Source organism: Prevotella sp. P4-98, assembly GCF_002251405.1.
Lineage (GTDB): Bacteria > Bacteroidota > Bacteroidia > Bacteroidales > Bacteroidaceae > Prevotella.
The window spans coordinates 1-103,878 of the sequence record NZ_NPJC01000021.1 but is presented as its reverse complement, the minus strand read 5'-3'; the positions used below and the strand labels follow the sequence as shown (position 1 = coordinate 103,878).

Sequence of the window (103,878 nt, the reverse complement as noted above, 5' to 3'; positions counted from 1 at the left end):
AGCACCTTGATTCCTAAAAATCGACGGTTCGTAAATTCACCCAAGACTGTACTCATAAAAAGTAAGTCTCGCTTCTTGTACTACTACTTCTCTGTTTTATGTAAATCTTTCAAAGAACTCTTTCTTCAGTGCTTGTCAGGTGTTGTATTCCTGAAAGCGGATGCAAAGGTACGGCTTTTTTCTGAACTACCAAACTTTTTCGAGAAAAAAAATGCAGATTGCATGAAACTTTTTTGCAGAGATTGATTTCTGTCAAGCCGCAAAACGGAAACTCCTTATTTATTATATATAAAGGACGTGTGGACGCGCACAAATCTTTTTCTTCATTTCCGATGGCTGAAAAAGCACCTGAAACGCACCAATGCCGCTATTTCAAAGTTTCACTTTTAGAGGGAAGCTTTGCGGAAATGTGCAAAGAACGGTGCGGTTGGAGAAGAGAAAATGAAAGTCATGATGATAAAATGATCAAGTCAGGGTTGCTTGAACGAAATGCTCATTTGACTTTGTAAGATGAGAATCTTGAGGCATTACGCACGCATGCACACACGCACGTGAGGTAGCAAAAATCGAACATTCGAACACCTTCGTTGGATAACAAGCTTTGAGACATGACGTTATCGTGGTGTTCGAAATGTATTGAGAAAGCGTTATAGAACATCAATTGAACAACAATCGGACACAAGCCGAACGGCAATCGAATACAAGCCGAACGACAATCGAATACCAATCGAACACGATCCGGATACTAATCATACGTCTGAAAGATGATATATAGAGTTGCCCAAGAGATCTGGAGACTACGAAAGAATATCCAGGGAGCTGTGAAAGAATATCCAAGAAAGTACATAAGAATATCCAAGAAACTGGGGAAAACCACTGAGAAGTCAGCGTTTGAATATCTGAAAATGACATTCAAACCATCTGGAAATCTTTTACCTTCATTATATTGAAGTGATGGAGGTCGTATGATAGAAAAAAGGAATCTCTGAGGTTTTCTTCGGAAAGAAGCCCCAGAGATTTCCGTTTATTATATGTCATGCGCCAACTTATAGCTGCTGCAGTTTACTCCGCTTTGGCTTTGAGATAGTTGCGCAATGGATTTGCATACATGGTAAGCATGCGTTCCCGTAGGAATTTCTCGTCAGGATTAGCGATTTTCACCTTCTCCAATTGTCCTTTGAGATAGTCTTCGAATCGTTTTTTGTCCGCCTCGGTATAATGTTGTGCATATTTTTTTGTTCCTTCCAACTCATCGAGTGCGATGTAATTGCAGGGGAACAGACAATAATTAGCATGTAGTTCACGGTCAATACGCTTACTGAGTGCTGCAAAAAACTCCGTTTTTGGCAGATCACCGAGTTCGTCGATCCATGTATTGATGGGTGCTGCACAATGATAATGCACACGTCCCTTATATCCAAAGATACCTGTTTTCATGTTATCGAGATCATCCTGGCGACTTTTCTTGAATGCCGGATTATCACGTTTCTGCTGAAATTCCTGTGCTTTAAGATAATCGCATGGGTCGAACTCATAGCTGATGGTGAGTGGAACGATATTGATTTCACGGAGGCTATCGATAGGTTTCCCCTCGCCTCCCATTGCCAACATCTTCAGTACAGAATCCTGCGTACGGTCGTCAGAATCCTTTGCTCTTCCTTCACGCTGTGCTATCCAGATATTTTCATGCTTTTGTGTTACCGCATAATGTATATATCTGCTCATGATTTGGCTAGAGCGCAACATCTCTTTTGGCGTGAGTCCCCGTCTGACCGTAAACGCCTTGTTCATGCGCACCAACCTTTTTATCCATGGGTAAATCAGGAGGTTATCGCCGATACCTATTTCCACGGTAGTAGGATATCCCGTTTTTACAAGCATGACGTCGAGTAGCGCCGAGTCGAGTACGATATCTCTATGGTTGCTGACAAATGTATATCGGAGACTGAAATCGCGTGGCAAACAGTTATCATCGAATGTGCATCCGTCCGTATACTTCCGTATGATATGTCGCACGATAGGTTTCATAAACCTTTTCTGGAAGTCGAGTGGCGACTTAACCCCAATGAAAGCCATTTTCAGCACAGCGTTTCTCAATGATTTAGGCAGCCACGGCACGATGCCACGTAGCATGGTCGAGAATTGTCTGTCAGCAAGCAATTCATTGAAAGCCTGTTGCACTTCTCCCGTATCATAGGGTCTTATCTCGTCGAATTCAGCAGGAATAGCCATAATATTCTTATCAGAATTGGTTTTCAACAATATCGGTGAGCACGTCGCTCATTTTGAGTCCCGCAGCCTTAACCTGTTGCGGTATGAAGCTGGTAGGTGTCATTCCAGGAGTTGTATTCACTTCGAGCATAGAAATTTTTCCCTCCTTAGAGATGATATAGTCAATGCGTATGATGCCATTGCAGTGCAGGATATCATAGATATGACTGGTAATTTCTTTAACGCGACGTGTCACATCTTCTGGCAGACGGGCAGGTGTAATCTCCTGTACCTGTCCATTATACTTAGCATCATAGTCGAAAAATTCGTTTGTTGTCACGACTTCTGTAGCAGGAAACACAACCGATTTCTCTTTAGTCTTATATACACCGATAGAAATCTCGGTACCTTCCAGATACTGTTCGACCATCACTTCCGAGCTTTCCATCATAGCTTTTCTGATAGCAGGAGCCAGTTGGTCACGGTTTTTCACTTTGGAAACACCGAATGACGATCCATCAGCAGCCGGTTTTACGAAGCATGGCATTCCGATACGCGCCTCAATTTCCTCGTCAGACACCAGTTCTTCATATCCTTGTCTGATGAGCAGGGAATCAGCCACGCTCACTCCGTATCCTTTGAGATACTGGTTGAGCACAAACTTATCGAAAGTCATAGCCTCAACGAGCACGCCACTTGTACTGTATGGCACCCCCACGAGGTCGAAATATCCCTGCATGATACCGTTTTCTCCCGGTGTTCCATGAATGGTGATATAGGCATAATCGAATGTTTTAGCCTTTCCGTTTTCCACAAAAGAAAAGTCGTTACGGTCGATGCGCGCAGTAGTTCCGTCGGGCAGTTCCACATTCCAGTCCTGTCCTTTTACATCGACGATATATACATTATACCGCTCTTTGTCGAAAAACGAAAAGAGTCCTTGTGCTGAGCGCAGCGATACGTCGTGTTCTGAAGAGTCGCCACCGCATACGATGGCGATGTCACGTTTCAAATTGTTGATCATTCGTGTATGTTGTTATATTGTTTGTTGTTCCGGTTTCATATATTTGCGCCATTTTTCAATCAGCGCCTCCATATCAGCTGCCAATGGCGAATTGAAGTCCATTTGCTGTTTGGTGACAGGATGCACAAATCCGAGTGTGCGTGCGTGTAGCGCTTGCCTTCCACATATTTTGAAGCAGTTTTGTATAAACGCCTTATAGGATGCAGAGCGTTCACCTCTTAGTATTTCCATTCCGCCATATCGTTCATCTCCGAAGAGCGGGTGTCCTATATGTTTCATGTGTGCACGTATCTGGTGTGTTCTCCCAGTTTCGAGTCTGCATTCGACGAGTGTCACATACCCGAATCGCTCCAGTACCCGATAGTGTGTGACCGCCGTTTTACCGATATCTCCGCCTGGTGTGAATACCGCCATGCGCAGTCTATCCTTCGGATCGCGTCCTATATTTCCCTCTATGCGTCCACTGTCTTCGGTAAGGTTTCCCCATACGAGTGCATTATAACTTCTGTGTGTATCGTGATTGAAGAACTGGGCACCGAGTTCTGTCTTTGCCTCTGGTGTTTTAGCCACGACGAGGAGTCCGCTTGTATCTTTATCTATACGGTGTACGAGTCCCACAGCGGGGTCGTTGGGGTCGTATGTCGGCAGATCCCGCAAGTGCCATGCTATGGCATTGACGAGTGTTCCTGTAAAATTTCCACATCCCGGATGCACCACGAGTCCTGCTGGTTTGTTGACCACCATCAGTTGGTCGTCCTCATATACCACATCGATTGGTATGTTTTCCGGCACGATTGACGTATCATGGTGTGGCCTGTCGAGCATCAGCGTGATGATATCACCCGGTCTGACCTTATAGTTACTTTTGACAGGATTGCCGTTCACATGTACATATCCCGCATCGGCAGCCTTCTGTATTCTGTTTCTGGACGAGTGCTGCACATGTTCCGACATATATTTGTCGATCCTCACGGGCACTTGTCCTTTATCGACTTCCATGCGCAAATGCTCATACAGTCCGTCGCCAGAAGGTCCGCCGTTGCTCCCTTGTTGGTCCGCATCGAGTCCGAAATCGTCATCCATTTCGATTTCGTCGTATCCTATTTCGTTTATTTCGTTGCTTTTATCTTTCATTACAGTCGTTATATCGGCGTTGGCGGTCAATGGTTATGGTGCTGTCACTTCTTGAAAATCATCGACATCTCCCCCACTTTGTGTTTCGTTGCCATATCCGGCATCGGGTCCCACATAGTTTATATCTACATCTTGGTCATCGTAGGTACCTTTTCCCACCATGAGTGTGAGTGGATATTCTATAGAGATGCGGTCTCCATTAGCCACTCTTCTTCCTCTGCAGAGTATGCCATAGACCCAATCTTTCTCTCCTGCTACTTTTTTTGCAGGCAGCACATTGAATCCGAGCGATTTGAGCTTCGCCTCAGCTTCTCTGTAGCTTGAGTTGTCAACAATGTCTGGTATTTCTATTGTAGGCGACGATGGCGAGTTGACCGTGACATAGATGACGCGGCCTTCTTTCACCTTTGTGCCATAGTCTGGGCTTTGTGCGAGAATGCAGTTGGCAGGCAGAGTCTTGACATAGCCAGAGTCGCTGACAGCAATTTTCAGTCCGTCTTGCTGCAGCAGTTGGTCTGCCTTGTTATAATCCATGTCTTTCAGGTCAGGCACGGGTATTCCCACTCCGTGCTTAGTATATATACTGAGTCCCACGTTGATGCCCACGACGATGAGTATGACCACTGCCGCCATAGCCAGCAGATGGAAGCACAGATAGGGACTGAACAGTTTTCCAAAGAATTCCTTGACGTTCATATATTATTAATAGGTGTAACCAATGGGCAAAAGTACGAAGAATAATCCATACTACCAAATGAATAAACAAAAAAAAGAGAGACAACCTCATGGGTCGTCTCTCTATGTTCTTGTTTCGTCTCCTACTGAAACCGCCATTTACTTACCGTGATTCTCGTGAGATACGGTCAACTTCTTACGGCCCTTAGCGCGGCGTGAAGCCAGCACGCGACGACCATTCTTGCTTGCCATACGCTCGCGGAAACCATGCTTGTTCACGCGACGACGATTGTGAGGCTGAAATGTTCTTTTCATTGTCTTATTATATTTTTATTTTTGTTATTATTCCACAATTCGGGTTGCAAAATTACGCATTATTTTCGAAATACGCAAGTTTTATACGATTTTTAGCACATAAAAAGCCGTTTTTTTATATTTTCTTCGTAACTTTGCACCGCTTTTTACAAACTAAGCCATAAGAAGTTACAATTTTACAGATAAAACAATATGATTAAATCACAAGACATCAAGAAGGGCACCTGCATCCGCATGGATGGCAAGCTCTATTTCTGCATCGACTTCCTCCACGTGAAGCCAGGTAAAGGAAACACCATCATGCGTACTACTCTCAAGGATGTGGTAAGCGGTCGTGTATTGGAAAAGCGCTTCAACATCGGTGAAGCCCTTGAAGACGTTCGTGTGGAGCGTCGTCCCTACCAGTATCTTTATCAGGAAGGTGCTGACTACATTTTCATGAACCAAGAGACTTTCGACCAGATTCCCATTGCCAAGGATCTGATTACCGGTGTTGATTTCATGAAGGAGAGCGATATCGTAGAAGTTGTCAGCGACGCCGACACCAACACTATCCTCTTTGCCGAAATGCCTGTGAAGACCAATCTTCGCGTCACTCACTCTGAGCCAGGCATCAAGGGCGATACCGCTACCAATGCTACCAAGCCTGCTACACTGGAGACTGGTGTAGAGATTCGCGTTCCCCTGTTTATTGACGAGGGTGACCTCGTACAGGTTGACACCCGCGACGGTAGTTACTTGAACCGCGTAAAGGAGTAAATGAAATATTCCATCATCGTCCCCGTCTATAATCGCCCCGATGAGATAGGCGAGTTGCTTGAGAGTCTTTGCTCTCAAACAGAGACCGATTTTGAGGTAATTGTAGTAGAGGACGGATCACAAATCCCATGCAAGGATGTTTGCGAGAAATTCGCAAGCATCCTTGATTTGCATTATTACAATAAGGAAAACAGCGGTCCCGGCATGAGCCGCAACTATGGTGCTGAGCGATCTGCAGGCGATTATATCATCGTGCTCGACTCCGATGTGGTATTGTCCGACGGCTATCTTGCTGCCATCAACCGCGAGTTGAATCAGCATCCCGTCGATGCTTTCGGCGGTCCCGACGCTTCACATCCCTCGTTTACTGCCATCCAGAAGGCCATTTCCTACTCGATGACGAGTTTTTTTACCACCGGCGGCATCCGCGGTGGCAAAGCCAAACTCGACAAGTTCTATCCCCGTTCGTTCAACATGGGTATTCGTCGTGAGGTCTATGCACATCTGAATGGATTTGCCAAGATGCGTTTTGGCGAGGATATCGACTTCAGTTATCGCATAGTAGAAGCAGGCTATTCCACCCGACTCTTCCCCGAAGCATGGGTTTGGCATAAGCGCCGCACCGACTTCCGCAAGTTTTTCCGCCAGGTGTATAACAGCGGCATAGCACGCATCAACCTTGAGAAGCTCCATCCCGGCACGCTCAAATTAGTGCATCTGCTGCCTATGGTCTTCACCGTAGGCGTCATTGCCCTTATCCTTGCCAGCGCCGTAGGCCGTGCGCTGATGCACTATTGTCCCGAAGGCCAATGGCTGTGGCTGTTTGTCTGTCCGTGGATTCCCATCCTACTCTATTCACTCATCATTCTGATCGACTCCACCGTGTGCAACAAGAGTCTGAAGGTTGGCATCCTCAGTGTGCCCGCCGCCTTTGTCCAGCTTATGGGATATGGCTTCGGATTCATAGAGTCTTGGTGGAAGCGCTGTGTCAGAAAGCAAGACGAGTTTACGGCTTTCGAGAAGAATTTCTATAAATAAACTTACTCTGTCGAGTAGCATCCGTATGGACAAACTCAGCATCACCCAATGGGCAGAAGACGACCGACCGCGTGAAAAACTCATGCGACTGGGTCCCGAAGCATTGAGCAATGCCGAGCTCATGGCCATTCTCATCGGTTCGGGCACCCCTGAAGAGAGTGCCGTCGATCTGATGAAACGGGTGCTCAACGACTGTAACAATAACCTCAACACGCTGGGCAAGCGCAGCATTTACCAACTCATGGAGTACAAAGGTGTGGGGCCTGCCAAGGCTGTCACCATTATGGCGGCATGCGAACTGGGCAAGCGCCGCCAGATGGAAAAGGCAGAAGTGCGTCCTAAGCTCGATTCGGCAGAGGCGATCTATCAATACATGCACCCCAAGATGCAAGACCTTGATGTGGAAGAGGCATGGGCATTGCTCATGAATCAGAATTTCAATCTCCTCAAGGCAGTGCGTCTCTCCCATGGCGGCATCAGCGAAACGGCGGTCGATGTGCGCATCATACTGAAAGAGGCCTTGCTTGCCAATGCCACTATAGTTGCCATCTGCCACAACCATCCCAGCAACAACCATCGCCCAAGTAGCAACGATGACCGCCTGACGGAACTGGTGAGAAAGGCTTGCCAGACCATGCGTATCTTCATGCTTGACCATATCATCATCACCGACGGACGTTATTATAGTTATCGAGAAGAGGGTCGTTTGTCTTGAATATCAGCCATATAGAATCATCGCGCAGCATACCTTTCTCAGCAATTTCAATGTATTTGCTCAGCAAATTCAATGAATTTGGTCAGCAAACTCAATGAATTTGCATCATCAACGAATATTTCGTTTACCTTCTATACATATCTTCAGACTACGTTGCGCAAGTTTCATAGCCTTGCAAAACAAATTACTTTCCTCAGCAAATCAATTTACTTTGCTCAGCAAATCAATTTACTTTGCTCGGCAAATCAATTTGTTTTCCTCGGCAAATCAATTTGATTTGCTAACAGATACGGCTTTCACATAACGGCAACGCGCTATTACTTAAAGATTTAGACTACGCTCTCAATACCTGTCATCGACTATGGTTAGTCGCATGATGCATATTCCCTTCCATGCAAAGCCTCATCAGCTTCAGCCTCAACGCTTAACCGCAATTACTAACAAAGTATAAAATGCGGAGGCAATCACGATGTTTATCCCGACAAATAGTTATATTTGCATCATGAAAACTACCATTTTCCATCACTTCAGCAAGATAGCCGCACTGGTCGTTGCCCTATGTGCAGCATGCGGGGCAAGCGCCCAAAACTATCCTATAGGTATTGTCAGTCACCAAGATTCCATGCGCTATGTGCAGTTTGGACTGGTGGCAAACATTGCCGACAGTTATGCCAACGGTGTGCAGTTCTCCCCCATTACCAATATGTCGGCGGCTCCTTTCCGAGGCATACAGCTCAGCGCCATCAGCAATATCGCGATGGGAGTGGAGAAAGGCATACAGCTGGGAGGTGCCCTCAACGTGTCGTCGGGATATATGCGCGGCATTCAGTTGGCTGCTGCCAACTATGCCGACTCGCTCAACGGTTCGCAGATAGGACTCATCAATGTGGCACTGGCACATCCAAGGGGATGGCAGGTGGGCATTGTCAACGTCACTCGCGACACCTTGGCACACAAGATAGGACTGGTCAACATCAATGCCAAGACCACCATCGACTATATGTTTTCTGCCGGATCGAGCACCAAGTTCAATGCTGCCGTGCGCTACCGCAACCGCAGCACCTATAACATTCTTGGTGCGGGAACCCACTATATGGGTCTCGACCGCGATTTCTCCGGTGCCATCTATTATCGCATCGGACAGTATTTCCACCTCACACCACGACTGACACTGAGTGGCGATGTGGGCTTCTACCATATAGAGACCTTCCAACACAAGGCCGACAAGCCTGAACGACTCTATTCCATACAGGCACGCATCAATGCCGACTACCAGTTGGGCAAGTATCTTGGTGCCTTTGTCTCCGTGGGTTATGGCGACACCCGATACTACAGCCACAACCGACACTACCGCAACCGCCCGCTCATCGAGGCAGGTCTGACCATACGCCACCAGCGTTCACAGCCGCAAGACATCTTCGACATCAGACGCAACGACGATGATATCATGGATCGCACAGATTCCATCATGGCACTGCCCCTCAAACCAAAACCTTGGCGAGCAGCTGTCGAAGCCACGGGCATCAACGTATTTGTCCACTGTTTCGACCGTTTTGTGCTGGGCGAGGAATTTGCCAAAACCACGCTCAACTCCATTGGTCACAACATCCGCAACGGCTTTGTGTGGGACAACGACCAGTTTTCCACCAACCTTTTTGCCCATCCCTACCACGGCAACCTCTACTACAATGCCGCACGAAGCAATGGGCTCAACTTCTGGCAATCGGCTCCCTACTCCTTCTTTGGATCGCTCATGTGGGAAGTGGCAGGCGAGAAAGAACCGCCAGCCATCAACGATTTGATAGCTACAACCATGGGAGGCATCTGCATAGGAGAGGTGACACACCGCGTCAGCGACATCATTCTCGACGACCGCGCCTATGGTTTCCCGCGATTCCTGCGTGAGGCAGCAGCCACCATCATCAATCCCATCAAGGGTTTGAACCGCATCATCACGGGCGAAGCATGGCGCGTGAGGTCCACCCACTACTTGCACCACGATCGTGAGGCATTCCCCCTCGACTGTTCCATCAGTGTGGGCGACCGCTATCTGGCAGACAATGGTGCCATCTTCCGTGGCGAACACAATCCCTACGTCAATCTCTTTATGGAATACGGTGATGCCATGGATGGTGAAAACCACAACAAGCCCTACGATTTCTTTAGTGCTGAAGTGACCTTCGGACTCAGCAAAAACCAGCCCATCATCAACTCCTTGCACATTCTAGGACGTCTCTGGTCGGCACCGTTCAATTGGGGAAAATCCATGGATGTTGAGTTTGGCATCTATCAACACTTCAATTATTACGACTCGAAACCAGTGAAAAACGGGTCGGACCTCACCCCTTATCGCATCAGCGAAGCGGCATCGGTGGGACCGGGAGTCATCGTAGAATTTCCAAAGGTGGGAGCGCTGACGCGTCTCGAACAGCGCATTTTCCTCAGCGGCATACTGCTGGGCGGCACAAAGAGCGACTATTTCAATGTGATTGACCGCGACTACAACATGGGAAGCGGCTACAGCATCAAGGCCAAGACCCACATGGAGATAGGCAGGTTCGGCAGGTTCATCCTCAATGTGCATTATTTCCGCATCTTCACATGGAAGGGTTACGAGAATAAAGACCTCAGCACCATCGACCCGCTGTATCTCAATGCACAGGGAGACAAAGGCAATGCACGCCTTCTGGTGGTCAGTCCGATGATAGAAATCGACTTGCCAAAGCGCTGGAGTCTATTGATGGCAAGTTCGTTTTTCGAGCGACAAACCCACTACAAATACTATGCCGACGTCAAGGCGAAGACCTTTGAAGTGAGAGCCGGACTTACCTATCATTTCTAATCCAACCGCCGTTTCTTGCAATCGGGTTGCAAGAAACGGCGGTTTTTCCATGTTTTCATATCATCGTGACACTGGTTTGTGTACCTTTGCCATCAGAAACAAACACGTATTATAATATATGGCACACGAACATCAACATCACAGTCACTGCAGCTGCAACTGTCATTCTGAGGCAGAAGCACACCATCATCATCACAATGAAGGTCAAGACCATCACCACCATCACGACCATAACAGCCTTCACCGACAACTAGCTGTCATCGCCACAACCATCATACTGCTCATCGGTGCGGTCTGCATAGAACATTATCTCACGTTGCCCACATGGCAACTGTTGCTCATTTATCTCGTGCCCTACCTCCTGGTGGGTCATAAAACGCTGGGCGAAGCCGCCGAAGGACTGCTCCATGGCGATGCGTTCAACGAGGATTTCCTCATGGCGATAGCCACTATCGGTGCGTTGTGTATCGGATTTCTGCCCGGTGCCGACACCGAATTTCCCGAAGCAGTATTCGTCATGCTGTTCTTCCAGATAGGCGAAATGTTTGAAGGCTATGCCGAAGGGCAGAGCCGCAAAAGCATTTCAAACCTCATGGACATACGCCCCGATGTGGCACACGTGGTGCGCAACGGTCAAACCGTCGATGCAAAACCGGAAGATGTGGCAGTAGGAGAAACCATCATCATCGCACCGGGCGAGAAAGTGCCCCTCGATGGAACGGTCTGCAAAGGCTCATCGGCACTCAACACCGTGGCACTAACGGGTGAAAGTGAACCGCGCGACATCCATGAAGGCGACGACATCACGTCGGGATGTATCAATCTCAGCGGTGTCATCAACGTCACTACGACCAAGACTTACGGCGACAGTACCGTGTCGAAAATCATCGATTTGGTGGAACATGCCAGCGACAACAAGTCGAAAAGCGAGGCTTTCATCACCCGCTTTGCACGCTATTACACCCCTGTAGTGGTCGTTGCTGCATTGATACTGGCGGTGGTTCCGCCACTCATTTCCGGCGATTTCATCGAAAACTTCCCCACATGGCTCTACCGCGCACTGATGTTCTTGGTGGTATCGTGCCCTTGCGCTCTCGTCATCAGCATTCCCCTCACCTTCTTTGGAGGCATCGGTGGAGCATCGCGCCACGGCATACTGGTGAAAGGGGCATGCTATATGGATGCACTCGCCAACCTCCATACGGTGGTTTTCGATAAGACGGGCACCCTCACCCACGGTCAGTTTGCCGTAGAAGCGGTGCATCCCGACCATTTCAACGAGCGTCAACTGCTTCACCTCGCTGCCCACGTAGAGCATTTTTCCACCCATCCCATCGGAGCTGCCCTGCGTAATGCGTTCCCCGAAGAGGCTACCGACGGATGCCGCATCAGCCATGTGGAAGAAGTGGCAGGACAGGGCATTCGCGCACAGGTTGAGGACCACATCGTCTGTGTGGGCAATCAGCGCATGATGGAAGCCATAGGTGCACAGTGGCATCCATGCCATCACATCGGCACTATCATCCATGTGGCTATCGACGGACAGTATGCAGGCCACATCGTCATCAACGACCATATCAAGGACGACAGCATTGAAAGCATCAACAAACTCAAGCAGTTGGGCATCAAACGCACGGTCATGCTCACCGGCGACCGACAGGAAGTGGGACAACATGTAGCGGAGACACTTCATATAGATGAATTTCACGCCGAACTCATGCCAGCCGATAAGGTGGCACATGTGGAACGGCTGATACAGGAAAAACCCGTCGATAAAGCCCTTGCCTTTGTGGGCGACGGTATCAACGATGCGCCCGTACTGGCACGAGCCGACGTGGGTATTGCCATGGGCGCACTGGGTAGCGATGCTGCCATAGAGGCTGCCGACGTGGTATTGATGGACGACCGACCCTCTAAGATTGCACTTGCCGTGAGCATTGCACGCCACACCATCGCCATAGCACGCCAGAATGTGGTGCTCGCCATTGGCATCAAGGTGGCTGTACTGCTATTGGCAACCTTCGGTATGGCTACACTTTGGATGGCTGTGTTTGCCGATGTGGGCGTCACCGTACTGGCGGTACTCAACGCCATGAGGGCACTGAGCGGAAAAAACAAATAAAAAAGAACGACTCTGTTTGGCACTCTGCCCACTATTTAGTAACTTTGCAGTCACTGAAAACATATTCATATATTATAACTAACCATACTACACTATGATGAGAAAATACTTCTTGGCTGTGGTTTGCTGTTGCTCGGCATGGGCTGCAGCACAGACAGCTAAACCCGCCATTCCACGCGATGAACAGTTGGAAGCGAAAGTAGAAAAGACACTTGCCAAAATGACCCTCGATGAGAAAATAGGCCAGATGCTCGAACTCAACCTCGATATCATGGGGACATACGACGCATCGGGAAAATGGAAACTCAACGAGACGATGCTTGACACCTGTATCTCTAAATACAAAGTGGGATCGCTGCTCAATGCACCGGGAACACGCGCTGCTACCGTAGAACAATGGCAGGAGTGGATTCGGCTGATACAGAAAAAATCGATGAAACATATCGGCATCCCCGATGTGTTCGGTCTGGACCACAACCACGGAGTGACCTATACTCAAGGCGGAACGCTCTTTCCGCAACCTATCAATATCGCTGCTTCATTCAATACTGAGTTGGCACGCACCGGAGCACAGGTTACTGCATACGAAAGCCGCGCTGCCAACTGTCCTTGGGTATATAACCCTGTGACCGACCTCGGCAGAGATCCACGCTGGTCGCGCATCTGGGAGAGCTTCGGCGAAGACCCCATTGTCAATGCACGCATGGCTGAAGCTGAAATCATGGGCTATCAGGGCAATGACCACAACCACCTCTCACGCTATAACGTAGCTACCAGTTTGAAACACTATATGGGTTACGGCGCTCCCTTCACCGGCAAAGACCGCACACCGGCGTATATCGCTCCAAACGTGTTGAGAGAAAAGTATTTCGAGCCTTTCAAGGCTGCCGTACAGGCTGGCGCACTCACCATCATGGTCAATTCGTCAAGCATCAACGGTGTACCCGTGCACGCCAGCTACGAATACCTTACTCAATGGCTTAAGAAAGATTTGAACTGGGACGGAATGATTGTCACCGACTGGGCTGACATCAACAATCTCTTTACCCGCGAAAGAGTGGCAAAAGACAAGAAAGATGCGATCCGCATTGCTATCAATGCCGGTATCGATATGTCGATGGACCCATACAGCGTGGAGTTTTGCATACTGCTGAAACAACTCGTCAACGAGGGCAAGGTGAGCCAAGAGCGTATCGACGATGCCGTGCGTCGCATCCTCAGACTGAAATACCGCATCGGACTGTTTGACGAACCAAACACCGGGGGCAAGGGCTATGAGAAGTTTGGATCGCAAGAACATGCTGATTTGGCTCTCCGCAGCGCCGAGGAAACTGAGATTCTGCTAAAGAATGAAGGCGTTCTGCCATTGGCAAAAGGAAAAAAGATACTGCTCACAGGACCTAATGCCAACCAGATGCGCTGCCTCAACGGCGGTTGGAGCTACACTTGGCAGGGTAGCAAAGCGGAAGACTTGGCAGAGAAATACAACACAATCTATGAAGCACTCTGCAACAAATACGGTCAGGAAAACGTGATTCTCGACCAAGGTGTGACCTACAACGAAAAGGGACAGTACTGGGAAGAAAATGAACCACAGATCGAAAAAGCTGTTGCTGCGGCTGCTCAGGCGGATGTCATCATTGCCTGTGTGGGTGAAAACAGCTACTGCGAGACACCGGGAAACCTCACTGACCTTTGGATGTCAGAGAACCAACGCAATCTGGTGAAGGCTCTGGCAAAGACTGGCAAGCCCATAGTTCTCGTGCTCAACGAAGGTCGTCCACGGCTCATCGCCGACATTGAACCGCTGGCTAAAGCCATTGTCCACATCATGTTGCCAGGCAACTACGGTGGCGATGCACTGGCAAACCTGTTGGCTGGCGACGCTAACTTTTCTGCGAAACTGCCCTACACCTATCCGAAAGAAATCAATTCACTGGCTAACTACGACTATAAAGTCAGCGAAGAAGTGGGCACCATGGCTGGCGCATACAACTACGATGCGAAGGTTTCGCTGCAATGGCCCTTCGGTTACGGTCTGAGCTATACTACTTTTGAGTATGCCAATCTAAAGGTGGATAAGGCAAACTTCACTGCCGACGATACGCTGACCGTTACGGTGGATGTGAAAAACACGGGTAGCCGTGCTGGCAAGGAGTCGGTATTGCTCTATTCGAGCGACCTCATAGCATCGATAGTGCCCGACAACAAGCGTCTGCGTTGCTTCACCAAGATTAGTCTCGAACCAGGTGAAACAAAAACTGTGACTTTCACTCTGCCGGCAAAAGACCTTGCCTTTGTGGGTGCCGACGGTCGCTGGACACTCGAAGAGGGTGATTTCCTGCTGCGCGTTGCACGCCTTACCGCTCCCACCACCTGCACCAAAACTAAGGTTTGGAATACGCCAAATAAATAAAAAGGCCTGATTTCAACGGATTTTCCCGTTCTCATACACAACGATTCAGCCGCATTTGAAAAATCAAATGCGGCTGAATCATTTTGATATCACAATGTCGTTTCAGTATAAGAGACAAACATATTTAACATGCCACGAATAGCCATTCTTCCCAAAAGTAGTCCGAGAATGCCCAATACAAACAATAATATCAAGGGAACAACTCCCCAGTTATCACAATAAGACAATATCACTGGAAACAGTAAAGACAACACCAAGAGACTATAAGACAAGAAGAACAGGCATCGAGGACGTTTCCATTCAACCTCCAGCTGTTGTTCTGTCCTCATCTTATCCATAAGCATAGGCACTACCGCCAACGACAAGAATCCAATGACATAAGTCAGAATGGCCAATATGAAAACTAAAGAATAGCCATACAACCATCCTACAACAAACAAAATAACAGCACAGGACGTTTCCACTTGAAGAAAATAGATATACGTATCAAGTGTTTTACGATATACGGCACTATAGCCTTCCTTTTTTCTACTTATACTCCCAGAACGCCAAAAACTGCCTGATAGAATCATAAGTACGGGACTGCACAATGACAAATAAAAGCTCATGTATGCAGACAAAGCAGCATACATCCTTTCTATGTCCATCGTCAACGACTGCCATACAATGAGTATGACAAAAGCCAAAACATACCAACCTACAAATAATACGGTTTTATATTTGTTGAAACACATAGACTAACAACATGTATTACTACTATACAGCCATCGCAACAAGCATCTTTCTGTTATTGAATATAGAAGCAATCCAACAGCTATCAAACCACAAATAATCCACAAGACACCATCTACCCTACTGACATCTACTCCAAAAAAGCAAATTAGTAAATATACTGATACCGGGAAAACGGATTCTATAACTTTAAGTAGAGTCTTTTTTCGCGCAGACAAAACCTTTCGTTCACATATTCGATAAATCATGATTGGCAAGTTTGTAATATTCAGCACACACATATTCATCAGCGCAACAAGAAGCATAAGACGCAAATGATAGCCGAATGCTTTCATTATAGGCATAGAAACAAGCGAGAACAAGATAGTCTGCAACACAAGAGCACCATACTTTCTTCGCACTTGTAGGCGAACTTCATCTATGGATACGACATGTTGGTTGCAAACTGTATCCGTCTTATATCCAGCAAACACAACTCCTGAAAGCCATAACATAGTGAAGAAATAAAAATAAGACGACAGCTCATCAAACATGTCACCATGACCTGACATGCCTTTTCGATATGCACTTTCACATATCGTAAACATAGATAATGACAAGAATACCAACATGGTCACCATCTTTCGTTTATCACGATAGGTGCTTAGCAATTCTGAAAAACACATAAAAATTATTTTCGTCATACTTTTAAAATTGTATCATTAATTCGATGGCAAAATTACGGATTATTTATCTTCTATAGGCTATATTCCCATTACAATTAGTACATTCAAAACCTAACCACAGACACATATCTAACTACGCAACAGCAACTTATCAGTAGTTTTACAATCATTACACTCGTTCATCGAATACTATTGAGCAGTACATCTACGCCTTGTGCGCCCTTTCTCCGGAAGAGTTTGCTATTGATTCTACTACGTATATTTGTTATCTGTTGCACCGACACATCCATGAGTGCAGCCATCTCCGTGGGTACAAATCGCAGGCGTATCAACATGCACACTCTGCGCTCCGACTCAGTCAACTGTGGGGAAGATATACGCTGCGTGAATACAGGGAAGTGGATTTCAAGCAACTGCATCAACGCATTCCACTCTGCATCTGACACGCGTGAAGCCTTACTCGCTAAAGAATGGAAATGGGATACAAGTTGGCTATCGAGCACAAGACGTTCTATATTACACTCATGGTTGTCGCTTGGATTCACACTACATAGACGCAATTGCTGTTGCAGACTTTCTATTTGCTCTCTTTTCTTTTTCCTTATAGATTCTATGTCCTTTTGAAGCAACTCCATATCATTGATGGCATCATAGTATCGCTTGAGCAGATTGGTATAATGTTCATTAAGGATTTCAACCTCAGACGACCTCAACTGACGTAGTCCATTCATACATATTATTGCCACAAGACACACAAGGAAAGCAAATGCTGCCATTGCAAGAAATGCCATACGATAATTATACGATTGGGCTGCCGTTGTTTCATAGGACTTCTGCATCACCTGCCCATCGATGATAATTCCAACTACCGCAATGATAAATCCTATTGCCATGAGAATAGCTATATAGGATACCAAATTTCGCTTCTTCATAGGTTAGCAATATGTGACATAGTTAATATAGCTTATGTTCCTTCCTGTTCATCACTGCAAAGATACGATTTTTCTATGACACACCACTTGTTTACCCGTTCCTTTTTCATCCATACACCCTATTTTTGGTGGTTTGGGAAAAAAGATATATCTTTGCAAGAAGAAAACAAATAAGACTATGACACAAGAAGAAAAGACACAAATAGAAGAACGCATCGTGGATGTGCTCAAAACTGTATATGACCCGGAAATACCCGTAGATATCTACAATCTGGGCATGATCTATAAGATTGATGTGAAAGATGACGGAGCTGTGGAACTCGACATGACATTCACTGCACCAAACTGTCCGGCTGCTGACTTTATACTGGAAGATGTACGCACCAAACTGGAAAGTGTGGATGGCGTGAAAACAGCCAACGTCAACCTCGTGTTTGAACCCGCTTGGGACCAGTCGATGATGAGCGAAGAGGCTCGCGTCGAACTCGGTTTCGACTGATGCTCTATAAACACAGACATGGAGACTGCAACCAATAGCGACAAGCTCCATATTGAATATCGACAGATACTATAATATATAATAAGGTGTAAAGCCCATGAAGAATGTATATTTCCTATCCGATGCCCACCTCGGATCGTTGGCAGTTCCGCATCAACGCACGCAGGAACGACGTCTTGTACGCTTTCTCGATTCTATCAAAGAGAAGGCGGCAGCCATCTATCTGCTGGGCGATATGTTTGATTTCTGGTATGAATACCGCTACGTAGTGCCACGCGGCTATACCCGGTTCTTAGGCAAACTCTCGGAACTGAGCGATATGGGAGTGGAAATCCACTATTTCACCGGTAATCACGATATATGGGCTTACAACTATCTGCAACAGGAATGTGGGGTGATACTGCATAAGAAAGAGGAGACAACAGAAATCTATGGTCACGAATTTTTCCTTGCTCATGGCGACGGACTGGGCGACAATGATGCCTCATTCAAATTGCTTCGTGCCATTTTCCATAATACGGTGTGTCAAAAGATGTTTTCTTCCATCCACCCACGATGGGGTATGGCATTCGGATTGACATGGGCAAAACACAGTTATATCAAGCACAAAAAGACCGACCAACCTTCCTTTATGGGTGAAGAGCGTGAACACTTGGTACGCTTTGCACGCGATTATATGGTGGATCATCCCAACATAGACTATTTCATCTTCGGGCATCGACACATAGAACTCGATATAAAACTGGAACGCCACACACGCCTGATGATATTAGGCGACTGGATTAGCCAGTTCACCTATGCCGTATATGATGGCGAACACATGTTCTTAGAGGAGTATGTGGAGGGGGAAAGCCAACCCTAACAGCATATCACGATGTCCGACAAGCAGTTTTCTAATCGTTAGAAAACTGCTGTACGACTCATTTCATCCTATCCTGTAGCCAGCCGATCTAACGGGGCTGTCGGATGAAGAAAATGGCTATCAACTGTTCATCAAGGCTTCAATCTCCTCTTCAGTAGAAAGGTTGAAGTCGCCCGATATCGTACTTTTCAGTGTACTGGCAGCCAGCGAGAAGTCAAGACAACGCTGGTCATCGTCGCGGCGCACCAGGTGTGCATGGAGATAGGCTGCCAGATAAGCATCACCAACACCCATGGGATCGATCACTGGATTAATGTCATAGACGCGAGTGGTATAGAGTTTTTCGCCATCGAAAAGTACACCACTGAGCAAATGGTGGTTAGATGAGACCTCATTGCGCAATCCCATGATAAACTTCCTACAGCGCGGAAAACGGTCTGCTATCTTGCGAAACATCGCAGTATAGGCCTCCACATCAATGTGATAATCGGACGAAGTTGCTTCAAAGGGTATGCGTGGCAGTCCTGACACCAATTCCCATTCGCCAGCATCGCCAAAGACAATGTCGCTATAGTGCATCAGTTGGGACAACACATCGGCTGCCTTAGCGCCATAGTTCCACAGGTTTTTGCGGTTGTTGATGTCGCAGGCAATGACAAGTCCCATCTCGTCGGCAGTGCGCACTGCCTCAAAAGTTGCATCGGTAGCACTCTGCGAAAGGGCACAGGTGATACCGGAACAATGAAACACATCAGCGCCACGAAACACATCGCGCCATGGTATCATACCGGGATGTAGATTATAGAATGCGGAATCCTTACGATCATAGACCACACGTGATGGGCGAAGCGATGCTGCCTGCTCGAAGAAATAGGTCCCGATACGTGGTCCACCCCAGTTGATGAAGCGCGTATTGAGTCCCATCTCGCGCAAACGCTGTTCGCAAGCCTTGCCCATTGCCGTTTCCGGCAGGCGGCTCACATAGCGCACCTCATTACCCAACATGGCAAGCGAAACTGCCGCATTGGCCTCACTGCCGCCAAAATGAGCTTCCATCTGTGCGCCTTGTGTCAGGCGGTAATCGTCTCTTTTGGAGAAGCGAAGTAATACTTCGCCGAATGTCACTACTTTCATCTTGATTCCTTTCTATATATTATAATTGGTGTAACACCTCTGTTTCTATTGAATCCACATGGATTATGAGGTCAAAACGACTTCAACAACCAGTTTTCCACCCCATCGACCACTATACCATTTCAGTTGGAATGGAGTATAACATCTATGGTCTCTGGAGTAATAATAATGGTGAAAGACCTCCTGTCAGGCATCCCTTGCGGGCCACCAAGCGGTCTTCCACCATCAAAAAAAATGTATTGCTGCGATGATAACGCTTAGAGCAGATTCATCGTATCGGTAGCAATCATGAGTTCCTCATCGGTAGGAATGACCACAACCTTCACCTTCGAATCGTCGGCAGAGATAACAGCCTCTTCGCCACGTACGGCATTTTTGGCCTCATCAAACTTCACACCGAGGAATTCAAGACCCTTGCATACCTCTGAACGCATGCTGACCTGATTTTCCCCGACGCCAGCTGTGAATACAATGACATCCACTCCGCCCATAGCGGCAGCATAGGCACCAATGTATTTCTTAATGCGGTAGAAGTACATGGCCTGTGCCAACTGGGCACGAGGCTCACCGGCTTTGGCTGCATTCTCTACATCTCTCATGTCTGATGAACCTCCTGTGATACCAGCTACACCGCTCTTTTTGTTGAGCAGGTTGCTCATGCCATCAGCATCGAGGCCCAGTTTCTTCTCAAGGAAAGTCACTGCACCACCATCGATATCGCCAGAACGGGTTCCCATCACGAGTCCTTCGAGTGGTGTAAGACCCATGGAAGTGTCGATACACTTGCCATCAACAACGGCTGCGACGCTACCTCCATTACCAATGTGGCAAGTAATCATCTTGGTACCTTCTGCCTTGATGCCTAAAAATTCGCAGGCACGAGCAGATACATAGCGGTGGCTGGTGCCGTGGAAACCATAACGACGCACGCCATACTTCTCATAGAGTTCGTAAGGGATGGCATACATATAGGCCTTGGCAGGCATCGTTTGATGGAATGCAGTGTCGAACACACCTACCTGAGGCAGTCCGGGCATAAGCTCTTTAACGGCATTGACACCCTTGAGGTTGGCAGGATTGTGGAGCGGAGCAAGGTCAGAGCATTCTTCAAAAACCTTCAACACCTCATCGGTGAGCAGTACAGACTTGTTGAATTTCTCACCGCCATGCACCATACGGTGGCCTACAGCATCGATTTCCTTCAAGTCTTTAATAACGCCAACCTCAGGATCAGTAAGCAAAGAGAAGATGAATTTCACACCTTCAGTATGCTCGGGGATGTCGTGCATGATTTGCTTTTTCTCACCATTGGCCAGTTTCACCTTGACAAAGGCACCGTCCAAGCCTACGCGCTCTGCACCTCCAGAGGTCATCACGCTCTTGTCGTCCATGTTGTACAGTGCGTACTTGATAGAGGACGAACCGCAATTTAATACCAGAATCTTCATCTTTTATAGTTGTTTGCTAGTTATTTGTTTGCCTTAGCATCCATGGCCTGGCAAGCTGTGATTGCCACCATGTAGTAGATATCATCTACCGAACAGCCACGAGAGAGGTCGTTGACCGGACGTGCAATACCCTGGAGGATAGGACCAATGGCAATGGCATCGCCAAGTCGCTGCACAAGTTTGTAGCCGATATTACCAACTTCGAGGTTAGGGAATACCAGAACATTTGCCTTACCTGCGATGTCTGAACCTGGTGCTTTCTTTGCAGCTACGCTGGGCACAAGTGCAGCATCAGCCTGAAGTTCGCCATCAAGCTTGAGTTCGGGATCCAGTTCGTGGGCCAGTTTGGTAGCCTCAACAACCTTATCCACTACTTCATGCTTAGCAGAGCCCTTGGTAGAGAAACTCAGCATGGCAACGCGAGGATCGGTAAAGCCTGCTACAGAACGAGCAGTCTGGGCAGTACATACGGCAATCTGGGCGAGTTCGTTGGCATTGGGCATGGGAGTTACAGCTACGTCACCAACTACGAGAACACCGTCTTCACCATACTCTTTCTGCTTGCTGATGAGGAGCAGGCCACCGCTAACACATGAAACGCCAGGGGCACACTTGATGATTTGGAGTGCGGGGCGCAGGGTGTCGCCAGTAGTAGAGAGGGCTCCTGATATCTGACCATCGGCTCCTTCGGTCTTGATGATCATGCATCCGAGGTAAAGCGGATTCTTCACGAGTTCGCGAGCCTGTTCGATGGTCATTCCTTTCTTTTTGCGAAGTTCTGCCAGCAAAGTAGCATACTCTTCGCTCTTGGGATTGTTTTCCGGGTCGATGATAGTGGCCTTATCTACACTGTTCAGTCCCCATTGTGCAGCGAGCTGCTTGATTTCGTTGGGATTACCAATGAGAACGATGTCGGCCATGTCTTCTGCCAATACACGATCGGCAGCTCTAAGGGTGCGCTCCTCTGTTGCTTCAGGGAGCACGATGCGCTGTTTGTTACTTTTTGCACGCGCAACGATTTGACTTAATAAATCCATAGTTTGTTTATTAAAAGTTTGATTTTGCTATATCTAGTTTGCAAAAGTACTAAAAATATTCTGAATAAGTCCGTAGAATTCAGAATATTTTAGATTAATTGCATCATTTCCTCAGTTAATATGCTTTCAAGTTTCTCTGCAGTGAGCCGAAGTTGCAATTGTCCATCAATAGCAACAGTGATGCCACCGGTCTCTTCGCTGACCACAATGGCTATGCAATCGCTGTCTTGCGACATGCCCAAAGCTGCACGATGGCGCAGTCCGAGCGATTTGGGAATATTCTGTTCGTGACTGACAGGAAGTATGCAACCTGCCGCTTTCAAACGTTTTCCTTCCACGATAAGAGCTCCGTCGTGGAGTGGAGAGTTTTTGAAAAAGATATTCTCAATAAGCTGTTGACTGATATTTGCATCAATCATTTCACCCGTATTTGCCACATCATCAAGTGGCATAGACCGTTGCATCACGATCAAAGCACCAACCTTTTTCTTGCTCATGTTGAGTGCTGCCATCACAATAGGTATGATAATGGGTTTCAGATCTTCTTCCTTCTTACGTCCATCCTCGCCTGTAAAGAAGCGACGGATGCCTTTCACGCGTTGATGGGCACCCAGATTGTAGAAGAAACGACGGATATCGTCTTGGAAAAGCACGATAAGTCCGATGACACCGACACTCACCAACTTGTCCATGATACTACCCAGAAGTTTCATTTCAAGCACCTGTGAGACGACAAGCCATAGTACAATAAACACCAAGATACCCATAAACACAGGCAATGATCGCGACTCCTTCATCAACCGATAGAAGTAGTAGAGTATCAAAGCCACGAGAATAATGTCAATGGCGTCTTTTATTCCAAACTCAAAAAACATAGGCAGGTAATTTATTGTTTAGGGTTCATCTGTCCAACAATACGCACACACTCCACTGCTTCTTTCACATCATGCACGCGAAGTATGGATGCGCCTTTCATCAATGAAATGGTGTTGAGCACCGTAGTGCCGTTGAGGGCCTGTAGCGGATCGCTTTCCAACAATTGCCACACCATGCGTTTGCGTGAGATTCCCACAAGCACAGGCAGTGAAAGGGCATCGAGCTGATCCAATTGGTGCATCACGTCATAGTTTTGTTGCAGGTCTTTACCGAATCCAAAACCAGGATCAAGGATGATATCCTTCTGTCCACAGTCGCGCAACTGCTGTATCTCACGGGCAAAGCGTAGCATCATATCGCGGATAGTGGGAGCTATAGACATGAGGATATAGGGCACTTTAAGACGCGCCACCATGCGGAACATCTCAGGATCAGCACCTTCCGACACATCATTGATGATATCGGCACCAAACTCCTCAACGGTCATTCGTGCCACATCGGGACGGAATGTATCTATGCTTACAATGGTATCGGGTGCTTCACGACGTACTATTTCAAGGGCAAAGCGCAGTCTGCGTGATTCTTCTTCTTCATCCACAGGAGCACTACCGGGCCTTGTTGAGCATCCGCCCACATCGATCCCGGGCCTTGTTGAGCATCCGCCCACATCGATCATAGTACCTCCCTCAGCCAATATTTGTTGTGTACGTTCTGCTATTTCGCGTTCGGTTTGCTTTCTGCTTCCCGAATAGAAGGAGTCAGGAGTGACATTAAGAATTCCCATGACCTGTGGTGAGGACAAGGTTATCAGCTTCCCATTACAATTCAGAGTATATTCCATCTTATTTTACACATATATTATATATATTTCGCAAAGGTACGATTAAGTGAGCAGAATACAAAAAGAAATATCAATTTTCTTTTTTATTCTCGAACGACAGTACCTAAGACCGACAGGTCAGAGGTACGATTAAGTGAGCAGAATACAAAAAGAAATATCAATTTTCTTTTTTATTCTCGAACGACAGTAACTAAGACCTACAGGTCAGAGGTACGATTAAGTGAGCAGAATACAAAAAGAAATATCAATTTTCTTTTTTATTCTCGAACGACAGTAACTTCGGTGTGTAGCGCTAGAGTTACGGTTAAATAAGGAAAATACAAAGAAAAAACGGCAATTCTTTTGCAGTTCACTCACATAATCGTACCTTTGCATCACCAAAACAACAACAAATATATGGATATCAAGGAACTCTACAAACTCTATCTCGCCCATCCGTGCATCACTACCGACTCGCGCGAATGCCCGAAAGACAGCATCTTCTTGGCTCTTAAAGGGGCTTCGTTTGATGGTAACCGATTCGCACAGGCCGCTTTGGAGAAGGGGTGTGCCTATGCCATTGTCAGCGAACTCACCAATCCTGAAACTCAAAAAGACGACTGCCGCTACATCTTAGTGAATGACACATTGCAAACTTTCAAAGACTTGGCACGCGAACACAGATGCCATTTCGATCTGCCCATCATAGGCATTACGGGTACAAACGGAAAGACTACTACCAAGGAACTCACAAAGGCAGTACTCGCTGAATGTTATAACGTAATGGCAACAGAGGGTAATTTCAACAACGACATAGGCGTTCCGAAAACTCTCTTCAGACTAAACGAAGACTACGATATCGCAGTAGTGGAGATGGGGGCAAGCCATCCGGGAGACATCAAAACACTGGTAGAAACGGCTGAACCTACATGTGGACTGATTACCAACGTGGGGCGTGCCCACCTACAGGGTTTTGGATCTTTCGAAGGTGTATGCCATACCAAAGGCGAGCTCTACGATTATCTCCGACAACACGAATGCCCTGTGTTTGTCAATCGAGACAATGAACACTTGATGGCTATGACCGATGGATTGGCAGACATCTATTACTATGGTCAGAGTAGCAACCCCGATATTCTGATACATGGCGAAGTGGTGTCGTGCTCTCCATTTCTTAAGTTCCGCTGGCGAGAGCAAGACAGCGATGCAGACTATACTAGCGAATGGATGGAGGTGCAGACCAACCTCATCGGTGCTTACAATCTCGATAATATTCTAGCTGCAATAACCGTGGGCTATGTCAACAACGTACCATTCGAACTCATCAATAAGGCAATTGCCAACTACACCCCTACCAACAATCGTTCGCAGATGACCGTCACCGACCATAATCATCTCGTGGTCGATGCATATAACGCCAATCCATCGAGCATGCAGGCTGCTATCGACAACTTCAAACTCATGGATGTGCCTGCAAAAATGGCAATCCTCGGCGATATGCGTGAATTGGGTGATGCCTCTGCAGAAGAACACCAAAAGGTGGTGGAACAACTCAAACAAGCTGGTTTCCAACAGGTATGGCTCGTTGGCGAAGAGTTCGCAAAGACAGAATGCAGCTTCAAGAAATTCCACGATATAGAAGAAGTAAAAGCAGCCATTGCTGCCCAACAGCCGCAAGACATGTATATCCTTATCAAAGGATCTAATGGCATCAAACTATTCCAACTGCCCGAATTGCTATAGCAAATAAGTGGCATTTTGGGTGTAAAGGCAAAAAAACAATGTTTTTCTCTACGTTATTCATAAATAATTAGTACCTTTGCACCGCAAAATCGGGATGTAGCGCAGTTGGTAGCGCACTACGTTCGGGACGTAGGGGTCGGGCGTTCGAGTCGCCTCATCCCGACCAAAAGGCGGCAAGTGAAACGTTTCACTTGCCGCCTTTGTGTTTTTCATCACGTGGATATGCTCACCTGCATGACCTCTTTCATCAAACCACTCCCATTTGATGGAGGAAGATGATGAGGATGCAGATGGGACAAATATAGCGGACGGCAAAGAGATAAATCATAAACCAACGCTGATTGGTCATGCCACGATTAGTAAACTCAGCATAGACCGTACGCTTGGGAATATACCATCCGACGAATAGACAAGTGAGCATCGCTCCGATTGGCATCATAATGTTGGCAGTGATTTTATCACAAAAATCCATCAGCGCTACACCAGTGATTTGCAACCACGAACGCCCTCCTACTGACAATGAGCACAACACACAGATAGCTCCTGCAGCAACTGTCACCACCCAAGCAGAGTAACGGCGTCGTAAAGTAAACTCTTCAGTAAAGAAAGCAGTACCAATCTCGTGCATCGAAATGGTTGATGTCAGCGCTGCAAAGACCAATAGTGCATAGAACATCACACTAATCACATAACCCACCACGGGCATCGACGCAAAGGCTTGCGAGAATACATTAGGCAAGGTGATAAATATGAGTGAAGGTCCACTATCGGGATTGACACCTACAGAAAACGCTGCAGGAAATATCATCAAACCAGCCAAAACAGCTATCATCGTATCGATGGTCACAATCTGGAATGCAGATTTCAAGAGGTTTGTATCTTTGGAGAAATAACTGGCATAGGTACATAGACATGCTGTACCCAACGACAAGGAGAAGAACGATTGGCCCAATGCTTCGAGCAATACGTCGCTCGACAACTTACTAAAGTCGGGATAGAATAGGAAACGGATGCCTTCTAAGGCTCCAGGCAACATGCACGATGCCACTACGATGATAATCAACAACACGAAAAGCACAGGCATAAGCAGTTTTGAAGCGCGCTCTATACCACCACGCACACCACGAACCACCACAAACTGGGTGATTAAGATGAACAAAACGCCTAAAATAGCCGGTTTCATCGCATCACCGGAAAAATCGGTGAAATACTCTCGAACGGCATCAACATTGCCACTCGTCATGCCAGTCAGTGCTATATACAGGTATTGCAGACACCAGCCTGCCACTACCGAATAGAAACCGAGGATGATAGTAGAAGTGAGAATACCAAGATAGCCGACAAACTTCCAGGGCCGACCTTTCGACAGTTTATCGTAGGCACGCGCTGCATTGGCTTGCGCATGGCGACCGATGATAAACTCACTCAACATGCCGGGCAATCCAAGCATTAGAATACATACCAAATATATCACTATGAAAGCAGCGCCACCATTCTCGCCTGCCATATAGGGGAAGCGCCATACGTTACCAAGGCCTACTGCAGATCCTGCCGTTGCAAGTATCACGCCAATCTTACTACCAAAGTTTCCACGTTCTGTCATAATGGTTTGTGTTTATATATAAATATGTAGATGGCAGACGAACATAGTCCTTATGCCCCAACAATACTCCGATGAAATGGACAAAATTCTATTTCAACAGTCCAAACTGATGAAGGAATATGAATAGAATCGCCATCGGACAGATGTATTTCACCAAGAAGAGGTAGATATGAAACAAACGGGCGTACCACTCGCTACGAAGCGTTCCCCAGTTGGTAAACTCCTCACGTACTACCTTATGAGGTACAAACCATCCGATAAAGATACAAGTCAAGAATCCCACAACAGGTAGGAATATTTGTCCTGTAATGAAGTCAAACCAATCAAAAAGTGCCTTTCCACCGAAGACAAGAATATCGGTCGCTCCCAGCGATAACGAGCAGAACGCACCGATGATAGCTGTTGATATGGTCACTATAAGGGCAGCTTTCTTGCGCGACAGGGTAAACTCTTCTTGGAAGAAAGCTGTACTTACTTCATGAAGCGACATGAGCGATGTCAGTCCTGCCAGACTCAGCAACACAAAGAATAACAACGACACAAAATAACCCACTATGGGAATGGCACCAAATGCTTGCGAGAAGACGTTGGGCAATGTGATGAATATGAGTGAAGGACCACTATCTGGATTGACACCAACAGAGAAGGCCGCAGGAAATATCATCAGTCCTGCAAGAATAGCAACAACGCTGTCGATGATAGCAATCTGCGTTGCTGACGTAGTGAGATTGGTGTATCTGGAGAAATAACTGGCATAGGTACACAAACAGCCCATCGCAATACTCAGCGAATAGAAGCTCTGTCCCAATGCACTAAGGAAAACATCGCCAGTCATCTTCGACATATCAGGTTTAAACAGAAATTCTATGCCTTTACCCGCATTAGGCAACATACACGAAGCCACAACAATGATGAGCAGAAGGATAAACAGTGTGGGCATCATCATCTTCGATGCCTTCTCAATACCATCGCGCACACCATGTTCAATAATCAAATAAGCGATACCAAGCATGACGAAGGTCCATAAAACAGGGCGAACAGGATCAGAGGAAAGCTCGGCAAAATAGGTTTTGAAATAGTCTGGTGTGCCTTGCAACTGACCGATGAACGATGCCCAGATGTATTGCAGGCACCATCCGGTGACAACGGCATAATATCCTGTAATGAGGAATCCAGTAAGCACACCCATATAGCCTACAAGTTTCCAAGGACTACCACCCGACAGTTTGGAGTACGCACGCGCAGTATTAGACTGCCCATGACGGCCCACAATAAACTCGCTAATCATACAGGGTATTCCCAACAACAGAACACAGGCGAGATAGATGATGATGAATACAGCACCACCATTTTCACCAGCCATGTATGGGAAACGCCATACATTACCCAGTCCTACTGCTGAACCTGCCGTGGCAAGAATCACTCCGAGTTTGCTTCCAAATCCAGTTCTTTCTGTCATATAAATCAGTTTTTGCTTGCAAAATTATAAAAAATTTCCTACATTTGCGCTCAAATTGTTATAATTGTATGAATAAAACAGCACAAATCATAAGAAAATACCCATTATCGCTAATATGCATAGCCGTTATCTGGTATTTATCATTCTTCACTCCTCCAAAAACAGAGTTGGAAGATGTACCCTTGATTGACAAGTGGGTACACATGATTATGTATGGTGGAACATGGACATTGGTATGGTTGGAATATCTCAGAAGTCATACACACCTCAACTACCGCAAACTATTTTGGTGGGCATGGTTGTTACCCATCATGATGAGTGGTATGATAGAATTATTGCAGGAATACTGTACCAATGGGCGTCGGAGTGGCGATTGGCTTGATTTATTAGCCAATTCCATTGGAATCACACTTGCCACAGCAGTAGGCATGTTGGCCAAACGGTTGTTTTTTCGCTAACACCAACAACACTAACTGAAAGTGGATATATCGTAGCTAAACGACTATTTTTCCACCAGCAACAAGAACATGTCTTCGACCTATGACTTATCACCCCACTTACAATAGGGATGTTGGCGAAGTTGGCTATTGTAATAACGGCGATCTCCAGTGACTTCAACTCCGATGAAATCGGGCAATTCTGCACTTTCATCAACCGATGACAATTCTACTTCAGCCATAACAAGACCTGTATTGTCGCCATAAAATTCATCAACTTCAAACACATGTCCGCCATGACGCACAAGCCAACGAGTCTTATCGACAAGTCCCGGTTCACAGAGTAGCATCAACTGATGTCCCTCTTCAAGGGTTATCTCCTTCTCAAATTCATAGCGCGATAATCCACCATCGAGGCTCGGTCCCTTGATGGTGAGATAGGCACGTTCGTCACGTATGCGGACGCGAACAGTTCTTCCGCGCTCACTGCAGATATAACCCTGTTGGATATGACTATGAGCAAAAGCAAGTTTCTTGTAGGAATCATCCCTGACAAGAAACTTGCGTTCGATTTCTGTAGCCATCGTTTAAAGGACGGTTAATGCCCAAGCCATATAAAGCAAGCCGAGTGCAATAAAGCCACCGATAATCCACCATATCAGTTTAGAACCCTTTTTCTCTTGTTTCTTGGCCCATGCTTCACGCTTGGCCTGATGTTGTTTACTCATAATATTCAGTTTTTAGTGTTATATATTTCTATGTTCGAATATACGTTTATTCCTCATCGGTGGTAGGGAATTCCATGAGATAAGCCTTGATGAAACCGTCTATTTTTCCATTCATCACGCCATCCACATCAGATGTCTGATAGTTGGTACGATGGTCTTTCACTCGTCTGTCGTCAAAGACATAACTGCGAATCTGACTTCCCCACTCTATTTTCTTCTTACCCGCCTCTATCTTAGCTTGCGCTTCAAGACGTTTCTTCATGGCGCGGTCGTAAAGTTGTGAACGAAGCAAAGCCATGGCGCGCTCCTTATTCTTGGGTTGGTCGCGCGTTTCGGTATTTTCAATGAGGATTTCCTCTTCCTCCCCTGTATCAGGATCAGTGTACCAATAGCGAAGGCGCACACCCGACTCCACCTTATTGACATTCTGTCCACCTGCACCGCTCGAACGGAAGGTATCCCACGAGAGTTTTGCAGGATCCACATACACCTCAATGGTATCGTCAACCAATGGTGTGACGAAAACAGAAGCAAAAGAAGTCATTCGCTTACCCTGTGCATTAAACGGGGATACTCTCACCAGTCGGTGCACACCGTTTTCACTTTTGAGGTATCCATAGGCATATTCTCCACCTTCAATCTGCATCGTGACACTCTTGATGCCAGCTTCATCACCTTCTTGAAGGTTGGAAATGCTCACTTTATACCCATGAGCTTCAGCCCATCGTTGATACATTCGCATGAGCATCGACGCCCAATCCTGACTTTCCGTACCTCCAGCTCCTGAGTTGATTTTGAGTACACACTCCATAGGATCCTCCTTTTGACGGAGCATGTTCTTCAGTTCCAAGTCCTCAATGAGCGATATGGCGCGCTGATAGTCTGCATCTACTTCCTCTTCTGTAACCATCTCTTCCTTGTAGAAATCGAATGCCAGTTGGAGTTCGTCTGCTGCAGCTCGCACGTCATTATAGCCATCAATCCATTTCTTGATGGCTTTCACTTTCTTCATCTGTGCCTCAGCCCGCTTCTGATCCTCCCAGAAATCAGGTGCCTGTGTGCGCAGGTCTTCTTCTTCAAATTCTATTTTTTTCTCGTCGATCTTCAGATAATGACGCAGTTTGTCAGTCCTATCGAGGACATCTTTCAGTTGGTCTTGTGTAATCATCGTGTCTGTTGGCGATAATAATTATATGAGAGACATTAGTCTTCGTACATCTTGTCGATTTCTGCCTTATAGTTTTCGTTGAGCACCCGACGTCGTATTTTCAGCGTATTAGTCAACTCGCCCTTTTCCATTGAGAATTGGTGGGGCAAGAGTGTGAATCGCTTCACCTGCTCATAGTGTGCCAGCTGCTGCTGAAGGGTATCAATTCTTTCCTTCATCATGGCATAGATTTGCGGATTAGCGCAAAGCTGTTCTCGATTTTCAAAGGCGATATTATGCGCACGTGCATACTCTTCAAGCATGCCATATACGGGGATGATGAGTGCCGAAACGAATTTGCGTTGGTCGGCAATGACAGCAATCTGGTCGATATACTTATCTACCAAGATTTTCGACTCTATCATCTGTGGTGCGATATACTTACCGTTAGAAGTCTTGAAGAGGTCTTTGATGCGCTCTTTGAGGAAGAGTTCACCATTTTTCAGGTATCCTGCATCACCAGTACGGAAGTAACCATCTTCTGTGAATGCCTGGCGGGTGAGGTCTTCACGGTTGTAGTATCCCTTGGTGATAGTGGGACCTTTGAGCAGAATCTCGCCTTCATCGCTGATGCGGATATCGATGCCGTTGATGGGGCGCCCTACACTTCCCACGGTATATGGTTTGTTGAGATGATCGCAACTGACGGTGGCAAGCGATTCGGTGAGTCCGTATCCCACTATCATATTAAGTCCGATGGAATGGACAAATTCTTCCACATGCTCACTAACAGCAGCTCCTGCTGTGGGGAAGAAATGTGCATTTTCCAGTCCCAACTCTTTACGTACGAGCGAGAATACGGTGCGGTTGAGCAGTTCGTATTCGAGATGGAGTGCTATCGGTGGTTTCTTGCCAAGGCTGAGATACTCAATATTATGTTTTCTTCCTACTGCCAGTGCATGATGGAACAGTTTGCGCTGCACACTACTGGCATGGTCTATCTTCTCCATCACACCCTGATATACCTTTTCCCAGAATCGGGGCACACTCGACATACAGGTGGGATGCGTCTCGCGCATCGACTGCTGCACTTCTTGAGGATGGGTGTTTACTATCAGTGTAGCACCTTCAGAGAGGCAGAGAATAGCCCATCCACGCTCAAAGATATGGGTATAGGGCAGGAAATTCATCACACGGTCGTGTTCATTGACATCAACACACTCGTCGTTGGCAATTATTGCCGCATGGAATTGTCCGTGGGTCAGTATCACGCCCTTAGAGTCTCCAGTGGTTCCACTGGTATAGAGGATATTGGCAATGTCGTCGTTGTTAGCCTCGCGCTGACGCTGTTCCACCTCGGTCTGACGTGGCAGTTTGTCACCAAGTTTGAGGAAATCATCGAAATAGATGGCATTGGTATCATGTTCTGAGATATGCACCATGGCATCATAGACAATGATCCGTTCCAATGTGGGGCAGAGTGATACCACTCGGCGTGCCCGGTCGTACTGTTCTTGTTCGCCCACAAAGAGGAAACGCACCTTGGCGTCGTTGATCATGAACTGTATTTGCTGCTCGCTACTGGTAGCATAGAAGGGTATGGTGACAGCCCTTACTCCCCATGCACCAAAGTCGCAGAAGAGATACTGAATGGAGTTTTGCGAGAATATACCTATGTTTTCCTGTTCTTTCACTCCGATGTTGAGTAGCGCATTGCTGACTTGTTTAACGGTTGCAGAAAACTTATTCCACGACAACGACTTCCATTCCTTGCCGCCAAAGTCTTGATAGATGAGTGCTTCGCGCTCGCCATATTTCTTAGCGAGGTCATGCACCAATACCGACATGTGGCTTCTTACTTGCATAAGCGTTTTTCCTTATTTATTATATATAATATGTGCAAAGGTACGAATAAGCGAGTGAAATACAAAGAAAAAACACTTTTTTTCTTTTATTTCCGAGCGTGAGTACCTAAGACGCATGGCGTCAAAGGTACGATTAAGTGAGCAGAATACAAAAAGAAATGCCAAATTTCTTTTTGTATTCTCGAACGTGAGTACCTAAGAGCGCAGCATCAAAGGTACGAATAAGCGAGTGAAATACAAAGAAAAAAACACTTTTTTCTTTTATTTCCGAGCGTGAGTACCTAAGACGCATGGCGTCAAAGGTAGTGCAAATCGAGTGGAATACAAAATAAATCACAATTTATTTTGCATTTCCGAGCAAGAGAAGTAAAAGACGGAAGGAGATAAAAAGCATGGCCGGATGATTGTATGTAGCGGTTTGATCTAAAACTTTTTCTCTCACACCACATGACAACCATCCGACATGCCGACTATCAACGTTCTCAAGTTTGAGACTTTTCGAACGTTTATACTATATTTTCTAACTGTATTATAGTGCAATACCGACCGACCAATAGACAAAACCGTGGTTCGGACTAAGTTCCGAACGTGAATTTACATAGCGGAAACCCACACCAAGGTTCAGGCCAATAGCCTTACTGTTCGCTGCATGAATATGGTGTATGGACAGGTCGTAATAGTTATTATTCCAATCAGGATGTCCCACAGGCCATGCCATTCTAAAGCGCACAGGAGTAAAACTTGTTCGTTTCTTATTCTGTTGGATGTCATAACCCACGCCAACACCCAAGGTATTGGTATTCATATAGGTTTTCACGCCATCCTTTCCCAAATGATGGCTCATTCTCTCATACGTGCCAAACAGCTCTACGCGCTTACATTTTAGTCCAAAGTTGAAGTCATAGCCATGCATGGACATACCTTTGTTGCGTATAGAGAACACATGGTCAACATCAAGTGTCAGAAGCAAAGAATCTGTATTTCCCGGTTTACATTGTGCATGTAAAGCATCGCCCAGAAACACAATAAAAAAAAGAATAAATGATAGCTTTTTCTTCATAACTCTTCAAATTTAATTTTTTATTAATATTGTTTGTGTTAGGAAATGTCCTTTTGGCTCGCAAAATTAAACAAGAAACTGGAAATACACAATAACCGACAATTAAAAAATCACACATTTTCTCATAGAAACAAAACATTTCGTCACTTCTCTCGCTGTTATATTAATAAAAAGGTGTAATTTTGCAAACAGGTTAATAACATACGAACGATGACAAACAATATACAGCAAATGACCGAAGAGGCAGTGGGACTGCTACAACAAATCATCAAAACACCATCGGTGAGCCGTGACGAGAAAGCCGTTGCCGACCTGATGGAACAGCAAATGAAGCTATGGGGACTGACTCCGAAACGTGTGGGCAACAACCTGATGCTTATCGGGAAACACGCTGAAGGCAAACCTACCCTACTGCTTAATGCACATATCGACACGGTGAAACCCGTCAGCACATGGACACGCGATCCGTTTACGCCAACCATCGAAGACGGACGCCTCTACGGACTGGGCGCTAACGACTGCGGCGGCGGACTTGTCAGTCTGCTTATGGTATATCGCGCACTCTGCAACGAAGACCTTGCCTACAATCTGGTTTATGTAGCCAGTGCAGAAGAGGAAGTGAGCGGCGCCAATGGATTTACGCTGATTCGCGAACAACTGCCACCTATTGATGTGGCTATCGTGGGCGAACCAACTGGCTTACAACCGGCTATTGCCGAGAAAGGACTGATGGTGATCGATGCCGTGGCACACGGAAAGAGCGGACACGCAGCACGCAACGAAGGCGAAAATGCGATTTACAAAGCTCTGGACGATATACAATGGCTGCGCAACCATGAGTTTGAAAAGGTCAGTCCACTACTTGGTCCGACCAAAGCCACGGTAACAATTATCGGCGCTGGCACTCAACACAACGTGATTCCAGACGAATGTAAATTCACCATCGATGTGCGCACCAACGAGTATTACCGAAACGAAGAACTCTGCCAATACCTACAGTCGCAGATGAAGAGCGAACTGAAAGCCCGTTCTTACCGGCTGTCATCCTCGTCGATTCCCACCGACCATCCCATAGTGAGCCGTTGTATCGCCATGGGCATGACACCTTTTGGATCACCAACCCTGAGCGATCAGGCTCTTATGCCCTTTGCTTCGCTGAAACTCGGACCGGGCGAATCGAGTCGCAGTCATAGTGCAGATGAATATATAGGTATCGACGAGATTGGCAATGCCATTGCCACCTACATGGAACTGTTGCAATCCATTCATTTGAAATAGGCGTCAATGTGATTTACGGCAATCAAACCGAGACAACAAAAAAACTCCCATTCCATCGGGTTTTACTTCGGCTTCAACCCTATTCGATTAGTATTTCAGACAGGCAAACCTCTTATAAATCATGCGCGCACACCTAACAATATACGCGCGCGTACGCACACGCGACGTTGCAAAATTTCGACCACTCGACCACCACAACGGCATAACACGCTATGCGTATGCAGCTTACGTGGGTGGTCGATTACGCTAACTCGGCGGTTTTCGACCACCATTCGACCACCAGACCCTCTGCCGTTGCCCTCATAAAAACAGTCCATCCGCATAGCCGACAATACATGATTTGTATATTCTGACGCCAGACAACATCCTTGTCTAACGTAGGACAGGACTATTGCATAATATTTGACACCACTTGTTTCCGATATTTGAAACAACTTGTTTCCAACGTTGAAAAGGCTCTTGTCTAACGTTTGACAACACTCTTATCTAACATTTGATAACACCTTTATCAAACGTTGGATAACACCCTTATCAAACGTTGGATAACACCCTTATCAAACGTTGGATAACACCTTTGTCAAACGTTGGATAATAACTTTGTCAGCCGTTTGAAAATGCCTGAAAATAATTTTTGTTTACTTCGTGTGAATATCCACGATAAGTATCGGGAAAAGCACGTGTGGTCGAAGTGTGGTCGAAAACACAGGGTTCTGACCAATCGACCACAGTCTAAAATACTATTTCATAGCAGTTTACGCCACATCTGTGGTCGTGTGGTCGAATTTTTTAGAAAACTAAAATTTATAGTAGCTTACCTCCGTTGCACTTTGGCAAACAACATCCCCCAATCAGCCAAACGACCTATTGGGGGATGTTATGTTCATCTATTGTGAGACCTCTACTATCTTCCGAGCCATGCTTCAGGATTGAGCTTAGCCGTTTCCTTACGCAATTGGAATTGCAGAATATTGTCTTGACCAATACGTCCAAGGGGTTGACGAGCAGTCACTTTCTGTCCACGGTGTACGTTGACCGATGACAAATTGCAATAAACAGAGATGTAACTGCCGTGACGCACCATGACGATGACCGTGCCTCCGAAGCTGAAGACACCACTCACTTCACCATCGAAGATGCTTCGTGCCTGTGCGCCAGCCTGACCTTGTATATTAATACCCTTATTGTCGAGGCGAACGTTGTTCAGTCCCTCTACATTATACTGACCGAAATGGCTGACGATGCGGTAGCCACCCGTGATAGGCATGGGCAGTCTGCCTCGGTTGCTCTCAAAGTTACCACTGATGCGCCGGTCGTCGCTGCTCATGGTATAGAGCACCTCATCCGATTTTTTCTTAGCTTCTGCCACCTCCTGTTTATGTCGTTTGGCATCTGCGGCAGCCTTACGCTCGGCAGCAATTCGAGCCTGTGATGCTTCGTGGGCTGCACGATCGGCAGCATCACGCGCTTTCTTATCGCGAGCCGCCTTGACTTCTGCACGTGCCTTGTCCTCAAGAGCTTTAGCCTCGGCAATGCGTCGCGCGTTTTCGCGTGCAGCCTCTTCGGCCTCCCGCTTCTTGCGAGCCAGTTCTGCATCACGCTTGCGTGCAGCTTCGGCAGCAGCCTTGCGCTTGGCCTCTGCGGCGGCTCTTGCCTTTTGTCTTGCCACTTCTTGGGCAATCAGTCTGTCAATCTGCGCATTGATAGCAGCATCCTTCTTGCGTTGTTGGTCAATGACCCGTTGGATGGTCTTCTGCTGTTTTTGCAACGAAGATACCACATTCTGCTGTTCGGCCTGCTTACCTTCCAGCGAACGTTTCTCACTCTCACCACGAGTCAACAGTTTGTGTTTTGCATCGCGAGCACCAGCCAGTTCGCTGCGCTTGGCAGCAACTTCAGCCTGTTTCACTTTCACATCTTCACCCTGCGAACGCTGATAGGAGGCATATTCCCTCATGAATCGCAAGCGTCGGTACATTTGCGAGAAACTGCTGGCACTAAAGATAAACATCATCTGGCTCTGTACAGATCGATTGCGGTGCATATAGCGCATCGACTTGACATAGCGTTGTTTACACAGTTCCAAATCCTTTTGCAAGGCATCGAGCTCCCGGTTCATTGTCTGTATTTCCACATCAATATTGGAGAGATCGCGACGTATAGTGTCGATGGTGCGACGCTTCGAGGCAATCTCGGTATTGATGATCATCAGATTCTGCAAACGTTGTTTCACATCGCGCTCGTTGCTACGCAGTCGTTGTTCCTGCAGTTTGATCTGTCGCTGAATATTCTTTCTTTGAGTCTGCAGACTCTGCACCGACTCTGGTTGGCGCGTTGTCTTACGTTTTGCCGCAGCATTTCCTGTTCGCTTCCGGGTAGATGTTGCTTTGCCCGACGCAGTTTTTTTGCGCTGGGCACTTGTGGTTGTAGTTCTTGCCTTAGGCTTTGCGGTACGTTTCTGCTGTGCCGGCACTACCACAAAGGCAAAGGCAAGAAGAGTGAGTATAATAATTCGCTTCATTCGCTATATTAGAGAGCCATAAAGCGGCGGAGGATTTGATCGACCGTCACCTCACGGTATTTGGCAGAAACCTCTGTTCTGGTTTCCCAGTTATCATCATTCGACAGATAGTTGAGCGTCATTCCAAACTTCACTTCCTTATCTGGAGTGCGGAATGTGATGGCGTGTGTATAGGGGAAGAGACGCTTGCTGGTCTGCTTGAAGTTGCTATAATCCCAGTTCAACGAGTAGTTGCCACGGATTCTGTCTTCATAGACAATATTAGCCATCTTCACCTGTGCACCCTCCTTATCAGCCAGCCAACGATAGCTGAGCTTATCTTTTGCAAAACTGATAACGGCATCGTCTCCATAGAGATCGGTAGTAAAGTTCTTCAGCATCTCATCGGTCATCGCAGTATTGCCCGGCTGGAAGAGTTCATTCCAGAAGAGAGCCTGCAGCGAATAGAAGTTGAGTCCGCTATTGCGCATGAAGTCCAACTGATTGTAGTTGGCTTTGAGATACTGCTTGTTGATACGGTCCATGATGAGGACATAGTCTTTGGTGAATTCCAGTCTGCCTGCCTCCACAAATCCAAAGGCTGTGAGTTGCAGACGGATCACATCATCGCGCTTCATCTTGAGGTTGCCGGTGAGGGTGAGATGCTGATTGCCCACCTCTACAGAGAACTTCACTTTAGATGTGATAAACTTGGCATACTGCGCATTGTCAGTAACCTTTTGCAGGAATTCCTGCTGTTGGGCGGTAGCCACTGGTGCCTTCGAGGCATTGTCCTTGACTGCTTTTTTCTGAGTTCCGCAGGATGCGAGGGCAAATGCCACTGCCAGTCCTGCAAGTTTCATCATGCTGGTTGCTTTCATTCTTTTACGTACTTCTTTAGTTTAATTTTACGTGCTATGATTTTTAAACGGTTATCTTCTGATCCGACTGTTTGTCGGGTTCGTTCCAAAGCTTGCTTCCAATACTCGACCGCCTGCTGCTTATTGCCTACATGATAATAGATGTCTCCGGCATGTTCCAACAATACTGCCGATGTGTCGGAATCGCATTGCAGGGTCTGGTCAATATAGATTTTGGCTTCGGTATAACGTTTCTGCCGAAAGAGAATCCATGCGTATGTATCGAGGAACGTCGCGTTTTTAGGTTCAGCCTTTACGGTTTTGAGCGACATTTGCTCGGCTTTATCGAGCTGCTGGCCGGTTTCTGAGAGATAATAGGCATAGTTATTGAGACATCCCACATTATCTTCTTTCCATTGCAGACAGGAGTCATAAGCCGCATAAGCCTCTTTGTCGAATCCCTTCTGATGGTAGATATCCCCCATGACAGCATAGAAATCGCTGACAATATCAGGATCGCTGTCCTGTGTGATTACTCCGATGCCATTCTGGAAGGCATTGAGCGCCTCGTCAAGTTTGTCTTGTTGATAGTAAGCCACACCCTGATAATAATAAAATGCCATTTCATCGGGATTGTAGAGGCGTGCCCCCTGACACAGGCTGACCACTCGCGGCATATCCTGATCTCGCCAGGCATAATCAACGAGTTGCAATCTTGCTGCTGCATTATCCGGTGTTTCTGCAATAACACGGTCGAGCACAACGGTAATCGTGTCGCGTGGCATATTCTTTAGCGTCATATAAGCGACACAAAGCATGGCAACATCAGCATCGAGAGGCTTTTGCTCAAGCATGCGGTCAAAGAGGTAGAGCACACGAGTGGAGTCACCGCCATTCTGTTCGCTCTCTGCAATTTCTTGTCTCATGAGCGACACCCTATCCTGCGAAGTAGCATTTTTACTGACCAGGACACGCTGCATCAGCGAGTCAACCACATCAGGGTCTCCATGTTTCTGCTCGTATTGCAACAGGGCAAGGAGTGTGAAACGGTTGTCGGGATCCTGTTCAAGGATTTCATCATAGATGTCGAGTCCTTTTTCTTCCTGCCCATTATTGATAAGCGCCTGTGCATAGAGTCCTCTGTAATTCAAATCATTAGGATACTGATTGGCAAGTTTCTGCATCTCACGGATGGCAGCTTTCTTATTGCCGAGTTGGGTATAGTATCCGCTTTTCTTCAATGAGAACTGTGGACTTCTGCCTTCCATCACCTCCAAGCGGTTGAGTGTTTGGATGGCAGATTTGTAATCTTGCTGGTCTTCATAAATAGACACCAGTGCGCCAAGCACATCCTCTCTATCGTGGTTAGCCTCATAGATACGGTTCAACACCTCGATGGCTTTGGGGTAATCCTGCTTGCTGAGATACAGATTGGCGAGTATTTCTTGATAGGTAGAAATATCGGGATCGAGCGAAGCAGCCTTTTCCACACAACGTTGTGCCTTGTCGTTTTCCTTCAAAGCATCATAGTATTGTGCCAGAAAATACCATGCTTCAGACTTGGTAGAGTCTATATCGACACAATGGCGCAACAGGTCGAAGGCCGCATCGTTGTTGCCTTTGACACGCTGGTTGATGGCTTCAAGGAAGAACGCATCGTATTTTCTCGATGTATCCTCATCGGTCTGTGCTGTTACAGCCGTGCAGACCAGAGCCACTACCAATAGAATGATTGTATATCTGCGTTTCATGTATCTTCTTTACACTAACATCTCGTCTGTTACTGCGCTACTAATTACTTCACGCCAGTATGACCATACCCGCCTTCGCCACGCTCGGTTTCATCGAGTGTTTCTACGAGCGAGAACTCCACTTGCTCATATCGTGCCACTACCAACTGGGCAATGCGCTCTCCGTCGTTGATGGTGAAGTCTTCCTGCGATAAGTTGATAAGCACCACACCAATCTCACCGCGATAGTCGGCATCGATAGTGCCAGGGGCATTAAGTACGGTCAAGCCATGCTTCAGCGCTAATCCGCTACGGGGTCTTACTTGTGCTTCATAACCCTCAGGCAATGCAATATGCAGTCCGGTGGGTATGAGCCGACGCTCCATAGGATGGAGCACAACAGGCTCTTCAAGGTTGGCACGGAGATCCATTCCCGCACTTTGCGATGTGGCGTATGTGGGCATAGGTTGGCGTCCACGATTGATAGCGTTAATTTTCAGCATTTGTTGGTTTATTTATATTAATGTGCAAATTTACAGAATTCCTATCAAACTGCCATCGTTTTTTGCAGAAAACTTTGTAGGTTTCATACTTTTTAGTAACTTTGCCATCATGGAATGGACTAAACTCATATCAAACAAACGCCTCGGACAGGAGCATCGCCACACCGAGCGCCACGACGACCGTACTGAATTTAAGCGTGATTACGACCGACTGATATTCTCGGCGCCCTTTCGACGACTGCAAAACAAGACGCAAGTATTTCCTCTGCCGGGTAGCGTCTTTGTTCACAATCGCCTTACCCACTCGCTGGAAGTGGCAAGTGTGGGAATGTCGTTGGGCAACGATGTGGCGCAAAGACTTATTGCCGAGAAGCGTCCCGAACTGAAAGATACACTTTTTGAACAGATTGGGCAGATTGTTTCAACGGCCTGTCTGGCACACGATTTGGGCAATCCGCCATTTGGTCATAGTGGCGAGAAAGCCATTCAAACCTTCTTTACCGAAGGCGAAGGACTGCAACTGAAACCGTTGGTAAGTGATGCATTTTGGGACGACATCACCCATTTCGAGGGTAATGCCAATGCTTTTCGCCTGTTGACCCATCAGTTTAAGGGGCGGCGCACAGGTGGTTTCGTCATGACTTACACCACGCTGGCAAGTATCGTAAAGTACCCTTATGCCTCATCGGCAGCTGGCAAGAAGGGCAAATTCGGCTTCTTTCAGTCAGAACAGGATTTCTACCAACGAATTGCCGATGAAATGGGGATAATTCGCTTATCTCACACAGAAGAGCCCTTGCGGTACGCACGCCATCCATTAGTCTATTTGGTAGAGGCAGCCGATGACATCTGCTATGAAGTCATGGATATTGAGGATGCTCACAAACTGAAGATTCTATCATACGAAGAGACCGAGCGCTTACTGCTCAACTTCTTCGACGAAGCCACCCAGGCGAAGATTCGCCAACGCATCGACGACGAGGCATTGCAGGACACCAACGAAAAGATTGTGTATTTGCGTGCTTGCGTGATAGGAAAGTTAGAAAACGAATGTGCCAACGCATTTGTCGAAAACGAAGAAAACATTCTCAACGGTACGTTTACCGGCTGTTTGATAGACCACATCCATCCCACTCAAAAAGAGGCCTACCGCCGATGTGCTGAACTTTCAAAGGTGCGCATCTATCGCAGCCGACCGGTTCTTGAGGTGGAGCTTTCGGGTTATAAGATTATGGAAACGCTCATGAAACAAATGACCGAAGCCGTCATGCATCCCGAGCGTTACTATTCACAACAGCTCATCAGTAGGGTATCCAGCCAATACGATATTCAGGCCGACAACCTTGAAACACGCATCATGGCGGTTATCGACTATATTGCAGGAATGACCGATGTTTATGCACTCGACGTTTATCAGAAGATCAACGGTATTTCACTACCTATCGTATAAGCCAAACTTGATTGACGCATCGGGAGTGGGCTAAAGCAATCAGCTCCTTTCTCGATTAGACCTTTGAGCCAAAACAGCAAAAAACATCGGTTCCATCGCAATTCTCCCACCATCATTCAAGGATATTTGCAATGGAACCGATTATCTGAAAATCCATAGAAGGCGCTCCTTATTCTCCTTGGGGTGTCTTCTCTTTATAGATAACATTATTAGCGCCGCTTGTAATCTTCAAAGCCTCAGGATGCGACTGAACAAACGAGTCGATATGGCGCTGACGCTTCTCTTCAAGTATTTCGTCAACGGCTATAAGGATTCCCGTTTCCTCCACATCGCCAAAACCATAATTGATGGCTGTGCCAAAGAGTTTCATGGTGGGCGACAAACTCATATAAGCATTAACCAATGGGGGAATATTATAGCCCAACTTTCTAATCTCCCGATTGAGGATACGATAGTCATCTTTAAAGTCCTTGCCAGAGAAGAGCGTCTCAAATTCGCGCACGTCAGACTCCAATTGCAGCGGTTTCATCGGGATAATGAGATGTTCTTTATCGTCGAAATGCTTTTTCAAGAAATAGAGAATCATGTCGCGTCCCTTACGGATATAAGAGGGGTACATGGTCATTTTTCCGAAATAGTAGCGTATATTAGGACGAATAACCGTGAGTGCGCCAAGTCCATCCCACAGGTTATCGAGTGCGAAGAGACTCTTGGCGCCCATGCGAGACGACTGATAAGGAAGCGAGACAAACGACCGACCGAGTTCTACGGTCTGGGGTGCATAGTCTTTGATAAACTTTTCAGAGAAATGGAACATGTGACTGGTGGCAAGAATAGGTTGTCCCTTGTCATCATATTCCCAGTCAGTACCCAGCAAATAACGGTAACCTCCGATAATCTCTTCCGCCTCCGGATTCCACACGATGAGCTGTTTGTAGCATCGCTCGCACGTATCAAACTCGTCGATATCGACTTCCTTGCCAGTTCCTCCGCCAGCCTCGCGGAAAGCAATCTCTCGCAGTCGCCCGATCTCCTGCATCACGTTGGGTGCATTGTGTGCGGTAATGACATAGATTTCATTGTTGCTCTTGTTGGTCATGCGAAGGCGCTTGTCGGGCGTCAGTTCGCTTTTGAGCACTTCCTTGTCAATGGGTTGAATAATTGGCTGTTCCATTTGCTTATCTGTCTGTTAGCTATAAGTTGTTCTTCTGTTGGTTTATAGACTATACACGATATCTTGCACATATTGTGCCCATTCCATCGGTGTTTTCGATTTATCAAAGGTTTGCCAGGGAATAGGCTTGCCTATTTTTATTTCGAAGTTTTTGCCTACGTTCTTATACATTTCATCTACAAGGAAAAGCATGGCAAGGTTAAACTTCAGATGTTTGTCGCTAAAATTAGCCAAACGATAGAAGAAATCAGAATTTTGCCCACTGAAATGGATGGGCACAATATCGCGCTGATACTCCACACTCTTGACAATAAAAGTCTTGCTCCATGCCACATCGCGAATCACGCCGTTTCGGCGACGTGAACAAATGCCTGCAGGATACATCAGCATGTGGTTGTCGCTTTCAAAGCCAGCTTTCACCATTGCCGGGAAGTTACGGCCTTGTTTACCTGTTTTGTTGATAGGAATGCAAAGCGGAGCCAGTCCTGGAAGATTCATCAGCAGGTCATTGACGAGATAACGGAATCGACTGTCGTAATGACGACCGATAATGGCGCCGAGCGCTACACCATCTTCTCCGCCCAACGGATGGTTGGAGACAAAGGTATAGAGGCGGCCGTCGTTGGGATCGGGAAGATTCTCTTTGCCCACGATCTTGATGGTCATTTGCAGATATTCGACACAAGCTTCGAGCCATTCGGTACCTGTTTTATGGCGGCTTTCCCACAGGAATGCGTTGACGCGATCCTGATGCACAATACGTTTCAGCCACGATACCAATGGGCGGGGCACCCATTTGGATTTGGCACCCAACTTATTCTTGAGTATCTGGTCAATATCAATCGTTTTCTCTGTTATCTGATTCATTTCTCTCTTACATACATACTAATCAGATGCAAAATTAAGAAATTAGTTTGAGAAACAGCACATTTTTTCACGAAAAACTTTTAATCTTCGTGTTTTTGTAATCACATTGGGCGTTTTTGCAACACTACACAAATAGCAAACAGCATAAAATAACCACAAAAACGAGCAAGAAACTGTCTGCCTTACTCGGTTATCAACCAACTTTTTGATTTGTTCTGCATCGACAAGTTTCCCATTTCCTTCCCATCATTCTCCCTTCACTTTCGCATAATCAACCGCAAGTTTTGGGACTTACTTGGGACTTTCATCGGACTTCCATCGGACTCAGTTGAGAATTTCATCGAAAGAATACAAGACTTTCATCTGACTCTGTTTTGAGTTGCCCACATGCTCCTGCGGGCGACTTCATCCCGAAGGCATCCCGAACATATCCCGAAGACAAAGGGTTTGATGAAGTTCGTCAAAATGCAAGTTGAAGTTTCGCTTGCGAGAGCTTAACGCCAAGACTTCAAAAACACAATACGCTTTACTGTAAAACCGAACCTCAATATTACGAAAAACGCTCCACCGGAATATCACTTACAAGCATTTACGGATAAACCTATATATCAGGAACTTACACTCTAAAAACATCATACCTACAAAAATAATCATAAAAAAAGTGGGGAAATGTGGGGAAATATGGAGGATTTTGTTTAATTTTGCAAGCGAGAATTAAAATCATATTATAAATAAGTACGCATGCGTTTTTTAGGTAATATAGAAGCAAAGGCTGACGCCAAGGGGCGTGCATTCCTGCCTGCAACATTCAGAAAAGTATTGCAGACTGGGGGTGAAGAGCGTCTTGTGCTAAGAAAAGACGTGTTTCAGACCTGCCTCGTGCTCTATCCCGAATCTGTATGGAACGAGCAAATGGACAGCATGCGCCAACGACTGAACCGCTGGAACAAGACCCAACAGCAAGTGTTTCGACAGTTTGTGAGCGACGTAGAACTTGTCAGCCTCGACGGAAACGGTCGTTTTCTCATACCCAAACGCTTCCAACGGATGGCTAATATCGAACAAGAAATCCGATTCATCGGCATGGGCGACACCATCGAAATATGGAGCAATAACGAGGCAGAACAGCAGAAAATGAGTGCCGAAGACTTCGGAAACGCACTCGAAGAACTGATGACAGACAACGATAAACTCTAAACCGGCATGGCAAAAACGGCAGAAACATACCACGTACCTGTGCTCCTCAACGAGAGCATCAACGGACTTGACATCAAGCCCGACGGCATCTATGTAGATGTGACATTCGGCGGAGGTGGACATTCGCGCGAAATACTGCGTCATCTCGGTCCCAATGGACATCTCTACAGCTTCGACCAAGATGCCGATGCAGAGCAAAACATCGTGAATGACGACCGTTTCACCTTTGTCAGAAGCAACTTCCGCTACCTCTGCAACTGGATGCGTTACTATGGCATCGACCATATCGACGGGCTGTTGGCTGATCTTGGCGTATCAAGCCACCACTTCGACGACGAGACCAGGGGCTTTTCCTTCCGATTCGATGCACCATTGGATATGAGAATGAACAAACGCGCAGGTACAACTGCAGCCGATATTCTCAACAACTATGCAGAAAGTCAGTTGGCAGACATCTTCTACCTCTACGGAGAAATGAAGAGTGCACGACGCATCGCCGCCGCCATCGTCAAGGCAAGAGCCACCCACCCCATCGTCACAACAAGCGACCTGACCACCGTCATCGAACCGCTAATGCGCTCCGAGCGGGAGAAAAAAGACATGGCGAGACTCTATCAGGCACTTCGCATCGAAGTCAACCATGAGATGGACGCCCTGCGCGACATGTTGCTGGGAGCAACCCGAATGTTGGGAAAAGGCGGAAGACTGAGCGTCATCACCTACCACTCATTAGAAGACCGACTCGTGAAAAACGTGATGAAAGCCGGTAATGTGGAAGGAAAAATAGAACAAGACTTCTTCGGACGCATCACCAGCCCATTTCGGTTGGTCAACAACAAGGTCATCACACCCTGCGACGAAGAACTTAAAAACAATCCCAGAAGCCGTAGCGCAAAACTGAGAATAGCAGAGAAAACAGAATAACACCACAAGAAAATGACAAATAAAGATTCAGACATCATTCTCGACGAGAATAAGGAAACCACAGAAGACGCCGCCGTCAGTAAAAAGCAGATGCGCGCCGAAAAGGCAGAACAGCAGCTGCAAGAGACGCTGAAGAAGATACAGGAGACGGCACAGGACAGCGATACCCATCCCGGACAACAGCTCAGCATGAAGAGCGTATTGGGTGGCGACTTCCTGACGGCAGACTTTGTGCGCGCTCAAGTCGGACTGATTCTCCTCGTGGTGGCATTCACACTCGTCTATATCGCATTCCGCTATCAATATCAGCAAGACATGGTAACCATACGAAAACTGGAGATTCAGCTCAAGGATGCTAAAAACAAAGCATTGGCAGCATCGAGCACGCTCACCGAAAAATGCCGTGAGAGCCATGTACTCGAAACACTTCAACAAAACAAGGACTCGGTATTACACATAGCCGACCAGCCACCATATATTATACAAGTGCCCGAAAACTAAACCCGTCAATGAGTAAAATAAACAATAGCAGCATAGCACAGCGGTATTTCTGGATCGCTTTCGCACTGGTAATCGTATTCATTATGATTATCGGAAAGGCATTCTATACCATGACGGCAAAGAAACAATACTGGATAGAGGTGGCAAGCAGACTCAAGAGCGACAGTATTACCGTCAAGCCCAACCGAGGAAATATCCTCAGTTGCGACGGACAACTCATGGCAAGTTCTATTCCCGAATACAAAATCTATATGGACTTCGGTATAGATAACGAGGACCAAGACTCGCTATGGAACGACAAAGTGGATTCTGTCTGCACAGGTCTCAGCAAGATATTCCCTGAGCGTTCGGCTGCGGAGTTCAAACGACATCTCGAAGAAGGACACAACAAAAAGGCACGCCACTGGCCCATTTGGCCCAAACGCATCACCTACAACACCTATACGGAGGTGAAGGCGCTGCCGTTCTTCTCACTCTCGAAAAACGCAAGCGGATTCCACGAAGAGGAATTTAATGCACGCCGGCGCCCATTCGGATCACTGGGCGAACGCACCATCGGTTCTATGTATGGCGCAAAAGACAGCGCCAGACTCGGACTGGAACTGGCTTACGACACAATTCTCCGCGGAACACCAGGTCTCAATAAGCGACGCAAAGTGCTCAACGCACAACTGAACATTCCGGTCACGCTACCCATCGACGGATGCGACATCGTCACAACTATTGATGTCAACATGCAAGACTTGGCAGAACGCGCACTCGTGGCAGAACTGAAAAAAGACAACTGCGACCTCGGCGTTGCCATCCTCATGGAAGTGGCGACGGGCGATATCAAGGCTATTGTCAACATGGAGCGTTGCCCAGGCGACGTATTCCGCGAAACAAAAAACTTTGCCGTGGCTGACCTGCGCGAACCTGGATCGGTATTCAAAACCGCATCTGTCATGGTGGCGCTCGACGACGGAGTGGCTGATACCGCACAACACATAGAAACAGCTGGAGGCATCTGGCCCATGCACGGCGCACAGATGAAAGACCACAACTGGCGAAAAGGCGGTTATGGCTACATCTCTCTCGGACGTGCGATGGAAGTCAGTTCGAACATCGGTATCAGCCGAGTGATCGACGAAAACTACGGCAACCGACCTGAGAAATACGTGGAAGGAATCTACCGCACAGGACTTGCAGCCGACCTCAAACTGCCCATTCAGGGATATGCAAGACCTCACATCCGCATGCCCAAGAAGAACAAGCGAGGACAATGGCTCAACTGGAGTAAGACCGCACTACCGTGGATGTCGATAGGATACGAGACTCAGCTTCCACCAATATCCACACTCACCTTCTATAACGCCATTGCGAATGATGGTGTGATGATGCGCCCACGCTTTGTGAAATACATCATGAAAGAAGGGAAAGTCGTAGAGGAATATCCACCGATGAAAGTCATGGAAAAACGAATGGCTAAAATGAAAACCGTGAAAATCGTGCAATCGCTACTCGAACGAGTGGTCAGCAAAGGCACAGGTAAGAAAGCCGGATCGAGAATGTTCCATGTGGCGGGAAAAACCGGAACCGCACAAGTGGCACAGGGTGGCGGTTATAAAACGGGAGGTATTGCCTATTGGCTTTCATTTGCAGGTTATTTCCCCGCAGAAAAGCCACGCTACTCCTGCATCGTCTGCATCAAAAGATCAGGATACGGTGGTTCTGGCGGTATGAGTGCCGATGTGTTCCACCAGATTTCAGAAGGTGTAATGGCGCGTAACCTCAAACTCGGCATCAACGATGCCCATGACGAAAACTCCATAGTAATACCCGATGTAAAACGAGGCGATATGGGAGCCGCCGGCTATGTATTGAGCCATCTCGGCATTAAAACCTCAGAAAACTGGAGCGGATCGTATGCAGACGGCAACCCGATATGGGGCTCAGCCGAACGTCATAGTAACAAAGTGGCTCTCCACAAACACGACGTAGGCAAGGGTATCGTACCCGATGTTGTGGGCATGGGCGCCAAAGATGCAGTTTATCTGTTGGAGTCAACAGGAATGAAAGTAAAGCTCCAAGGCCGTGGGCATGTCAAACGACAAAGTTGCCAAGCCGGACAGAAACTACAAAAAGGAACCGTCTGCACCCTGATATTGGAATAAATAAACATATGTTGAACTCTTATATAATATAATAAGGTATATGAAACTTAGCGAACTGCTGAAATCCGTCAGCATCCTGCAAATAGCAGGACCGGCAGAAACTGAAATTACAGGCGTGAATATCGACTCACGCAAAATAGAGAAGGGACATCTCTTTGTGGCTATCAAAGGCACACAGACTGATGGACACAAGTTCATAGCCAAAGCCATAGAACTGGGAGCAACTGCCATTCTCTGCGAGGATATGCCTGAGGAAAAAATCGAAAGCGTAAGCTACTTGCAAGTGGCTTCAACCGAAGATGTGGTAGGTCAGGTGGCAACCAATTTCTACGGCAATCCTTCTAAGAAGCTCAAACTGGTGGGAGTTACTGGCACCAACGGTAAAACAACCATCGCCACATTGCTCTACAACATGTTCCGTAAGTTCGGACACCGTTGCGGACTGCTCTCAACCGTCTGCAATTATATTGAAGACGAAGCTATTGCAGCCGATCATACCACTCCAGACCCCATCGAACTCAATCATCTGCTCCACCGCATGGTTGAAGCTGGATGCGAATACGCCTTCATGGAGTGTTCAAGCCATGCCATTGCGCAAAAACGTATCGGCGGATTGACATTTGCAGGAGGCATCTTCACCAATCTCACACGCGACCACCTCGACTATCATAAGACTTTCGAAAACTATCGCAACGCCAAGAAGGCATTCTTCGACGGACTGCCCAAAGAGGCTTTTGCCATCACCAATGCCGATGACAAAAACGGTAGCGTCATGGTTCAAAACTGCAAAGCCAATATCAAGACCTACTCCATACGCCAAATGGCTGACTTCCGCGCACACATTATCGAATGTCACTTTGAAGGCATGTATCTCGAAATCAACGGTCGAGAAGTAGGCGTGCAATTCATCGGTAAGTTCAACGTCAGCAACCTTTTGGCTGTCTATGGCGCTGCTGTCATGCTGGGCAAGAATCCCGAAGACGTTCTCGTTGTGATGAGTACGCTGAAAAGCGTGGCTGGACGCTTGGAGCCGATTCGTTCCAAAGACGGAATCACAGCCGTAGTAGATTATGCACATACTCCCGATGCATTGGAGAATGTACTTAATGCCATCCACGAAGTACTCGAAGGCAAAGAGGGACACGTCATCACAGTTTGTGGCGCAGGAGGCAACCGCGACAAAGGCAAACGCCCGCTCATGGCACAAGAGGCTGTCAAACAGAGCGACCGCGTCATCATCACCAGCGATAACCCACGCTTTGAGGAACCACAAGATATCATCAACGACATGTTGGCGGGCCTCACTCCTCAACTGATGAAAAAGGTCGTGAGCATCGTCGATCGAAAAGAAGCCATCCGTACCGCCTGCATGATGGCACAAAAAGGCGATGTCATCCTCATAGCAGGTAAAGGTCATGAAGACTATCAAGAGATAAAAGGCGTAAAACATCATTTCGACGACCGCGAAGTGGTCAGTGATATTTTTAACTCATAATTCAGACTATGTTATACTACCTGTTTAGATTTTTAGAAGGATTCGACATCCCAGGAGCACATATCTGGTCGTACATTTCCTTCCGTGCACTTCTGGCATTAATTCTATCGCTGGTCATCTCGGCATGGTTCGGCGAGAAATTCATTCGCTGGATGAAGCGACACCATATATCAGAAACTGCTCGCGACGCCAGTATCGATCCCTTCGGTGTGGAAAAGAAAGGTGTGCCTACCATGGGCGGTATTATCATCATCGTAGCCATTCTGGTACCTGTCCTACTGTTGGGCAGAATGCGCAACATCTATCTCATTCTGATGATTGTCACTACGGTATGGTTGGGATTCCTTGGATTCCTCGACGACTATATCAAGATCTTCAAAAAGAACAAGGAAGGTCTAAAGGGCAAATATAAGATTGTGGGACAAATCAGTATTGGCTTCATTGTGGGATTAACACTTTGGCTGAGTCCTGATGCTGTAGTACGGGAAAATATATCTGTACAACAACAAAATCAAGAAGTTGTTATCAAGCATAAGGCTGAAAATGTCAAGTCGCTGCAGACGACTATTCCATTCTTTAAGAACCATAATCTCGATTATTCCAACATCATGGCATTCTGCGGAGAACATAAAGTTGCAGCCGGATGGATTCTCTTTGTCGTTATGACAATTATAGTAGTAACCGCTGTGAGCAACGGCGCAAACCTCAACGACGGTATGGACGGTATGTGTGCCGGCAACTCGGCCATCATTGGTGTGGCACTTGGAATCTTTGCATACGTCAGCAGTCATATTGTCTATGCGGCATACTTCGACATCATGTATATTCCCGGTTCACAGGAACTCGTAGTATTCCTATGTGCCTTCGTCGGAGCCATGATAGGATTCCTATGGTATAATGCCTACCCTGCACAGGTCTTTATGGGCGACACAGGTTCGCTGACGATCGGCGGCATTATCGGTGTATGCGCAGTCATCATCCATAAGGAATTGCTGTTGCCAGTTCTCTGTGGCATTTTCTTCATAGAGAGTCTGAGTGTCATCATCCAGACCCAATGGTTCAAATGGCAGAAACGTAAGGGCAAGCGTGTACGTGTGTTCCGTGCCACACCAATCCATGACACATTCCGCCGACTTGATTCACAACTCGACAGTACCAGTACCTATCTGTTGCGCAACTGGCCACATCGTCCGTTCCATGAATCTAAAATTACCATCCGTTTCTGGATTACAACCATTATATTAGCAGCAATAACGATTATAACATTAAAAGTAAGATGAGCAGAATCGTAGTATTAGGTGCTGGAGAAAGCGGTGCAGGCGCCGCTGTACTGGCCAAGAAAGAAGGTTTCGACGTTTTCGTCAGCGACATGTCGAAAATTAAAGACAAGTATAAAAAGCTGATGGACGACCACCATATCGAATGGGAGGAAGGTCAACACACAGAGGATAAGATTCTCAATGCCGATGAAATTATCAAAAGTCCTGGCATCCCTGACACAGCACCAATGATAGTTAAAGTGAAGGAGAAGGGCATTCATATCATCAGCGAGATAGAATTTGCTGGTCGATACACCGATTCGAAAATGATATGTATTACTGGTTCAAATGGTAAAACTACCACAACGAGCCTCATCTACCATATCTTCAAAGAGGCTGGATACGATGTAGGATTGGCAGGCAATATCGGCAATTCGCTGGCACTTCAAGTGGCAGAAGATCCACATGCCTATTACGTTATCGAACTGAGTTCATTCCAGTTGGACAACATGTATGACTTCCGTGCCAACATTGCCATTCTGCTGAACATCACTCCAGACCATCTCGACCGATATAATTTTTGCATGCAGAATTATGTAGATGCAAAGATGCGCATCATCCAGAATCAGACGCCTCAAGATGCCTTCATCTTCTGGAACGATGATCCCATCATCCATAACGAACTGAGCAAATATGACATCAAAGCCATACTGTATCCTTTCTCCGAACTGAAAGAAAAAGGAAGCATCGGTTACATCGAAGAAGGAGAATACAAGATTGAGAAACCCGAACCATTCAACATGGAGCAGGAGTCTCTCAGTCTGACGGGCAAACACAATATCTACAATTCGCTGGCTGCGGGTATTGCTACCAACATAGCAGGTATCAAGAAAGACATTATCCGCCAGTCGCTCAGCGACTTCCCCGGCGTAGAGCATCGCTTGGAAAAGGTTTGTTCGGTACGTGGCGTCCAGTATATTAACGATTCAAAAGCCACCAATGTGGATGCATGCTGGTACGCATTGGAATCAATGAAAAACAAGACCATCCTCATCATTGGCGGAAAAGACAAGGGCAACGACTATAGTCCTATCATCCCATTAGTAAAAGAGAAATGTGCTGGCATTGTATATCTTGGAGCCGACAATAAGAAGTTACACGACAATTTCGACAATCTCGGAATACCAGTACGCGACACCCATTCTATGAAAGAATGTGTAGAAGCCTGCTACGAAATGGCAGAACCGGGTATGACTGTTCTGCTGAGTCCGTGCTGTGCATCATTCGACTTATTCAAAAACATGGAAGACCGCGGCGAACAGTTCAAGACGCTGGTCAGAAATTTATAACACATCATAGAAGCTATATCAACAATAAAAGCAATGAACTTTAAGATCAGCAATATCTTCAAAGGCGACAAGGTCATCTGGATGGTCTTCTTCTTCCTCTGCATGGTCAGTATCGTCGAAGTTTTCTCGGCTTCAAGTCAACAAACCTACAGAAGTCAGAACTACATCGGCCCTATCGTGTTTCATGCAGGAACCATCATCGCTGGCTTTGCTGTTGCACTCGTCATGCCACTTATACCTTGTCGTTATTTCAAACTGATGATAGTACCGCTATTATTCCTAAGCGCATTATTGCTGATTGTTGTATTAGTTGGCGGAGAAACCATCAACGGAGCAAATCGAAGTCTCAATATCATAGGACTGTCGTTCCAGCCATCCGAACTGGCAAAAGGAACGGTAGTGCTTGCAACTGCACAAGTACTGGCAGTCATGCAACGAGAAGACAGGGCCGATCTCAAAGCCTTCAAATACATCATGTTCTATACCGTTGGCATATGTATTCTGATTGGTCTTGAGAACCTTTCAACAGCCATGTTGCTCTTTTTCGTTGTAGCTTTGATGATGATAATCGGTCGAGTACCATGGAGACAACTGTTCCGTCTCTTTGCTTTATGCGCCAGTCTGGGAGTTGCTGTTCTTACTTTCGTCATGGTGGCGGGACATCAGGAAGAACCTGCCATGGAGAGTAAGGCCAAGACCGAAAAAGTAGAAGCCCCGAGAAAGAAAAATTTTGCCGACAAGATTCTCCACCGTGCTGATACTTGGAAAGGACGTATTCTGAGTTTCAATAAACCAGACGTAGCCCCAAAAGACTTCGATATACAAGGTAAGGATGCCCAGGTAGCACACGCCAACATAGCTATTGCCACCAGCAATATCATCGGCATCGGACCTGGAAAATCGGTAGAGCGCGACTACCTACCACAGGCATATTCTGATTTCATCTTTGCCATCATTATTGAAGAATTGGGATTGTTCGGAGCTATTGGCGTCATTTTCCTCTATACGGTATTGCTTTATCGTGGCATCCGCATTGCCAACCGATGTGAGAACTATTTTCCTGCATTTCTCGTCATGGGACTCACCTTATTGCTCGTAGTACAAGCCATAGCCAACATGGCTGTGGCAGTAGGTCTGGGACCTGTCACAGGCCAACCGTTACCATTGGTATCAAAAGGTGGTTCGTCAACGGTCATCAACTGCGCTTATATTGGTGTCATCCTCAGCGTCAGCCGTACGGCTAAAATCAAGAAAGACAAGAATGTTGATAAAAAATGCAACGAGAATTCGGCAATGACGAAATAAAGTTGTAATTTTGCAAAATACTATATATAAGGTATGAGTAAAGAGCTTAGAGTTATTATCAGCGGCGGCGGAACGGGAGGACACATTTTTCCTGCCGTGTCCATAGCTAACGCTTTAAAGACATTACGTCCAGATGCAAAAATTCTATTTGTAGGAGCATTAGGACGCATGGAGATGCAACGTGTGCCTGCTGCAGGCTACGACATCAAGGGTCTTCCCATCTGCGGTTTTGACCGTAAGCATCTACTAAAGAATTTCAAGGTGCTCTACAAAATATGGAAGAGCCAGCGCATGGCCAAGCACATCATAAACGACTTCAAACCGCAAGTAGCTGTAGGAGTTGGTGGATATGCCAGTGGCCCTACCCTCAACAAGGCTGCTGCTATGGGCATTCCCTGTCTTATTCAAGAACAGAACTCGTATGCAGGTGTTACCAACAAGCTTCTCGCCAAGAAAGCCGAGAAAATTTGTGTAGCATATGACCACATGGAACGTTTCTTCCCAGCCGACAAGATTGTGAAGACGGGCAATCCCGTGCGCCAGTCTCTACTCGACACTACGACATCTCACGAAGATGCCGTACGTTCATTCGGTTTGGATGCCAACCGTAAAACTATTCTGTTGGTAGGTGGTAGCTTGGGTGCACGCACCATCAACGATAGTGTGATGCAGCATCTCGACCTCATTCGCAAGAGCGACGTACAGTTTATCTGGCAAACAGGTAAATACTATCATGCCGCCATTATGGATCAGTTAGCTCATGACGGTAGGCCTGACAATCTCATCGTTACCGACTTCATCAGCGATATGGGAGTAGCTTACAAAGCAGCCGACCTCGTCATCAGCCGTGCCGGAGCAAGCAGCATCTCTGAATTCTGCCTCATCGGCAAGCCCGTCATTCTCGTCCCCAGCCCGAATGTAGCCGAAGACCACCAGACTAAAAATGCCATGGCACTGGTAGATGCCGATGCGGCACTCTATGTAAAAGATGCCGAAGCAGCAACCAAGCTCTTGCCTTTGGCCATCGAGACAGTAGGCAACAATGCCAAGCTCACATCGCTTAAAGAGAATATATTAAAACTCGCACTGCCCGATTCGGCAGAAATCATCGCCAAAGAAGTGATAAGATTAGCAAACAATGGAAATTAAAGACATCAAAGCTGTATATTTCATCGGAGCTGGTGGCATAGGCATGAGCGCCATCGCCCGTTATTTCATACATCGTGGATTGGTTGTTGCCGGCTACGACAAAACCCCAAGTGCCTTAACTCTACAATTGGAACGTGAAGGCATGCTCATTCATTACGAAGAAAATATCGATGAGATTCCCCATGCCTGCAAGCAACCACAGACATGTCTAGTAATCTACACACCAGCCATACCTTCCGACCATCAGGAACTGCAATATTTCCGTCAAAACGGTTTTGAAGTAGAAAAGCGTGCACAAGTGCTCGGTACATTGACTCGTGAACACAAAGGCCTCTGTGTGGCAGGTACTCATGGTAAGACCACCACGTCTACCATGTGTGCACATATCATGCATCAGAGCCATTTGGACTGCAATGCCTTCCTGGGTGGTATCTCCAAGAACTATGGCACCAATTACATTCTTTCCAATTCCGATTATGTGGTAATAGAAGCCGATGAGTTCGACCGTTCATTCCATTGGCTCAGTCCATGGATGACAGTCATCACCGCTACCGACCCTGACCATTTGGATATCTACGGCACTAAGGAAGCCTATCTTGAGAGTTTCCGCTATTATACCGAACTGATACAGCCAGGTGGCAATCTCATCATCCATCGCGACCTTGAGATGAAGGAAAACCTGCAAGAAGGTGTAAACCGGTACGATTATTCCCTTCATGAAGGTGACTTCCATGCTGAAAATATTCGTATCGCCAACGGCGAAATCACCTTCGACTTCATATCACCCATCGAATGTGTGAAGGATGTACAATTGGGACAACCCGTGCCCATCAATATCGAAAATGGTGTGGCAGCCATGGCCATGGCACAGCTCTCAGGTTGTACAGCCGAAGAACTGCGCTACGGCATGCAGACCTATGGTGGTGTAGAACGTCGTTTCGACTTTAAGTTGAAGAACGACAAGATAGTATTCCTCAGCGACTATGCCCACCATCCTAAAGAGATTTATCAGAGTGCCAAGAGCATTCGCGAACTCTATAGCGACCGTAAGATTACTGCAATCTTCCAGCCGCACCTTTACACTCGCACAAGAGATTTCTATAAGGACTTCGCCAATGCGCTGAGTCTTTTGGATGAAGTCATTCTCACCGAGATATATCCTGCACGTGAACAACCTATCGAAGGTGTGACTTCACAACTCATCTACGACAACCTGCGTCCTGGAATAGAGAAGCACATGATAGCCAAATCAGATGTGCTCCAATACATCAAGGACCATTCGTTTGATGTACTCATCGTGCTTGGTGCCGGTGACCTTGACAATCAAGTGCCACAAATCACCAAGATACTGAAAGAGAAACAACAATAATAAACAACGTCAACAGCAAGTAATGAACATCAACTGGAAGAGATCCGCCATTATCGTGATAGATATCGCTCTGGCTGTCTATCTGTTTCTGGCCATCACGGTTTTCAATGAACCGCAAGACCAGAAAGCAGTATGCACCCGTGTGGATATCCGCATCACCGACGGAATGGCGGAGGGATTCCTTGGTGAGTCAGAAATAGAATCGCAACTGAAGACCAATAAACTCTACCCACAGGGGCAGCCCATGTCGCAAGTCAACGTGCGAGCTATCGAAGAGTCGCTGTTACTCAATCCTTTTGTCAAGGAAGCACAATGCTATAAGACGCAAGGCGGTAAAGTCATCATTCTACTCAACCAGCGTCTTCCTGTCATGCGCATCAAAGCAGAGAATGGCGATGACTATTACCTCGACGAAAAGGGAAACGTAATGCCCAACACGCACTACACCAGCGACCTCGTCATTGCCACAGGTCACTTCAACAGGAATTACGCAAAGAGATATTTAGCACCTATCGGAGAGAACCTGTTGCATGACCGTTTCTGGAACAACCAGATAGAACAACTCAACGTATTGCATGACGGAACAATAGAGATGGTGCCTCGTGTAGGCAACCATATAGTCTATCTGGGACCACCCACCGACATTCCCCAGAAACTTACACGTCTGGAGAAATTCTACCGTTACGGCCTGAATGTCGCTGGCTGGAATAAATACTCCTACATCAATCTGGAATTCAACAACCAGATTATCTGCAAAAAGAACAAAACAAGCAAACCGTAAAATATAGATATAGAGATGCCAAAAGATTTTATCGTCGCAATCGAACTAGGATCATCCAAGATGACTGGTATCGCAGGAAAGAAGAACCTGGATGGGAGCACACAAGTGCTGGCCGTGGTGAAAGAAGATTCCTCTTCGTTCATCAGAAAAGGTTATGTGAACAATATCGACAAGACAGCCAAAAGCCTAAACAGCATTGTCAAAAAGCTCGAAACCCAACTCAAGACAAGCATCAAATGCGTATATGTCGGCGTAGGTGGGCAGTCTATCCGTTCAGTACATAACGTTATCACTAAAGATTTGCCTGCAGATACTATTGTGACGGAATCAATGGTCAACGACCTTTTGGATTCCAACCGCAATATGGAATATCCCGATTTGGAAACCATCGACGTTGCAGTACAAGAATACAAGGTTGATACACAAAACCAACTTGATCCTGTAGGCATTCCCTGTAGTCATATTGAAGGAAACTTTTTGAACATCCTTCAGCGCAAGACCCTCAACAATAATCTCAACCTCTGCTTCAAGACCGCTAAGATTAATGTTGCCGAACTATTCCTTGCCCCTCTTGCACTTGCCGATGCAGTACTGACCGAAGCAGAAAAGCGTTCAGGTTGCGTCCTGGTAGATCTTGGAGCCGACACCACCACAGTTAGTGTCTATTGGCAAAATGTGCTGCGCCATCTGGCAGTCATCCCATTGGGCGGCAACAATGTCACCAAGGACATCGCATCCCTGTCAATAGAAGAAAACGATGCAGAGGAAATGAAGCTGAAATATGCCTCAGCCTTTACTGATCCCAATGAAATCGACAATGAGAAGAAATATCCCATCGACAGTGACCGTCAGGTAGAAAGCAGTAAGTTTATCGAGATTGTCGAAAGTCGCATAGAAGAGATTATCGCCAATGTATTGTATCAGATACCCGACAAATACTGCGACAAACTGCTGGGTGGCATCATCCTCACTGGTGGCGGTTCTAAGATGAAGAATATAGAAAAGGCATTCCGTTCCTATACCAATATCGAAAAGATTCGCATTGCTAAGACCGTCAACATGACCATCACAGGCAACCAGCCCGAGATAACAGCCAAAGACGGAACAATGAATACCGTACTTGGAATATTGGCAAAGGGAGACATCAATTGTGCCGGTGGCGATCTCGCAAACAAGACCGACCTCTTTAGCACCGGCGAACATACCGCCACTGTCACACAAGGCATCCATCGTCCAGTACGCACAGTCGGCGAGATTCCTCCTGGAGTAGTTCCCACAGCAGACGAAAGAGCCCTTGCAGAAGAAGCCAAGCGAAAGAAGCAGGAAGAAGACAAAAAACGCGAGGCAGAAGAAGCAAAAGCCCGTGCTGCAGCCGAAGAGCGCAAGAAGAACAATCCTGTCGGCAAGATGATGGGATGGCTGAAGAAAGTCGGCCAGGAGTTTACCAAGGATGAAGACTAAACCACAAAATCAAAGAATTATGAGCGAGACAAATAATACAAACAATATATTGGATTTTGGCGATCCAGACAAGAGCAACAGCATCATCAAGGTCATCGGTGTAGGTGGCGGAGGCGGCAACGCAGTCAACCACATGTATCGGAAAGGCATCCACGATGTAACCTTCGTGCTCTGCAACACCGACAACCAAGCCCTCAACGACTCTCCCGTCCCTGTCCATCTGCAGTTGGGCAAAGAAGGACTCGGTGCCGGCAACAAACCCGAAAAAGCCCGAAAGGCTGCCGAAGAGAGCGCAGATGACATTCGAGAAATGCTCAACGATGGTACCCGCATGGCATTCATCACTGCCGGAATGGGCGGTGGTACAGGTACAGGTGCCGCACCTGTCATTGCACGCATCTCCAAAGAGATGGACATTCTGACTGTAGGTATCGTGACAATTCCCTTCCGTTGGGAAGGCACGCAAAAGATAGACCAAGCCCTCGACGGCGTAGAAGAAATGGCCAAGCATGTTGATGCCCTACTTGTCATCAACAATGACCGCCTTCGCGAGATATATCCCGACCTGTCCGTACAGGACGCTTTCGGAAAAGCCGACGACACATTGTCAATAGCAGCAAAGTCCATTTCTGAGATTATCACTGAGCATGGACTGATCAACCTTGACTTCAACGATGTGAAGACCGTATTGAAAGACGGTGGTGTGGCCATCATGTCAACAGGTTACGGTGAGGGCGAAGGTCGTGTAAAGAAAGCCATCGAAGCCGCAATCAACTCACCTTTGCTCAACGAGAAAGATGTTTTCAACTCCAAGAAGATTCTTCTCAACATCACATTCGCAGGTGGAAAGAATGGCGACGGCCTGATGATGGATGAAATGGGCGATGTCAACGAGTTCATGGAGAAGTTTAGCGACTTTGAAATCAAGTGGGGACTTGCCATCAATCCTGAATTGGAAAAGAAGGTAAAGGTCACTATCCTTGCCACTGGTTTTGGTGTAGAACATGTGGAAGGCATGGACAACCACATAAAACGCGGCATCAAACAAAAAGATGACGAGGCCATCGAAGCACAAGTCAAGAAGGAAGATCGCCGAGACCGATACTATCACGACACCCCCAACAAGACACGCTACCGTCGTCGCCCGCATATCTATTGCTTTAATGCCGAAGACCTCGATAACGAGAATGTCATCTCTGCAGTAGAACAAAGTCCCACCTACAAGCGCACACGCGAGATACTGAAAAACATCCACAATCAGGCAAACGGACACACCACAACTGTAGATGAAACTCCAAAGGAAGACATACAGGGAACTATCGTGTTTGCATAACACCACATATCATATACAACCATCGGCGGACACCTTGTTGATAAGGGTGTCCGCCGATTGTATAATAACCAAGCTATCGAAATCCCATAACCATCACATTAATCATATACGCGCGCACACACGTACATATACGCACACGCGCAACTCATTCATTTTGTCAGCACCAAGCACATTTCTATCATAGTCTTCTAATTGACAAATCATTACACAGATGTTCGATACATTTTCAACAACGTCTATCAACACCTATCGAACATCTATCCAACACCAGTCAGAGTTCGTTTAAACCCATGACACACACCAGCAATCAGTCGAACAATTGTTGCAACACCTCAAGACTCTTAAGCATAGGGAATCCCGGAATATGTATTCTGTAATATTCCACGAGCACTTCCGCAATACGATTTCGTTCATGTCTCGACATACGGAAAAGCCGCATGGTGGCAAAATTCATCCGCATCAACTGTTGCAACAATGCCGCATCGTCAGCCGCAATAAAGTCGTGATGCATAGGAACCGTCATAGAGAAACAACTGTTTCTCATATCAAACACACATCCTTCATGATAATCTTCAAGATTAGGAAAGAAACCCAGAAATCTTGAAATGCGCATGAGAAACGTCAGATGGAAGTTGGCATAACCGTCATTTGCAGCATCCAACCACTGCAATGAGTCACAAATATAATCATAGAGCGTCACATTGCGTTGCTCCGATCGGAGACTGTAATACAGGAACTCTGCAACAAAGAGCGCAATAGCTAACTTATCAGCACAGAGGCAAATGGAAGATGCCGGAGCCGTCAACCTCACGTCTTTCAGTCGTTGCAACTGCTGTCCAGGCCTGAGGTCACAAGTCAGTTCCAACATAGTCATCGGTTGGAAATACTGCTTCTTCATCTTTCCCGTATTCTTGCTGCTTACAGTCACGGCAAACGCCATTCTACCCATTTCTTTGGTAAACATATCGACTATAATTTTCTTATCACCATATTTAATGGTATGCAGCACTATTGCGTCTGTTTTTGCTATCATGAGGGCGAAATTACAAAAAAAACACGAATAAAATGCATTTTTTTGCGAGAAAGTTTTGCAGAATAAAAAAAATACCGTACCTTTGCACCCGCTAAGAAAACGCATGGTCCCTTCGTCTATCGGTTAGGACGAGAGATTTTCATTCTCTAAAGAGGAGTTCGACTCTCCTAGGGACTACAACATTTAAGTCCGCCATCTGCGCAGCGATGCGCTACTGATAATAATCGGGAAAAGGTGACGGAGGTTTTTATTTTAGGTACATCCTTAATAGAGACCGCCCAGGGCAGTTATTTTAACGCAAGACCCAGAAGCTTTAAATCAACATTATCAATTTTAAACAATTCAACAACAATGGCAAACCACAAGTCATCTCTTAAGAGAATCCGTCAGGACAAAGTTAAAGCCCTGCACAATCACTACTATGCAAAGACCATGCGCAACGCTGTTCGCAAACTGCGTGCCATGACCGACAAGGACGAAGCTACCAAGCTGTATCCTTGCGTACAGAAGATGCTGGACAAGCTCGCAAAGCGCAACATCATCCATAAGAACAAGGCAGCTAACTTGAAGTCAAGCCTCACCAAGTACATCAACAAACTCGGATAAAAACAATCCAAGAATATTCTCCCAAAGACCACATTCTGCAAAAAGGATGTGGTCTTTGTTATTTTTGTGCGCAAAAGATTCTGATAAGTCGCAGATTTTTTGTATCTTTGCAACCTATAATAGCTCTAAAATAACAATGGCAGAAGACATTACGAAAGAAAGCAACTATTCCGCGAGCAATATTCAAGTGCTCGAGGGACTTGAAGCCGTGCGCAAACGCCCAGCGATGTACATCGGCGATATCAGTGAAAAGGGTTTGCACCATTTGGTGAACGAGACCGTTGACAACTCCATCGACGAAGCGATGGCAGGCTATTGCACACATATTGAAGTAACGATCAACGAAGATGAATCTATAACCGTGCAGGATAACGGTCGTGGTATCCCCGTTGACCAGCACAAAAAAATGCACAAATCGGCCCTTGAGGTTGTTATGACCGTGCTCCACGCCGGTGGTAAGTTCGACAAGGGAAGTTATAAAGTCAGCGGTGGTCTGCATGGTGTAGGTGTAAGTTGTGTGAATGCACTTTCTACCCACATGATGTCACAGGTGTTCCGCAATGGTCATATCTACCAGCAGGAATACGAGAAGGGCAAGCCCCTTTACGACGTTAAGATTGTGGGCGACACCGATAAGACCGGAACTCGCCAGCAGTTCTGGCCCGATCCCAATATCTTTACCACCACCATCTACAAGTATGACATCATCGCCAAGCGTATGCGCGAGTTGGCTTATCTGAATGCCGGTATCACCATCACGTTGCGCGACATGCGTCCCGACGAAGAAGGCAAGACTAAGGAAGAAGTATTCCATGCCAAAGACGGTTTGAAAGAGTTTGTGCGCTACGTTGATCGCCATCGCACCCACCTTTTCGACGATGTAATCTATCTGAAGACCGAAAAGCAAGGAGTCCCCATTGAGGTTGCCGTGATGTACAATACCGACTATACCGAAAACATTCACTCCTACGTCAACAATATCAATACCATCGAAGGTGGTACCCACCTGACAGGTTTCCGTATGGCATTGACCCGCACGCTGAAGGCTTATGCCGATGCCGATCCGCAGATTTCCAAGCAAATCGAGAAGGCAAAGATAGAAATTGCAGGTGAGGATTTCCGCGAAGGTCTTACCGCTGTTATCTCTATCAAGGTAGCCGAACCACAGTTTGAAGGTCAGACCAAGACCAAGTTGGGCAACTCTGAAGTAGCAGGTGCCGTTCAGCAGGCAGTTGGCGAAGCATTGAGCAACTATCTGGAGGAGCATCCCAAGGAGGCAAAGCTCATCTGCGACAAGGTTGTTCTGGCTGCCACAGCACGTATTGCAGCCCGCAAAGCCCGCGAAAGTGTACAGCGCAAGAACCCCATGACGGGTGGTGGACTCCCCGGCAAACTTGCCGACTGTTCCAATAAAGACCCAAAGGAGTGTGAAATCTTCCTTGTCGAGGGTGACTCAGCCGGTGGTTCTGCCAAGCAAGGTCGCGACCGTCACTTCCAAGCCATCCTACCTTTGCGTGGTAAGATCCTTAATGTTGAGAAGGTTCAGTGGCATCGCGTATTCGAAGCCGAATCAGTGATGAACATCATCCAGAGTATCGGTGTACGCTTTGGCGTTGAAGGCGAAGGCGACCGTGAAGCCAATATCGACAAGCTGCGCTACGACAAGATCATCATCATGACCGATGCCGACGTCGATGGTTCACACATCGACACCCTCATCATGACATTGTTCTATCGTTTCATGCCCCAGATTATTCAGGGCGGTCACCTGTATATTGCCACTCCACCACTATACAAGTGCACCTACAAGAAGATATCAGAATACTGCTATACCGACCAACAGCGCCAGGCTTTCATCGACAAATACGTGGATGGTCGCGATGACGACAAGAGTCTGCACACACAGCGTTACAAAGGTCTTGGTGAGATGAATGCCGAGCAACTGTGGGAGACGACAATGAATCCTGCCAACCGTTTGCTCAAACAGGTTACTGTCGAGAATGCCGCCGAGGCAGACGAAATCTTCTCCATGCTTATGGGCGACGACGTAGAACCACGTCGCGAATTCATCGAGAAGAACGCCACCTATGCCAATATTGATGCATAAAGGCCAACTACCATATCAACACGAGGGCGGAACCAGCAATGGTGTCCGCCCTCGTGTCTATCATTTTGGAGGTCTATCACACAGATTACAGATGTGTCAAAGACTAACATAACAACTTATACCAACATCAAAATTACGCCTGAATAAGACTGTAAATATGAAAAAAATCCTATTGCTCCTGTCGCTGTTCACAGCCATCAGCACTTCAGCCCAACAACTCCCGATGCGCCTCACCTACAACCGTCCAGCACAATTCTTCGAAGAATCGCTGCCTATCGGTAATGGTAAAATGGGTGCATTAGTATATGGCGGCACCGACGACTGCCTTCTCTATCTCAACGATATCACGCTTTGGACCGGCAGTCCTGTAGATCACAACGAAGGAGCAGGTGCCTCCAAGTGGATTCCCGAAATACGCAAAGCCCTCTTTGCCGAGGATTATCAGCGTGCCGACAGCCTGCAGTTGCATGTGGAAGGCCATAACTCAGCCCACTACCAGCCGCTTGCCACGGTTCATCTCTACGATTGGAACGAAGGCAAAGTGAAGCGTTATCAGCGCACACTCGATATCGACCGAGCCATTGCCTCCGACCGTTTCGACCGTAACGGCGTGACCTTTACGCGCGAATATATCGCATCAAATCCCGACCGCACTATTGCCATCCGACTGACAGCCAGCGAGAAAGGAGCGCTCAACTTCCGTATTGCCCTCGGTTCGCAACTGCCTCATGAGGTGAAAGCCAGTCAGGGCGGACAGCTCACCATGACTGGTCATGCCACTGGCGATGCAAAAGAGAGTGTCCACTTTTGCACCATTGTGCGCCTCTGCGAGACCGATGGCGCCGTCACCGCCGATAGTGAGGGCCTGACACTGCGTCACGGTAGCGAAGCAACCATCTATTTTGTCAATGCCACAAGCTACAACGGTCCCCGCAACCACCCCGTCACAGCCGGAGCACCCTATTTGGAAAATGCTGCCGACGATGCTTGGCACACTGCCAACACCAACTACGAACAAGTGCGCAGCGCCCATGTCAGCGACTATCAGCAATACTACAACCGTGTGAAACTCAACCTCGGTGGCGAGCTACCCACCGTCACTACCGATAGCCTGTTGCGGTCACAAGTGCCACAACTGCCTCCCGCCGATGGAAAAACTGCCGATGGAAAACCATTGCCCACACCTCGCGGCAATGCCTATCTCGAAACGCTTTACTTCCAATATGGTCGCTATCTGCTCATCAGCAGTTCGCGCACGCCCGGCATACCTGCCAATCTGCAAGGCCTGTGGACGCCACATTTGTGGTCGCCATGGCGCAGCAACTACACCATGAACATCAATTTGGAGGAAAACTACTGGCCCGCCTTCACCACCAACTTAGCAGAAATGGCGCAACCGCTTGATGCTTTCATACAAGCACTGGCAGAAAACGGCAAGCATACCGCCCACCATTTCTATGGCATCGACCGTGGTTGGTGTGCCTGCCATAATAGTGATTTATGGGCAATGACCAATCCTGTGGGAGAAAACCGCGAGAGTCCGATGTGGAGCTGTTGGAACATGGGTGGTGCATGGCTCGTCAACACCCTGTGGGAGCGTTACCTCTTCACTCGCGACCGCAACTATCTGCGCCAGATTGCCCTGCCACTGATGGAGGGTGCCCACGATTTCTGCGATGCCTGGCTGATAGAAGATCCCAAGCAATCCGGTAAGCACCAACTCATCACAGCGCCTTCTACTTCTCCCGAAAACGAATATATCACCGACCAAGGCTACATGGGTGTGACCTGCTACGGTGGCACAGCCGACCTCGCCATCATACGCGAACTGAAAGTAAACCTCATGGAGGCACTTCGCACCATTGGTGCCAAATCATCGCAACTGTCGGCCATGCAGCGCCGCCTGAACCAGTTGCGCCCCTATACCATCGGTAAGGATGGCGATCTCAACGAGTGGTATTACGACTGGCGCGATAAGGATCCGAAGCATCGCCACCAGTCACATCTCATCGGCCTCTATCCCGGCCACCATCTGCAAGATGCCCGTTTGCAGGAAGCATGCCGCCAAACGCTCATCCAGAAGGGTGATGAAACCACAGGTTGGAGCACCGGTTGGCGCATCAACCTATGGGCACGTCTCCACGATGGCGAGCGCGCTTACCGCATCTATCGCAAGCTGCTCACTCCTGTGCGCTCTGAAGAAGACCGCAACTCTACGTTGCCCCATGCTGGCGGCACCTACCCCAACCTGTTCGATGCCCATCCCCCGTTCCAGATTGACGGTAACTTCGGTGGAACAGCCGGTGTTGCCGAGATGCTGGTGCAAAGCAGTTATGAGGGCGGCAAGGCAACCATCGAGCTGCTACCTGCCTTACCTTCAGCTTGGAGCAACGGCAGCGTAAGTGGACTCTGCGCTCGCGGAGGCTACGTTGTGGCAATGACCTGGCAGGAAGGGCGCCCCACCAAGGTGACTGTCACCGCCAAAGCATCAGGCAAAGTAACATTGGTTTACGGTCAAGACCAAGCCGTACTGACACTGAAAGCCGGTGAAACAAAAACAGTAACAACATGGAAAAGCAAAAAATAGTAGAAACCAACCTGCAGAATACCAAGCATTGGCAAAACATACATTTCTTCGACGACGACATTGTGTTGAGCGAAGAGATTGCCGAAGCGCCTATTCCGAAAGAGGCGAAGCGCATGAACTTCATCCTGATAGCCCTTTGTCAGGAGGGTCATGCCGTATGTTCTATCGACACCCAAGAGGTCACAGTCAATCCTGGCGACCTCATCATGATTTCCGACCGACATATTGTCGAGCGCTTTGTGCCATCGGCAGACCTCAAAGCGCAGTGTATCATGCTGTCCAAGGATTTCTACTATGAGTTTATGAAAGACATCACCGACATGTCGTCGTTGCTGCTTTTCTCGCTCAACAACCATGTGGTGAGCCTGACTGAATCGGAGATGACCACCTTCAGCAACTACTACAACTTCATCAAGGGTAAGTTGGAGAACAAGGGGCACCATTACCGCAAGAAGTTAGTATCCACCCTTCTGCTTGCCATGTTCTACGATTTGAGCGACTTGGTCTATCACACGCGCAAGCCAACCGAGCACCGTGTGTTGCGCGGTAGCCAACTCTTCACACAGTTTATCCATTTGCTCGAAGCCAATTTCCGCAGCGAACGCCGTGTCAGCTGGTATGCTGAGCAACTCTGCATCACGCCGAAATATCTATCGGAAGCCATCAAAAAGGTGAGCAAGCGTACGCCTTACGAGTGGATCAACAGTTATGTGACCCGCGAATTGCGCGTGTTGCTGAAGAATACGAATATGAATATCAAGGAGATTGCTGAAGCATTGAACTTTCCCAATCAGTCGTTTCTCGGAAAGTTTTTCAAGGAGCACGTTGGTATGAGTCCCTCGGAATACCGCCGTTCATAGCGACCTGCTCCCTTCAACAAGTGGCATGGGCTACCTGAATGCTATTCGGCAGCCAACAACTGCTGTGCCACTTCACAGAGTTCTTTATACCACGCTTCGCCAAAGCGACGTGTCAACGGGCCTTCGAGGAAACGATAGACAGGAAGTTGCAACTCGTTTCCTTTCTTCACCGCATCTTTACACACCGCCCAACGGTTGTAGTTCAGTCCTACGAGCCCACTGGAGAATCGTTTCTCGCGAATGGGATAGAGTGCACAACTGATGGGTTTACAGAATTTCGCCTTACCATTGCGATAGGCACGCTCCAGTGCACAGAGGCAACATCCGTTGTCGTAACAAGTAAACACGCAGTCTTTTCCGCCAACGATACTCGTCACCAAGTCGCCATCGGGATCGCTGTAAGCCACCCCCTGACGGTCAATTACGGCTTGCGCCGATGCCGAAAGGTCTTCCCAAACGGTATCGAGACTGTCCTCAATAGCCATCACTTCATCGGTAGTGACCGGTGCACCGGCATCACCTTCCACGCAACAGATACCCTTACAGGCATCAAGGTCGCAACAAAAACACTCTGTCAATATGTCCGACGACACCAGTATGCCGTCAATATCTATAATAGGTGGTATCTTCATCATTTATCTATTTTCGGGTTTACCATACGATAGGTTGCTGTCCATGTTCGGTCAGATAGGCATTGCAACGCGAGAACTGATGTTGTCCGAACCATCCGCCGCGGTTGGCGCTAAGTGGAGAAGGATGAACAGACTCCAATACGAGATTGCGCTGCTTATCTATCATATAAGCCTTGCCGCGCGCAAATCCGCCCCACAACATATAGACCACGCCCTCGCGTTCGGTAGCCAGTGCACGGATGGCAGCGTCGGTAAACTGTTGCCAACCAAAGGCAGCATGACTATTGGCTTGGTGCGCACGCACGGTAAGTGTGGCATTGAGCAGCAACACACCCTGTTGTGCCCATCGCGTCAGATCGCCCGAAAAAGGCATATCCGTACCCAAATCATCGTGAATCTCCTTAAAGATATTCTGCAATGAGGGAGGGAAACGCACACCGTCGAGCACCGAGAAGCTCAGTCCATGAGCCTGTCCTGGCTCGTGATACGGGTCCTGGCCGAGAATGACCACCTTCACTTTGTCGAACGGACAAAGGTTGAAGGCATTGAATATCAGTCGTCCTGGGGGAAAACATGAATACTGGCTGTACTCCATGCGCACCGTTTGGGTGAGTTGTTGAAAATAGGGTTTGTCAAATTCCGGCTTCAACCGTTGCGCCCATGATGGTTCTATCTCTACGTTCATTGCTTGTTCTGCATTTATGCCCGATAGGTCGTGCGGTTGAATCGTGGTGCTGACAAGATGTCATCCTATCGTTTCAGTCCCTGTTCAGCCCATCGGTCAGGGTGTATATTTCTGGCTGCGAAGTTACGCAAAATATTTCATAATGCCAAATCAGCATCTTTGTTTCTTAGTCTGCCAGCCTCGCTTTTCCGATGCTCGCAACCGCCGTGACGGTCGTCAGTGCGTGGTGTTGATGGGCTTCAGTCAGCAACTTTTCTGTTGCTGAAAATTCGCTAATATACAAGCTTTTATTTCGCAGCATGAAAAGACAGCGATTTTTCATGGTCTGAAGATATGATATAAATCACTCTCCTACTGCATTTTACAACATCAAAAACGTCATACAGATCAGCAAATCAATTTGAATTGCTCAGCAAATCAATTTGTTTTCCTCAGCAAATCAATTTGTTTTCCTCAGCAAACCAATTTACTTTGCAGAGCGATGTGGCTTTCAAATGGATCATCTATAAAAGACAAAGAGCACAAAACCCATAGGGCTTTGCACTCTTCGGAATGTTTTATACTTGATATAGATTAGTCTTCTATCAGGTTTTCACCCGTCATATCGGCAGGCTTCTCCAGTCCCATAATGTGGAGGATAGATGGAGCAACGTCAGCCAGACGACCGTCTTTCACGGTAGCGCTGTTGTTGTTGGTCACATAGATGAATGGAACGGGATTGAGTGAGTGTGCTGTGTTTGGTGTGCCATCGGGGTTGATAGCATTGTCAGCATTACCATGGTCGGCAATAATGATAGCCTCGTAGTCGTTGGCTTTAGCAGCCTCAATCACGTCTTTCACGCAGTGGTCAACAGCCCATACTGCCTTAGCGATAGCGTTGTAAACACCGGTATGACCCACCATGTCGCCATTGGCGAAGTTTACCACGATGAAATCATACTTGTTTTCATTGATGGCTGCCACCAATTTATCCTTCACCTCGTAGGCACTCATCTCTGGCTTGAGGTCGTAAGTAGCCACTTTAGGAGATGGCACGAGTATGCGGTCCTCACCTTCGTAAGGTTGCTCGCGTCCGCCGTTAAAGAAGAATGTCACGTGTGCATACTTCTCTGTCTCTGCAGTGTGCAACTGTTTCTTACCTTGGCGAGAGAGATATTCGCCGAGTGTATCTTCCACATTCTCTTTAGGGAAGAGGATGTGTACACCCTGGAACGATGCATCGTATGGAGTCATGCAGTAGTATTGCAGATTCTTCACGGTCTGCATACCCTGTTCGGGCATATCCTGCTGGGTGAGCACAACGGTAAGTTCCTTAGCGCGGTCGTTGCGGAAGTTGATGAAGATAACCACATCGCCCTCTTCAATCACACCGTTGACGCTACTGTTGTGGATAGGTTTGATAAATTCGTCGGTCACGCCCTCATCGTATGACTCCTGCATGGCAGCCACCATGTCAGCCGACTGTTTGCCTTCGCCCTTCACAATCAGGTCGTAAGCCTCTTTCACACGTTCCCAACGCTTGTCACGGTCCATGGCATAGAAGCGTCCCACGATGTCGGCAATGGCAGCATCATTGTCTGCACACACCTTGGTGAGTTGCTCAATGAATCCCTTACCGCTCTTCGGGTCGGTATCGCGACCATCCATAAAGCAGTGGATGAAGGTCTGATTCTTCAGTCCGTATGCTTTTCCCACTTCAATGAGTTTAAACAAATGATCGAGGCTTGAGTGTACGCCGCCATTTGATGTCAATCCCATGAGGTGGAGCTTTTTACCGTTTTCCTTGGCATAGGTATAAGCTGCCTTTACCTGTGCGTTGTCCATGATAGAGCCATCTTTGCATGCACGGTTAATCTTTACGAGGTCTTGATATACCACGCGTCCTGCTCCGATATTGAGGTGTCCCACCTCAGAGTTACCCATTTGTCCGTCGGGCAGACCTACATCTTCGCCTGAAGCAGCGAGTTGTGAGTGTGCCGAAACGGCTGTCAGATAGTCAAGATACGGTGTTGGTGTGTTGTAGATTACGTCACCTTTACCATGTTTGCCGATTCCCCATCCGTCGAGAATCATCAATAATGCTTTCTTTGCCATAATATTATCTGTTTTCTTATACCTTATTTATATAGACTGCAAAGGTACGAATAAGTGAGAGAAATACAAAAGGAAAACTCGTTTTTCTTTTGTATTTCCGAACGCAAGTACCTTCGACGCGTAGCACCAGAGGTACGAATAAGCGAGAGAAATACAAAGAAAAAATTCGATTTTTCTTTTATTTCCGAGCGAGAGTACCATTGAAGCAACACGCTAAATCTTACATATAAGACTTGAAGATGCCCCTAAGACATCGTTTTTGTCGTTTTTCCCCCTTCAAGTGATTACATTTCGTCCTTTCGTGCATCATTATATAAAGCAACTACTAAGACAATATTATGGATACAAAACAACTGCAACTCATCGCCGAGCAAAACCGCAAACGACTCGTCGAGGTGGTGTATGCCGCCAAAGCGGGACATATTGGAGGCGACCTGTCATGCCTCAACGTGATGACGGCACTCTATTTCCATGTCATGAACGGACTCAATCCAAAAGATCCGAAAGCACCCCTACGCGACAGATTCGTACTCAGCAAGGGGCATTGCGTGGAATCACTTTATGTCACGCTGGAGGCTAAAGGCTATCTGAAACCCGAAGTTCTCGACACCTTAGGACAATTCGGTTCCATTCTCAGTGGTCACCCCACCATCGAAGTACCAGGTATCGAGGTCAACTCAGGAGCACTCGGCCATGGACTGTCCATCGGCGTGGGCATGGCTATCGCTGCAAAAATGGACCAACAGCCATGGCGCACCTATGTCATGATGGGCGATGGTGAACAGGGCGAAGGGTCTATCTACGAGGCGGCAATGGCTGCCAATCGCTATCATCTCGACAATCTCGTGGCAATCATAGACCGCAATCACCTGCAGATCAGTGGCAACACAGAGGATGTAATGCCTATCGACAATATCCACGACAGATGGACTGCCTTCGGTTGGGACGTCATTTTGATGAACGGTGACAGTATGGATGACATCATACGCACCTTCGACAACATCGACTATAACAACGGAAAGCCTCATCTCCTCGTATCAGACACTACGAAAGGTAAGGGGGTCAGCTTCATGGAGGGCATTGCCAAATGGCACCACGGCGTGCTCAATGCCGAACAGTGTGAGGCTGCTGTGGCTGAAATACAACAGCGTATAGACGCCCTCAAGAGTTGATTTCTATATAATTAACGCATTAAACCATCAGATATGATTGCTTGCAGAAAGATGTTTACCGATACGTTGCTCGAACTGGCACGTAAGGACAAAGATATTATAGCCGTTACCACCGATGCACGTGGTTCGGTCACACTGGGCGACTATGCTACCGCATTGCCCCAACAGTTTGTGGAATGTGGCATCGCCGAACAGGATGCCGTGGGTATTTCGGCTGGACTTGCACACAGTGGAAAGAAGGTATTCTGCTGCGGACCGGCATGCTTCTATGTGGCACGATCACTCGAACAGGTGAAAGTGGATTTGGCGTATAGCGAGAATCCTGTGACCATTCTCGGTGTTAGCGGCGGCGTGGCATACGGTGCACTCGGTGCTACCCACCATTCGCTCCACGATATTGCCGTGTTGCGCACATTCCCTGGCATGACCATTTGTCTGCCCAGCGACTGGCGAGTGACTCGCAAACTGGTCAACACACTGGTCGATTTCCAACAACCGTGTTATGTACGGGTGGGACGTGCGGCTGTGCCCGACGTCTATGCCAACGATAATTTCGATTTTGAAGTGGGCAAAGCCATCACCGTACTCGATGGTTCCGATCTCACCATCATAGCCACTGGCGAAACTGTCTATCATGCCTGGCAGGCTGGACTGCAACTCAAAGCACAGGGCATCAGCGCCCGTGTGCTCGATTGCTCATGGCTGAAACCATTCGACGAAGCTGCCATTCGACGCGCAGCTGCAGAGACTGGACGCATCATCACCGTTGAAGAACACAGCCAATATGGTGGATTGGGTGCCATGGTCTGCGAAACATTATCAGAAAATCCTGTTCCGGTGCGCATCATCGGCATTCCCGACGAGAACGTAGTACACGGTTCCAACACCGAAATATTCCATCACTACGGACTCGATGCCGCAGGCATAGTGAAGAAAACTCTCGATTTCATCCGTAAATAACAACCATCATGAGCCAGCGTATCATAGCCATCGACCAAAGCACTTCATCGACCAAAGCACTGCTGTTCGACGATCAGTGCCGACTGTTGGCACGCACCAACGTGGATCACCAACAGTACTATCCACAGACAGGATGGGTGGAACACGATGCCGAAGAAATATACCGCAACATGGTAGAGGCTATCCACCAACTGGTGGGTGACGAGGCAAAGACCAGCCAACACACCTACTCTATCGCTATTACCAATCAGCGAGAGACGGCTGTGGTATGGAATAAAACGACCGGACACCCCATCGCCAATGCCGTAGTATGGCAGGACACACGCGGTATAGACTGTTGCAACGACCTGCGCCAACGGGGCATGACCGAGATGGTGATGCAACGCAGCGGACTACTCATCGACCCAAACTTCTCGGCAAGTGGTGTGAAATGGTTGCTCGACCATATCGACGGGGCTCGGCAACAAGCCGAAGCGGGACTCTTGCTGATGGGAACCATCGACACATGGCTCGTGTGGCGGCTCACCCAAGGCAAGGTATTTGCCACCGATCATACTAACGCATCACGCACCATGCTATTCAATATCCATACCATGGACTGGGACGACGAACTGCTCCGACTGTTCAATATTCCACGAACAATGATGCCGGAGGTGCGCCCATGCGATGCTTGTTATGGCGAAACAACCGTGGAAGGCATCTTCACTTCGCCCATCAAGATTGCAGGAGTACTCGGCGACTCTCACGGTGCACTGGTGGGACAGATGTGTTTCAATACCGGACAGGGAAAAGTGACCTATGGCACAGGGTCGAGCGTGATGGTCAACATCGGAGAAAATCCGTTGCCGGCACCACAAGGACTCGTCACCAGTGTGGCATTCACAGCATTGGGACGCACCTTCTATGGCTACGAGGGAAACATTTACAGCACAGGAGCCACACTCAAATGGATGGCTGACCAACTGCAACTCGTAGATCATCCGGCTGAAATGGAAGCCATCGCCACGTCGGTAGATAATAACGGTGGAGTCTATATCGTACCGGCTTTTGCAGGTTTGGGCGCTCCATGGTGGAACAGCCAAGTGAAAGGTGCGGTCTTCGGACTGACCTTTGCTGCCACAAAAGCCCATGTGGTGAGGGCAGCACTTGAGTCTATTGCCTATCAAGTGAAGGACTTGGCTGACGTTATGGCACAAGCCACGGGGGGCGCACTCACTGAGATATGTGCCGATGGTGGACCTACGAGAAACGCTTTCCTCATGCAGTTTCAAGCCGATATGCTGCGAACTCCCATCGTTTGCACCGAGGTGGAAGATGCTTCGGCACTGGGAGCTGTAGTGATGAATGGGTTTGCACGCCAACTGTGGAACAGTTTCGACAAGGTCGCATCACTACGAAAAGTGACGCGCACGGTATTGCCTCACCACACAACAGAACACGACAGACTCTATGGCGAATGGCGAAAGGCTGTCGGACAACTCTGCAAATAAGAATTACTAAACTAAAACCACTACTATATGAGAAATGGAAAAACATGCTTTGGAGTGATTATTGGCACACGAGCATACTTCAATTCAGAACTGGCACGCGATGTTCGCAAACAATTACTGGCTACTCTCGATGCCAATGGTTATGAATATGTCATCCTTCCAGAGGATGCTACACCCACAGGAAGCAGTAGCATTGAAACACGCGAAGACGGTCTGAAGGTGTCAAAACAGTTTCGCGAACACCGCGACGAGATAGATGGTATCATCGTTTCACTGCCAAACTTCGGTTTTGAAATCGGTATCATCAATGCCATCAGCGATGCTGATCTCAACGTGCCCGTCATGGTTCAAGCCTGCGACGATGATAACGATAAAGTGGATTTGGATAGCAGACGCGATGCGTTCTGCGGTAAAATATCGGTTTGCAACAACCTCTATCAGTATGGCATCCCCTTTACCGACACCTCGCTGCATACTTATTCCATCTACAGTCCACTACTCTTACAGGACATCAACCGCTTTGCTGCCATCTGCCGCGTGGTCAACGGACTGCGACACTGCCGTATCGGACAGATTGGTACACGTCCCTTAGGATTCAATACATGCCGCGCCAGCGAGAAACTCCTACAGCGTTCAGGCATTACCGTAGTGCCTGCCGACCTCTCGGAAATTCTCTTTGCGGCACAACGCATCAGCGATGACGACCCGAAATTCAAAGCCATGTGCGACCGCATACGCCACTATGCTGAAGTGCCTGAGGCTTACAACAGCAAACTGGCACTGCAAGTGAAGTTTGGAGTGGCAGTGGAAAACTGGATTGCTGACAACGATGTGCAGGCTGTTGCCATTCAGTGTTGGGATTCGCTGGAGCAGAATTATGGTTGTGCAGCGTGCGTCACCATGTCAATGCTCAGCGACAAACTCATTCCTGCGGCTTGCGAAACAGACTTGGCTGGCGCTGTATCGATGTATGCACTCAGTCTGGCATCAGGACAAGCTCCTGCCCTGCTCGACTGGAACAACAATTTTGCCGACGACCGCAATAAGTGTGTATGTACCCACTGCGGTAACTTCCCACGCTCGTTTATCGGCAACGACCAACTCCGGCTCGGTCCTCTCGGTGTGCTCGGACGCACCTTGGGCAAGATCAACACCTTTGGTGCGGTCTATGCGAAAGTGTCGAAGGGCGACTTCACCTTTTTCCGACTTTCCACCGACGATACCAAGGGCTGCATCAAAACCTATCTGGGCAAGGGCGAACTGACCGACGATCCCTACGGAATGGACGGTTGCATCGCTGTAACAAAGGTAGATAACCTGCAAAAACTGATGAAATACATCTGCAAAAACGGTTTCGAACACCACGTTGCCATGTGTCGCACAGATGTTGTTGATATTCTGCAAGAGGCCATCGAGACCTATCTCGGATGGAACATCTACGTCCACGAATAAGAGAGACATACGGGAACCTCCTACCATACATCATGTCCGCAGCATCCCTGCGGACATTTTATTTTTTAGGGAAACACTATCGGAAATTTGCGAATATGACAGAAATATCGTAATTTTGTAGGCAATATACAACTATAACAATTACGATAATAACCAAAATTCCAATAACATCTATGAAGAAAAGAACACTGATGACAGGTATTGCAATTGCCATGACGGCTGCATCAATGACGGCGCAGCCCAAACTAACTGCTGACAACATCGACGAAATCATTAAAGCCATGACGTTGGAAGAAAAGGCACAACTGCTGGTAGGCGGCGGCAACGACGGCTTCGTGGGTAGTGGTGCCATGTTGGGACACCAGAAGAAATTCGTACCTGGAGCGGCTGGTTACACCGTAGCCATACCACGACTGGGCATTCCATCGACAGTACAATGCGACGGTCCTGCCGGCGTACATATCGATGCACACCGTGAGGGCGATAGTAAAAACTATTTCGCTACGGGATTCCCCATCGGCACTTGTCTCGCTTCCACATGGAATACCGACCTCGTAGAACAGGTGGGACAAGCCATCGGCAACGAGACTCTGGAATACGGATGTGATGTGATTCTGGGTCCTGGCCTCAACCTTCACCGCAATCCGCTATGCGGACGCAACTTCGAATACTATTCAGAAGATCCTATCGTGACGGGACTCATCGGTACTGCCTTCGTCAAAGGTGTGCAGAGTCAGGGCGTTGGTGTCAGTGCAAAGCACTATGTTGCCAACTCACAAGAAACTGACCGCACCCGTGTGGATGAGCGCGTCAGCCCACGTGCACTGCGAGAACTCTATCTGAAAGGATTTGAGATGGTGGTGCGCCGCAGCAATCCTTGGACCATCATGTCGGCTTACAACAAAGTGAATGGACACTATGCACAAGGCAGCAAAGACCTCCTTACCAAGGTGCTCCGCGAGGATTGGGGCTATAAAGGTATTGTAGAAACCGACTGGATTGGCAAGCGCAAAGACCTTCCCGTAGAAACAGAGGTGGCTGCCGGCAACGATTTGATGATGCCGGGATTCCCTGCTCAGGTGGAAGATATCGTGGCTGCGGTGAAAGCCGGACGTCTCGATGTGGCTGATGTAGATCGCAATGTACGCCGCATGCTGGAATATATCGTGAAAACACCACGCTTCAAAGGTTATAAATTCAGTAGCGAACCCGATCTCAAAGCTCATGCTGCCATCACCAGACAAAGTAGCACTGAGGGTATGGTACTGCTGAAAAACGACAATACACTGCCTATACGTTCGCTGAAAACAGTAGCGCTGTTTGGTGTCAGCTCCTACAACTTCATGTCGGGTGGTCTCGGTAGCGGCTGTGTCAACGTAGGATATTCTGTCGATATGGTAACAGGACTGAAGAATATCGGCGTCAACACCACACCACAACTGACGGAGATTTACCAGAGCTATGTGAAGTATGCCAAGGCAAAACTTGAAGCTGACAAGAATCCGATGATGTGGTTCCTCAATCAGGGACAGCCCAAATACGATGAAATAGAGATTACTGAGCGTTGTGTAGCCCATGAAGAACCATTGGCTGATGCGGCTATTATCACCATCGGACGCCAAGCTGGCGAGGGAATGGACCGCAACATCAACGGCGAGTTTAATCTCACCAAGGACGAGCAAGACATGATTTTCCGCGTTTCAGATGCTTTCCACGCTAAAAACAAAAAGGTTATTGTCATCATCAACTCTGGTTCTGTCATGGAAACTGCCAGTTGGCGCGACCGTGTAGATGCCATTCTCGTGGCTTGGCAACCGGGTATTGAGGGTGGAAACTCTGTGGCTGACATTCTTACAGGTAAGGTAAATCCTTCTGGACGCCTCACCATGACATGGCCCATCGCTGCCACCGACCATCCTTCAACTGCCAATTTCCCACAAGACTACGATATGTACACCTATAAAAATATGGAGGGAAGTGGTCATGTGAAGAATGTGGATTACACGAACCACGAGGAAGATATCTACGTGGGTTACCGCTATTTCGACACATTCAACAAGCGGGTGGCTTATCCTTTCGGTTTCGGTCTGAGCTACACCACTTTCGAACTCACCAAACCGGTAGTGAAACTCAACGGCAACACCATCAATGTGAGCATCAATGTGAAAAACACGGGTGACGTTGCTGGTAAGCAGGTGGCTCAGGTCTATGTGAAAGCACCTAAAGGCAACTATGAGAAACCAACTCGCGAGTTGAAGGCTTTCGGCAAAACCAAAGAGTTGAAGCCAGGCGAGAGTCAGACCCTCACCATGCAAATTGACAAGCGCGACTTGGCAAGCTACGATGAAGCTGGATGCCAATGGAAAGTTGATGCTGGCGTTTATACCTTCCAAATCGGTACTGATGTAGAGACCATCAAGGCTTCTGCCACATTGAAACTCACAGAATATACTGAGAAAACAACCGATGCTCTGCCACTGCAACAACCCATGAACCTGTTGAAACAACAATAAAGCAAATGAAAAAAAAACTATTCACACTACTTACTCTGACCGTCTTCACCCTATCTTCATGGGCTGAAGACGGCCATCGTTTATGGTTGCCGGCACAGAAAAGCCAAACAGCACACGTGAGCACCAATGCACAATCGGCAACGATAGACTTGGCAAAACAAGAACTTACCGACTATTTCGCTGGTACAAAGGCAACATTACTCATCGACCCTGCCCTTACAGACGACGAGGGTTTTACCATCAATGGCAATGAAGACAGTGTCGTGGTACGTGCCCGACGCGACATCGGTCTGCTCTATGGCGCTTACGACGTACTGCGTCGTCAAGCCATACAAGGCAACATGAACCACGTGGAACAGCACCCAAGGTTTCGTTTGAGAATGCTCAACCACTGGGACAATCTTGACGGAAGCATCGAACGTGGCTATGCAGGAGAGAGTATCTTCGAGTGGTTCCACCTCGATGAAGCATTGCTTCATCAGTATGCACGCGCCAATGCCTCTATCGGCATCAATGGTTCGGTGCTCAACAATGTCAACGCTTCGCCTAAGATGCTGACGCGTGAATACCTCGACGAGGTCAGAAAGATTGCCGATCTGTTGCGCCCTTACGGCATTCGCGTCTATCTCTCTATCAATTTCGCCACACCAATGGCACTTGGCGATACACGCACCGCTGATCCAAAAAACAAGCGTGTGCGTCAATGGTGGAAGCGAAAGGCAAAGGAAATCTACAGTATCATCCCCGACTTCGGCGGTTTCTTGGTGAAAGCCAACAGTGAAGGACAACCCGGACCGGGCGACTATCATCGCACACATGCCGAAGGTGCCAATATGTTGGCTGATGCTTTAGCACCTTTCAACGGTACCGTCATCTGGCGTTGCTTCGTCTATGGCGCTAACCATAAAGGGGAAGACCGCGTGAAACAGGCGGTGTCGGAGTTTAAACCGCTCGACGGTAAGTTCCGCGAAAACGTCATTCTGCAAACCAAAAACGGTCCGCTCGACTTCCAACCACGTGAACCTTACAGTCCTGTATTCGATCAGATTAGCGAGACGCCCAATATGGCTGAACTGCAAATCACACAGGAATACACTGGTCAGTCACACCATCTGGTCTATCTCGGTCCTATGTGGAAAGAGTTTTTCCAGTATGTGGAACCCGAATGGCTGGCGGGCATTTCAGGCGTAGCCAATATCGGCAAGGACCGCAACTGGTGTGGTCACCATTTCTCGCAAGCCAACTGGTATGCTTTCGGACGTTTGGCATGGGATCCATCACTATCGTCTGAGGATATTGCCAAAGAATGGTTGGGACAAACTTTCAGTACCGATGAGAATTTCGTCTATATGATGTCAACCATCATGGAAGAGAGTCGTGAGACCTGTGTCGATTACATGATGCCATTGGGCTTACACCATATCTTCAAGTTCGACCACCATTATGGTCCAGAACCCGATGGCTTCAAGGCTGAATATCCATTGGAATGGTGCCCGGTATATTATCATCAGGCTGACGCCAACGGCATTGGTTTCGACCGTTCGTCTAAGGGTACCGATGCTGTGAGCCAGTATCGCGAACCCTATGCGTCGATGTACGATAAGTTGGAGACCTGTCCGGAGAATCTCCTGCTGTGGTTCCATCATGTGCCTTGGACTTATCAAATGAAAGACGGAAGCACCCTGTGGGAGTCGCTGCAGTATCACTACAACCAAGGTGTCATCAATGTAGAGACCTATCATAACATCTGGCACAACAAGATGCGCCATTATGTTGATGAACAGCGATGGCGCGAAGTGGATGATCGCTTGGAAGATCAGCTACAGAATGCACGTGAATGGCGCGATGTTTGCTTGAAGTATTTCGGTGGATTCGCAAATAAAAAACAATAGTATATGAAGATTCTATTCTCCTTTATATTATTCTTAGGTCTGCTGTCGCCTGTTCATGCACAGCAGAAAAACGATTTCTTCATGCTCGGCGGAGAGCTCAGCAACTCGGCAACCACATCGGTTGCCGACATAGACAAGGTCATGCCTCGCATGAAAGCCCTTGGACTGAACACCGTACTGGCGCCCATCTACTGGGAATTTCTTGAACCACAAGAGGGAAAGTTCGACTTTACACTCTTGGACCGCACTATCGACCAAGCACGTGAGAATCAGTTGCAACTCGTATTATTGTGGTTTGGAGCATGGAAAAACTCCATGTCGTGTTACGCACCACTATGGTTCAAAGAAGACACCAAACGTTTCCCTCGCGCCACAACAGCCGATAGCAAACCATTGGAAATTGCCAGTTGCTTCTCCGAAGAGGTGTTCCAAGCAGACCGCCGTGCCTTCGAAGCACTGCTCAAACGAGTGGAAGAACGGGGCAAGGATGTGGTCATCATGATTCAAGTGGAGAATGAAATAGGTATATTGGAAGATGCTCGCGACCATGCACCATTGGCAGAACGCGAATGGCAAAAGCCTGTGCCCGACGAATTGATAAGTTATCTGAAGAAACACCAGAAGTCGCTCCACCCTTGGTTGACGAATCGTCTCAACCTCAAGGAACGCACATGGAATGGCATGTTTGGCACCGATGTCTATGCCGACGAGGTCTTTATGGCTTACAACTATGCGAAATATGTAGGCAGACTATGTGAGGCTGGCAGAAAAATCACGCAACTGCCGTTCTATGTCAATGCTGCCATGAACAGCCGAGGACGTCTGCCGGGACAATATCCTTCGGCAGGACCGCTCGCCCACCTCATCGACCTCTGGCATGCTGGAGCTCCACAACTGTTGTTGCTGGCTCCCGACATCTACGACACGGGCTTCAAGGGTTGGGCAAGTCAATATGCGCTTGCCAACAATCGTCTGTTTATTCCCGAAACGCGTTGCTGCGTCAACAGTGGTGTGCGCGCCATGTATGCCTTCGGCGAGCATCAGGCATTGGGATTTTCACCCTTTGCCATCGACCAAGCCAGTAAGGCAGAAACCAATGGCATCAGCAAGTCGTACGACCTCTTACGCCAGTTGCGCCCCTTGATGAACAAACCTTCGTGGGGACTGCTCTTCGACCAAGAGGACAAAGAGCGCATCATCAACGATAAAGGCACGATGATTACCGCGCGCCATTACTACACCTTACCTTGGGACGCTCGTGCCACCGATGGTTCAATATGGCCCGAAGGTGGTGCTATGATCATCCGTTTGGCAGCCAACGAATATCTGTTGGCGGGTTCTGGCATCGTCGTGAGCTTTGCCACCGAATACGAGAAGAACCGCGAAGAACAGAAAACGCTGGGTGAAGATGGTTTTGCCTTGGCTGGTCAACAGACCGCCAAACAACAAAAAGGTCGTTTCACTGGCAAGCGCAAAGGTATCGGTTTTGTGGATGAGGTAACTATTGCTTCCGATGGAAGCCTACAGTTCTTGCGCCGCCACAATGGCGACCAAGACCATCAGGGCCGTCACGCTCGCATCTCGTGCGACGATTGGAAGATTCTCCACATCCGTCTTTACGACTACTAATCGCCAATCGTTAACATCACATCTCGATAATAAAGCAGCGAAGGCAAAGTGAAAATTCAATTTCACTATGCTTTCGCTGCTCTATAATATCTATATGGCATTCAACTTATCCACGCGAATAAGTTATTGCCAATCGGCTTGCGTTCCCCATGCCGCCTCTATTTTGTTTTCTATCGAATCAGGCAATTCATAGAAGAAATCATGGCCTGTCAACGCTTCAACTTGATCTACCGAACAAGCATAGCGAAACATACTTCCCTTGCAATCACTGTTAGGAACAACAAAGCCGATGGCTTGCCATTTACCGTTGCGCTGCATACAAACCACCTTGAAGAATCGTTCCGGAACAGCCACACCGTTTCTACCGATGCGCTCTGGACGTTTGCCCATGATAGGACCAGTACAGATAAAAATCTCAGTCTCTTTTACCAACTGCCTGCATTTGCGCTCCACATGTTCCCATACACCACCATTCATGGCTTGCACCTGCGGACACACATTACTCAGATAAAAGCTCTCGTTCATCGCCCGCTCACTCCATTTCATATCGGCAGCAGGAGCCATGTGACCACGACTATACCCAGAATGCGTATAATCACTATGTTCTGCCGAACGCCCCTTCACCTGTGGATCGGGTTCAAACTGGCGTTTAGGACGTTTCACGATACCAGCCACCTTCCTTGGATTCAGACTATACGCCACCCAGTTGGGGATAAGCCAATCCGAGTTCCAACAAGTCAAATAGCCAAAGTGACGTATCTCCTGCGCCTTCACTCCCTTGGCAGTACGCGTCAGGGTATATGTAAGTTCCTCCCTTGACATAGCCCTTTGCTTGTCAGGAGGCAGAGAAGCCATCGTAGCTTTCAGCGCTTTACGCTCTTGATGCAGATTACCTCCCATAAGTGGGCGGCTGGCAGAGCGCGGTTGTTGGTCACTACCGGGCAGTCGCTTGATACAAGATGACCACGACATTGCCGTCAGCAGCATGATTGTCACCGTCACCGCCATCAGCCTCATTCCATGATTATTCTTTGTCTTCATCATTGTTGGAGTTTAAAGGTATTGCAGCATTTCGTCATACGATTCGCAGATATAATCGGCACCGGCTTGCTCCATCTCAGGACGATCACCATAACCAAAGAGCACACCCATGGAATCGAGTCCACAGACCTTCGCCCCTTCAATATCGAAACGGCGGTCGCCTATCATCAACACCTCATGGAGGTTGGTAATCTGCAACTGTTTCAGTCCGTCATTGATCACGTCCGCCTTGGTGTGGAGCAGTCCTTCATCATCTCTGCCAAACACTTTATCTATATAAGGAGATAGTTCTGGAAAGATCTCCTTCACGACGATATCCGCCTGAAAGCGCATCTTACTCGTGGCAATAGCGGTGGTATAACCCCTGCGTTTCACTTCACGCAGGAAATCGAGCACACCGGGATAGAGTTCCTCTTCATACATACCGATGGCAGCATGGCGTTCGCGATAGACCTCGACGGCCTCAGCAGCCTGTTCTGGAGTGAAGCCGTAGAAATCTATAAACGAGTCTTCGAGTGGCGGACCCACAAAGGGTCGCAACGTACGGTAGTCGGCAACCTCAATGCCGAAATGGTTGAGTGCATGTTCGGCACTGCGCATAATACCTTCGCCACTATCCACCAAGGTTCCGTCAAGGTCGAATAGCAGCGTGGTGTATTGTTGTTTCATCTTTTAGTGTATCGTTGTCGTTGATGGTGTGAAAGGGTTGTTCGTTCGGTCTGAGATATTATTCCATACCATAGAACGCAGTGAAAGCCTTCACGCAGTATTCATGGTCGGCAACACTTCCGGTCTCCCTGCAACTGTGCATAGCGAGGATGGCATTGCCCATATCCACTCCCTTCACAGGAATGCTCGATGCCAGGATATTGCCGAGCGTACTTCCTCCTGCCACATCACTATGGTTCACAAAGCGTTGGCAAGGCACTCCTGCCTCCTGACAGATGCTGGCGAAGATAGAAGCCGACACCGCATCGCTGGCATATTTCTGCGCTGCATTAAACTTAATGACGGGACCACCGCCCAGTTTAGGATGATTGGTGGGGTCGAATTTCTCACTGTAGTTAGGATGCCAAGCGTGTGCATTATCTGCAGAAATCATAAACGCACGCTCCACTGCCTGGTAGTATGCTTCCTCGCTACCGCTTTGTGCCAGGGCAATGCGCTTCAACATATAAGATAGGAACGGACTGCCCGCACCCTGTTTGGTCTGCGATCCCGTCTCTTCGTTGTCGAAGATGGCAAGTACCTGCGTGGTCGTGGTGGGTTGTGATGCCAGCAAAGCCTCAAGGCCGGCATAACACATCGACAGGTCGTCGAGCCTGCCAGAGGAGATAAACTCATCGTGTGCACCGAAAGTGCAGGCAGGTGTGATGTCAGCCAGATAGAGGTCGAAGTCGAGAATATCGCTGGCTTTCACTCCGTCGAGTGCTTCCACAATGATATTCATCAGCAGATTGCCACGTTCCAACTCATTGTTGATGATGCCAAGGATAGGCAGCACATCTTTCTGTTTGCTCAGTTTCACGCCGTCGTTCACCTGTCTGTTGAAGTGGATGGCGAGATTACTAATCTGCAACAGAGGCCGTTTGATATGCAAAAGCCGAGTCTGTGGGTGCATCGCATCCTCACCTTTCACTATCACGCGACCCGCAAGAGTCAGCGGACGGTCAAACCATGTGGACATGATAGGTCCACCATACACCTCAGTATTGAGTTTCACGATACCGCCTTCACAGTCCATCTCAGCATTCGGTTTGATGCGGAAGGTCGGTGAATCGCTATGCGCACAAATCATGTGGAAGCCCCGATCAGCCATCGGCATACTTCCGATTTGGAAGGCAAAGACCGCAGAATCGTTCTTAGTGACATAGAATCTGTCGCCAGCCACCAGTTTTCCCAGTGGTTTCTTAGGATTGATACGGCGGAAGCCATGACGTTCGAGTTCATCGGCAATGTTCTTCACAGCCAGGAAATTCACTGGCGAAGCATCGAGAAAGGATAATAATCGTTGAATCATAATACTTCGTTTTTTTAGTTTATGTCACAAAATTACAAATAAAATCTGTAATGTCACACATCTCTCGCGAAATTCTTTCGTTCATCAGCCATCATACACGGAACCGAAATCCACAGAGCATACAGATTTGTACAGATTTTCCATATTTACTATATCTCCGTAGTTTCATAATTCCAAGAATCCGTTTAGATTCTGTTTAAATTCCGATGATAAAAACCTCTCCGATGGCGAAAAAACAACAATACTGTTTTGAGGATTGAAAAAAAATGTTTAGCTTTGCAATTGCAAGGCTCACCAACAACCGAAAAGAACTATGGACTATCAGCCTATATTAGACAAAATAAGGAAGGAAATAGAGGTATATGCACACGAAGGAAAACAAGCCGACTACATCCCGGCACTAGCTCGTGTCAACCCCGACCAGTTTGGCTTATGCCTCAACACGCTCGATGGTAAGACCTACCGCTTAGGAGACTCCGCCACGAAGTTCTCTATACAAAGTATCTCGAAAGTATTCTCCCTCGCCATTGCCCTGAGCATCATGGGTAAAGACCTATGGCAGCGCATGGCGAAAGAACCTTCTGGGTCTGCCTTCAACTCATTGGTGCAGTTGGAGTATGAGCACGGCATTCCTCGCAACCCCTTCATCAATGCAGGAGCTCTGGTCTCTGCCGATGTGTTGCTCTCCAATCTTGACGATCCCGAAGCATTCTACCTGAATTTCGTGCGCACCATCAGCGGCAACCCCACCATAGACTATTCCGACGAGGTGGCGCAGTCTGAGCAGAGTTGCAGTTACCTCAATGCCTCGATAGCCTACCTGTTGAAGCATCACGGCAATCTGCACAACGATGTCAACCAAGTGCTGCACCTCTATTGCAGGATGTGTTCGTTGGAGATGAGTTGTGAGGATCTCTCACGCGCCTTCATGGCATTTGCCAAGAGCAACGAACCCTTCTCCCATGCAGGTGTCAATCTCACCATATCGAGAGTGAAGCGCATCAATGCCATCATGCAAACCTGTGGTTTCTATGACGAGGCTGGCGAGTTCTCCTTTCTGGTCGGTTTACCTGGCAAGAGTGGTGTTGGCGGAGGCATTGTTGCCATCTATCCTTCCCGCTATTCCATTGCCGTATGGAGTCCACGCCTCAACGCCAAAGGAAATTCTATCATGGGCATGAAAGCCCTCGAACTTTTCACCTCGGAAACCGAGGAATCTATATTCTAACCCCAATCGATCATTGGGACTGAATAGGTAGGTACATAGGAGGGAAAGACAAGATACAAACGACACAACTTCTTTACAACGATGAATACAGCTTTAGAAACTCTCAAGTCATATTATGGTTACGATTCCTTCCGTCCTTTACAGGAAGAAATCATCAATCACGTGCTGCAACACAAGGACGCACTGGTACTCATGCCCACTGGAGGTGGAAAATCCATCTGCTTTCAGATACCTGCCTTGATGATGGAGGGCACAGCCATAGTAGTCTCCCCACTCATCTCGCTGATGAAAGATCAAGTGGAAACGCTGGTAGCCAACGGTATTGCAGCGGAGGCACTGAATAGCGCAAACGACGAGATTGCCAATCGGCAAATTACTGAAAGGTGTCTGCGAGGTGAAATAAAGCTGCTGTACATCTCGCCCGAACGACTCATCACGGAATTGGGATGGATGAAAACCATGCTGAAAGTCTCTCTCTTTGCTATCGACGAAGCACACTGTATCTCACAATGGGGTCACGACTTCAGACCAGAGTATAGTCAGTTGGGCAATCTGCACGAACTGTTTCCTGATGTTCCCATAATGGCACTTACGGCTACTGCCGACAAAATTACGCGATCCGACATTATAGAACAGTTACGTCTGCAAAATGCCGAAACCTTTATCAGTTCATTCGACCGGCCTAATCTGAGTCTGGATGTCAGAAGGGGATACTCTGCCAAAGAGAAGCTACGCACAATAACCAATCTGATTCAGCGTCATCAGGGCGATAGCGGCATTATCTATTGTCTGGCAAAGAAGACCACCGAGACTGTTGCAGAGAAACTCAGGAAAGAAGGTTTTTCCGTTGGTGTTTATCATGCAGGGTTACCCACCGACGAACGCAATCGAATACAAGAGGACTTCATCAACGATCGCATCCAGGTGGTTTGTGCTACTGTTGCATTCGGTATGGGCATCAATAAGAGCAACGTGCGCTTCATTGTCCACTACAATCTGCCCAAAACTATAGAGAACTACTATCAGGAGATTGGACGTGGCGGACGTGACGGTCTGCCTTGCGAGACTGTCTTGTTCTACAACTTGCAGGATATTATCACGCTACGCCATTTCGCAGAGGAAAGCGGACAACGCGAAATCAACACCGAAAAACTACAACGCATGCAGGAATATGCCGAAGCACAAATATGTCGCCGACGCATTCTGTTGAACTATTTTGGAGAAACAAGCGACATGAACTGTTGCAACTGTGACGTCTGCCAGACTCCACCAACGACATTCGACGGTACAGAACTGGTACAAAAGGCGCTTTCTGCCATTATCAGAACCGATGAGCAAATAGGATTCACGCTCACCATAGACATCTTGCACGGAAACTTCTCGCCGGAACTCGTGTCACGTGGTTATAACCAAATCAAGACCTTTGCAGCCGGCAGAGATGTTCCTGTAAGAGACTGGCGCGACTATCTGCTTCAGATGTTGCAAATGGGATATATAGAGATTGCCTACAACGAAGACAACCATCTACACGTCACTCCACTCGGACAGGATGTGCTTCACGGAAAAGCCAAAGTGCAATTGGTAGTTGTCAGTAGGGAGGCTCGCACAAGAGGTCGTCAGAAACAGACTGCTGAAGAGGCAACGACAGCAGCATCTGCAACAACAGAGCACATGGAACTGTTTGAACAACTGAAAACGCTGAGAAAGGAAATTGCCAATGAGAACAACTATCCTACGTATGTCGTGATGTCCGACAAGTCTCTCCATGCCCTGGCCACAGATATGCCCACAACACTATCAGCATTCGGCAACACCTATGGCATCGGTGAACACAAATGCAATACTTACGGCGAACGGTTTATCGAACTAATCCAACAATATGTATCAGCACATCAGAAGTCTCAGACTCCAGACGTTTCTGTCACGCCCGAAACACCTGCAGAACCCAAAGAAAAGAAAAAGAAAATCAAAAACCAGATTACCATAAAAGGAGTCTGCTACAATATCGACCTTGATATCTGGGAGTCAATAGACTGGCGAAAGGTGCTGAAAGAGATCACAACGAGAGCATATTGGAATTATCAAAACGCCCTTGAAATTCCATTAAGTGACTATGTAGTTCCAGGCACAGAGCATCAGGATCGGATTATCGCTACCCTATGCCAGTTGCTGAAGGAAGCCTACAACATGAACGTTGATGAGCAGACTCACAAAGTGATAATACCTCAAAAATACGATTACGACCAAGACGGACAAGCAGTACCGTTCCCCACAGGATCATTCTATGAAATACTTTCCCGCTTCCGTCTCTTTGTCATCCAAAACAAGCGTTATCCTTTCATGGATGGCGATCGCAATGAGATTGAATTGCGAAAATGGTTCAGAGAAGTGGGTCACGGACTCGTCACACTTACCGACGAGCAAAAGATTCTGTTCGACAATCTAAGTTCCGAATTTGCCGACATGCCCAAAACCAAGAGTCAATTAGAAAAGAAACCATCGGATGTTTAGGCGCTGCACGAAGGACAGCAATTCTTCCCATGTAGGTAGAAAGACTGAGGCAACCCTTTTATATGTTATATAATTCAAGTTTCGCAACTGAGGGAATTGATTGAAGTTAAAGAACGTTTTCGTTAAGCCAAATGAGCAGAATAAAGCTCGCTTTAATTCTGTCATGGCGAGAAAACGAAGGGTGAAACCCAACGTTTTCGTTAAGCCAGATGAGCAGACCCGAGCTCGTTCGAGGTCTGCCATGGCGAGAAAAGGTGCCATAAAATGGAACGTTTTCGTTAAGCCAAATGAGCAGAATAAAGCTCGCTTTAATTCTGTCATGGCGAGAAAAGGTGCCATAAAATGGAAGTTATCACTCCCTACGGTCGTTCGGGAAGTTAAGAGACAATAGCCTTTTGCCGTAAGACGTAGGACATTTGTCCCTTAACTTCTCTCTAACTTCCCTTAACTTCCCCACATGCGAAAGTTCAGTTATATAATAGGTACGCGCATGTATGCACGTGCACACGCGATGTCGCAAAATTTCGACCACTCGACCACCAATTCAGCATAACACGCTATGTGTATGCTGTTTACGTGGGTGGTCGATTACGCTGACTTGCGGTATTCGACCACCCTTCGACCACCAGGTCCTCTACCGTTGCCATCACAGAAACAGCCCAACCGCAATAGCCGCCAATACACGATTTTGTATGTTCTGATGTCCGGCAACACCCTTGTCAAACGTAGGACAAAACTATTGCATAATATTTGACGTCACTCTTTTCCGATAGTTGAAACAACTTTTTTGCTTGGTTTGAAGGGTGTTCACAGAATCATCGGGGACAGGTTCATCGACCCTAAAGAGTGAACCAATGTACCTGTCCCCATGACCCTAATGACTCGGGGTTTAGGCGGCGGAGGGATATATAAATCCCATCGCCATGCGCTATTGCTGGGATTGTGATACCTCAACCAAGCGTACCGGGCGCACCGGAAAACCTTGGTTGCGACTGCCGCTGTCCTGCGCATTGAGATTAACATCACCGAAGTGCAGGTAATATGCGGTTCTGTTCAAGCTGGCTGTTGTGCCTGACCAGTAGCGGCCGCTAGAGCCGACATTTTCGAACGAAGTCTCCCAGACGTTGCCAGCTGCAGGCAAGAAGAGAGTTTGACTATTTTTTGTAAATTTATATCCTTTATTAGTACTATCCCAATCTTTTGTAGAATTATTCACTAAAGCCGCCCAAATCTCTGTAGTTGGTATCCGCCAGTCACCTTTAAGTATCTGACGAGCGGCATCGTCAGATGCTTCAAGGGCATCTCCTGGCGTGTATTTGGTATATGAATCTGTTGAACTATTGTAGAATGGTGCATTGGTACTTTTGTATCCACCCAATTTTTTCCATGTGGCTGTCCAAGGAGAGCTCGTTTTGTCTATTTCAGTATACCAAGGCTCCGTAGCTCCCCAAGCAAAGTAATCACCATAATCATATTCATTTGCGGCAAGACCTGTGGTTGTTAGGTTGGATTTGGCGAATATTACTTTGTAATTCTTTGTGCCAATAGTTATTGTCAATCCCAAATCTACCTCTTGGTCGGCTCTAACTGGATCATACCAATAATCCCCTGTGGTAGCAAACTCACCAAGGTCGGTCACCTTGTTGCGAGTGAAAGTGATGGGGTTTGTTCCCTTGCGAGAATATAATTTACCATTATCTTTAGCTGTGAATTCTATAGTCCAACCTGCCTTAAGTGTAACTGGGGGTACTGCAATATAGTAGTAATTGCCTGCCTTGATGTCTCCAGTCAGTGTGATGGCATCATTCTTTGTTTCCGCATTGGAAAGATCGAGTTTTGGTTCTCCGTTGTTATAAGAGACTGTGCCAGTTCCTGCCAATACCGCAGAGTTGTCAAAAGCCTTTAAATCTATTCTTGTGCAATTGAAAGTAGGTTTCACTTTTACATAGCCTACGACATTCTTAAAATTCAACGTGTTGCTATTGCTCTGAGCCATCATTAATGCTGCATTATTATCGAAGCTGTTATCGGTAGCGGTTTGAGTGGCAGGAAGGGTTACGTTTGTAACATCATTGCCCGAAAGAGATGCAGTTGACTGATATGGATAAACGGCTGTATAAGAACCCGACTCAAGTGCCTCACCTGTAAAAGTAGCATTTGGTGTTCCTTTACCATCCTTCAATGTAAACTGCTTATTATTCGTCCCATCAAAGATGCTTATTTGGTCGCCTTCTTCCCAATTGATGACTTTACTATCAGAGGTTGAAATAGCTGCCCTTGTTGATTGTTCGTCACCTTCTTGCGTTGCAGTAAAGGTCATTACCTTTACCGCACTCTCATTTTCAATTGTAGTGTTGTTGTCCTCCGACGAACATGACGCAAAGGACACGATGGCTGCAAAAGCCATCATAGATTGAATATATTTCTTCATTTTCATTCTTTTTACCATGTATAATCTTCTTCAACAAGTGTTTCTGTTTCTCCATTAGTACTTCCCGCTAAAATCTGTGTCCTGCTGATTTCATAAACCGTCATAGTAGGAGATTGATAGATTTTCTTTTCTTTTTTTTCCATTTTTGTGTTTCTTGATTCTCGGTTGCCTATAGGTTCTCGGAGTCGGCATGTTAATGATTAATTAATATAAGGTGAACCTATTAATGAAAGAAGCGTGGAACCTGACACTTGCCTGTTCCACTTCTCGAGGTTCTGGTTTACCTGATTTCGAGAAGTCAGAAACAAAGCGCATGAAGACGCTCTCCCATAAATAGAGACAAATGCGGAGCCAAACTCTATTGGCTCAGAAGCCCAAGCGAAATCATCGGGGACAGGTTCATCGACCCTAAAGAGTGAACCAATGTACCTGTCCCCATGACCCCATCGCCATTCGCTATTGCTGAAGTTTCAATCCACTGCAACCAAGCGCACTGGGCGCACCGAACGACCTAAGTAGCGAAGGGATCTGCTCTGCTCAACGACAGAAGGGCGATCGTCGAATTCCAGGGTATATGCCTTATTGCTCAAGTAGGCTGTGCCTGAACAGTAGGAGCCAGCACGGCCGCCAAATAGGTGCCCAGTCCCACTGAAGTAGCCAGCTGCAGGCAAGAAGATATAAGTATTAGAATCGTCTTTCCTGGTTATCTTCATTCCTTTGATTTCACTTATTGTTTCCAAACCCTTATTTCCATTAGGTCCCCAATAGACCTTATTCAAATTGGCACCGTACAAAGCCACCCATATCTCTGTTGTGGGTATCTGCCAGGCACCACCGAGAATCTGGCGTGCGGCATCGTCTGACGAGGATAATACATCATTTTTATTGTATGTTTTGCTTAAGGTTGGGGCAGTAGTTTCTGTGTATCCTTCTTCTTTGCCTTGTTTCCACGTTTCTGTCGCTGAATGATACCAAGGTTCCGTAGCTCCCCAAGCAAAGTAATCACCATAATCATATTCATTTGCGGCAAGACCATCTTTTGTGAGGTTGGATTTGGCGAAGATTACTTTATATGTTTTACCACCTTGATCAATTGTCAATCCCAAATCTACCTCTTGGTCGGCTCTAACTATATCTCCACGGGCTGCATCATACCAATAATCCCCTGTGGTAGCAAACGAACCAAGGTTGGTCACCTTGTTGCGAGTGAAAGTTATGTCATTTGTTCCCTTGCGGGAATATACTTTACCATCAGACGCTGTGAATTGTATAGTCCAACCAGCCTTAAGTGTAACTGGGGGTACTGCAATATAGTAGTATTTGTTTGCCTTGATGTCTCCTCTCAGTGTGATGGCATAATCCTTTGTTTCCGAAAGATCAAGTGTTGGTTTTCCGTTGTTATAAGAGACTGTGCCAGTTCCTGCCAATACCGCAGAGTTGTCAAAAGCCTTTAAATCTATTCTTGTGCAATTGAAAGTAGGTTTCACTTTTACATAGCCTACGACATTCTTAAAATTCAACGTGTTTCCATCGCCGCCCTCTGCAATCATCAAGGCTGCTTCCTTGTCGAAACTATTGGCGGTAGCGTTTTGAGTGGCTTTAAGGGTGATGCCTGTTACTTTGCCATTCGATGTGTCATAACTAGCCCCTAACTGGTAAGGATATACAGCGGTATAAGTTTCCGCTGATGCAGCCACACCTTGGAAGGTCGCACTCTTTGTCCCTGCACCATTCTTCAAAGTAAACTGATTATTCGTTTTACCATCGAAGATGCTTATTTGGTCTCCTTCTTGCCAATTGATGACTTTACTATCAGTGCTTGAAATAGCTGCCCTTGTTGATTGTTCGTCACCTTCTTGCGTTGCAGTAAAGGTCATTACCTTTGTCGCACTCTCGTTTTCAATTGTAGTGTTGTTGTCCTCCGACGAACATGACGCAAAGGACACGATGGCTGCAAAAGCCATCATAGATTGAATATATTTCTTCATTTTCATTCTTTTTACCATGTATATTCTTCTTCAACAAGTGTTTCTGTTCCTCCATTAGTACTTCCCGCCAAAATCTGTGTCCTGCTGATTTCATAAACCGTCATAATAGGAGATTGATAGATTTTCTTTTCTTTTTTTTCCATTTTTGTGTTTCTTGATTCTCGGTTGCCTATAGGTTCTCGGAGTCGGCTGGTTGTTATAATATGGATAAGGTTAACCTATTAATGAAAGAGCGTGGAACCTGACACTTGCCTGTTCCACTTCTCGAGGTTCTGGACTACCCGTGTTTGTTGAACAGGCAACGCAGAACCCACGCAGTGGAGTTTATATAATCTTCTATAACACATAATGGCAGACCATTGGAATAGTCCGCTTTTCGCGCATAGAATCATGTATAAACACTACATGAGCATCTACCGTTGCTAAGTTCCGACAAACACAAGAAATTGTCCAGATTTCGAGAAGTCAGAAACAAAGCGCATGAAGACGCTTTCCCATAAATAGAGACAAATGCGGAGCCAAACTCTATTGGCTCAGAAGCCCAAGCGAGTTGGGCAACTTGCAAATGTCGGTGCAAAAGTGAGAAATAAAAATGAAACTGCCAAACTTTTCGGCAACTTTTTATCGTTTAACAACTTTTTTGCTTGGTTTGAAGGGTGTTCACAGAATCATCGGGGACAGGTTCACAGTTATTAACCCGTCCAACTTTGTGGGTTCACTTCACCTTGATATCTGGGAGTCAATAGACTGGCGAAAGGTGCAGAAAGAGATCACAACGAAAGCATATTGGAATTATCAAAACGCCCTTGAAATTCCATTAAGCGACTATGTAGTTCCAGGCACAGAGCATCAGGATCGGATTATCGCTACCCTATGCCAGTTGCTGAAGGAAGCCTACAACATGAACGTTGATGAGCAGACTCACAAAGTGATATTAGAAAAGAAGTCATCGGATGTTTAGGCGCTACGCGGAGGACTGCAATTCTTCCCATGTAGGTAGAAAGACGGAGGCAACCCTTTTATATGTTATATAATTCAAGTTTCGCAACTGAGGGAATTGATTGAAGTTAAAGAACGTTTTCGTTAAGCCAGATGAGCAGACCCGAGCTCGTTCGAGGTCTGCCATGGCGAGAAAATGTGCCATAAAATGGAACGTTTTCGTTAAGCCAAATGAGCAGAATAAAGCTCGCTTTAATTCTGTCATGGCGAGAAAACGAAGGGTGAAACCCAACGTTTTCGTTAAGCCAAATGAGCAGAATAAAGCTCGCTTTAATTCTGTCATGGCGAGAAAAGGTGCCATAAAATGGAAGTTATCACTCCCTACGGTCGTTCGGGAAGTTAAGAGACAATAGCCTTTTGCCGTAAGACGTAGGACATTTGTCCCTTAACTTCTCTCTAACTTCTCTCTAACTTCCCTTAACTTCCCCACATGCGAAAGTTCAGTTATATAATAGGTACGCGCATGTATGCACGCGCACACGTGTAATTACAAAATTTCGACCACTCGACCACCACAACAGCATAACACGCTATATACATGCAGCTTACATGTGTGGTCGATTACGCTGACTCGCGGTATTCGACCACCATTCGACCACCAGGCACTCTGCCGTTGTCATCATAAAAACAGCCCAATCACTATTGCCACCAATACACGATTTTGTATGTTCTGACGCCCGACAACACCCTTGTCAAACGTAGGACAAAACTATTGCATAATATTTGACGTCACTCTTTTCCGATAGTTGAAACAACTTTTTTCCAACGTTGAAAAGCCCCTTATCTAACGTTTGACAGAACTCTTATCCAACGTTTGACAACACCTTTATCTAACGTTTGACAACACTCTTATCTAACGTTGGACAATACTCTTATCTAACGTTGGATAACACCTTTTTCCAACGTTGGACAATAACTTTGTCAGCCGTTTGAAAATGCCTGAAAATAATTTTTGTTTACTTTGTGTGAATATCCACCATGATTATCGGAAAAAGCATGTGTGGTCGAAGTGTGGTCGAAAACACGGATTTCGGAGCAATCGACCACAGTCTATATTTCTGTCTCATAGTCGATTACACCACATCTGTGGTCGTGTGGTCGAAATTTTTAGAAAACTTATTTTTTTTATTTCCTTCTGCAAATTTCCAGTTTTTTCGTACCTTTGCCACAAACCAATAACAAAGTGCAATGAACAGAGTGATACAATTCTTTAACTATGATCAGTGTTATCAATACTATACAAAGCGGATTACGAATATTAGACAGGCCAAAATTCATGGAGAAACCATCGTTGCCAAACCTGTGCTATTGGTGGCTCTGATTGATGGCATTGAAGAAAATGTGTTCACTAACAACCAGTTTGTTCTCAATGATTGGATAGAAGAACATTATAACAAACTGATGCGGGAATATACCAAAGACTCACAGTTCGACGGTACTACAGAAATAACGAAACCTTTTTGGCATTTGGAAACTGACGGTTTCTGGCATTTGAATTACTCAGGAGAACAAATCAGCAAAGGCCACACACCATCAAAATCATGGTTGAAAGAGAATATAGAATTTGCATATTTCGACGAGCCATTATGGATTTTGCTGCAAAACAAAGTATGGAGAATGAAACTGCGAGAGTATATCGTAGAACATAAACTGACCGATGACTTTTGGAACAGCAGAATGGTGGCAGAAGGACTTGGAGCTATTGCCGCCATTTTGTTGGTAGCATAAAATGGCAAATTCTGGATGCCATTAATTAACACGACTGGGTTAGTGTCATGCCCAATACACAGAAAAAAAGGAGTTAAACTTTCGTCTAACTCCTTTTTTAACGCGCTTCAGGATGGGCTTGAACCAACGACCCCCTGATTAACAGTCAGGTGCTCTAACCAACTGAGCTACTGAAGCAGGTTTTTCTGTTTTGCGAGTGCAAAGGTAATACGTTTTTTTGAAATACACAAACTTTTTGAGAAAAAAAATCGTTTTTCGGTTATTTTTCTATAATTTTGCATCGTATAAACATAGAAACAATACGAAAAACAATATGATCATGAGAAAAAACAACGTATGCCAACTATGCCGATTGACAGCTTTTGCCGCACTATTGGTATGGCTTCCCATGAATATGAATGCACAGGAAGCGAGAAACCACAACTTAGATGTGGCAAAGAACATCGAAATATTCAATGCCATATACAAGACACTCGACCTAATGTATGTCGATACACTCGATGCCAATACCGTGATTGGCAATGGCATCAATGCGATGCTGCGATCACTCGACCCCTATACCGAATATTACCCTGAGAGCAAACAAAAGGACTTGAAGATGCTGATGACAGGAAAATATGCGGGTATCGGTGCAGTGGTACGCTACCACCAAAAACGAAAACAAGTGGTCATCGACGAACCTTTTGAGGGAATGCCCGCTGCAAAGGTGGGACTGCGCAAGGGAGATATCATCTTGCAGATTGAAGACACGCTGATGACCAACAAACCCGTGGCATACGTCAGCGACCATCTGCGTGGCGATGCAGGCAGCACCATCATGATCAAGATTAAACGTCCTTCGACGGACAAGGTGATGAATTTCAAAGTGACACGCGAGAGCATCAAGACACCTGAAATAACCTATTATGGTATGCGCCCGGATGGCGTGGGATATATCAACCTGAACACTTTCTCTGGCGAACCAGCCAAACCTATGCGTCTGGCATATCTCGACCTGAAACAACGCGGAGCGAAAAAACTCATACTCGACCTGAGAAGTAATGGTGGCGGTTCGGTTTCGGAATGTGTGGATATTGCCAATATGTGGCTGCCTAAAGGTTTGACATTGGTGGAAACCAAAGGAAAGTTGCGCCGTGCCAACTCTGACTACAAAACCCGACTGGAGCCCATCGATACCGTGATGCCCATCATCGTACTGGTGAACGACGAGACAGCTTCTGCCAGCGAGATTGTCAGCGGTTCGATACAGGATCTTGACCGCGGATTAATAATAGGTACGCGCACGTATGGAAAGGGACTGGTGCAGATTCCTAATGTTGACCTACCCTACAACGGTAACCTCAAGCTGACAACATCAAAATACTATATCCCCAGCGGACGATGCATCCAAGCCATCAACTATAAACACACCGGCGGTGGCTATAAAGAACATGTGCCCGATTCGCTGACACACGTATTCTATACACGCAATGGTCGTGAGGTACGCGACGGAGGTGGTATCATGCCCGATATCGAAATCAAACCCGATACCATGTCGAACATCCTCCTGTATCTGGACCGCATAGACTCTACCGAAGTGATGTTTGACTATGTGGTGGATTATATATCCAAGCATCCTACCATTGCACCTGCCGACAAGTTCCATCTGACCGATGCGGAATATGCCGACTTCACCCAACAAGTGCTGAAAGCAGGATTTACCTACGACCAGATCAGCAAGAAACAGTTTGAAGAACTCATCAAAACCGCAAAATTCGAAGGATACTACGACGACGCAAAGGCTGAATTTGAAGCACTGAAAGCCAAACTCGACCACCATGATATTGAGCGCGACCTACAACAGCACCGCAACGAAATACAACGGCAGATAGAACAAGATATCATATCCGCCTATTATTTCCAAAGCGGACAACTGCTCCACATGCTGCAAACAGACAAAACTCTGAAGGAAGCAGAGCGAATACTCAACACATCAGGAGAATACGAAAAACTATTATCACCAAAAAAAGTGAAATAAAAGTGGAAATACTTGCAAGATTGACAGAAATGTCGTAACTTTGCACACGTTCAGAGGAATGAGAGACTCGCAAGAGCCTCTCATTCTTGTTTTAATACCAATAAAGGTGTATGATAAATAAAGACGTAGTAAAGGCCGCAGTAGAGGAATGGCTGAGTCAGAATGACTACTTCCTCGTGGACGTTGACATGACGCCCGACGGTCGCATCGTGATCGAAATCGACCACGCCGATGGTGTATGGATTGAAGACTGTGCCGCGCTGAGCCGCTTCCTGCAGGAAAGACTCGGAGAAGAACTCGGCGAGTATGAACTGGAAGTGGGTAGCGCCGGTATCGGACAACCATTCAAAGTCGTACAGCAGTATATCAACCACATTGGCAAAGAAGTGGAAGTGCTGGCTGCCGACGGTAAGAAATACCAAGGCGTGCTCCAGTCGGTAGCCGACGACGGACTGTCGTTTGTGGTGGTGGTCAAGGAGAAGCAGAAGATTGAAGGGAAAAAGCGCCCCGTATTGGTGGATGTGGAGAAGACCTTCAATACCAACGAGGTGAAATATGCCAAATACCTCCTCGCCTTCAAATAATCTCTGACACGTGAGCTAAAGAGTAAACAAAATAAAAAGATTATATAATGGCTACAAAAAAAGAAGACAAAGGTCCGTCAATGATTGAGACCTTTAAGGAATTTAAAGAGACCAAGAACATCGACCGCACCACTCTCGTCAGCGTGCTGGAAGAGAGTCTCCGCAACGTACTTGCCAAACAGTTCGGTAGCGATGAGAACTTCGACGTCATTGTCAACCCTGACAAAGGTGACCTCGAAATCCACCGCAACCGTATCGTAGTAGCTGATGGTGAGGTTCAGGACGAAAACAAAGAGATTTCGCTCACACAGGCACAGAAAATCGAACCCGACTACGAAGTGGGCGAGGAAGTGAGTGAAGAAGTGCGCTTCGAGAAATTCGGACGCCGCGCCATTCTCAATCTCCGTCAGACTCTTGCCTCAAAGATTCTTGAACTGGAGCACGACTCGCTCTACAATAAGTACAAGGATCGCGTAGGTCAGGTAATCAGCGCCGAGGTGTATCAGATGTGGAAACGCGAAGTACTGCTCATCGACGATGAGGGCAACGAACTCCACTTGCCTAAGTCAGAACAGATTCCCAACGACAACTACCGCAAGGGCGAAACCATACGTGCCATCATCAAGGAGGTGCAGAACGAGAACAACAATCCGCGTATCATCCTCTCACGCACCAGCCCTGTGTTCCTTGAGCGTCTGCTCGAAGCCGAAGTGCCCGAAATCAACGACGGTCTCATCACAATCCGTCGCGTGGCACGCATGCCAGGAGAACGTGCAAAGGTGGCTGTAGAAAGCTATGACGACCGCATCGACCCAGTAGGAGCCTGCGTAGGTGTGAAGGGTAGCCGCGTACACGGTATCGTACGCGAGTTGGGCAACGAGAATATCGATGTCATCAACTATTCCAGCAACACACAGCTCTTCATTACTCGTGCGCTGAGTCCCGCCAAGGTGACCAACCTCAACATCAATTCCGAAGAGCACAAAGCCGAAGTCTATCTGCAGCCTGAGGAAGTCAGCCTTGCCATCGGTAAAGGCGGTTTGAACATCAAACTGGCTTCCATGCTGACCGAATACACCATCGACGTATTCCGTGTATCCAACGGTTCAGACAGCGACGACGAGGACATCTACCTCGACGAGTTCTCTGACGAGATAGACCAGTGGATCATCGACGCCATCAAGGCCATCGGTCTGGAGACCGCTAAGGCCGTGCTCAACGCTCCACGCGAAATGCTGATCGAAAAGGCCGACCTCGAAGAAGAAACGGTTGACCACCTGCTCAACGTGCTCCGTGCGGAGTTTGAATAATAAGAATAAAACAGAATTGTAAAGCAACAAATTAAATGGGTGTCAGATTAAATAAAGTATTATCAGAACTGAATATAGGACTTCAAACGGCAGTTGATTTCCTGAAAAACAAGAAAGAACTTGGCGAAGTCAAAGAAGAAATGACGCCAAATACCAAAATCACCGATTCACAATACCAGGCTCTGGTGGGTGCATTCAGTGGTGACAAGGCTGTGAAGACACAGGCCGAAATGATATTTGCGAAGAAAGCCAAGGATAAAAAGGCAGAGAAGGCCGAGAAGAAAAGCAACAAGGCTGAAGACCTGTTGGAACAACGCCAACAGTTTAAACCCTTGGGCAAGATTGACCTCGACAGCGTAGGCAAAAAGAAGGCCGCCAATAGCGATACTGCACCTGTGGCTGCTGCCGTGAGCCAGACAGAGGCATCGCCTATTGTAGAAAAGAAAGAAGAACCAAAACCTGTCGCTGATCAGAAAGCTCCTGAGGCTGCCCCTGCTGCTCCTGCAAACCACGAGCAGAAGGCTGTCAAGGCAGAAGAGGTTAAACCTAACGTCAAAGTGGAAGCCAAGCCAAAAACAGAGGCTAAGCCTCAGCAGGAAGCCAAGCCCAAGGCAGAAGCACCCGTTGCCAATACCGAAGAGGCCAAGCCTGCCACAGTAGAAAACAAGCCTGCGGATGCTGAAAAAGCTTCCGAAACCAAGGTATTCACCCTGAAGAGCGAAACAAAATACGCTCCAAAGGTCAACGTACTGGGTAAAATTGACCTCAGCACCCTCAACCAAAGCACTCGTCCGAAGAAGAAATCGAAGGAGGAGCGCCGTAAGGAACGCGAGGAAAAGAATGCGCAGCATGGCAATGGTGGCGAGCGCAAGAAGCGTGAGCGCATCCGTAGCGGACGCGTTGACATAGAGGCTGCAGCCAACCAGAGCGGGCAGCAAGGCGGCAACAAAAAGAACAAAGGCGGACAACAGCGCCAAGGTGGCGGTGGACAACAGCAAGGCGGCAACCAAAACGGACAACAGGGCGGCGGCAAGAAAAACAAGAAGAACCGTCCAGTACAGAAGCCATTGGAAGTTGACGACGAGGCTGTAGCACGCCAGGTAAAGGAGACGCTCGCCCGTCTCACCTCAAAAAGTCAGAACAAGAAGGGTGCGAAGTATCGCCGCGAAAAGCGAGATGCCGTACAAGAGCGCCTCAATAGCGAGATGGCCGAACAGGCTGCAGAGAGTAAGGTACTGAAGCTGACCGAGTTTGTAACGGTTAGCGAACTTGCCACGATGATGAATGTCGGTGTCAACGAAGTAATCGGCACCTGCATGAGCATCGGTATCATGGTAAGTATCAACCAGCGCCTCGATGCAGAGACCATCAATATCGTGGCAGAGGAATTTGGTTTCACCACCGAATACGTAAGTGCTGAAGTGCAAAATGCCATCACCGAAGAAGCCGACGACGAGAACGACCTCATCGGCCGTGCACCTATCGTCACCGTGATGGGTCACGTCGATCATGGTAAGACATCGCTGCTCGACTTCATCCGCAAGACCAACGTGATTGCCGGTGAGGCAGGAGGTATCACCCAGCACATCGGTGCCTACAATGTGAAACTGAAAGACGGTAGAAAAATTACGTTCCTTGACACTCCAGGTCACGAGGCGTTCACCGCCATGCGTGCCCGTGGTGCTCAGGTGACCGATATCGCCATCATCATTATCGCTGCAGACGACAGCGTCATGCCTACCACCAAGGAGGCCATCGCACATGCTCAGGCTGCCAATGTGCCAATGGTATTTGCCATCAACAAGATTGATAAGCCCGGTGCAAACCCTGACAAGATTCGTGAAGACCTTGCCAATATGAACCTCCTCGTAGAGGAATGGGGCGGTAAATACCAGTGTCAGGAAATCTCTGCCAAGAAGGGAATCGGCGTTGATGCTCTCCTTGAAAAGGTATTGCTCGAAGCAGAAATGCTCGATCTCAAGGCTAATCCCAACAGAAAGGCTACGGGTAGCATTATCGAGTCGTCACTCGACAAGGGACGTGGCTACGTTTCTACCGTGCTGGTAAGCAACGGTACACTGAAACAAGGTGATGTGGTGATTGCAGGAACAGCTTTCGGACGCATCAAAGCCATGTTCAACGAACGTAACCAGCGCATTGAAAAGGCTGGACCTGCAGAGCCCGCTATCATTCTCGGACTGAATGGCGCACCTACTGCCGGTGACTCGTTCCATGTGATGGAGACAGAGCAGGAGGCACGAGAAATAGCCAACAAGCGTACACAGTTGCAGCGTGAGCAGTCGCTCCGTACCACTAAGACACTTGGACTCGACGATATCTCACACCGTATTGCCTTGGGTGAGTTCCACGAACTCAATATCATCGTCAAGGGTGATACCGACGGTTCTATCGAAGCACTCAGCGACTCGTTCCTCAAACTCTCTACTGAGAAGGTACAGGTCAACGTCATTTCAAAGGCTGTGGGTCAGATCAGCGAGAACGATGTCATGCTGGCTTCTGCATCAGATGCCATCATCATCGGCTTCCAGGTTCGTCCTTCTGCTGATGCACGCCGACTGGCAGAGCGCGAAGGCGTGGAGATCAACACCTACTCTATCATCTATGATGCACTCGATGAAGTGAAATCTACTATGGAGGGTATGCTCGACAAGGTGAAGAAGGAAATTCTTACTGGTGAAATCGAGGTAAAACAGGTGTTCAAGATTTCAAAGGTTGGTACTGTTGCCGGTGGTTTGGTGACCGAAGGAAAAGTACACAACAAGGACAAGGCTCGTGTCATCCGTGACGGTATTGTGGTTCACACCGCTGCCATTGATGCACTGAAGCGCTATAAGGACGATGCCAAAGAGGTTGCCACTGGTTTGGAGTGCGGTATTTCACTCGTCAACTTCAACGATATCCAGGTGGGCGACATCATCGAGACCTTTACAGAAATCGAAGTGGAACAGAAGCTTTAACCCACCTCTATCCTATCCCTATAGCTACAAGGGCACAACCATGACGGTTGTGCCCTTGTTGTTGATATGCATATTCAAAGTTCATTCTAATCATGCCGACATACTACAACTGGTATTCTGAGCCTCATTGGAGTAGCCGGATAGAAGTGTGAGAGCGATTTCAATTTCAATAATTGTAGTATTTAAACCTGAACAATTCACTCGGTAATACACAATTCTCATGACAGAAAACTTGTTGAACGACAATAAATGACAACGCATACCTGTTAATCAATAGTTCGTTAAAATTTGAGATAAAGGCTAAGCAGTTTTACGCTGCCAGCCAAAGAGTTCTTTGATAGTATGACTAATTAACTTTCGGTTCGGTATTCTCCGACACTTGTCAAAAATTAATTTAG

Annotated in this window: 80 protein-coding genes, 3 tRNA genes and 1 pseudogene; 46 read left to right on the top strand and 38 right to left on the bottom strand. The window is 47.3% G+C overall.

Going from position 1 to position 103,878, the window contains the following annotated elements:
- Positions 1 to 1,062: 1,062 nt before the first annotated feature.
- From CIK96_RS04200 to rpmH, 5 genes are all read right to left on the bottom strand, one after another.
- Positions 1,063 to 2,232: an acyltransferase gene (locus CIK96_RS04200; protein ID WP_094391777.1), complete on the bottom strand. Its 1,170-nt coding sequence runs from the start codon at positions 2,230 to 2,232 to the stop codon at positions 1,063 to 1,065.
- A gap of 10 nt (positions 2,233 to 2,242) precedes the next feature.
- Entirely contained in the window at positions 2,243 to 3,232 is a 990-nt protein-coding gene (locus CIK96_RS04195; protein ID WP_094435498.1) for a D-alanine--D-alanine ligase, read from the bottom strand.
- A 15-nt stretch (positions 3,233 to 3,247) separates the two neighbouring features.
- Positions 3,248 to 4,369 (bottom strand): RluA family pseudouridine synthase, encoded by a 1,122-nt coding sequence (locus tag CIK96_RS04190; RefSeq protein ID WP_094439837.1) that lies wholly within the window; start codon positions 4,367 to 4,369, stop codon positions 3,248 to 3,250.
- A gap of 33 nt (positions 4,370 to 4,402) precedes the next feature.
- Entirely contained in the window at positions 4,403 to 5,065 is a 663-nt protein-coding gene (locus CIK96_RS04185) for a PASTA domain-containing protein (RefSeq protein WP_094391776.1), read from the bottom strand.
- Between the two features lie 138 nt (positions 5,066 to 5,203).
- Complete coding sequence (gene rpmH, locus CIK96_RS04180) at positions 5,204 to 5,359, bottom strand: 50S ribosomal protein L34 (protein ID WP_094391775.1); 156 nt, start codon at positions 5,357 to 5,359, stop codon at positions 5,204 to 5,206.
- 192 nt (positions 5,360 to 5,551) lie between these two features.
- Between rpmH and efp the strand changes: the two genes are divergently transcribed.
- The 6 genes from efp (at position 5,552) to CIK96_RS04150 (ending at position 15,251) form a co-directional block, all read left to right on the top strand.
- Positions 5,552 to 6,118, top strand: coding sequence for an elongation factor P (efp, locus tag CIK96_RS04175; RefSeq protein ID WP_094439825.1), 567 nt, complete (start codon positions 5,552 to 5,554; stop codon positions 6,116 to 6,118).
- Positions 6,119 to 7,156, top strand: coding sequence for a glycosyltransferase family 2 protein (locus tag CIK96_RS04170; protein WP_094439823.1), 1,038 nt, complete (start codon positions 6,119 to 6,121; stop codon positions 7,154 to 7,156).
- 25 nt (positions 7,157 to 7,181) lie between these two features.
- Positions 7,182 to 7,871: a DNA repair protein RadC gene (radC, locus tag CIK96_RS04165; RefSeq protein ID WP_094439821.1), complete on the top strand. Its 690-nt coding sequence runs from the start codon at positions 7,182 to 7,184 to the stop codon at positions 7,869 to 7,871.
- Between the two features lie 502 nt (positions 7,872 to 8,373).
- Positions 8,374 to 10,713, top strand: a complete 2,340-nt coding sequence (locus CIK96_RS04160; RefSeq protein WP_254047074.1) for a DUF3943 domain-containing protein — start codon at positions 8,374 to 8,376, stop codon at positions 10,711 to 10,713.
- A gap of 118 nt (positions 10,714 to 10,831) precedes the next feature.
- Positions 10,832 to 12,835: a heavy metal translocating P-type ATPase gene (locus CIK96_RS04155; RefSeq protein WP_094391770.1), complete on the top strand. Its 2,004-nt coding sequence runs from the start codon at positions 10,832 to 10,834 to the stop codon at positions 12,833 to 12,835.
- Positions 12,836 to 12,932: 97 nt separating this feature from the next.
- Positions 12,933 to 15,251, top strand: coding sequence for a glycoside hydrolase family 3 N-terminal domain-containing protein (locus tag CIK96_RS04150; protein ID WP_094439835.1), 2,319 nt, complete (start codon positions 12,933 to 12,935; stop codon positions 15,249 to 15,251).
- Between the two features lie 89 nt (positions 15,252 to 15,340).
- Here the strand turns inward: CIK96_RS04150 and CIK96_RS04145 are convergent, their stop codons facing one another.
- The 3 genes from CIK96_RS04145 to CIK96_RS04135 form a co-directional block, all read right to left on the bottom strand.
- Positions 15,341 to 15,985 (bottom strand): hypothetical protein, encoded by a 645-nt coding sequence (locus tag CIK96_RS04145; RefSeq protein WP_094439817.1) that lies wholly within the window; start codon positions 15,983 to 15,985, stop codon positions 15,341 to 15,343.
- Between the two features lie 3 nt (positions 15,986 to 15,988).
- Positions 15,989 to 16,666, bottom strand: a complete 678-nt coding sequence (locus CIK96_RS04140) for a hypothetical protein (RefSeq protein ID WP_094439815.1) — start codon at positions 16,664 to 16,666, stop codon at positions 15,989 to 15,991.
- Positions 16,667 to 16,827: 161 nt separating this feature from the next.
- Positions 16,828 to 17,580: a hypothetical protein gene (locus CIK96_RS04135; RefSeq protein ID WP_094439813.1), complete on the bottom strand. Its 753-nt coding sequence runs from the start codon at positions 17,578 to 17,580 to the stop codon at positions 16,828 to 16,830.
- Positions 17,581 to 17,758: 178 nt separating this feature from the next.
- Here CIK96_RS04135 and CIK96_RS04130 point away from each other — a divergent pair, with 178 nt between their 5' ends.
- Together CIK96_RS04130 and CIK96_RS04125 are read left to right on the top strand one after the other, a co-directional pair.
- Positions 17,759 to 18,079, top strand: a complete 321-nt coding sequence (locus CIK96_RS04130) for a metal-sulfur cluster assembly factor (protein ID WP_094435476.1) — start codon at positions 17,759 to 17,761, stop codon at positions 18,077 to 18,079.
- A 97-nt stretch (positions 18,080 to 18,176) separates the two neighbouring features.
- Entirely contained in the window at positions 18,177 to 18,941 is a 765-nt protein-coding gene (locus tag CIK96_RS04125; protein WP_094439811.1) for a UDP-2,3-diacylglucosamine diphosphatase, read from the top strand.
- Between the two features lie 120 nt (positions 18,942 to 19,061).
- On the opposite strand, the gene CIK96_RS04120 is transcribed toward CIK96_RS04125, so the two are convergent.
- The 5 genes from CIK96_RS04120 to folP all read right to left on the bottom strand — a co-directional run bounded on the left by CIK96_RS04120 (position 19,062) and on the right by folP (position 24,277).
- Positions 19,062 to 20,081 carry a sugar kinase gene (locus CIK96_RS04120; protein ID WP_094439808.1) on the bottom strand — a complete coding sequence of 340 codons (1,020 nt, stop codon included), beginning with the start codon at positions 20,079 to 20,081 and terminating at the stop codon, positions 19,062 to 19,064.
- Between the two features lie 251 nt (positions 20,082 to 20,332).
- Positions 20,333 to 21,523 carry an acetate kinase gene (locus tag CIK96_RS04115; protein WP_094391766.1) on the bottom strand — a complete coding sequence of 397 codons (1,191 nt, stop codon included), beginning with the start codon at positions 21,521 to 21,523 and terminating at the stop codon, positions 20,333 to 20,335.
- Positions 21,524 to 21,543: 20 nt separating this feature from the next.
- Positions 21,544 to 22,560, bottom strand: a complete 1,017-nt coding sequence (gene pta / locus CIK96_RS04110) for a phosphate acetyltransferase (RefSeq protein ID WP_094391765.1) — start codon at positions 22,558 to 22,560, stop codon at positions 21,544 to 21,546.
- Positions 22,561 to 22,649: 89 nt separating this feature from the next.
- Complete coding sequence (cdaA, locus tag CIK96_RS04105) at positions 22,650 to 23,435, bottom strand: diadenylate cyclase CdaA (protein WP_094439806.1); 786 nt, start codon at positions 23,433 to 23,435, stop codon at positions 22,650 to 22,652.
- A gap of 11 nt (positions 23,436 to 23,446) precedes the next feature.
- Complete coding sequence (folP, locus tag CIK96_RS04100) at positions 23,447 to 24,277, bottom strand: dihydropteroate synthase (protein ID WP_094439804.1); 831 nt, start codon at positions 24,275 to 24,277, stop codon at positions 23,447 to 23,449.
- 396 nt (positions 24,278 to 24,673) lie between these two features.
- Between folP and murF the strand changes: the two genes are divergently transcribed.
- Positions 24,674 to 25,999 (top strand): UDP-N-acetylmuramoyl-tripeptide--D-alanyl-D-alanine ligase, encoded by a 1,326-nt coding sequence (murF, locus tag CIK96_RS04095; RefSeq protein WP_094439802.1) that lies wholly within the window; start codon positions 24,674 to 24,676, stop codon positions 25,997 to 25,999.
- A 90-nt stretch (positions 26,000 to 26,089) separates the two neighbouring features.
- A tRNA-Pro gene (locus CIK96_RS04090) sits at positions 26,090 to 26,165 on the top strand.
- 81 nt (positions 26,166 to 26,246) lie between these two features.
- On the opposite strand, the gene CIK96_RS04085 is transcribed toward CIK96_RS04090, so the two are convergent.
- Both CIK96_RS04085 and CIK96_RS04080 read right to left on the bottom strand, forming a co-directional pair.
- Positions 26,247 to 27,602, bottom strand: a complete 1,356-nt coding sequence (locus CIK96_RS04085) for a sodium-dependent transporter (protein ID WP_094439800.1) — start codon at positions 27,600 to 27,602, stop codon at positions 26,247 to 26,249.
- Between the two features lie 88 nt (positions 27,603 to 27,690).
- A complete protein-coding gene (locus CIK96_RS04080) occupies positions 27,691 to 29,061 on the bottom strand; it encodes a sodium-dependent transporter (RefSeq protein WP_094391760.1) in 1,371 nt (456 codons plus the stop codon).
- Positions 29,062 to 29,129: 68 nt separating this feature from the next.
- Between CIK96_RS04080 and CIK96_RS04075 the strand changes: the two genes are divergently transcribed.
- Entirely contained in the window at positions 29,130 to 29,519 is a 390-nt protein-coding gene (locus tag CIK96_RS04075) for a VanZ family protein (protein WP_094391759.1), read from the top strand.
- An 80-nt stretch (positions 29,520 to 29,599) separates the two neighbouring features.
- Here CIK96_RS04075 and CIK96_RS04070 read toward each other — a convergent pair whose 3' ends face one another.
- The 5 genes from CIK96_RS04070 to CIK96_RS04055 form a co-directional block, all read right to left on the bottom strand.
- Positions 29,600 to 30,082: a CYTH domain-containing protein gene (locus tag CIK96_RS04070; protein WP_094391758.1), complete on the bottom strand. Its 483-nt coding sequence runs from the start codon at positions 30,080 to 30,082 to the stop codon at positions 29,600 to 29,602.
- A gap of 3 nt (positions 30,083 to 30,085) precedes the next feature.
- Entirely contained in the window at positions 30,086 to 30,226 is a 141-nt protein-coding gene (locus CIK96_RS13195) for a hypothetical protein (protein WP_158214658.1), read from the bottom strand.
- Between the two features lie 46 nt (positions 30,227 to 30,272).
- On the bottom strand, positions 30,273 to 31,394 hold the full coding sequence (prfB, locus tag CIK96_RS04065) for a peptide chain release factor 2 (protein ID WP_094391757.1): 1,122 nt from the start codon (positions 31,392 to 31,394) through the stop codon (positions 30,273 to 30,275).
- 35 nt (positions 31,395 to 31,429) lie between these two features.
- Entirely contained in the window at positions 31,430 to 33,238 is a 1,809-nt protein-coding gene (locus CIK96_RS04060) for a long-chain fatty acid--CoA ligase (RefSeq protein ID WP_094439797.1), read from the bottom strand.
- A 529-nt stretch (positions 33,239 to 33,767) separates the two neighbouring features.
- Positions 33,768 to 34,298: a hypothetical protein gene (locus CIK96_RS04055; protein ID WP_094439795.1), complete on the bottom strand. Its 531-nt coding sequence runs from the start codon at positions 34,296 to 34,298 to the stop codon at positions 33,768 to 33,770.
- Positions 34,299 to 34,508: 210 nt separating this feature from the next.
- On the opposite strand from CIK96_RS04055, the gene CIK96_RS04050 reads away from it, so the two are divergent.
- Positions 34,509 to 35,576 (top strand): M20 family metallo-hydrolase, encoded by a 1,068-nt coding sequence (locus CIK96_RS04050; protein ID WP_094439793.1) that lies wholly within the window; start codon positions 34,509 to 34,511, stop codon positions 35,574 to 35,576.
- A gap of 901 nt (positions 35,577 to 36,477) precedes the next feature.
- Here CIK96_RS04050 and CIK96_RS04045 read toward each other — a convergent pair.
- From CIK96_RS04045 to dut, 4 genes are read right to left on the bottom strand one after another with little or no spacing between them, the layout of a single operon-like run.
- Complete coding sequence (locus CIK96_RS04045) at positions 36,478 to 38,094, bottom strand: murein hydrolase activator EnvC (RefSeq protein ID WP_094439791.1); 1,617 nt, start codon at positions 38,092 to 38,094, stop codon at positions 36,478 to 36,480.
- Between the two features lie 8 nt (positions 38,095 to 38,102).
- Positions 38,103 to 38,954, bottom strand: a complete 852-nt coding sequence (locus CIK96_RS04040) for a DUF4292 domain-containing protein (RefSeq protein ID WP_094434635.1) — start codon at positions 38,952 to 38,954, stop codon at positions 38,103 to 38,105.
- On the bottom strand, positions 38,951 to 40,684 hold the full coding sequence (locus CIK96_RS04035; protein ID WP_094439789.1) for a tetratricopeptide repeat protein: 1,734 nt from the start codon (positions 40,682 to 40,684) through the stop codon (positions 38,951 to 38,953). Before CIK96_RS04035 ends, CIK96_RS04040 begins: the two co-directional genes overlap by 4 nt.
- 44 nt (positions 40,685 to 40,728) lie before the next feature.
- The gene (gene dut / locus CIK96_RS04030; protein WP_094391750.1) at positions 40,729 to 41,166 is read right to left on the bottom strand and encodes a dUTP diphosphatase; all 438 of its coding nucleotides are present in this window, start codon (positions 41,164 to 41,166) and stop codon (positions 40,729 to 40,731) included.
- A gap of 109 nt (positions 41,167 to 41,275) precedes the next feature.
- On the opposite strand from dut, the gene CIK96_RS04025 reads away from it, so the two are divergent.
- The gene (locus CIK96_RS04025; RefSeq protein ID WP_094439833.1) at positions 41,276 to 42,616 is read left to right on the top strand and encodes a deoxyguanosinetriphosphate triphosphohydrolase; all 1,341 of its coding nucleotides are present in this window, start codon (positions 41,276 to 41,278) and stop codon (positions 42,614 to 42,616) included.
- A 169-nt stretch (positions 42,617 to 42,785) separates the two neighbouring features.
- Here the strand turns inward: CIK96_RS04025 and CIK96_RS04020 are convergent, their stop codons facing one another.
- Both CIK96_RS04020 and CIK96_RS04015 read right to left on the bottom strand, forming a co-directional pair.
- Positions 42,786 to 43,790, bottom strand: a complete 1,005-nt coding sequence (locus tag CIK96_RS04020; protein ID WP_094391749.1) for a GNAT family N-acetyltransferase — start codon at positions 43,788 to 43,790, stop codon at positions 42,786 to 42,788.
- Between the two features lie 42 nt (positions 43,791 to 43,832).
- A complete protein-coding gene (locus CIK96_RS04015) occupies positions 43,833 to 44,657 on the bottom strand; it encodes a glycerol acyltransferase (RefSeq protein WP_094391748.1) in 825 nt (274 codons plus the stop codon).
- A 741-nt stretch (positions 44,658 to 45,398) separates the two neighbouring features.
- On the opposite strand from CIK96_RS04015, the gene mraZ reads away from it, so the two are divergent.
- From mraZ to ftsZ, 13 genes are read left to right on the top strand one after another with little or no spacing between them, the layout of a single operon-like run.
- Positions 45,399 to 45,854, top strand: coding sequence for a division/cell wall cluster transcriptional repressor MraZ (gene mraZ / locus CIK96_RS04010; RefSeq protein ID WP_094439787.1), 456 nt, complete (start codon positions 45,399 to 45,401; stop codon positions 45,852 to 45,854).
- A 6-nt stretch (positions 45,855 to 45,860) separates the two neighbouring features.
- On the top strand, positions 45,861 to 46,778 hold the full coding sequence (gene rsmH, locus CIK96_RS04005) for a 16S rRNA (cytosine(1402)-N(4))-methyltransferase RsmH (protein ID WP_094439785.1): 918 nt from the start codon (positions 45,861 to 45,863) through the stop codon (positions 46,776 to 46,778).
- 12 nt (positions 46,779 to 46,790) lie between these two features.
- Positions 46,791 to 47,279, top strand: coding sequence for an FtsL-like putative cell division protein (locus CIK96_RS04000; protein WP_254046324.1), 489 nt, complete (start codon positions 46,791 to 46,793; stop codon positions 47,277 to 47,279).
- Between the two features lie 8 nt (positions 47,280 to 47,287).
- The gene (locus CIK96_RS03995) at positions 47,288 to 49,432 is read left to right on the top strand and encodes a penicillin-binding protein (RefSeq protein WP_094439783.1); all 2,145 of its coding nucleotides are present in this window, start codon (positions 47,288 to 47,290) and stop codon (positions 49,430 to 49,432) included.
- Between the two features lie 40 nt (positions 49,433 to 49,472).
- A complete protein-coding gene (locus CIK96_RS03990; protein ID WP_094439781.1) occupies positions 49,473 to 50,927 on the top strand; it encodes a UDP-N-acetylmuramoyl-L-alanyl-D-glutamate--2,6-diaminopimelate ligase in 1,455 nt (484 codons plus the stop codon).
- An 8-nt stretch (positions 50,928 to 50,935) separates the two neighbouring features.
- The gene (locus CIK96_RS03985) at positions 50,936 to 52,207 is read left to right on the top strand and encodes a phospho-N-acetylmuramoyl-pentapeptide-transferase (RefSeq protein ID WP_094439779.1); all 1,272 of its coding nucleotides are present in this window, start codon (positions 50,936 to 50,938) and stop codon (positions 52,205 to 52,207) included.
- Positions 52,204 to 53,535, top strand: a complete 1,332-nt coding sequence (gene murD / locus CIK96_RS03980; RefSeq protein ID WP_094439777.1) for a UDP-N-acetylmuramoyl-L-alanine--D-glutamate ligase — start codon at positions 52,204 to 52,206, stop codon at positions 53,533 to 53,535. Before CIK96_RS03985 ends, murD begins: the two co-directional genes overlap by 4 nt.
- A gap of 33 nt (positions 53,536 to 53,568) precedes the next feature.
- Complete coding sequence (locus CIK96_RS03975) at positions 53,569 to 54,840, top strand: FtsW/RodA/SpoVE family cell cycle protein (RefSeq protein WP_094439775.1); 1,272 nt, start codon at positions 53,569 to 53,571, stop codon at positions 54,838 to 54,840.
- Between the two features lie 33 nt (positions 54,841 to 54,873).
- Entirely contained in the window at positions 54,874 to 55,989 is a 1,116-nt protein-coding gene (gene murG, locus CIK96_RS03970) for an undecaprenyldiphospho-muramoylpentapeptide beta-N-acetylglucosaminyltransferase (protein ID WP_094391740.1), read from the top strand.
- A complete protein-coding gene (murC, locus tag CIK96_RS03965; RefSeq protein ID WP_094439773.1) occupies positions 55,979 to 57,358 on the top strand; it encodes a UDP-N-acetylmuramate--L-alanine ligase in 1,380 nt (459 codons plus the stop codon). Before murG ends, murC begins: the two co-directional genes overlap by 11 nt.
- Positions 57,359 to 57,380: 22 nt before the next feature.
- Positions 57,381 to 58,139 (top strand): cell division protein FtsQ/DivIB, encoded by a 759-nt coding sequence (locus tag CIK96_RS03960; RefSeq protein WP_094439771.1) that lies wholly within the window; start codon positions 57,381 to 57,383, stop codon positions 58,137 to 58,139.
- A 15-nt stretch (positions 58,140 to 58,154) separates the two neighbouring features.
- Entirely contained in the window at positions 58,155 to 59,600 is a 1,446-nt protein-coding gene (ftsA, locus tag CIK96_RS03955) for a cell division protein FtsA (protein ID WP_094439769.1), read from the top strand.
- 19 nt (positions 59,601 to 59,619) lie between these two features.
- The gene (gene ftsZ, locus CIK96_RS03950; protein WP_094439831.1) at positions 59,620 to 60,933 is read left to right on the top strand and encodes a cell division protein FtsZ; all 1,314 of its coding nucleotides are present in this window, start codon (positions 59,620 to 59,622) and stop codon (positions 60,931 to 60,933) included.
- A gap of 307 nt (positions 60,934 to 61,240) precedes the next feature.
- Here ftsZ and recO read toward each other — a convergent pair whose 3' ends face one another.
- The gene (recO, locus tag CIK96_RS03945; RefSeq protein ID WP_094391736.1) at positions 61,241 to 61,966 is read right to left on the bottom strand and encodes a DNA repair protein RecO; all 726 of its coding nucleotides are present in this window, start codon (positions 61,964 to 61,966) and stop codon (positions 61,241 to 61,243) included.
- A gap of 105 nt (positions 61,967 to 62,071) precedes the next feature.
- Here recO and CIK96_RS13190 point away from each other — a divergent pair.
- The 5 genes from CIK96_RS13190 (at position 62,072) to CIK96_RS03925 (ending at position 68,126) form a co-directional block, all read left to right on the top strand.
- A tRNA-Glu gene (locus CIK96_RS13190) sits at positions 62,072 to 62,143 on the top strand.
- A gap of 174 nt (positions 62,144 to 62,317) precedes the next feature.
- The gene (gene rpsT / locus CIK96_RS03940; RefSeq protein WP_094434657.1) at positions 62,318 to 62,572 is read left to right on the top strand and encodes a 30S ribosomal protein S20; all 255 of its coding nucleotides are present in this window, start codon (positions 62,318 to 62,320) and stop codon (positions 62,570 to 62,572) included.
- Positions 62,573 to 62,708: 136 nt separating this feature from the next.
- Positions 62,709 to 64,679, top strand: a complete 1,971-nt coding sequence (gyrB, locus tag CIK96_RS03935) for a DNA topoisomerase (ATP-hydrolyzing) subunit B (RefSeq protein WP_094391734.1) — start codon at positions 62,709 to 62,711, stop codon at positions 64,677 to 64,679.
- A gap of 157 nt (positions 64,680 to 64,836) precedes the next feature.
- A complete protein-coding gene (locus tag CIK96_RS03930; RefSeq protein ID WP_094439767.1) occupies positions 64,837 to 67,266 on the top strand; it encodes a glycoside hydrolase N-terminal domain-containing protein in 2,430 nt (809 codons plus the stop codon).
- Positions 67,248 to 68,126 (top strand): helix-turn-helix domain-containing protein, encoded by an 879-nt coding sequence (locus CIK96_RS03925; protein ID WP_094391732.1) that lies wholly within the window; start codon positions 67,248 to 67,250, stop codon positions 68,124 to 68,126. The genes CIK96_RS03930 and CIK96_RS03925 overlap by 19 nt, the downstream gene beginning before the upstream one ends.
- 41 nt (positions 68,127 to 68,167) lie before the next feature.
- Here CIK96_RS03925 and CIK96_RS03920 read toward each other — a convergent pair whose 3' ends face one another.
- The 3 genes from CIK96_RS03920 to gpmI all read right to left on the bottom strand — a co-directional run bounded on the left by CIK96_RS03920 (position 68,168) and on the right by gpmI (position 71,537).
- Positions 68,168 to 68,761 (bottom strand): DUF3109 family protein, encoded by a 594-nt coding sequence (locus CIK96_RS03920; protein WP_094391731.1) that lies wholly within the window; start codon positions 68,759 to 68,761, stop codon positions 68,168 to 68,170.
- 16 nt (positions 68,762 to 68,777) lie between these two features.
- Positions 68,778 to 69,443, bottom strand: coding sequence for a uracil-DNA glycosylase (locus CIK96_RS03915; protein WP_094391730.1), 666 nt, complete (start codon positions 69,441 to 69,443; stop codon positions 68,778 to 68,780).
- Positions 69,444 to 70,016: 573 nt separating this feature from the next.
- Positions 70,017 to 71,537 carry a 2,3-bisphosphoglycerate-independent phosphoglycerate mutase gene (gene gpmI, locus CIK96_RS03910; protein WP_094391729.1) on the bottom strand — a complete coding sequence of 507 codons (1,521 nt, stop codon included), beginning with the start codon at positions 71,535 to 71,537 and terminating at the stop codon, positions 70,017 to 70,019.
- 338 nt (positions 71,538 to 71,875) lie between these two features.
- Between gpmI and CIK96_RS03905 the strand changes: the two genes are divergently transcribed.
- The 7 genes from CIK96_RS03905 to CIK96_RS03875 all read left to right on the top strand — a co-directional run bounded on the left by CIK96_RS03905 (position 71,876) and on the right by CIK96_RS03875 (position 82,645).
- On the top strand, positions 71,876 to 72,709 hold the full coding sequence (locus tag CIK96_RS03905; RefSeq protein ID WP_094391728.1) for a transketolase: 834 nt from the start codon (positions 71,876 to 71,878) through the stop codon (positions 72,707 to 72,709).
- A 33-nt stretch (positions 72,710 to 72,742) separates the two neighbouring features.
- Positions 72,743 to 73,669 (top strand): transketolase family protein, encoded by a 927-nt coding sequence (locus tag CIK96_RS03900; protein WP_094434667.1) that lies wholly within the window; start codon positions 72,743 to 72,745, stop codon positions 73,667 to 73,669.
- An 8-nt stretch (positions 73,670 to 73,677) separates the two neighbouring features.
- Positions 73,678 to 75,159 (top strand): glycerol kinase GlpK, encoded by a 1,482-nt coding sequence (locus CIK96_RS03895; RefSeq protein ID WP_094439765.1) that lies wholly within the window; start codon positions 73,678 to 73,680, stop codon positions 75,157 to 75,159.
- 27 nt (positions 75,160 to 75,186) lie between these two features.
- The gene (locus tag CIK96_RS03890) at positions 75,187 to 76,611 is read left to right on the top strand and encodes an L-fucose/L-arabinose isomerase family protein (protein WP_094391725.1); all 1,425 of its coding nucleotides are present in this window, start codon (positions 75,187 to 75,189) and stop codon (positions 76,609 to 76,611) included.
- Between the two features lie 173 nt (positions 76,612 to 76,784).
- Complete coding sequence (locus CIK96_RS03885) at positions 76,785 to 79,124, top strand: glycoside hydrolase family 3 protein (protein WP_094439763.1); 2,340 nt, start codon at positions 76,785 to 76,787, stop codon at positions 79,122 to 79,124.
- A gap of 5 nt (positions 79,125 to 79,129) precedes the next feature.
- Entirely contained in the window at positions 79,130 to 81,016 is a 1,887-nt protein-coding gene (locus CIK96_RS03880; RefSeq protein WP_094439761.1) for an alpha-glucuronidase, read from the top strand.
- Between the two features lie 3 nt (positions 81,017 to 81,019).
- Positions 81,020 to 82,645 (top strand): DUF5597 domain-containing protein, encoded by a 1,626-nt coding sequence (locus tag CIK96_RS03875; protein ID WP_094439759.1) that lies wholly within the window; start codon positions 81,020 to 81,022, stop codon positions 82,643 to 82,645.
- A gap of 123 nt (positions 82,646 to 82,768) precedes the next feature.
- Here CIK96_RS03875 and CIK96_RS03870 read toward each other — a convergent pair whose 3' ends face one another.
- Genes CIK96_RS03870 through CIK96_RS03860 form a run of 3 tightly spaced genes read right to left on the bottom strand, consistent with a single transcriptional unit; the run spans position 82,769 to position 85,706 of the window.
- Positions 82,769 to 83,689, bottom strand: coding sequence for a DNA/RNA non-specific endonuclease (locus CIK96_RS03870; RefSeq protein ID WP_094439757.1), 921 nt, complete (start codon positions 83,687 to 83,689; stop codon positions 82,769 to 82,771).
- A 9-nt stretch (positions 83,690 to 83,698) separates the two neighbouring features.
- A complete protein-coding gene (locus tag CIK96_RS03865; protein ID WP_094439756.1) occupies positions 83,699 to 84,355 on the bottom strand; it encodes an HAD hydrolase-like protein in 657 nt (218 codons plus the stop codon).
- A 58-nt stretch (positions 84,356 to 84,413) separates the two neighbouring features.
- On the bottom strand, positions 84,414 to 85,706 hold the full coding sequence (locus CIK96_RS03860; protein WP_094439754.1) for a M18 family aminopeptidase: 1,293 nt from the start codon (positions 85,704 to 85,706) through the stop codon (positions 84,414 to 84,416).
- A gap of 313 nt (positions 85,707 to 86,019) precedes the next feature.
- Here CIK96_RS03860 and CIK96_RS03855 point away from each other — a divergent pair, with 313 nt between their 5' ends.
- Both CIK96_RS03855 and recQ read left to right on the top strand, forming a co-directional pair.
- Entirely contained in the window at positions 86,020 to 86,934 is a 915-nt protein-coding gene (locus tag CIK96_RS03855; RefSeq protein WP_094439752.1) for a glutaminase, read from the top strand.
- 81 nt (positions 86,935 to 87,015) lie between these two features.
- Positions 87,016 to 88,818 (top strand): annotated as a pseudogene (gene recQ / locus CIK96_RS03850) (DNA helicase RecQ); the annotation flags it as partial.
- 1,555 nt (positions 88,819 to 90,373) lie between these two features.
- On the opposite strand, the gene CIK96_RS03840 reads toward recQ, so the two are convergent.
- The 4 genes from CIK96_RS03840 to CIK96_RS13585 all read right to left on the bottom strand — a co-directional run bounded on the left by CIK96_RS03840 (position 90,374) and on the right by CIK96_RS13585 (position 94,007).
- Complete coding sequence (locus tag CIK96_RS03840; protein ID WP_094439746.1) at positions 90,374 to 91,882, bottom strand: hypothetical protein; 1,509 nt, start codon at positions 91,880 to 91,882, stop codon at positions 90,374 to 90,376.
- A gap of 5 nt (positions 91,883 to 91,887) precedes the next feature.
- Positions 91,888 to 92,019 (bottom strand): hypothetical protein, encoded by a 132-nt coding sequence (locus tag CIK96_RS13590; protein ID WP_256387591.1) that lies wholly within the window; start codon positions 92,017 to 92,019, stop codon positions 91,888 to 91,890.
- Between the two features lie 327 nt (positions 92,020 to 92,346).
- Positions 92,347 to 93,870 carry a fimbrillin family protein gene (locus CIK96_RS03835; protein WP_094439744.1) on the bottom strand — a complete coding sequence of 508 codons (1,524 nt, stop codon included), beginning with the start codon at positions 93,868 to 93,870 and terminating at the stop codon, positions 92,347 to 92,349.
- A 5-nt stretch (positions 93,871 to 93,875) separates the two neighbouring features.
- Positions 93,876 to 94,007: a hypothetical protein gene (locus CIK96_RS13585; protein ID WP_256387590.1), complete on the bottom strand. Its 132-nt coding sequence runs from the start codon at positions 94,005 to 94,007 to the stop codon at positions 93,876 to 93,878.
- A gap of 449 nt (positions 94,008 to 94,456) precedes the next feature.
- Here CIK96_RS13585 and CIK96_RS03830 point away from each other — a divergent pair, with 449 nt between their 5' ends.
- Both CIK96_RS03830 and CIK96_RS03820 read left to right on the top strand, forming a co-directional pair.
- Complete coding sequence (locus tag CIK96_RS03830) at positions 94,457 to 94,825, top strand: hypothetical protein (RefSeq protein ID WP_094439742.1); 369 nt, start codon at positions 94,457 to 94,459, stop codon at positions 94,823 to 94,825.
- A gap of 1,226 nt (positions 94,826 to 96,051) precedes the next feature.
- Complete coding sequence (locus CIK96_RS03820) at positions 96,052 to 96,591, top strand: hypothetical protein (protein WP_094439738.1); 540 nt, start codon at positions 96,052 to 96,054, stop codon at positions 96,589 to 96,591.
- A 103-nt stretch (positions 96,592 to 96,694) separates the two neighbouring features.
- Here the strand turns inward: CIK96_RS03820 and CIK96_RS03815 are convergent.
- A tRNA-Asn gene (locus CIK96_RS03815) sits at positions 96,695 to 96,768 on the bottom strand.
- Between the two features lie 142 nt (positions 96,769 to 96,910).
- On the opposite strand from CIK96_RS03815, the gene CIK96_RS03810 reads away from it, so the two are divergent.
- The 4 genes from CIK96_RS03810 to infB all read left to right on the top strand — a co-directional run bounded on the left by CIK96_RS03810 (position 96,911) and on the right by infB (position 103,480).
- Positions 96,911 to 98,608, top strand: coding sequence for a S41 family peptidase (locus tag CIK96_RS03810; protein ID WP_094439829.1), 1,698 nt, complete (start codon positions 96,911 to 96,913; stop codon positions 98,606 to 98,608).
- A 110-nt stretch (positions 98,609 to 98,718) separates the two neighbouring features.
- Positions 98,719 to 99,192, top strand: coding sequence for a ribosome assembly cofactor RimP (rimP, locus tag CIK96_RS03805; RefSeq protein WP_094391460.1), 474 nt, complete (start codon positions 98,719 to 98,721; stop codon positions 99,190 to 99,192).
- A 47-nt stretch (positions 99,193 to 99,239) separates the two neighbouring features.
- The gene (nusA, locus tag CIK96_RS03800) at positions 99,240 to 100,502 is read left to right on the top strand and encodes a transcription termination factor NusA (protein ID WP_094439736.1); all 1,263 of its coding nucleotides are present in this window, start codon (positions 99,240 to 99,242) and stop codon (positions 100,500 to 100,502) included.
- A gap of 35 nt (positions 100,503 to 100,537) precedes the next feature.
- Positions 100,538 to 103,480, top strand: a complete 2,943-nt coding sequence (infB, locus tag CIK96_RS03795; RefSeq protein ID WP_094439734.1) for a translation initiation factor IF-2 — start codon at positions 100,538 to 100,540, stop codon at positions 103,478 to 103,480.
- The last annotated feature ends 398 nt before the right edge of the window (positions 103,481 to 103,878 follow it).

Excerpts from the sequence above, each read along its gene's own strand:
- dut (WP_094391750.1), bottom strand. The coding sequence starts at position 41,166 with ATGCTGAAAATTAACGCTATCAATCGTGGACGCCAACCTATGCCCACA.
- CIK96_RS03820 (WP_094439738.1), top strand. The coding sequence starts at position 96,052 with ATGAACAGAGTGATACAATTCTTTAACTATGATCAGTGTTATCAATAC.
- CIK96_RS04015 (WP_094391748.1), bottom strand. The coding sequence starts at position 44,657 with ATGAATCAGATAACAGAGAAAACGATTGATATTGACCAGATACTCAAG.
- gpmI (WP_094391729.1), bottom strand. The coding sequence starts at position 71,537 with ATGGCAAAGAAAGCATTATTGATGATTCTCGACGGATGGGGAATCGGC.
- infB (WP_094439734.1), top strand. The coding sequence starts at position 100,538 with ATGGGTGTCAGATTAAATAAAGTATTATCAGAACTGAATATAGGACTT.
- murG (WP_094391740.1), top strand. The coding sequence starts at position 54,874 with ATGAGTAAAGAGCTTAGAGTTATTATCAGCGGCGGCGGAACGGGAGGA.
- rimP (WP_094391460.1), top strand. The coding sequence starts at position 98,719 with ATGATAAATAAAGACGTAGTAAAGGCCGCAGTAGAGGAATGGCTGAGT.
- CIK96_RS04190 (WP_094439837.1), bottom strand. The coding sequence starts at position 4,369 with ATGAAAGATAAAAGCAACGAAATAAACGAAATAGGATACGACGAAATC.
- radC (WP_094439821.1), top strand. The coding sequence starts at position 7,182 with ATGGACAAACTCAGCATCACCCAATGGGCAGAAGACGACCGACCGCGT.
- CIK96_RS03830 (WP_094439742.1), top strand. The coding sequence starts at position 94,457 with ATGAAACTGCCAAACTTTTCGGCAACTTTTTATCGTTTAACAACTTTT.
- CIK96_RS03880 (WP_094439761.1), top strand. The coding sequence starts at position 79,130 with ATGAAAAAAAAACTATTCACACTACTTACTCTGACCGTCTTCACCCTA.
- pta (WP_094391765.1), bottom strand. The coding sequence starts at position 22,560 with ATGGATTTATTAAGTCAAATCGTTGCGCGTGCAAAAAGTAACAAACAG.
- CIK96_RS04050 (WP_094439793.1), top strand. The coding sequence starts at position 34,509 with ATGACAAACAATATACAGCAAATGACCGAAGAGGCAGTGGGACTGCTA.
- CIK96_RS03990 (WP_094439781.1), top strand. The coding sequence starts at position 49,473 with ATGAAACTTAGCGAACTGCTGAAATCCGTCAGCATCCTGCAAATAGCA.
- CIK96_RS04200 (WP_094391777.1), bottom strand. The coding sequence starts at position 2,232 with ATGGCTATTCCTGCTGAATTCGACGAGATAAGACCCTATGATACGGGA.
- CIK96_RS03865 (WP_094439756.1), bottom strand. The coding sequence starts at position 84,355 with ATGAAACAACAATACACCACGCTGCTATTCGACCTTGACGGAACCTTG.
- CIK96_RS03890 (WP_094391725.1), top strand. The coding sequence starts at position 75,187 with ATGAGAAATGGAAAAACATGCTTTGGAGTGATTATTGGCACACGAGCA.
- rsmH (WP_094439785.1), top strand. The coding sequence starts at position 45,861 with ATGGCAAAAACGGCAGAAACATACCACGTACCTGTGCTCCTCAACGAG.
- CIK96_RS04170 (WP_094439823.1), top strand. The coding sequence starts at position 6,119 with ATGAAATATTCCATCATCGTCCCCGTCTATAATCGCCCCGATGAGATA.
- mraZ (WP_094439787.1), top strand. The coding sequence starts at position 45,399 with ATGCGTTTTTTAGGTAATATAGAAGCAAAGGCTGACGCCAAGGGGCGT.
- CIK96_RS03915 (WP_094391730.1), bottom strand. The coding sequence starts at position 69,443 with ATGAACGTAGAGATAGAACCATCATGGGCGCAACGGTTGAAGCCGGAA.
- CIK96_RS04070 (WP_094391758.1), bottom strand. The coding sequence starts at position 30,082 with ATGGCTACAGAAATCGAACGCAAGTTTCTTGTCAGGGATGATTCCTAC.
- prfB (WP_094391757.1), bottom strand. The coding sequence starts at position 31,394 with ATGATTACACAAGACCAACTGAAAGATGTCCTCGATAGGACTGACAAA.
- CIK96_RS04045 (WP_094439791.1), bottom strand. The coding sequence starts at position 38,094 with ATGAAGCGAATTATTATACTCACTCTTCTTGCCTTTGCCTTTGTGGTA.
- CIK96_RS03920 (WP_094391731.1), bottom strand. The coding sequence starts at position 68,761 with ATGATGAAGATACCACCTATTATAGATATTGACGGCATACTGGTGTCG.
- CIK96_RS03855 (WP_094439752.1), top strand. The coding sequence starts at position 86,020 with ATGGACTATCAGCCTATATTAGACAAAATAAGGAAGGAAATAGAGGTA.
- CIK96_RS04040 (WP_094434635.1), bottom strand. The coding sequence starts at position 38,954 with ATGAAAGCAACCAGCATGATGAAACTTGCAGGACTGGCAGTGGCATTT.
- CIK96_RS03840 (WP_094439746.1), bottom strand. The coding sequence starts at position 91,882 with ATGAAAATGAAGAAATATATTCAATCTATGATGGCTTTTGCAGCCATC.
- CIK96_RS03930 (WP_094439767.1), top strand. The coding sequence starts at position 64,837 with ATGAAAAAAATCCTATTGCTCCTGTCGCTGTTCACAGCCATCAGCACT.
- rpmH (WP_094391775.1), bottom strand. The coding sequence starts at position 5,359 with ATGAAAAGAACATTTCAGCCTCACAATCGTCGTCGCGTGAACAAGCAT.
- rpsT (WP_094434657.1), top strand. The coding sequence starts at position 62,318 with ATGGCAAACCACAAGTCATCTCTTAAGAGAATCCGTCAGGACAAAGTT.
- cdaA (WP_094439806.1), bottom strand. The coding sequence starts at position 23,435 with ATGTTTTTTGAGTTTGGAATAAAAGACGCCATTGACATTATTCTCGTG.
- CIK96_RS03960 (WP_094439771.1), top strand. The coding sequence starts at position 57,381 with ATGAACATCAACTGGAAGAGATCCGCCATTATCGTGATAGATATCGCT.
- CIK96_RS04025 (WP_094439833.1), top strand. The coding sequence starts at position 41,276 with ATGGAATGGACTAAACTCATATCAAACAAACGCCTCGGACAGGAGCAT.
- CIK96_RS13195 (WP_158214658.1), bottom strand. The coding sequence starts at position 30,226 with ATGAGTAAACAACATCAGGCCAAGCGTGAAGCATGGGCCAAGAAACAA.
- CIK96_RS03835 (WP_094439744.1), bottom strand. The coding sequence starts at position 93,870 with ATGAAAATGAAGAAATATATTCAATCTATGATGGCTTTTGCAGCCATC.
- CIK96_RS04160 (WP_254047074.1), top strand. The coding sequence starts at position 8,374 with ATGAAAACTACCATTTTCCATCACTTCAGCAAGATAGCCGCACTGGTC.
- CIK96_RS03995 (WP_094439783.1), top strand. The coding sequence starts at position 47,288 with ATGAGTAAAATAAACAATAGCAGCATAGCACAGCGGTATTTCTGGATC.
- CIK96_RS04115 (WP_094391766.1), bottom strand. The coding sequence starts at position 21,523 with ATGAAGATTCTGGTATTAAATTGCGGTTCGTCCTCTATCAAGTACGCA.
- efp (WP_094439825.1), top strand. The coding sequence starts at position 5,552 with ATGATTAAATCACAAGACATCAAGAAGGGCACCTGCATCCGCATGGAT.
- folP (WP_094439804.1), bottom strand. The coding sequence starts at position 24,277 with ATGGAATATACTCTGAATTGTAATGGGAAGCTGATAACCTTGTCCTCA.
- CIK96_RS04080 (WP_094391760.1), bottom strand. The coding sequence starts at position 29,061 with ATGACAGAAAGAACTGGATTTGGAAGCAAACTCGGAGTGATTCTTGCC.
- CIK96_RS04060 (WP_094439797.1), bottom strand. The coding sequence starts at position 33,238 with ATGCAAGTAAGAAGCCACATGTCGGTATTGGTGCATGACCTCGCTAAG.
- CIK96_RS04185 (WP_094391776.1), bottom strand. The coding sequence starts at position 5,065 with ATGAACGTCAAGGAATTCTTTGGAAAACTGTTCAGTCCCTATCTGTGC.
- CIK96_RS03810 (WP_094439829.1), top strand. The coding sequence starts at position 96,911 with ATGAGAAAAAACAACGTATGCCAACTATGCCGATTGACAGCTTTTGCC.
- CIK96_RS03875 (WP_094439759.1), top strand. The coding sequence starts at position 81,020 with ATGAAGATTCTATTCTCCTTTATATTATTCTTAGGTCTGCTGTCGCCT.
- CIK96_RS13585 (WP_256387590.1), bottom strand. The coding sequence starts at position 94,007 with ATGGAAAAAAAAGAAAAGAAAATCTATCAATCTCCTATTATGACGGTT.
- recO (WP_094391736.1), bottom strand. The coding sequence starts at position 61,966 with ATGATAGCAAAAACAGACGCAATAGTGCTGCATACCATTAAATATGGT.
- CIK96_RS03925 (WP_094391732.1), top strand. The coding sequence starts at position 67,248 with ATGGAAAAGCAAAAAATAGTAGAAACCAACCTGCAGAATACCAAGCAT.
- ftsZ (WP_094439831.1), top strand. The coding sequence starts at position 59,620 with ATGAGCGAGACAAATAATACAAACAATATATTGGATTTTGGCGATCCA.
- CIK96_RS03985 (WP_094439779.1), top strand. The coding sequence starts at position 50,936 with ATGTTATACTACCTGTTTAGATTTTTAGAAGGATTCGACATCCCAGGA.
- murD (WP_094439777.1), top strand. The coding sequence starts at position 52,204 with ATGAGCAGAATCGTAGTATTAGGTGCTGGAGAAAGCGGTGCAGGCGCC.
- CIK96_RS04000 (WP_254046324.1), top strand. The coding sequence starts at position 46,791 with ATGACAAATAAAGATTCAGACATCATTCTCGACGAGAATAAGGAAACC.
- CIK96_RS03870 (WP_094439757.1), bottom strand. The coding sequence starts at position 83,689 with ATGATGAAGACAAAGAATAATCATGGAATGAGGCTGATGGCGGTGACG.
- CIK96_RS04035 (WP_094439789.1), bottom strand. The coding sequence starts at position 40,684 with ATGAAACGCAGATATACAATCATTCTATTGGTAGTGGCTCTGGTCTGC.
- CIK96_RS04125 (WP_094439811.1), top strand. The coding sequence starts at position 18,177 with ATGAAGAATGTATATTTCCTATCCGATGCCCACCTCGGATCGTTGGCA.
- CIK96_RS03975 (WP_094439775.1), top strand. The coding sequence starts at position 53,569 with ATGAACTTTAAGATCAGCAATATCTTCAAAGGCGACAAGGTCATCTGG.
- CIK96_RS04135 (WP_094439813.1), bottom strand. The coding sequence starts at position 17,580 with ATGAAGAAGCGAAATTTGGTATCCTATATAGCTATTCTCATGGCAATA.
- CIK96_RS03905 (WP_094391728.1), top strand. The coding sequence starts at position 71,876 with ATGGATACAAAACAACTGCAACTCATCGCCGAGCAAAACCGCAAACGA.
- CIK96_RS04055 (WP_094439795.1), bottom strand. The coding sequence starts at position 34,298 with ATGAAGAAAAAGCTATCATTTATTCTTTTTTTTATTGTGTTTCTGGGC.
- CIK96_RS03895 (WP_094439765.1), top strand. The coding sequence starts at position 73,678 with ATGAGCCAGCGTATCATAGCCATCGACCAAAGCACTTCATCGACCAAA.
- CIK96_RS04020 (WP_094391749.1), bottom strand. The coding sequence starts at position 43,790 with ATGGAACAGCCAATTATTCAACCCATTGACAAGGAAGTGCTCAAAAGC.
- CIK96_RS03860 (WP_094439754.1), bottom strand. The coding sequence starts at position 85,706 with ATGATTCAACGATTATTATCCTTTCTCGATGCTTCGCCAGTGAATTTC.
- CIK96_RS04145 (WP_094439817.1), bottom strand. The coding sequence starts at position 15,985 with ATGTGTTTCAACAAATATAAAACCGTATTATTTGTAGGTTGGTATGTT.
- murC (WP_094439773.1), top strand. The coding sequence starts at position 55,979 with ATGGAAATTAAAGACATCAAAGCTGTATATTTCATCGGAGCTGGTGGC.
- CIK96_RS03885 (WP_094439763.1), top strand. The coding sequence starts at position 76,785 with ATGAAGAAAAGAACACTGATGACAGGTATTGCAATTGCCATGACGGCT.
- CIK96_RS13590 (WP_256387591.1), bottom strand. The coding sequence starts at position 92,019 with ATGGAAAAAAAAGAAAAGAAAATCTATCAATCTCCTACTATGACGGTT.
- CIK96_RS04085 (WP_094439800.1), bottom strand. The coding sequence starts at position 27,602 with ATGACAGAACGTGGAAACTTTGGTAGTAAGATTGGCGTGATACTTGCA.
- CIK96_RS03900 (WP_094434667.1), top strand. The coding sequence starts at position 72,743 with ATGATTGCTTGCAGAAAGATGTTTACCGATACGTTGCTCGAACTGGCA.
- ftsA (WP_094439769.1), top strand. The coding sequence starts at position 58,155 with ATGCCAAAAGATTTTATCGTCGCAATCGAACTAGGATCATCCAAGATG.
- CIK96_RS04075 (WP_094391759.1), top strand. The coding sequence starts at position 29,130 with ATGAATAAAACAGCACAAATCATAAGAAAATACCCATTATCGCTAATA.
- CIK96_RS04155 (WP_094391770.1), top strand. The coding sequence starts at position 10,832 with ATGGCACACGAACATCAACATCACAGTCACTGCAGCTGCAACTGTCAT.
- gyrB (WP_094391734.1), top strand. The coding sequence starts at position 62,709 with ATGGCAGAAGACATTACGAAAGAAAGCAACTATTCCGCGAGCAATATT.
- murF (WP_094439802.1), top strand. The coding sequence starts at position 24,674 with ATGGATATCAAGGAACTCTACAAACTCTATCTCGCCCATCCGTGCATC.
- CIK96_RS04130 (WP_094435476.1), top strand. The coding sequence starts at position 17,759 with ATGACACAAGAAGAAAAGACACAAATAGAAGAACGCATCGTGGATGTG.
- CIK96_RS04150 (WP_094439835.1), top strand. The coding sequence starts at position 12,933 with ATGAGAAAATACTTCTTGGCTGTGGTTTGCTGTTGCTCGGCATGGGCT.
- CIK96_RS04140 (WP_094439815.1), bottom strand. The coding sequence starts at position 16,666 with ATGACGAAAATAATTTTTATGTGTTTTTCAGAATTGCTAAGCACCTAT.
- nusA (WP_094439736.1), top strand. The coding sequence starts at position 99,240 with ATGGCTACAAAAAAAGAAGACAAAGGTCCGTCAATGATTGAGACCTTT.